Raw genomic sequence first — 88,181 nt, 5'->3', positions numbered from 1 at the left:
GAGCTGAGCTCAGGTTTTTTTTTAATGTTATTTGATCAAGCGATTAATCGACTTGCTCTGTCCCTACACGCTGTCTAAACTTTTGACCAGCACGGAAGGTCACTACACGGCGTGCAGAAATAGGAATCTCCTCACCTGTTTTTGGATTACGCCCTGGACGCTGACGCTTGTCACGCAGTTCGAAATTACCAAAACCCGATAATTTGACATGTTCACCTGCAATTAATGCCTGGCTAATTTCATCAAAAAACAACTCAACCATTTGTTTAGCTTCACGACGATTTAAACTCGTCAGCTCACTCAAATGATCAGCCATTTCTGCTTTTGTTAATGCTGTCATGAGGCCCTCAATGTCGCTTGGTAAGTGTTTTCTAACACTTGTAAAATATTATCCATACCAGATTTAATTTCAGCATCCTCAAGCGTGCGACTCGGATGCTGCCATAAAAGTGCAAACGCCAATGAACGTTTACCCTCTTCTACACCTTGACCCGTATACACATCGAATAACCAAGAAGAATCAAGTAACTCTCCTCCAGTTTTTTCGATAAGTTGCTGAATTTCACTAACATTAATCTTATCACTAATTAAAACTGCAATATCACGTCTCACTGAAGGAAATCGTGATAATTCTGTAAAATTAGATACATAAGTTTGCAAAACAGACGATTGATCGAGTTCTGCTACCCATGTCGTTGCGAGATCAAGCTCATCTTCAAGCGATGGATGTAAACGACCAATATAACCAATCGATTGTCCGTCCACTAAAATTTCAGCAGATTGACCTGGATGCAACCATGAACGCTCTGAACGCACATATTCTACTTGAACTCGTCCAGCCGCCAATACAGCCTCAATTTCACCTTTAAAATCGAAGAAATCCATTGGCTGAGGTTTAGCATGCCAAGATTCCTGATTCTTCGCACCTGTTGCCACAATCGCTAGTGTAGGTATTTGCTTAAGATCATGAATACTGGTTGCTTCTTGATAATCAAAACGCAAGCCAAGTTCAAAGAAGCGCACACGACTTTGTTGACGATTAACGTTGTATTGGACACAAGGAATTAAGCTTGAAAGTAAAGTCGAACGCATTACCGCCAAATCACTTGAAATTGGATTTGCCAATGCCAAAGGATTTACACTTGGATTTAACTGTTTTTCAAGTTTTAGATCAGCAAAACTAAAGCTGATTGCCTCTTGATAACCAAGTGCAACCAAAGTTTGACGTAATTGTGCAACTTCAAATTGATCTTGGTATTTTGCAAGTTTCACATCAATCACAGGCAAGCTGATTTGAATGTTGTCATAACCATGAATACGCGCAACCTCTTCAATTAAGTCTTGGTAGATTGCCATATCATAACGATGTGATGGCGGTACGACAGACCATTGACCTTGTGCTTTAATTGTTACCTGACAACCTAGACGTGTTAACGCATCAGTAATAAAGTCAGAGTCAACTTTATAACCAAGAAGTTGATCAACTTGCGCCTGCTCAAGCTCGATTGCTTCGCGTGTTGGCAATACTCTTGGATTTTCTGCTACCGTAATTGGACCAAATTCACCACCTGCAAGCTCAGAAATCAACTGAGATGCACGGTGCATTGCGATCATTGGAAGTTCGAAATCCACTCCACGCTCATAACGCTGAGACGCATCTGTATGTAAACCGAAGCTACGCGCACGACCCGCAATATGAAGTGGTGCAAAGAATGCTGATTCAAGGAAGATTTCAGTCGTTGCGCCTGTCACCGATGAAGACAAGCCACCCATGATGCCCGCAATTGCTAATGCTTTTTCGTCATCTGCAATCACCATCACGTTGTCTTGCATTTCAACTTCTTGCTCATTCAAGAGAACAAGTTTTTCACCTGCAGTTGCTTGACGAACGTGTACCGCACCTTGAACTTTACCACCATCAAATGCGTGAAGCGGTTGACCCAACTCCATCAATACATAGTTGGTAATATCAACTAAGATACTGTGCTGACGGATACCAGAACGAGCCAGTGCGCGTTCCATCCATTCAGGAGTTGGCGCTTTGGTGTTGACGTTTTTGATCACACGACCTAAGTAACGTGGGCAACCTTCAGTAGATACAACGACCTTCTTTTCATCAGCAATCGTTGCAGCCACTTCTTTAATTTCAGGCGCAGTCACGGGAAGTTGGTTAATCACACCAATTTCACGTGCAATCCCACGAATACTGAAACAGTCACCACGGTTTGGTGTGATACTAATATCAATCACGTTGTCATCAAGGTCTAGATATTCACGTACGTTTACACCGACTAGCGCGTCCGCAGGAAGCTCGAGTAGACCGTCGATTTTATCTTCTAAATCAATTTCAGATGCACCGCACAGCATACCTTGTGATTCAACACCACGAAGCTTACCTTTTTTGATTTTAAAATCACCTGGCAATACTGCACCGATGGTTGCTACGGGTGCTTTCATTCCTGCACGTACATTAGGTGCACCACAGACGATTTGTAATGGTTCACCCACACCAATGTTGACAGTCGTTACACGTAAACGATCTGCATCTGGGTGCTGTTCTACCGTAAGTACTTCACCTACAACCACACCTGTAAATGGTTTTGCAGCAGGAGATAAATCATCTACCTCAAGGCCAAGCATGGTCAGTTGGTCAGATAAAGTATCGCTATCGATGGCTGGGTTAACCCATGTGCGTAGCCAATTTTCGCTAATTTTCATTGATATAAAACCTGTAATTCAAATCTCTAGAATCCTCCCTCTAACCCCCTTTGCTAAGGGAGAGAACCCCAAATGATTCTGTGGAGTTCCTCAAGTTAGGAGAGGATTTAATAAAAAGTTTTAAGCAAACTGGCGTAAGAAACGCACATCATTTTGGTAGAACATACGCAAGTCGTTTATGCCATAACGAAGCATTGCAAAACGTTCAACACCTAAACCAAATGCAAAGCCTTTGTACTTGTCTGGATCAATACCCGCTGAACGAAGAACATTTGGATGTACCATGCCACAACCTAATACTTCTAACCATTTTCCTCGCTCATCCATGATGTCGACTTCAGCACTTGGTTCTGTGAATGGGAAGTAAGATGGGCGGAAACGTACTTTCAAGTCTTTTTCAAAGAACTCATTCAGCAAATTAACCAATAATCCTTTTAACTCAGCAAAGCTCGTATTTTCTGCAACGTACAAACCTTCAATCTGGTGGAACATCGGAGAATGTGTTTGGTCTGAGTCACAGCGATACACACGACCTGGACATACAATACGAATTGGTGGTTGCTGTGTTTCCATCGTTCGAATCTGTACACCAGAGGTATGCGTACGAAGCAAATGGTTTACATCGAAGTAAAAGGTATCGTGCATTGCACGCGCAGGGTGATGACCCGGAATATTTAATGCCTCAAAGTTGTGATAGTCATCTTCAACCTCTGGACCAGTCGCAACAGAAAAACCTGCTTTCGTGAAGAATTGACAAATACGCTCTTGTACTTGGGTCACTGGGTGGATACTGCCCACCTGTTGTCCACGACCAGGCAACGTGATGTCGATCTGTTCACTTGCTAATTTTTGTTCTAGTGCAGCTTTTTGTAATGCAGTTTGACGCTCAGTTAATGCGCCATTAATCGCTTCTCGAACTGAATGAATCTGCGCACCAAAAACCTTACGCTCTTCCGGATCCATTTTACCCAGTGCTTTCGATTGTTCAGCAAGCTGGCTTTTCTTACCCGTAAATTGCACTCGAACCTGATCGAGTGTTGCAAGGTCTTGAGCTGCTGCAATGGCAGCGAGCGCTTCAGTGGTCAGGGCTTCCAGTGACATAGTAACTCTCAAAGCAACAAATATAAAAAATAATATAACTGCGCATTCTAACAGCTTTTATAGCTCCGTATGAAGATCAGCAAGTGTTAAAATTGGATGTGGAATTAAATTGGAAATTACATTTATAAAAAGTTTAAGATATGCGCAATGATCATTGAGAAGATATGTCATGGCATTAGATCAAATTTGGAAACAACAGCTCACACTCGTGACTTATGGCAATGAGTTTTTAAGTCAGGATTTAAGTTTTCAACACTGGAAAAATCATGCGATTTTTAATCAGCACCATTTCCTTTTTCGAGATTTAAATACACAACACTTATTGGCACAACACTTCCAAGTTTGGTTAGAAAGCTTAAAACGTCAGGGTGTCACACGCTTAAGCCTACATAACTCAAGTTTATTAATCGATGAAAAAAATCCCAATCCAAATGTTGAGCTTTTACCATATCCCCATTTCATTGTCAGTCATCACCGCAATGTAAAAACAGCATGGATCTGTGGTAAAGAACTTGCCGAATGGTATAGTTCTGAACAAGACTTCGACATACCAAACAACCAAACACTCCCTGCACGAATTGAAACATTTTGGCGTTTTGATCTATCCACCCAACATATCAAACGTGTTGAGGCAGATCTTCAAGCACCTAATTGGAATGATATTCACGACTACACAGAGAATGAGCTGTTCGATCGCGCATTAGCACAAGGGGTGGAATCCGTTAAACGTGGCGCAATCTTTTATGGTACTGACGATCAATCACCCTCCAACGCTGGAGCTGCCTTACCATTACTGCCACAAGATTATGCAGCACCTTATGCCAATGAAACCTTAGTGCGTTTCATGCATCTAGAACAACATTTAAAGATTCAAAAACGAAAGCTTTTGGAGCAAGATCATCAAGAATCTCTTGAGGAAGAAAAACAACTGAAGGTATTTCAACAAAAGTTAGATGACCTGAGTGCAAAATTCATTACTAAAGTAGCAAATCACTATAAAACTGCTCATTTAAAAAGCCCCGAAATTCACTCCCCTTTGGATGAAGCCTTAACACATACTCAACATGGAAAACGCTTTTTCAACAATGATTCCAGTTCTCACCAACCCACACCTAAAACAGGTAAATCAAATGTGTTTGCCCTCATTTTAGTCACTGCAATAATCTGTTTCTGCGCTTACTATTTTGGACTGTGATGTTTTAAAAATTCATCTAATTGTTCAGTTTTATGAAAATGTAGCCACTTTATATGATGATATTGAGTGGCATTCATCATCTGCAAATATTTAAGTCTATTTTTCCCATGTGTTTGGACTACCCACAATATTATTGAGTCTTTACTTAACAATTTCGCCCAATGTTCTCTATTGTTAGAATTTTTCCATATTTTCTTTTGGCTAATCACACGGTATAGCGACCTCTTAATCACACGATAAAGATTTACGCGTAGTGAAAAATCCAACCACATCACAGTGTCGATCTCACTTAAGATTAAATTTTGAATCAGAGAATAATTACCATCAATCACGAAGCCCTTATTCATAGACCTAACACGATTTATAAATTTTTCTTGAAATTGTATTGGAGATGACTCAGTCCAGTTATCCAACCAAAAGAGATTATCAAGTTCAATATGATCGACTTGCAGTTGAGCAGCCAACTTACGTGCAAAGGTTGTTTTCCCAGATGCTGCTGTACCGACGACCATAATTTTATTCATACTAATCTCTTGGCTTTATTTGGTCGTAAACAATGAAAATAAAAAAGACCGCTAAAAAGCGGTCTTTTTCTCATCTACGATGATTAAGCAGCTAATGCGCCTTTAGCTTTTTCAGCTAAAGCAGCAAATGCAACTGCGTCATGCATAGCGATGTCAGCAAGTACGCGACGGTCGATGATCACTTGAGCTTTTTTCAAGCCATCGATCATACGGCTGTACGACAAACCATTTTGACGTGCACCAGCATTGATACGCGCAATCCATAAAGCACGGAATTGACGTTTCTTTTGACGACGGTCACGGTAAGCATATTGACCTGCTTTGATTACCGCTTGGAACGCTACGCGGTAAACGCGTGAACGAGCACCATAGTAACCTTTAGCGCGAGCAAGAATTTTTTTGTGACGGCGATGAGCCTGTACACCACGTTTTACACGAGCCATTTATAATCTCCTTAGATGTACGGGCACATACGACGAACTGAAGCAACGTCACTTACGTGAACCATTACACAGCCGCGCAATTGACGAATACGCTTAGCAGATTTTTTGGTCAAAATGTGGCGTTTGAACGCTTGTTTACGCTTAAAACCGTTAGCAGTCGCTTTGAAGCGTTTTGCTGCACCACGGCGAGTTTTCATCTTAGGCATAACAACCTCTTTTGAACACCTGTTCGGCTCGTTTGCACCATTACAATACGACCTGCAGGTAAGGGAGCGAGTATTCTATAGCATCTTTGCGCAAAACAAAAGCACCGTTAATCTTGATTCAGACAAATTAATCTTGATGAGTTTTACTCTACGAAAATTTAGAACAAACCAAGATACACCCAGTAGATAAATAGATATCGACCTGTTTTCGCTATACCCACCACGAAGATAAATTTCCAGAATTTTTCTTTCAAGATTCCTGCAATTAAGGTGATTGGATCACCAATGATAGGCACCCAACTTAAAAGAAGTGACCATGTACCATACTGCTGATAAGCCCGTTGAGCACGAATCATTTGATCTGACTTAAATGGAAACCACTTTTTGGTTTTAAACTGCTCTATTTTTAAGCCCAACCACCAATTAACGCATGAACCCATCACATTCGCTACACTTGCAACAAAAATAAGCATCCACGGCGAAAATTGTTTTAGAGCAAATGACCCCAACAATATTGCTTCGGACTGTAAGGGCAATAAAGTGGCGGCTCCAAAGGCACTTAAGAACAATAAAATCAGATTCATTTACTGGACTTATTCACAGCTAGAAGTTTCTGAGTTTTACGATATTCTTTTATCGACCAAGCAATTGCTAACACTACTATGATGGCACGTAGCACCGTATATTTACTCGTTGTCGCTGGAATCACCTGTTTTAATTGATCCCTAGAATCTGGTTCGATTGCTGCAATGATATTTTGCACATGAAATATTTCGACGATATAAGAAGCAACACAGAGTAAAATACCAGCAATAATTGCCCAGTATACTTTTGAATTAGATTCAACAATTTTGCTAAAATTTAAAAAAAAATCCTTCATGGCAGTTCTCCATAAAAAAACCACCGAATGGTGGTTTAGATATGTAGAGTTTATCACACTTAAATCCGTGATCTACTTTAGTAGTGCAAGCGCCTTTTGTACCGCTGGTCTCTGTTGGATACGTTGAATATAAGCTTCCACTTCAGGAAACTCTGCTAAATGAATACTTTGCCACTCGTGCCGCATCAACCAAGGGAAAATTGCCATATCCGCAATAGAGTACTCACCTGCCACATAGTCTTGCCCAACTAACTGCTTATTGAGCACCCCATATAATCTTTTAGTTTCTGTAATGTAGCGCTCGATCGCATAAGGGATTTTCTCTTTAGCAAATTTAGCAAAATGATGATTTTGACCTAACATCGGTCCTAGACCACCCATTTGCCACATCAACCATTGTTCAACCTGAATTCTCGCGATTTCGTGCTGAGGATAGAATTGTCCCGTTTTACGTCCTAAATATTGCAGTATTGCACCAGACTCGAAAATCGAAATCGATTGATTATTCGGTCCATTTTGATCAACTATCGCAGGAATTTTATTATTAGGAGAAATCGCAAGAAAGTCAGTTTGGAACTGATCATTTTCTAATATATTGATTGGATAGATTTGATAATCTAAAGCCATTTCTTCGAGTGCAATTGTTATTTTTAATCCGTTGGGTGTTCCCCAGTAATATAAATCGATCATTACAGTTCAGGCTCCATATGCCCTTTGTTGATTGATTTATCCACCATAAATCATTTCAAACCAAACAACAAGGATAGAAATTTTTTATTTATAAATTGTAAAAAATCAATTATTTATAAAATATTTTAAATTTTTTTGAATTTATTATTGAAAAATTTCGGTCTGAACCTATATAAAAAATTAGCCAGATTTATGATGATCATCTGGTTCTGTTGATGATAGTCATGACAGAACAACATTCTTATTTTTATGACTTTGCTGACCTCAGGAGGTTTTAATCATGAGTAACTTAAATCTTCATCCATTGTTTCGTCGTAGCATTGGTTTTGATCGTTTAAACGATTTTATTGATTACGCAATGCAAAGTGATGCTCCAAACTACCCACCTTATAACATTGAAAAAAAAGGTGAGAATAAATATGGCATCGTGGTCGCTACTGCAGGATTTAGTCAAGATGAGTTAAATATCAGTCTTGAAAATCAGCTTCTCTCGATCACAGGAAAACCAGAAGCTATTCAATCTGAACAAACCGAATATCTTCATAAAGGAATTGCGCGTCGTTCATTTAAATTATCGCTTCGCTTAGATGAACATATTGAAGTTCAACAAGCAGATTATGAAAATGGCTTATTAGTGATCGACTTAGAGCGTATCATTCCAGAAGAGAAATTACCTCGACAAATTCCAATTGGCAAAAAACTTCTGTTAGAAAATACAGAGTCTACTGAAAAAACAGTTCATGTCGAATAAAGCATCTAACTTAATGAGTCACAAAAAAAGCCGATGCAAAAGTATCGGCTTTTTTTTATAAATCAAATCTACAGCTACTTTGAGCAACGAATTTCCTGATGTGCAATATAAAAAATCCTTTTTGGGTCATCTTTCAAGACAGTAAACACTCTAAACCTATTCAGTTTTACCATCCATCTAGAATTTTCTATGCATAAGTACGAGTTTACCTGTCGAAATAATTACATTTTTTACTCAAGCCACAAAATGATTCGAGAAGTTTAAAATATACGTTTATTAGACTTCACTAAAGTACTGCCTGATGGAAATATTCAACTGATGATTTATACCCCAACTACAGTCGTTCCTCTCTTTACTAACTCAGGATGTACCTATATCCCTTCAATCAACATATAAAAAAGCCCTGCATGTGCAGGGCTTTTTCTCTAAATCGGTTTTACTTTTTCTTTTTAGGACCAAGTAACATACCCATTTGACGGCCTTCCATTTTTGGTGCTTGTTCCACTACACCGATTTCAGCCACATCAGCTTCAATCTTTTGTAATTGAGCAAGACCCAATTGTTGGTGAGCCATCTCACGACCACGGAAACGTAGAGTAATTTTAACTTTGTTGCCTTCTTCAAGGAATTTCAGAATAGCACGCAACTTAACATTGTAATCACCAACGTCTGTACCAGGACGCAACTTGATCTCTTTAACCTGAACTTGATGCTGCTTTTTCTTAGCATCTTTTTGCTTTTGCTTCAGATCAAATAAATGCTTGTTGTAATCCATGATTTTACAAACAGGCGGCTCTGCATTCGCAACGATCTCAACGAGGTCAAGATCAACTTCTTCTGCAGCACGCAACGCTTCAGCAAGTGAAACGATGCCTTTTTGTTCTCCGTCAGCGCCAACGAGACGCACTTCTTTCGCACGAATCTCATCATTTAATGCAGGACGATTGCTTTTAGCACCTTGTTGTTGGTTACGGTCAGGCTGTTTAATCTTTCTTACTCCACAATATACCGGCCGCGTTCGGCTACGGCTACTTTCACTAAGTCAACGAATGCATCGATAGACATAGTACCTAAATTTGTTCCAGAGCGAGTACGTACATTCACTGTACCTTCCTCTACTTCTCGATCCCCAAGCACCAATAGGTATGGAATACGCTCTAAAGTACGCTCACGAATCTTAAAGCCGATTTTCTCATTTCTCAAGTCTGAAATCACTCGAATGCCATTTTCTTGCAATTTAGCGACGACTGACTGACAAGCATCTGCTTGAGAATCGGTAATATTCATCACACATGCTTGAATTGGTGCCAACCATGGTGGCATAAATCCAGCGTAGTGTTCAATAAGTATACCAATAAAACGTTCAAAACTGCCAAGAATTGCACGATGAAGCATCACAGGATGATCACGATCGTTGTCTTCAGTGACATAAGATGCATCTAAACGTAATGGCAAGTTAAAATCGCATTGGATTGTACCGCACTGCCAGATACGACCTAAACAATCTTTCAAAGAAAATTCAATTTTAGGACCGTAGAACGCACCCTCACCAGGTTGTAAATCCCAAGCGAGACCCGCTGCATCCAGTGCGTCAGCTAAAGATTTTTCAGCAACATCCCAAAGCTTATCATCCCCTACACGCTTTTCTGGACGTGTTGAGAGTTTCATTTGCACTTCTTCAAAACCGAAATCTTTATAAACATCTAAAGTCAGTTTAATAAAGTCAGCAACTTCTTGACCAATTTGCTCAGTTGTACAAAAAATGTGTGCATCATCTTGGGTGAAACCACGAACACGCATAATCCCGTGTAATGAACCCGATGGTTCGTTACGGTGACATGAACCAAATTCAGCAAGACGAATTGGTAAATCACGGTAAGATTTTAAACCTTGGTTAAACACTTGAACATGACATGGGCAGTTCATTGGTTTAACGGCATAGTTACGGTTTTCAGAATGTGTAGTAAACATGTTTTCTGCATAGTTTGCAGCATGTCCTGATTTTTCCCAAAGACTAAAATCGACCACCTGAGGTGTGCGAATCTCTTGATAACCATTGTCCTGCTGAACTTTACGCATGTATTGTTCTAAAACTTGATAGATCGTCCAGCCATTTGGATGCCAGAACACCATGCCTGGTGCTTCTTCTTGCATGTGGAACAGATCAAGCGCTTTACCAATTTTACGGTGGTCACGCTTTTCAGCTTCTTCAATACGTTTGATATAAGCAGCCAACTGCTTCTTATCCGCCCAAGCCGTACCATAAATACGTTGAAGTTGTTCGTTTTTCGCATCACCACGCCAGTAAGCACCTGACATCTTCGTCAACTTAAATGACTTTAAGAATTTAGTGTTTGGTACGTGTGGACCACGACACATATCCACATATTCTTGATGATAATAAAGACCCATTTGAGTCTCATCTGGCATATCTTCGATGAGGCGTAATTTATAATCTTCACCACGCTCAGTGAATACTTTGATCACTTCATCACGAGGTGTCATCTTTTTAATGACATCATAATCTTGATCGATGAGCTTTTTCATACGCTCTTCGATGGCAGCCATATCATCTGGTGTAAATGGTTTTTCACTGTAGATATCGTAATAGAAACCATCTTCAATGACAGGTCCAATCACCATCTTTGCTTCGGGGAAAAGCTGCTTCACTGCGTGACCAACTAAATGGGCACAAGAGTGACGAATAATTTCAACACCTTCATCATCTTTAGGCGTAATGATCTGCAACGTGGCATCATCAGTGATTAAGTCACATGCATCAACTAGATGGCCGTTTACACGACCTGCAACCGTATTTTTTGCAAGACCTGGACCGATGCTTTGAGCAACTTCCATGACAGAGACAGCTTGATCAAATTGTTTTTGATCGCCGTTTGGCAAAGTAATAATTGGCATAAAAAATCCTTAAGGAGTGATGCCCCGTACAATGGAGCATGTCACCGCGAGATTATGATCGAGGCGAACCTCAAAAGATAAAAACGGTGGATAAATAAAATCGCTAGAGATTTTACACGTGTCACGTTGTTTAATAAACCGTTAATCGAGCATTAGGCGATAGCAGTTTTAATTGTGACAAAAATAGTTAAAATATATTCCCAATCTAATATTTAAACCAATATTATCCCAATTATAGAAAAATAATCTTTTATACTTTCTATTAGATGATCAACATACTTTTAAACAAATAAATATAACCCACTGAAATCATTAGGCAGGTCATATGAAATCTCACCCACTAATTGCTTGGTCTACACTCCAGCCGCTTAAACCCGCATATGCTTTAGCAGCCAATGTGGATCTTGTTGTTCTTCGTCTTGAAGATCATGATGAAGAAAAAGTCGTAGTCATGTATGGTCGTTGTCAGCATCGCGGAGCACTCATGTCCGATGCCCATATTCAAGGCGACAAAATTGTATGTGGCCTTCACGGCTCTCATTACCTCTATAAAACTGGCATTAACCCGAGATATCTCAATAAAAATCTGCAAAAATTTAAAGCTTGGATTCATGATGATCATGTCTATGTTGACTTAGAAGAAATCGAAGCTTGGGAAAAAAGAAATCCACAGCAATTCAACCGTAATCGTTATCAAGGACTCTACGCAGATTCTCAGCCTGCTCCTGAAGAGCCACACAATAGATTCATCTTAGAATTAGCTCGAAATGGTCTAAAAAATTTCGGTCATCATGGTCCTACCGCAGCCATGGGTGTGCCTTTTGACAAACTTCCAAAATGGGAAGATATTCAACTGGTCACAGCTCAACTTTGGAAAGCTCCTCTACTGGATGATGCCCCCGTTGCAAGCGAAGTGATTATTGGACCAAATGCAAAAAAACCATTGAGACTCAATATTCCATTATTTGTTTCCGACATGAGTTTTGGAGCTTTATCTCAAGAAGCAAAAACTGCACTGGCAATGGGTGCGGAAATGGCAGGTACTGGCATCTGTTCTGGTGAAGGTGGAATGTTAGATGATGAACAAGCCTCGAATTCACGATATTTTTACGAGTTGGCCTCTGGTCGTTTTGGCTATGACATTGAAAAAGTAAAAAAATGCCAAGCTTTTCACTTTAAAGGTGGACAGGCAGCAAAAACAGGAACAGGCGGACATCTACCCGGGCATAAAGTAGTCGGAAAAATTGCAGAAGTACGTGGTTTAGAAGAAGGACAATCTGCGATTTCTCCCGCAACCTTTCCGGATTGGACTGAACTTTCACAGTACAAGGAGTTTGCAAACTATATACGCGAGCAGACAGGTGGCATTCCGATTGGCTTTAAACTGTCTGCACAGCATATCGAAAAAGACATTGATGCTGCGATTGCGATAGGTGTGGACTACATTATTTTAGATGGTCGTGGTGGTGGTACAGGTGCAGCACCAACATTATTCCGTGACAATATTTCAGTGCCGACCATTCCTGCTTTAGCACGGGCACGTCGTCATTTAGATCGTTTAGGACGTCGTGACATTAGTTTGGTCATTACAGGTGGCTTACGTGTCCCTGCTGATTTTATTAAAGCCTTAGCGCTGGGTGCAGATGCCATTGCCCTGTCTAACTCTGCCATGCAGGCAATTGGTTGTTTGGGAATGCGCGCGTGTAATACAAATGAATGCTCTGTCGGTATTGCAACACAAAAAGATCATTTGCGTCGAAGACTCGAAATTGAAAAATCAGCACAGCAACTCGCCAACTTCTTCAATGCTTCAGTCGAATTGATGCAGGTAATGGCGCGTGCTTGTGGGCATGACCATTTAAGTAAATTTAATTTGGATGACTTAACCACTTGGAAAAAAGAAATCAGTGAATTAACGGGCATCCACTACGGCGGTATCCAATAAATTTCAAACCAATGCTAAAAAGGGATGATTAACTTCATCCCTTTTTCTTTTAATCACTACTCTCTAAAATTTTCCCAAGGTTCAAATCTACTCGTTTCCAAATCAGATGAATTCCACTCATTTTCTTTTCGATAAAGGTACGTGCGATTGAACTGCGGGATGACCACCTCACTCTGGCTCGGTCGAATAATTACATAGTCATCAGGATGGATATCAATTTTACGATCGACACAAATCATTTCCTGATTGGTGCTTCGTCCATACAATAAATGAGGATGAGATTTTGCTGGATAAACATATTGACCCATCCAATAGCCACCGTAGATAAAAACCGATTGATGCTTCTGAAAGAATTTTATTTTTTTAAATGAAGGCATTCCTGGCAATGAAACTTGGTCTAAAACTTTCAGTACGGGACTCGCTATATATAAAGCAGATTTAAGTGAAGAAAGATATTCAGAATCAAAATCGCTGGGCTTAAGCAACATTGAGCCAAATGACAGATCATTACACACACTATGTTTCACGTGAAAACTAAAGGTTGGACTTCCTCCTCCGTTAAAACACAGCTGAGCATGATTTAAATCTGGGAATTGGTGCTTTAAGATGTGCTGATAATTTTGATAAATATGTTGAGATTCAGCATAAGCTGTTTCTGCACGCTTCACCACCTTAGGTAGTTTAGTGACATGCGCATCGTAGCCCATTAAGCCACTCAAATTTAGCGTTTTTTGATGCTGCTGAATATAATTGAGCATTTGTATAAATTCAGCAGAATTTTGAACGCCTCCACGATGTAATCCCACATCAATTTCAAGATTGATATTGAAGCTAAGTCCCAGTTGATCAGCCAAGGCATGATATTGTTGCAAACGAGCAAAGGAATCAATTAACCAATGTATCTTGCATTGGATTGGCGTGTGATGGTTTTGATAAAACCTTTCTACTGCACGAATTGGCATCGGCTTGCCAAAGAGTAAATCAGCTTGATCAAAATGATTGAACATCAATTCTAAGTGATCAATATGGAACACCATAAAGTGTCGGGTGTCTAATTCGAAACTTAGCTTTTTTAACAAAGGCAAACAAGCCAAAGATTTAACGACCAACCGCGGTTTTAAGTGCTTTGCTGAAGCTAGCTGCTGTTTTACATAAGCAATATTAAAGTTTAATGCATCCTCATCGATCAAGAGCATAGGTTGACCTAAACCATGTGCCCGCAGATCATCATTCATTTGATTAAAAAAACTATTCATCTCTCATCCATGTTGCCCAAGTAATAGTTTTTCAAGATAGGGATTGAGAAACTTTCGATGGGGATCGAGCGCTTCTCTGATTTGCATAAATTCATTCCATTTCGGATAAAGAGCTCGAATCTCTTGGTGAGATAGTTGATGCATCTTAGCCCAGTGTGGACGGCCTCGATATTTTTGAAAAATCGGCTCAATAAGATCAAATACTTTTTGAGGTGACTGCTTATAATATTGATGGATTGAAACCGAAATACTGTCTTGCTGATAGAAAGGACTTAGCCAAATATCATCCCCTTTGACCACGCGGAATTCGATAGGGAAAAAAGAATTTATTTGATATTTTCTAAACGTTGCAATCACTTCTTTGATGCATTGAATACCATTCTCAATTGGAATTTGATATTCCATTTCATTGAATTTGGTATTCCGAGGTGTTGCAAAAATATCACTCGACCAATCAATGAATTCTGTTGGCTTCACAAAAACACCGACTAATTTTTGAAGATATTTCGTCAAAAAAGGGGCTTTTTTAGAAATTTCACAACACCATGTTAAAAGTTGATCCTCAGATGGCCAAGAAGTTTCTCTTGGCTTCACCTCACCCTCTGTAACATCAAGTGTTTTAAAAATTAACTGATCTGTAAAAGGGAAAATAAAATACTCCAAATGCCGATGTTGGTGCATCAATTGGAGAAATTGATCAAGGCTTTCTTCTGCAGGGGCTAAATGAATTTTCTCTTCCAATTTATATCTAGGGCGGTTTTGCATGGTTATTTTCGTTAATATCCCGAGTGATCCCAAAGATACTCTCCCTGCCTGAAAAATTTCAGGGTTCTCCGTCTTGGAGCATTGGATTAACTCCCCGTTTGCCTGTAATAGCTCAAAATCTTCTACATAGCCTGAAATAGAATATAGCGCTGCACCTGTCCCGTGTGTTCCTGTAGACACAGCACCAGCTAAACTTTGTTGATCAATATCACCCTGATTCATAAGCGACTGTTCATAAGGCGCAAGATGCTGTCCTAAATTGAATAGTCGAGTACCTGCCCATAACGTCGCTTGGCATTTAGCCTGATCAGCATTTAAGACACTTGAAAATCGGTCTAAAGAAATAATAGACGCATCCGTTTTTACCAAAGGAGTAAATGAATGCCCTGCACCAACCACACGAACTTTAGGATGTTGAATCACAATATCCTGTAATTCATGTAATTGATCTGGATATAAGATGTGTTGCGGGTTTGAGTGGCAATATCCCGACCAGTTAGACCAATAATGATGTGTCAGATTACTCATGTTGCCAACTCCTTTTGTGCAACGGCGGTTTGAACATTTCCCCGATTGGTTCTTTTCTCTAATTCTTTTTGAGGTACTGCTTTAGGTACGCAATTTGATAATTGACGTTGTTCAGGTGGCAAACAAATCTGTTTAGCCAAATGTTTAAAATAGGTTTGAAAAGCTGCCAAAGTCCATTGACCAAATAAAGTGTGTCCACCTTCATAGGCTTGTTCTTGATATTCTTCGAATGTCGTCACATAGCCCATATAATCATTACAATAAGATGCAAACCAAATTTTTGCGTTAGGAAATGTCGGTAATACACTTTTCTGAATGGTATTTAATACGCGCTTACCTGAAGTTGTTGTAAACTCTCCGGGAGCACATACCAAAAAAAGTTGACCGATTCGAATGAGCTGAATTGGCACAATATGTGGCACTAAATCGCTTTCTTGAATTGCGCCAGCGTGAACTTGAGCATTCATTTCAGCAATGAGTGGATCTAAAACACCAGGAAGTGAACCTAATTTTTTTCCTAATATCCGATGCTGACCCGATTCAAAAATAATATTTTTGGGTCCTTGAGCATGATAAAGCTTCTGATAATAAGCACTTTCCACTGGATCTTTTGAATTCAATTTACTTCGTTTGAATTGTTTTGAAAGTAAATTCATAGCCATGATCAATGGCTTTGCAGCACCCACACCATCGACTGGTGTGCCCGCAATAAATGCTGTCCCATGACAAGCTTGGCTTGTTATCGCATTGCTATATCCACCTGAAAACTCTGGATCAGCCACAGTATTTGACATATCCACATACTCGAGTACTGCATCCAAATCCTGATATTGAATTTTTTGATTTTGCTGCTCAATTAAAGCGGCTAAAGCATACTCACTCTGTATACGACCATTGTTTCTCGCATAGATGTATTCTGCTTCTCCTTTTATCTTTTTTCTGATCTTAGTCTGATTCTTTCCATGGAAGTGTGGTGACACATCGCCTGCTGTTGCTTGCGCAAATATACAAACTGGTCCATCCACCCCAGCAGCACTTAAGGTCTCTTCCGAAAGTGTTGCGGCATAGCCTTTATTATCACCATCATGAGCGTCTAATTGATTGCCCAAACATGTCGCATGCACACCAAACAGTGACAACAGAGAATGCAGCTTTTCCCCACGATAAAAGCCAAGGACTTGCATTTGTCGATTGATCGCTTTGTAAGTTTCAGATTCGTCGACGAATGCAGTATCGAGATTTCGATTATACGCTTTTATCGAGCGATTCCATGCCACAGGAACTTGCTCAGGAATGTCAATTGTCGCTAACCGAATCTCTGTAAAATCGCGATTGGATAATGCCTGTTGAATACTGGATTGCACAGCATCCACTACTGCATCAAGGTGCTCAGGCACAAATCCTGGTGTCGGCATATTATAAAGAGCTTCATAACCACAACCGCCTGGACCTGAATGGGTATGCGTTGCCATTAGAACCAAACGATGTGGATCGAAACGATCGCTCAACGTTTCATTCAAGCGTTGGATTACAGTAATTCGAATTGCTGAAGTAATACAGCCAAAATCTAGACAACATAAAATTAATGGAGCATCTCGATCTTTTTGAATGGTCACTGTTCTCGCATACAGCGCAGTTCTTTTTTTATAGGCACGGTGATGCCACATCCCATAGCCAAACATGGCATAGCCTTTGGGTTCGATGTTAATTTCATCTTTCCCCCACCCAACAATATACATATGCAAAATCCTTTTGCTTTTATTATTCGATTTTGAAACTTAAAATCTGTTTAAAATTTACCCTATTTCTCGATCAATTACATTATTCAGCACAAATAAATATCACCAACTTCACGAATAAAACGCAATAAATTGAAATTAAAAAATATGAATTTTCGCCTAATTGACAAAATGTCACGTTTGCTCGACTAAAGGATAAATGTATTCCGTTTCTTTTTTGCTTATCTTTTACTCAGGATTATAAAAATGAAGATGGATACTAAAATGAATTTAAGTCCGTATGACGAACTACCTAGAACGCCGGCAAATTTTGTTGCCCTTTCTCCACTCAGATATTTAGAGCGTGCGGCCTACATCTACCCTCAGCAAGATGCAATTATTCATGGTACACGCCGGATTAGCTGGAAAGAAAAGTACCAACGTTGCCGTCAATTTGCCGATCAGCTGCAAAAGCTTGGTATTCAGAAAAATGATACTGTATCAGTATTACTTCCAAATATTCCAGCCATGATCGAAGCGCATTTTGCAGTGCCTATGGCAGGCGCTGTACTCAATACATTAAATACGCGCCTAGATGCAAAAACACTCGCATTTATGCTTGAACATGCTGAATCAAAAGTACTTTTAGTTGACCCTGAATTCTCAGAATTAGCACAGGAAGCTTTAGCACAAGTTCCTCAGGACATTTATGTTATCGATGTTGCAGATACTGAATATGAATTCAATGAACAAGCGCCCCGTATTGGAAAAATTGAGTATGAATCTTGGCTTTCACAAGGTAATCCTGAGTTTGAGTGGCAATTACCACAGGATGAATGGGATGCCATCAGCTTAAACTACACCTCAGGCACAACTGGGAATCCAAAAGGTGTGGTCTATCATCATCGTGGGGCTTATATTAATGCAGCAAGTAATATCATTGCTTGTGGTATGACACCCCGTGCCACCTATTTATGGACTTTGCCTCTGTTCCATTGTAATGGATGGTGTTTCGCTTGGACCATGGCCGCCAACGGTGGCACAAATGTTTGTCTTCGAAAAGTTGATCCAGCACAGATCTATCAATTGATCGCGGATCATCAAGTCGATTACTTCTGCGGTGCACCAATTGTATTGTCCATGTTGATCAACACACCAAAAGAGCAACAACGCGAAATTAATCATCGAGTTGAAGTGATGGTTGCTGGTGCAGCGCCACCAGCTGCCATTATTGAAGGTATGCGAAATCTAGGAATCAATGTTACCCACGTCTATGGTCTCACTGAAACCTATGGACCATCAGCGCTATGTGCTTCGCAAGCAGGCTGGAGTGATTTAAGCATCCAAGAACAAGCTCAACTACATTCACGTCAAGGTGTACCTTATCCACTTCAAGATGGGATGAAAGTACTAGATCCTGAAACGATGCTGCCTGTACCGAATGATGGTCAGACCATGGGGGAAATTATGTTCCGTGGCAACATTGTCATGAAAGGGTACTTGAAGAATCCTGAAGCCACCGCTGAAGCATTTGCTGGTGGATGGTTCCATACTGGCGATCTTGCCGTATGCCAGCCTGATGGTTATGCCAAAATCACAGATCGCTCGAAAGATGTGATTATTTCTGGTGGTGAAAATATTTCTTCACTTGAAGTGGAAGAAGTACTGTATCAACACCCTGCCGTGCTGACAGCTGCAGTTGTTGCAAAACCTGATCCACGTTGGCAAGAAGTTCCATGCGCATTTATTGAATTGAAGCAAGGGCAACAAGCTACACCTGAAGAAATCATTGAATACTGCAAACAACATCTTGCTCGATTCAAGGTACCTAAAGACGTAGTGATTACTGAAATCCCTAAAACTTCAACAGGTAAACTGCAAAAGTTTGTGTTGCGAGATTGGGCAAAAGATCGTGCTGCACTCTAAATATTAAGCATCTAAGAAATAAAAAAGGTCTGAAACATCAGACCTTTTTTTTGACCATTAACGATCAGAGATAAGTGCAACTTGCTGAACGTAATTCAGCAAATTTAACTTAGATTGTGCAACAGCATCCTCACCTAAGTTTTTTTGAATATCACGTTCAATACGAAGTAAATGCTGACGTATTGCATGATGCTCTGCAGCATTGTAAGTCTTCATAAATTCTTTAATAACAGGCTCACCTTGTGCAATCATACGATCGACCCAGCGGTGCAATTGTGCTGTCTTTTTCGCCCCTTGTTGAGGTGTCAAATAAGATAAGATCATGCTCTCGTCTTCATTGCGTAATAATTTACCAATACGCAAAAATTGACGACGACGAGCCTCACCTGATGTTATCAATTGAACATCCAATAAAGCTTCAATTAAGCGCTCTTCCACAGGAAGGCTTTCAATCTTTTTTTTGGGTAACTCAGCAAGTTGAGCCCCTAAAGCAGCCATACGTTGTACAGCTTTCTTTTGTTCAGTTTTACTTGCACGTCCTTCTAAAGACTCAAAATCATCTTCAGTAAAACGTTGCGATCGACGTGCCACGATTATTCAGCCTCGTAAAATTTTGCTGCGAATAATGCTTGAACTTCAGACAAAGCTTTCTCTTCATCTGCCCCTTCAATCACTAGTCTTAATGTAGTTCCTTTGCCTGCACCGAGCATGAGCAAAGACATAATATTTTTGGCATCGACTAATTTATCGCCCTTACCAATTTTAATCGAACTTCGAAATTTGGTAGTGACCTCAATGAGCTTGCCTGACGCACGCGCATGTAATCCTAATTTGTTAATTACGTCAACAGTTGTGTCAATCATGACCAGTGCTTCATTTCTCTATGCAAGACCTGAATAGACCATTGTGCCTCAAGCGCCTTTTTGAGTCTATCCACAATAAATACAGAGCGGTGCTGACCACCTGTACATCCTATCGAAACCGTAATGTAATGGCGATGCCCTTCTGCAAAGGCAGGCAACCACTTCTCTAAAAACTGCTTTAAATCCTCAAACATCATATTCACTTGGTCAAATGATGTCAGGAATTTTTCAATGGGCTCATCTAAGCCCGAATATTTTCTAAGCTCTAAATCCCAATGTGGATTGGGTAAATGCCGCACATCAAAAATAAAATCAGCATCCAACGGAATACCATGCTTATATCCAAAAGACTGTAAAATAACAATTAAGTTATCTACCTGCCCTAAGCGGGATAATAATGTATCTTTAAGATCATGGACACTTTTATCTGATGTATCAATCTGTACAGTTGCTCTTAATTGAATCGGCAACAGTAATTGTTTCTCTTCTTGAATGCACTCATTCAGACTTTTAAAACGATTCGCCAGTGGATGAGGTCGACGCGAGGCACTAAAACGAGCAATTAACTCTTGATCTTTGGTCGTGAGATAAATGACCTCGACTTCACCATGTTTTTCCAGTTGCTGATAAACTTGCTCAAATTCTTGCAAATCAGCGCGTGTACTCCGAACATCAACCCCTAAAGCCAATTGTTCTAAATTATTTTCTTGATCTAACTTTCCAACGATCTCAGGAAGTAATGCTAGCGGCAAATTATCGATACAGTAATAACCTAAATCTTCGAGAACCTGCAATGCAGATGACTTCCCTGAACCGGATTGTCCTGTAACAATAAGAATTCGCTTCATGCACCACACCTGACGATCATCATCGAGTTTAATCCTGTTTTAAAGACTGATTTGTAAATTGTCGATCAAGCGTGTCGAACCAATTTTCGCAGCAACAAATAACACAATATCTTGGTCAAATTGCTCTACTGCCTGCAACATTGGATTACGTGCTTCAACATAATCCACGACAAAGCCAGCATCACTTAAAGTTGATTTTATCTCAGCAAGAACCTCTGTAAGCGCTTGACCTTGTTTTAAATTTGTTTCAGCAGTTTTTAAAGATTGATAAATGACTGGTGCAATTTGACGATGTTCAGCCGAAAGATAACCATTACGTGAACTTAATGCCAAACCATCTTCAGCACGTGCAATTGGCACACCAATAATTTCAATCGGCATGTTCAAGTCACGTACCATTGTCTTAATCACAGCCAACTGCTGGTAGTCTTTTTGACCAAAAAATGCAAAATGTGGTTGTACGATATTAAATAACTTCGTTACTACTACCGCAACACCATCAAAGTGCCCCGGACGTTGAGCACCACATAAATCATTGGTAATTTGACCGACACTAATGTTTGTTAAGCGAGGTTGACTGCCATACATTTGCTCAACTGAAGGTGCAAAAATAATGTCACAACCCTCTTCAGCCAACAACTGACTGTCTTGATCAAGTGTGCGTGGGTAACTGTCATAATCTTCATTTGGGCCAAATTGAATCGGATTCACAAAAATACTGACCACAACCACATCACATAATTTACGTGCTTCACGTACTAAATTTAAGTGACCTTGATGTAGATTCCCCATGGTCGGGACAAAACCAATAGTCTTTCGTGCTTGACGAGCAGCATGAAGTGATGCGGTTAAACCATGGATTGTTGTTTCAGTTTTCATGATTAAAGCTCAACTTGGAACGTATGTTCTTTAGCAGGGAAAGATTGATCTAGTACAGCAACATGATACGATTTGATTGCATCAAGAATGGCCGTTTCACCAGACTGTTCTTTCATAAAATTACGTACAAAACGTGCAACACGACCGAAGTTTAATCCCAGCATATCTTGAACAACCAGAACTTGACCATCGGTTTGTGCTCCAGCACCAATACCAATCACAGGTACATGCGGAAATAGTTCTGTAATTTCTTGACCCAATTGTGCAGGTACACACTCTAGCAATAACACTGCAGCCCCAGCCTCAACAACGGCTTTACAATCAGCAATCAGCTGATCCGCAGCTTCACGCGTTTTGGCTTGTAATTTATAGCCACCAAATACATGAACGGATTGTGGCGTTAGTCCAAGATGGACACACACTGGAATACCATTGCGAGTCAATACTTCTACCGTTTCAGCAAGCCAAGCACCACCTTCAAGCTTGACCATTTGTGCGCCAGCTTGCATCACTTTTTTCGAGTTTACTAGTGCATCATTGAGTGTGGCATAACTCATAAAAGGCAGATCAGTTAAGATGAAAGCATGGTTATTTCCACGACGTACAACTGAGGTGTGATAGACCATATCTTCCACATTCACAGGCAACGTTGAATCATGGCCTTGAATAGTCATCCCAAGCGAATCACCAATTAAAATGGTATCTATTTCAGCAATTTCCATTGCCTTCGCCATACTGGCGTCATAACAAGTCAGACATGAAAATTTTCGACCTTGCTGTTTGAATTGTCTTAAATCGCTCAGACTGATCATAAGATGTCCTCTAACACAGTTCCTTAGAACATTTTAAAGTTTAAATATTGATCCAAGATGAATCTGCTAAAACATCCAATTGGCTGTGTTTTGCAATATTCGTTTCTCGAATTTTCTGTCCATGAATTTCTAATTCGACATCCAGATCTAATAACGGCAGTATGACAAAATCTCGCTCAAATATCCCGATATGTGGAACAGTTAAGCGATCATTTTGAATCGTTTGATCACCATATAACAATAGATCTAAATCGAGTGTGCGTTCACCCCAACGACGTAAACGCACCCGCCCTGCTTCATTTTCTATTTTTTGTAATTCATCTAATAATTCAAGCGCCGTTAGACTCGTATCTAAACGAACGACCGCATTGTGGTAATGTGGTTGGTCTTGAGGACCCATAGGTGGACTATGATAAAGCCTTGATGCTTTCACCACACCCAGCATTGCCAGTTTCGTATAGGCTTCTGCCATCAACTGCTGAGAATCACCTAAATTACTTCCCAGTCCAATATATGTTCGTACTGTCATTGGATAGGACCAAACACCACTGTATTTAAATCACGTTTGACACGTTTACGCTTCAAAATAGGATGATCAGCTGCAATACCATTATCCAAAGCGATACTCGCATTTTGCTCTGTTCTTCGCTCATTCGCTGAAGCGGCCTTACGACTGCGGCGGCTACGTGACTCCGTTTCTTTAACTAGCGGTTCAATCTGCTGAGGCTTTGTTTCCGCAACATCTTCGATCACGGCAACTTTACGTCGTGATTTAGTCCGTTGACGATTGTACTGCGCAATCACACGCTCTTTTTCGTCCAAAGACATCAACTGATAAGCATCCCACCATTGACCCATGCCATTGGTCGTCTGATCTCCAGACTTTTCACGCAGCAACATAAAGTCAAAACCTGCTCTAAAACGAGCATGACCTGAGAGTGCTTCAATTTGCTGAGGTTTTGGGTTCAACAAACGAGTTTGCATTTCCCAAACTTCACGAATAAAGGTTTCTGCAAAACGCGGGATAATCGTGCGTGTCGCTTGGCGCTTCAGCACATCTAAGCCAGCTTGAGCACGTGCTTCAGCTGCCACAACACCTTTATGCATATAAAAATCACAACGCTCAAGGAATGGTTTCCACAACAATACCGCATAGAAAAATGCAGGGTTGATCGTTTTACCAATTTGAATTCGCTGATCTGTATTTTTCGCTGCACGTTCAATAAATGCATCAATATGAGGAGGAATATCTGCAAATAATTGTTTCCAGATTCCAAACTCAATCAACATTGGGAGCACACGATTCAAATGCCCCATTGTGAATAACTTTTGAGATTCATCATATAAACGATGGGGTGATACATCACGTAAAAGCAAGGCTGCTTCAGGTGTAAATACATCTAAAATTGCAGGATCAATTTTAAAGTTAAGTTTCGCAGCAAATCTCAGTGTTCGTAACATACGAACTGGATCTTCTTCAAAACGTAACTTTGGATCACCCAATAAACGCAATGTTTTTGTTTTTATATCATCAATAGCGTTACAGAAATCAAGAACGATACCCTTACGCGGTTGGTAATACATCGCATTGATTGAGAAATCTCGACGAGCAAAATCTTCTTCAATTGAGCCCCAATTATTATCTCTTAGAATCATCCCTGCAGCAGAAGTCACTGCTTTTTTAGGAGGAGCTCGGAAAGTGGCCACTTCAATTAATTCACGACCAGAATAGACATGAGCCAACTCAAAACGACGACCAATAATTCGGCAACGACGACCAAATACTTCTTTAATTTGTGAAGGTGTCGCATTGGTTACAGCATCGAAATCTTTAGGCGCAAGTCCAAGCATCAAATCACGGACACCACCACCGACGATGTAAGCTTCATAGCCGGCTTTAGTTAAAGAATCAATAACATCTAAAATGGAAGAAGGTAATTGTGCAGTGGATAAACCGCACTTTGACGCGTGCAAAGTTTGCAAAAGACGCTGTCTCCTACGTCAGAACGTAAAATCATAATTGTGCTAATCATAGCTCTAACACAATCAAAGGGCAATTTTATTCTCCAAGATTCACCGTCAAAATTGATTAAATTTCAACACCCCTTAGTGCCATTTGACCTCTATAAAAATGTGTTAGAGGGCTAACTGGTTGCGATTCTTTTCGATAAACTTTGGACCTATTCCTTTGACATTTTGAAGTTCATCTACTGACTTAAAACTGCCATGCTTTTGCCGATACTCAATAATTGCAGCAGCTTTCTTCTCACCCACTCCTTTAATCATTTGTAGTTCAACCATTGAAGCCGTATTAAGACGAACTTTAGTTGATTGCCCGACACCACCAGCTGATTGCTTTGATGATGTATTTACGGCTGGTCGAGATAAATAATGGTTCGCACTTTGCCGGTTAAGTCGTTGATCATGAGCTTCTTGCTCTGCTTTCCATTTTAAGTAAGATTGATCAAACTGTTGTGGATATGCCGAACTGATTAAACTCACACATGCAGTAAATATCAGAAGAAGAAAAGAAATGATGCTATTCATGTTGAACCTGAATGTTATTGTTATGTTGGTTTAGATACACTTTTGCCTGACCCCACAATTGGTCCATTTCTTTGAGACTCATATTTTCAATGGGCGTATTTCTATTTTTTGCCTGCAACTCAATGTATGAAAAACGTTGTTTAAATTTGTGGATGGTTCCAAGTAGAGCCATCTCACTTGAAATGCCGATTTTACGTCCAACATTGATTAAAGAAAATAAACAATCTCCAAACTCCTCTTGTATTTCGTCGGAATTTTGATGGTTGAGCGCCTCTCTCAATTCAGATAACTCTTCATCTAACTTTTCATACGCTTGCTCAACATTTTCGAAATCAAATCCAATCTGAGCTACATTTTTTTGAATTTGTTCGGCTTGATCTAAGGCAGGACCCGCTTTAATTTCATCTAAACGTGATTTAGTTTTGTCTTTTTTCTCTTCAGCCTTAATTTTTTGCCAAAGTTCACTCACCTGCTGTTCATTCAGTTGTTCAAATTGAGCCGATTGAAAGACATGAGGATGTCTTCGAATCAACTTGTCGCACAACGTTTCCACCACATCATGAAAATTAAATGCTCCTTGCTCACTATACATTTGCGCTTGAAATACAACTTGCAGCAGAAGATCTCCTAATTCCTCTTTTATATGCGCTGTATTTTGTGATCGAACTGCTTCTTCAACCTCATAAGCTTCTTCAATCGCATAGCGAGTCAAGCTTTCAGGCGTTTGTTTTTGATCCCATGGACATTTCGCACGAAGCTCTTGCATGATATTTAAAAGTTTTTCCATGAAAGTTGATCTCTAGTGAATGATGAGTTTAAAGATATTGTTGATTCAATGAACAATCTTATGCTCAACTAGGAACATAAAATGATGTAAAACAACAAGGATTTTCGATGACATCTAGTATTTTTATCAGTGGCGCAGCACAAGGGATTGGCGCAGCTACCGCAAAACTATTCTATCAGCAAGGTTATAAAGTCGGTATTTATGACATCAATCTCGAACAAGCTGAACAATTGGCTCAATCTTTAGGGCCAAATGCTAAAGCGGGTTTGCTAGATGTTTCCCAATACGACCAATGGCAAAGTGCTTTAACTGAGTTCAACGAATGGGCTGGTGAAATAAATATATTATTAAATAATGCTGGCATCTTATATTCAGGGGCATTCGAAAATACAGATATCTCATCGCATCATCGAACATTTAATATCAATGTTAACGGCGTTCTCAATGGCTGTCATGCTGCGCTCCCTTTCTTAAAACAGGCCTCCCACGCACGTATCATCAATATGTCCTCTGCTTCTGCTATCTATGGTCAAGCTGATTTAGTGTCCTATTCAGCAAGTAAATTTGCTGTTCGCGGCATTACAGAAGGTCTTGATGTTGAATGGCAAAAATATGGAATACGCGTATTAGACATCATGCCATTATTTGTTCAGACTGCCATGGTAAAAGGCATGGATGCGGGTACGATTCAAAATATGGGAGTCAGTCTCAGCGCCCAAGACGTTGCTCAGGAAATTTACCGTGTCGCACGTTTAAAAAACCATCACTTAACCGTGACTCACCATACGGTTGGCATCAAAACTGAACTGATGTATCACCTGTCAAGATTCAGTCCCCAATTGATCAACAGAGTGACAAATTTACTATTAAGTAAAAAGAAATGACAAATTAGTCACATTTGTGTAATATTCTCTCGCCCCAACAGGGGCATTTATAACAATGCGTTACAAATGAGAATATATAATGAAAAAAATTTTAACTTTAGCTATCGCTACTGCTTTAACAACGACTCTTGCTCAAGCTTCGGGTGAACTACCAACCAAACAACACTCAACTGCTGAACTCAAGGCAATGGATTGTGCAACACTAGCTGTTGAAAAAGCCAATGCTAAGCGTAACTTAGAAAATGCTGATAAAAATATTGCAGCTGCTGCAACCCAAACGCCAGCTAAATCATTGAGCAAATGGGCGGGTATGGCAGGTAATGCATTATCTACTTTCGGTGGCAACTCAGAAAAAGCAACAAAAATGGGGCAAGTTGCAAACTCTGTAGCGGGTGAAAGCGATACTTCTGATGCTGCAAATATTCCATTACAGCAACAGATCAAAGCTGCATCGCAAGCAAACATCGATAATATTGGAATCTATCAAGGTTCTAAAAAATGCAAAATCTGATTTAACGCTATTTGAGTGATCAGTCATAAAAAGCCTGCTAAAGCAGGCTTTTTTTTAATTCCCCTGCACCAAACGTCTTGCGCTAATGATGCCTGGTTGCTGTTCCAATCGAGCCAACAAGCGAGACAATTGAGCCAAACCTTTGACCTCAATCAACAGCTTCATATTGGCAATACCATCCGCTTCGGAAATGGTATTCACTTGGCGAATATTAATCTGATCTGAAAAAATCACTTGGGTTAGATCCTTCAGCAGTCCTCGACGATCATAAGCCTCAACCACAATTTGGACACTCTGCCCTCTTGTCGGTTGCATTTCCCAATCTGCTTCAACAGCGCGTTCAGGTTCTTGGCTGATCATACGTACATAATCCGGACAAGCCACCTTATGAATACTCACCCCACGATTGAGTGTGATATATCCAGCAATCGACTCACCATGAACAGGCTGACAACATTGTGCAATATGTAGTTCAACATTATCCAAACCGTCAATCAGAATCCCATGCGCTGATAATGTATGACTCGCCCGTGGATTTAATGCTGGCTTCAGCACTAACTCAGGCTCATCTTGATCCAAGTGCATATGACGATTGACTTGATTAATCAATGCATGAAGACTGATATCTCCACTCACCAAGGATACAAGAATGTCCTCACCTGTTTTAACGTTAAAATGAGCACAATAATCACTCAAATCAATACTTTTTGGGTGAATTGCAAGACGTGATAATTCCTTGGTGAGAATCTCTCGACCGACTTCTAAGTTCTTACTACGGTCTTGCTGTCTGAACCAATGGCGCAACTTGTCTCTTGCACGTGCTGTCTTGATATAACCTAAAGAGTTCACCAACCAATCACGATTTGGCTCACGATCTTTCTTGGTCAAAATCTCGACTTGTTCACCTGTTTTTAATGTATAAGTCAGTGGAACATAACGTTGGTTCACACGTGCTGCATAACACTTATTACCAACCTCAGTATGCACATGGTATGCAAAATCTAAAACGGTTGAATTACGCGGTAATTCTTTAATGTCACCATCACGACTAAAAACATAAATTTTTTCAAAATCTTCAAAATCTTGAAGCTGATTGAAATTTTCAGTTTCGTCTTCATTCGGATGCGCACCTGCTTCATTTCGTTCTTGATAATGTTCAAGCACGGAACGTAAAGAGTGCAAACGATGATTAAATGAATAATCTGTAGTTTTGGCACCTTCTTTATAATTGAAATGAGAACAAACGCCTAACTCAGCTTCTTCATGCATTTCAGTGGTTCTGATTTGTATCTCTAAAGATTTATTTTCAGCAATCACTGCAGTATGTAAAGAACGGTAGCCATTGGCTTTTGGGTTAGTGATGTAATCATCAAACTGATGGGGAATATGACGCCAGATTTGATGTACGATCCCCAAAGCGTGATAACACTCAGATACATTCTGAACCAGTACACGAACAGCTCGAATGTCATATAGCTGATCGAAACTTAAGTTCTTACTTTTCATTTTTCGATAAATCGAATAAATGTGTTTCACACGACCTGAGATTTCAGCCTCAATGCCATGCTTCAACAACTCACTTTTCAGCTTATCGACCACGAATTGAATATATTGTTCGCGCTCTAAGCGTTTTTCATTGAGTAAAGATGCAATTTCTTTATAGCGCTCTGGTGCTAAATAACGGAACGCAAGATCTTCAAGTTCCCATTTTAACTGCGCGATACCAAGACGATGCGCCAAGGGCGAGTAAATGGTCAAAATTTCTCGTGCGACACGCTCTTGACGCTCTTTTGGAGAGTTTGCCAACTCACGCAAAGCCAGCGTACGCTCAGCCAACTTGATTAATACAACGCGAACATCCTCTGTTACTGAGATCAACATCTTGTAAATCCCAGTTAAATGTTCACGCTGATTATTATTGAAGTGATCTTCTAAACGTTTATTTTTTTCGATCAGCTCTGACAACTTACCCATTGCCAAAGTGCCTTTCACCAAATTGTAGACACTTTCACCAAAGCTTTTACGAATCTCCTCAAGCGACGTCATGCCCTCACGCACACTACGATAAAGCATCGCTGCTGACAAAGTATCTTCATCAACATGTAGGTGAGCCAAAATATCTGCCATACCTAAGCCAGTCGCGAAGGTATTGGTTTTATGATGGTGATCAGAAGTCAGTTCTTTTTTTAAAACACTAAGAGCGACTTCTTCTAATTTTTTAAGTTCTGCACCGTCTAAAATAATCCGCGCACGGTCTAGCCAAGTTGCTAAACCAAGTTGCGCTTCAGCGGCATGTTCTACAGTCGTTTCCTCAGACAACTCAGTCAGTCGTCCAGGTAACTGCTCACGTACTGTGACCATACCCTTCTCCTTTTTTAAATCTAATCTTCATTTTATTAAATCAACACTTAGCACTAGCTTTTTTCAAATAAAGCAATAGATTCAACATGGCCTGTATGACTGAACATATCCATCACACCAGCTTTCTTCAACTGATAGCCATGTTGTACTAAAATCCCTGTATCACGTGCTAATGTAGCAGGATTACAGGAAACATAGACGATTTTTTTTGCACCAAAATTTGGCACATAGTGCATAATTTCTTCAGCTCCAGCGCGTGGTGGGTCTATTAAGAGTGCCTCGAACCCTTGATTTGCCCAAGAATGTTGCGAAAAATCTTGCGTTAAATCCTGAGCATAAAATTTTACGTTTGTGATGCCGTTTTTCAGTGCATTTTCTGTCCCACGCATCACCATTTCCTCACTTCCCTCCACCGCGACGACCTCACCCCGTGTTACAGAACGTGCAAGTGGCAATGAGAAATTCCCTAGACCACAGAATAAATCAAGAACACGCTCATTTCCGCTCAGGTCAAGCAATTCACATGCCAGCTTCACCATTTGTGGATTAATGGTGGGGTTCACCTGAGTAAAGTCAGTCGGTTTAAAACCAAACGTCACGTTAAAATCAGGTAGTGAGTAATGTAATCGCTCAGATAGGTCACCATCCGCACGATGAACACTACTTACACCAGCAGGTTGCAAATAAAGCTGCCATGATCTTTCTAACGCAAATTCACGCAGTTGGTTGACATCATTTTGCGGTAATTTGTTGGTATGACGTATCAAAAGTGCAACCTCTTGATCTCCTTTCGCCAATTCAATATGACCTATATCTGCTTTTGCTTTTAGATTTTCAAGGAGTACCTTGAGGTGAGGTAACGCAGCATCTAGCTCTGCATCTAAAATTTTGCAGGTTTTAATTTCAGTAAGCTGATTAGATTGAGCCTCACGAAAACCCATGACTAATTTATTTTTTTTAGCAATGTAGCGAACGCCAATACGCGCCTTGTGACGATAATCTTCACGTGTCGAACGCAATGGTTCTAGCCACGACTCTGGAAGAGCACCTGCAAAGTGGGTGAGATGCGACTCTAAAACTGATTGTTTTAAACGAATTTGTTCATCTAATTTTATGTGCTGCATATTACAGCCTCCACATTTTCCAAAATGTGGACAAACTGGCTGTGTACGAATTGGACTCGGCGCCCCAATCAACTGCACACAATCAGCTTCTTCTAATTTTTTTGCCTGATGGGTAATTTGAGCTTCTACTGTTTCTCCTGGCAGTGCAAAACGAATAAAGACCTTTTTACCCAATTTGTCTTGAGGATGTTCCTGTCCTTGAAAATGTGCGATCCCTCGCCCTTCGTGTGAAAGTCTCTCAACTGTAAATGTATAACGAGGAAGTTGAGATGAGCGATGTGCGGCACGTTGTTTCAAAGAGATAACCTAATGTTGAGTTGATTTAAAATCCGAAGCGGTGAAGTCAGTTTTTTCAGCAGTTTCTTGCCAAATACGCAAAAATTCTGTTTGCTGGGGTTGACCTTGAAGATAATGAATCGTCGCTTGAATCCACAGACGATGATCTTCAGGCAAAATCTGTCCTTTTAACAATACATAGCGCAGATAGACTAACCATGTGTTTAAAACATCCCCTTCACAATAACTGGTTAATTCTATCCAATTATTGTTACGAACATATTCAGGGATAAAATAACCTGGTGTTCCGCGCTTACCCGGGTAACCGAGCATATAAGCGACATCATCCAGTTTTTGGAAGTGACGCGCATTAAACATTGCCATAAAATCCATCAAATCAATATGACGATGATGGTAACGATTCTGGTAGTTATTATAGCGCTTTTGTGTATCAATTTCGCCTTGATCAAACAGACTTGGCGCAGACAACCCATGATACATTGCTCTATACATAATAACAGGCAGATCAAATTGGGAGCCATTCCAACTGACTAAAGTCGGATTACGTTTATCAAAAATTGATAGAAATTTTTGTAAAATTTCAGGTTCTGAATAATGTTCACGACTGAATGAAAATAATTTCATTCCCGCCTTTTCATCAATCCATAGTCCTGAAATACAGACAATTTCATGTAAAGCAAGTCGCTGAAAGTCAGTGCCCGCTTCTTGACGTCTTAACTTACTCAGCGCTTGTTCAATACTATCTTCTGGTAAATCTAAGCCATATAGATGCGCTCCTGATTTAAGATCGGTCAATGTTTCAATATCAAACACTAAAACAGGTAAGCGCATATAGATTTACTCGAATTTATTGTTCATCTTCTACAGAGAATAACCCCGTAGAGAGATAACGATCACCACGATCACACACGATACATGCAATCACAGCACTAGGATGTTGTTCAGCGATTTTTATTGATGCCCAAACTGCACCACCAGAAGAAGTACCAGCACTAATTCCTTCCTTACGTGCCAATTGACGAGCCATTTTTTCAGCTTCAATTTGTGGAATATCCATAATTTGATCAACACGAGAAGCATCAAAAATCGTCGGTAAATATTCTTGAGGCCAACGGCGAATACCTGCAATATTCGACCCTTCAGATGGCTGTAAACCAATAATTTGAATATTTGGATTTTGTTCTTTGAGGTATTTTGAAATCCCCATGATGGTTCCCGTTGTTCCCATCGAACTTACAAAATGCGTAATTTTACCGCCAGTTTGTTGCCAAATTTCTGGACCAGTTGTCAAATAGTGTGCTTGGACATTGTCTGGATTACCAAATTGATTGAGTACTAAACCTAGACCATCTTTTTCCATTCGCAATGCGATATCACGAGCTTCTTCCATATTCTCGGATTCAATAAGCTCAGCACCATACGCACGCATTGCATCTTTGCGCTCTTGACTAGAGCTTGCAGGCATAATCAATTTCATTTTATAGCCACGCATTGCCGCAACCATGGCTAATGCAATACCTGTGTTACCGCTAGTCGCTTCGATCAGCGTATCACCTGGCTTAATGTCACCACGTTTTTCAGCTTGCATGATCATGTTATATGCTGGGCGATCTTTGACAGAGCCCGCTGGATTATTACCTTCCAGTTTTGCCAATACAGTCGCTTGAGTATGACTTGCCAGACGCTGTAACCTAACCAATGGGGTTTTACCCACATAGTGGTCTAATAAAAAATCGTCTGATTGAAAATCTACTTGTGTATTACTCATTATTTGCACCCATATTGAGGTGCAGGTATTGTATGAAAAAAAGTATCTCACTGCATCAATTTCAAAGGCTTTTTAATGAGGGTGATTAAAGCACCATCATTTTTTTAAAGCGTGCTAATATGCCCAACATGGGGAATGAGTCACTCTGCACATGTCGAATTTGAATAAAAAAATCTTCAATCGCTTAAAACTAAACCATGCTTATGGGCAATTGATTGCCCTCATTTTTGTACCCATTGCGGTACTGGCAAGCGTCGGCTCTGCACTGGTGCTCACAGAAACGTCTAATTCCGCAAAATCAGAACAACGCTTTGCCGCAAATGCAATTTTAAGTCGTTATAAATACACGACAGAAAACCTACTTATTGCGCTTGAAAAAAACCCCTCACAAGCGCAACAAGACCGCGCTAAAAGCATCTTACAAAAGATGTTTAATGAAAAATATTTACTCAGTGTCGCAGTCCTAGACCAACAACAAAAACCTTATTTTGGGTTAGGCTATCGCAATGAAAAACCTTGGCCTAGCTTCCCGACCAATGTACAAACATTTGGTCCGATTAAAGATCAACATAATCATATTTATGGCTTAGCATTAAATACGCCTGATCAAAGTAAAAAATGGCTTGTTATCGAGCTAGATAATCAACCTCTCGCCATCTCTCAATATCGTGTTTTCATTGTACTGATCACGACGGGTTTGTTGACACTTTTACTCTTATTACTGTGCTTGAACTTTTATTCACGACGTTGGATTGCACCTATGTACGAAATACGTATGCAATTACAGCGACTCAATGCAGACACACTCGACCAACACATGGTCATCAATAGTACTGGCGAGTTAAGGTTACTCCAACGTGATATTGCGAATGTCGTGAAGCGTCTACATTTCAGCTTTTTAGAGCTGAAGGAGCATACCGAGCAGACCGAAGACGATTTAAGACGTACGCTTGATACACTTGAAGTGCAAAATATTACTTATAAACAAGCACGCGATCAGGCCATTTCATCCAATCAGGCAAAATCTGTTTTTCTTGCCAATATCAGTCATGAGTTGCGTACCCCGCTGAATAGTATCGATGGTTTTATTCACTTGTTATTGCGCCAAGAGAATCTCAGCAATGATCAAAGCCTGTATTTGCAAACGATTCGCAAATCATCAGCACATCTTTTAGCACTGATCAATGACGTCTTGGACTTTTCAAAAATTGATGCCGGTAAACTTGAACTAGAAACCGCATCATTTGATTTAGAAGAAGCGATCTTCGATGTTATGGACATGTTGTCGCCATTAGCCGCCCAAAAAAATATCGATATGGCCTTCTACTATGCCGATAACATTCCAAAGTATGTGATTGGCGATGCTTTACGTTGTAAACAGATTTTGACTAACCTGATTTCAAATGCCATTAAATTCACCCCTGATGGTGAAATTATTGTACGTGTTCGAATGGAGCATGACGATCTAGAACATTGCCTATTGCATTTTAGTGTTCAAGATAGTGGTATTGGGTTAAGTGGTACAGACCGAAAACGGTTATTTGAATCATTTTCTCAAGGCGATGCTTCCGTCACTCGTCAATTTGGTGGCACAGGTTTAGGCTTAGCAATCTCAAAACAATTGGTTAATCTGATGCATGGCCAAATTGGCTTTGAAGATAACCAAGAACGCGCCCCAACTGAAAAGGGTTCAACATTCTGGTTTACTGCGAAATTTGCGGTTGATGAATATGAAATTATTCATCCGCAATTCCATGACATGCGTGTCATCTCCTATTTAGCCCACCCTGCAACTGCGAATGTTTTACGTCATTATTTAGAAAATTATGGTGTTGAACACACAGAAGCTCAATCCATTCTAGATTTATTCAGCCGTCTAAATGGTTTGACACATCAACCTGAAAATACGTGGTTGATTGTAGATCACAGTGGTGATCCAGAGGCTTTATTAAAAGAGATTCGCGGACGTTATCAAGGTCACTTAGCCGTATATGGCTATCAGATGGCGCTCGACCTCAACATGTTGAATGAATACAAAGCGAGACCACTGTATCAACCTCTGAGCCGTTCATCATTAATTCAGCTTTTGGAAAATCAGCCAATATTTGAAGTAGAACCTCATGATAACTTTAAAGCCCTTAATTTACATGTACTTGCAGTAGACGATCATCTACCAAACTTAATCGTTTTAGAAGCTTTGCTCGGCGAAATTAATGTTCAAACAACTAAAGCGCAAAGTGGACAAGAGGCACTACAAATTTTACAACAACAGATTCAAAATGATGAAAAGCCGTTTGATCTGATATTTATGGACATTCAAATGCCAGTGATGTCCGGCATCGATACGACTCGTGCGATCAGGTCACTAGAATCCACCATCGAGGGACGTCACACACCGATCATTGCACTTACAGCACATGCTTTAGCAGATGAGAAACAAAAGTTGCTTAAAGTCGGCATGGATGACTATGTCACCAAACCAATCCAAATGGATCAGATTATTCAAATTCTGACCCATTGGAGCAGTGATAAGTTTATTCATCCAATTAAATCCCAAGAAAAAACTTTACGTATCGAAACCTTAGATCATAAGGTTTTAGATTGGAAACAGTGCGTTCAATTGGCAGCGAATAAAGAAGACTTAGCACAAGATTTATTGAAGATGCTGGTGGACAGCTTCCCGAATGAACTTGCTGAAATAGAACAACTCATCGAACTTGAAGATTATCCGCAGCTCGAACATGTATTACACCGTTTATATGGGGCAACACGCTACGTCGGCACTCCGAATTTACAAAGCATCACAGGTGAATTTGAACAGTTCGTTTCAACGCTGCGTAAAGAGCGTAGAAAAGCAGATGAGCAATTTATTGAAAATGTGATGAAACGGCTGGATGAATTAAAACATGCGATTGGACAAGTGAAAGAAGCAGCCGAGTCTATTCTGAATCATTAATAGACGATCAACACACTGTATTAGGCAATACGTGATGACTCTACTGTCACGACAGTCTATTTTGGACATGTTATGCTTAAAACAAGGAACAATAAACTCGAGTCACAATAATGGCTGTAATACGTGTAGAAAAAAATAATGGAATTGCGACGGTTTTTCTGAATCGTCCCGACAAACGTAACGCGATGAGCTTTCAACTTTTGAAAGAGTTGGTGCAAGTCGCAAATAAAATTAAATCTGATCGTACTATCCGCTGTGTGATTCTCACTGGTGAAGCCAACGTATTTAGTGCAGGTATTGATTTAACAGACCTGAATAATCCACAAAATCGTGCTTATGCCGCATGGGAACTCATTAAGCCTGGTCAAAGTCTATTTCAAAAAGCTTTTTTAATCTGGCAAGAACTCCCTGTTCCAGTCATTGCAGCTATTGAAGGGTATTGCTTCGGTGCAGGTATGCAATTGGCTTTAGCGGCTGATATTCGAATTGCTCACCCCAACACCCAAATGTCGATTATGGAAACCCGTTGGGGCTTAGTTCCAGATATGGGGTTAACACGCTCAATCAAAGGTATTATTGGAGTCGACCTAGCCAAAGAATTATCATTAACAGCACGTGTATTTGATGGTCAATATGCCAAAGAAATTGGATTGATCACACATGTTGATAACGCGCCGATGCAAAAAGCTCAACAGCTTGCCGACGAAATGTTGCAGCGCTCACCTGATGCCTTAGCTGCAGTAAAACAGGTCTTAGATGCGATGGAACACGCACCCAAAAAATCACTTCGTCTTGAGAAAATTTGGCAACTCAAATTACTCCTTGGCAAAAACAGTCAAATTGCGCGTAAAAAAGATAAAAATCCAGATTTGGAATTTCTACCACGTCAATTCAAATAAATTGGTTTTCAAACTTAGATCAGGGATTAGCTTCAATAATGATTAACGGTCAAACTAAAATCGCATTCTTAGGTATGGGTTTAATGGGTAGCAGAATGGCGACTCGATTGATACAGGCTGGGTTTTACACTGCTGTCTGGAACCGAAGCCCCAACGCATGTGAGCCGTTAATCCAGCTTGGGGCACATCCCCTTCAACTCTCTGAGATAGCACAATTTGATCTGATCCTAACTTGTTTAGCCGATGACAATGCGGTAGAGGCTGTTTTTTCTCAAATTGAATCACTGATTCAACCCAAGCAGATTATTGTGGACTTCTCGAGTCTATCTGTGGATAAAACTAAAAATCTTGCACAACGTGCAACTGCTAAATCAGCGCATTGGATAGATTCTCCTGTGTCAGGTGGAACAGCTGGTGCTGAAAATGGCAGTTTAGTTATTTTTGCTGGCGGACCATCGAGCATCATCGAATCTTTACAACCAATGTATCAAGTTCTTTCACAACGTGTAACCTGTATGGGTGGAACTGGAACAGGACAAGCCACCAAAATTTGTAATCAACTCATCGTTGCTGCAAATAGCACACTCATCGCAGAAGCTGTTGCTTTAGCAGATCAGGCGGGTGTTGATACTCAACTGCTTGCACCTGCCTTAGCAGGTGGATTCGCCGACTCTAAACCTTTTCAAATTTTAACACCACGTATGGCAACGCACGAGTTTGAGCCTGTGCAATGGAAAGTTCAGACGCTGTCTAAAGATTTAAATAACGCCTTGAGTTTGGCTCGACAATTTGACCTTAATATTCCTGTCGCTCAACAAGCCTTAGAACAATTGAAAGCGCATCAATCCAACGGCTTTTCTGAATCAGACCTTGCCTCAGTCATTCTGCAAGTTGAACAAAACAATAAATAGGTCGCATTCAATATGAAGCTCGCTGTCAATTTATCGATGATCTTTACAGAAGTTCCACTCATTGAACGCTTTGCGCTGGCTGCTGAATATGGGTTCCAACATGTAGAAATTCAATTTCCATATGAGCTGAGTATTAATCAAATTCAGCATGAACTCAATGAACATCAACTTAGCTTGTGTCTCATCAACGTTCCTGCCGGAGATTTAATGCAAGGCAGATGCGGATTAGCAAGTAGCCCAAGTAAAACTGATGAATTCAAACAAGCTGTTGACTTAGCGATTGAATATGCATGCTCACTCAATATACCTCGAGTGAATATTTTGGCTGGCAAGCAACCAGATAATGTTGAATATCAGGTCTGCTATGAAACCTTAGTCTCAAATCTTAAATTTGTCAGCGAGATCTTCACAGCGCATGGGATTCAACCCGTTTTTGAGATGATTAATGGCTTTGATATGCCCAACTTCATGATTCAAACAATGCATCAAGCCAAAGAGTTACTGAAAGACGTCAATCATCCAGCTCTAAAAATGCAATTCGATTGCTATCACATGGCTAGAATGCAAGAAGACCTGATTCTGTCACTCAAAGAAAATATGCAACACATTGGGCATATCCAATTTGCAGATGTACCAGGTAGACATGAACCACTCACAGGGATAATTGACTATCCCGCTATTTTTGAATGCATTGCAAATAGCATGTATGAAGGATTTGTCGCAGCCGAATATCGCCCCCAATCTCATTCAACAGATTCTTTCGAATGGAAAAATAAACTTTTTTAATATCATCATATTGTGGTATAAAATTTGTTCAAAGTTTGAATTTTCAAGCAGAAAGCGCTATAGTGAAAGATGAGTTATAGTCAGGAAAATACACTTCTCATGAATTTAGAACCATCGCCCGGCGCTTCTAATTCTCACGAACTCTCTTTGAATTCTCCAAAACAAGACGTTCAAGCTTGCTTAAAAGTTGTTCAAGAAGCATTGCTTGACGTTAAAGCAAAAGAAATCACAACGATTGATGTTAGCGAAGTGAGCAATGTTGCAGATGCAATTGTCATTGCTTCAGGTACTTCTACACGTCACGTGAAAGCGCTTGCAAACAACGTCGCTGATGAAGCACGTAAAGCAGGTTTTCGCCCTATCGGTATTGAAGGCGAAAGCGATGCAGAATGGATCCTTGTTGATCTTGGCACTGTTGTAGTACATCTGATGTTACCTACAGCACGTAAGTTTTATGATCTAGAAAACTTATGGCGTAATGCTTCAACTACAGATTCTGTAGCATAAACATATTAAAGCGACCTTCTTGGTCGCTTTTTTATACTGTGCATTTTAAATTTATAACAATAAAGCCAACAAAAAAGAACTCATTAATTTGGTTTACCTTGATATGACCATGATAAAAGCCACAAGAACAGATCACGATGCATTAGTAGAAACATTAATGCAATCCTTTTGGAACGAAGAGTTTTGCAACTGGGCGATCCAAGCTGAAAAACTGAGTTTCCAACAAAAACATGCAAAACTTGAGCAATTCTTTAGTATTCAATTGAAAGATATCGCTCAACCATATGATGAAGTCTATACCAATCCCGATCGCTCAGTTGCTGCACTTTGGATTCCGCCAAATCAGTGGGATTTAAACCTCATTCAGCAGGTTAAACTACTCCCTCAATTAACGAAGATTATCGGTTTAAGACAACTGGTGAAATTTATTCACATCATTAATCTGGTGCAGAAACATCATCCCAGTGAGGCGCATTATTATCTACAACTCATAGGAGTAAGTCCTGACCAACAAGGACAAGGCTTAGCCAGCAAAGTCTTAGCACCTATTCTCACAAAGAGCGATCAACACGGTATCCCATGTTATTTAGAAACTGCAACACCAAGCAATGTTGGACTCTATCGTCATTATGGATTTGAAGTGATCTTTCACCTTCGCGATCTGCCCTACGATGCACCTGAAATTTGGGGAATGTGGCGAAAACCTACACATGAAAAATAAAAAAACCACCCGAAGGTGGTTTTTTAAAAACAAGCTATGAATTAGTGACCTGTACCGTTGATGGCTTTCGTCATATCTTCAACAACTTTCTTCGCATCACCAAAGATCATCATTGTTTTGTCGTTATAGAACAAGTCATTATCAAGACCCGCATAACCTGTCGCCATAGAGCGCTTGATCACCATAATGGTACGAGCTTTATGTGCTTCAAGAATAGGCATACCATAAATTGGTGAGTTTGGATCATCTTTCGCTGCAGGGTTAACGACGTCATTCGCACCGATGACCAATACCACATCTGTTGCTGGGAAGTCTGAATTAATCTCATCCATCTCTAAGATGTCTTCGTACGGAACATCTGCTTCAGCTAAAAGAACGTTCATGTGACCAGGCATACGACCAGCCACTGGGTGAATCGCAAAACGTACTGTTACACCTTGCTCTTTCAATAAGTTTGCAAGCTCTTTCACCGCATTTTGAGCACGACCTTGCGCCATACCATAACCCGGTACAATAACAACACTGTCTGCATTTGACATTAAGAAGCCAGCATCGTCAGCAGAACCAGAACGGTAGTTGCGTTGAACTGCTGCACCAGCTGCTGCTGTCGGTGCTGCAGCACCACCCATTGCACCACCAAACAATACGTTGATGATTGAACGGTTCATTGCTTTACACATGATATAAGACAGAATTGCACCTGACGAACCTACAAGCGAACCTGCAACAATTAACATGTTGTTTTCAAGCGTAAAACCAATCCCTGCTGCCGCCCATCCAGAGAATGAGTTAAGCAAAGACACCACTACTGGCATATCACCACCACCAACAGGCGCAATCCATACCCAACCAAAGGCTAAAGCAAGTGCTGTCATTGCCCAGAACGAGGTCATGTCACCCGTCAAGAAGAAGTGAATCCCTGCTGCTAGCATCGCAATAAAAATCAAAGCTTGAACAGGTTTAACCCATGCACCTGAAATCGTTTTTGCCCATTTCTTTGCCGCCAATTTACCATAAGCAAATACCGATGCAGTGAATGTAATGGCACCAACGAAACATCCTACGAATAATTCGAATAAATGTACGCGACTCATTTCATGGAAGTTCACACCATTTGCAGCCAGTAAGTCTGACCCAAGCTCGACGAGCTTATTGTTGTGAATAATTGCAGCGATCGCAATCAACACTGCAGCAAGACCCACGAGTGAGTGCATGAGAGCAACTGTTTCTGGCATTTGTGTCATAGGCACTGTACGAGCTCGAGCAATACCAACAATCGCACCCAATACCATTGCACCGACAATCATCCATACCACAGGATTATCAGCAACAAAGAAAGTTGTTAACACGGCGATTGCCATTGCAATCATACCGTAACGGTTACCTGCAATTGCTGTCTTAGGACCAGACAAGCCACGCAAAGTTAAGATAAAAAGAACGGCACCGATTAGGTAAAACCAATCCGCATACTCACGAATAAATTCCATGTATTAACCCTCTTTTTTCTTTTGCTTTGGCTTAAACATTTCAAGCATACGAGCGGTTACAGCGAAGCCACCGAAAATATTAATGCTTGCTAAGAAAACAGCGATCGCACCTAATACACTCACCACATTGATGGTTTGAAAATCAACAGCCCCCTCAACACCCATAACAGGTAGACCAACAGTTTGGATCATCGCACCGACAATAATAATTGAAGACAATGCATTCGTTACGGCCATCAGCGGCGTGTGAAGCGCAGGTGTCACTCCCCAAACAACGTAATAACCTACGAAGATTGCGAGGACAAAAATTGTAATAGTTTCAACCATGATCAGTCTCCTTAACCACGCTTCAACAGCACTTGACCACCATGAGTGACAAGCAATGCTTTTTGGATTTCATCTTCTTGATTAATGCTGTAGTTTTTATCTTGATCAAAAAGCGTTTCAACAAAGTTATAAACGTTACGTGCATATAGCGCTGAAGCTTCTGTAGAAACGGTCGCTGGAATATTTGGAATACCCAAAATTTTCACGCCATTATCAGTCACAACAGTTTCACCGCATTTTGAGCCTTCAACGTTACCGCCAGTTTCAACTGCCATATCGAGGATGACTGAACCTGGTTTCATTTTGGCAACTGTTTCAGCTTTAATTAAGCGCGGTGCATCACGACCTGGTAAAAGCGCCGTCGTGATCACGATGTCAGCATTCGATACCGCTTTGTCTACAATTGCAGCTTGGTCTTTAATATATTGTTCACCAGGCATCCAACCATAACCATTTTTTGCAGCTTCATCGGCACGCGCTTGCTCTTCTGCTGACATTGGTACGTCTAACCATTTACCGCCTAAAGATTCAACTTGATCTTTGGCTGTTGGACGTAAGTCTGTCGCTTCAACAATAGCACCTAAACGTTTGGCTGTTGCAATCGCTTGTAAGCCTGCTACACCAACACCCATAATGACTACACGAGCTGGTTTAACCGTACCCGCCGCTGTCATTAACATTGGGAACATACGTTGGTACTCTGCCGCCGCAAGAAGCACAGATTTATAACCTGCCAAGTTTGCTTGTGATGACAACACGTCCATATTTTGGGCACGAGATAACGTACGTGGTAATAACTCAAGTGCAAATGCAGACACTTGCTGAGCAGCGAATTGATCAAGTTCCGTATTACGGTACGGATCAAACATCGCAACCACTGTGGTGTTTGGGGCTAATTTTTGTATTTCTTCGCCTTTAGGTGCGCGAACTTTTAAAACCAATTGACTGCCGGTATAAGCATCATCAACAATTTTTGCACCAACCTGTTCATAGGCACTATCAATATAAGCAGCTTTAACACCTGCATTACGTTGGATAACGACACTGTGACCAGCACCAATTAACTTCTTTACTGTTTCTGGTGTCGCAGCTACACGACTTTCACCAACTACAGTTTCGGTAGGGATTCCGATCTGCATGAGCATTCCTCAAGCTAATTTTTCTTAAAGTAGATATCGCATTCCTGCGATATACCCCTGGATGTATTCATGTGAATTTTTTGGATTCTAATTGAACTTTTTTAAATTACCACCCAATATTTATTTAATAAATACCCTCATTTTGAACTCATGATTCACAATCATCACAAAAATTCATGGTATTTGATCTATCATTTTCATAAAAAATAGTTCCAGATTCGTTTAATTTTCGATCCATTTTTTAACAAAAAAGAAACTTTTTTCTAATTTATCGTCAGTATAGGGAGCTTGACTTTATTAAGCTTTGATCATTCTGACATTTTTTAGCTTTCTTTTTATCCCTTTTGATTGTGTTAAAGCGCCGTGCATGTCACATTTTTAGTTGCTTCTTTCATTCTCATAAATCTCAATTTGCCGAATTGACAAAAAATCAGACTAATCGATTCAAATTCTCACGTCATTCTTAAAAATTATAAATAAGACAAAATTTAGATAAATCTAGGTTTACACATTGGGCTTAGATTTTGGCTTAAAGATGAAATACAAGATGACAGATTCTTGAAAAGAATGCTTACAAACCGTGCAAAAAAAATTTGAAATATTTTTTTGATGTATTTTTTGGGTTGATAGACCACTGTTTTTTTCATATTACGCACCACAATGATGCATTTTAACAAAAAATCAAAACTCCTTATTTCGCTAGGTAGGTGATTAAGCGAAAATTAGAGATTGAATTTTAGAGCTTAAAATGAAGATTGGCTTATACTTTCATTATTTAAAATTGATTTTTAACATTTATGGTACTTAAGCTGACTCCCACTCAGTTAGGGAGTTTATGTGCGCTGTTGGCAGCATTCTTGTTTAGTAGTAAAGCGATCTTAATCAAACAAGCTTATGCAGTTTCTGAAGATGTTGATGCAACATTGCTGGTTGCCTTAAGGATGCTCAGTGCCTTACCCGTTTTTCTTTTTATTTGTTGGTTGAACCGAAACCGTAATCGTGGATTTTCAGCGCAGGATTGGGCCCTACTCCTCGTTGCTGGTTTGATTGGATATTATTTTTCAAGTTGGCTCGATTTTATGAGTCTGATGTACATCAGTGCCTCTTTGGAGCGTATTATCCTATTTCTATATCCCACCATGACAGTAATTGCATCAAGTGTAATTTTCAAACATCCTCTTTCACTGAAGACTATTTTTGCAATTGGACTAAGTTATGGCGGCACGCTTATGGTGATGCTCCAAGAACAAAGCAATGTGCCTCATGAAAGTAATTTTTGGCTAGGTGTGAGTTTAGTTTTCGCAAGCGCGATTTGCTTTGCGAGCTATCTATTGATGACTCCAAAATTAATTCAAAAATTTGGATCGTGGAATTTTACGGGCTTAGCGATGTCTATCGCCTGCTTAGGGACGATTCTTCACTATTTTATTGCTCAGCCAAGCCCTGTATCCAATATCCTTCAACAACCCATGGAAGTAATCGGATATGGTGTTGCATTAGGCATTGGGGTAACAGTGATCCCAACTATTCTCATTGCACAAAGTATTGCTCGTTTAGGTGCTTCTCAAACAGCCATGATTGGTTCACTCGGACCAATTCTGACCATTATATTGGCGACTATCTTTTTAGGGGAATCAATGAATATGATTCAATGGTTTGGTTGTGCGCTGAATATATTGGGTGTGATGATGATTACGCTTTCCAAAACTAAACTGAAATAAAGACAACATTAACCTCACAGTTCAAATTTCAAAATAATGCTTCACGATGAAACTTAGTCTTCATAGTGAATTTCTATTTTCCCTTGATCATCGTCAAATTTAATGTCGAGTGGAACAAAGTGGGAACCCGACGATGTAGACCCCATTTGATCATTTTCATTTCTTAGTGGGCATTCAGTTAAAGATAAGCACCCACAACCAATGCACCAATCCAGTTGTTGACGAAGTTGAAGCATATTTAAAATTTTTTGATCTAAAATTTTCTGCCACGCACTTGATAATGCGGTCCAATCTGATTTAGTCGCGGTTTTATTCTTAGGGAGTATGTTAAATGCTTGCTTCACTTCAGAGAGTGAAATCCCAACCTGCTGTGCCACTTTGATGATGGCAATCCTTCTCAGCATATATCGTGGATATCGCCGTTGATTTCCTTCCGTCCGCACACTCCAAATAAGTGCTTTGTCTTCATAAAATCTGAGTGCTGCGACCGATACACCACTTCGAGCAGCTAACGCGCCTATACTGAGCCACTGTTGTAATTTTTGTTCTTCCATGCTCTTGACCTCAAGTTAAGTTGAGCTTTCATAATTCTTTTCTAAGCTTAATGCAGAGAAGATAGAATGACAAAACCAAATAAGCCAACGTTTAGTTTAACCACTAAAAATCCGCCTCAGCTTTATTCTCCAAGGCAACTTGGATATAGCCACATCTGTGAGGTCAAACACTTCAACACAGTCGTTCATATATCAGGTCAAGGTGGTGAAAATGCCGAAGGACATTATTCCACTGATTATTCAGAACAACTCAACCAAGTCTTCGAAAATCTCAAAATTGCTCTCAGCTATGCACATATCGACTTTTATAATATTGCTGTTCTAAGCGTTTTGATTGTCAATTTTGACCAACAAAAACATCACCTGTTAAATCTGAAAATGAATACAATATGGAAAGATCAAAATTTCCCAGCATGCACACTAATCCCTGTGTCTCGCTTGGCATTAGACGCCATGCAAATTGAAATCGAAGCCACAGCTTACTGCTCCTCATCCACTGAGCCATTTATTCATGTATAACGATCTTGACGATTTAAATAAAAAAGACATCACGAATGACACTGCTTTACTTTGGTTGATGGCCATTGCTTGTGGTATTTGTGCAGGCGCTAATTATTATTCGCAGCCCTTAATTCACTCTGTTCAACTTTACTTTAATGCCCCTGCAACAGATGTGGCATTAACTGTTACTTTGGCTCAAGTCTCTTATGCTGTCGGACTACTTTTTATCGTACCACTTGGTGATATTCTCAATAAAACGAAATTAATCCCATTTTTAATGTTCTTTGCAGCAGTGGGATTATTTATTTGTGCTTTTTCACTCAACCTTTATATGTTATGGGCTGGCACAATTATCACTGGGCTTTTCTCAGTTGCAGCACAAATTTTGATTCCGTTTGCCACGATGGCGGTTCGACCAGAACGAACAGGCGAAGTTGTCGGGTTACTGATGAGCGGATTATTGGTGGGTATTTTGATTTCGACCAGTTTAGCTGGCTTGTTATCCAACTTATTTAATTGGCAGCTCATTTATATTGTCAGTGGAATTTTGATGTTAATGGTCGCTGTGGTACTTAATATTCGTCTGCCTTATATTCCTAGCTCTAAAATTAGTTATTTTGCTGTGTTTAAATCCATGGGGCTGCTACTTAAAGAAGAGCCTCGTTTAATCTATCGCTCTATCATTGGTGCCTTTGCATTTGCAACGATGAGCATCCTCTTCTCCACCATTTCTATTTTACTTAAATCCTCTTTTTCTCTTGAAGATGTTATGGTGGGTTTAGTCACTCTGGTTGGCGTATTTGGCGCCTTGTCCACCAAGAAAATTGGTAAGATCGCCGATCGTGGTTACGTCAAACAAATCACTTGGTTTGGCATTTTAATCCTAGGTAGCGCATGGATATTCCTTTATTTAGGTGCATTCTATTTAAGTTGCTATATCATCGGCTTTGGACTGATGAATCTCGGTCTAGCATTGGTGCATAGTAGCAACCAGAATGTGATTTTTAATTTAAGACCGGATGCTAAATCTCGAGTAAATTCACTTTATATGACCAGCTATTTTATTGGTGGCGCAAGTGGTTCCGCGCTAGGAATTTATGCTTGGGATCATGGTGGATGGGCAATGGCGTGTATCGTAGGATTAATCCTGGTCAGTTGTACTGCACTATTCACGCTAGTGGATCAACGTTATCATCGAACCCAACTCAGCTAACTCATAAAATATGCATGTTAAGCCTCTATAAATGGAGGCTTTTTCAATAATTTAGCCTCTGCAGTCATCATTCAGTCCTCTAAAGCTGTGTATCTCTTGTGCGTAATCACACACACTGTTCACTATCATTATAAGAATATTCGTGGACAAGAATGAAAGCAGTTGTATGTCATCAAAATGAATTAACACTTGAAGATGTCAGCCATCTAACACCATCACAAGGACAAACTTTGTTAGAGGTTGTGCGATGTGGTATTTGTGGCAGTGACTTACATATGCAGCATAGTTGTGACCACATGCATGAACTTACGGCTAAAGTGGGTCTAAAAGGTGTTGCAAAGTCAACAGACCGTTTTGTCATGGGGCATGAATTTTGCGGTCGTGTTCTAGATTATGGTCCTAAAACCAGAAAAAAATTTAAAACAAATACCTTAGTTTGTGCAATGCCACTATTGAAAGTTGATCAGTGGGGTTATCAAGCAACGGGGCTTTCCCCTCAAGCTTCTGGTGGTTATGCCGAACAAATCTTAGTGCAATCTCAACTCATGTTTGCGGTGCCAAATGGATTACATCCCGATCTTGCGGCAATGACCGAGCCAATGGCAGTTGCTTTACATGCAGTACGTCGGAGCAGAATAAAGAAATCAGAACCCGCAATTGTTATTGGTTGTGGTCCAGTAGGCTTAGGTGTCATTTTAATGCTCAAAGCGATTGGTGTGAAAAAAATTATTGCCAGTGACTTTTCACCAAATCGCCGTAGGCTAGCTCAACTTTGTGGCGCAGATGTCGTCATTGATCCTAAACAATCATCGCCTTTTGAGAGTTGGAAAGAATACGGTTTATTGGGTGATGCTTCTGAAGCGATTAACTATGGAATCGGTATTTTTGAAAAGATTCAGTCTATGCATATTCCATGGTGGCATGCGTGGCGTGTGGCTGACAAATTAGGTGCTTTACCCAAACGTCCTGTGATTTTTGAATGTGTCGGGATGCCAGGCATCCTTCAACAGATTATTAACGGTGCGCCATTATTTTCTAAAATTATCGGTGTGGGTGTATGTATGCAATCCGACAGCATCGAACCCGCTTTGGCTTTAAACAAAGAAATCGAAATCCAGTTTGTGATTGGTTATACGCCACTTGAGTTCAGAGATGCGCTCCATATGATCGCTGAAGGTCAAATTGATTGTTCTCCTCTGATAACGGGCGTTGTAGGTCTTGCAGGAGTCAAAGATGCTTTTCAGGCCTTAGGTGATCCTGAACAACACGCTAAAATTTTGGTCGACCCCAAAAAGACCGGATCTGATATCAGTGCACTTTAGATAATCTTTAGGTTCTATACGACATAAGTGCTCAGCGATTTTTTTACTATGGGGCTCAAACTTGATCAGAGTCCTTATTTATCCTGCGTGATACTCAATCGAACTTTAAAATTTTAATTTCATCTATGAATAGATCTTAAACAAGGAAGTTTTATGTCAAATTTAAATCACATGCCTTTCAATGTTGAAGCAAGTTGTTCTTGTGGCGCAAATACTTTTCGCTTTTCTCATGCACCCATCGCACATTTTATTTGTCACTGCCAAGTTTGCCAAGAATATACAGGTAAGGCATTTTCAGATGTTTTAGTATTCTTGAAACAAGATGTTTATGATTTAAATATTAAACAGACTACTTTTAAACGTTTGAAGTCACCACCCAATATCCGTCGTGGGATATGCAAACAATGTCAGTCCCCTTCTATTGAATTTGGAATATTAGATCAGTTGGTATTTATTCCTAAATGGAACTTAAAAGACTTCTCGCAAGTTCCCCCTGAAAATATGCATATTTTTTACCATCGTCGTGTGCAAGATGTAGCTGATGATTTGCCAAAATATAATGGTTTTATCCAGAGTCAAACTCAAGCAGCTAAGTTTATTCTTGAAGGATTAGCTAATAGAATTCTAAAATAAAATCATCAATAAAATATGACTTCACTTGAACACTTTTTAAACCAATGATTGAAAAATTTAAATTATATCTCTTTCATAAATCAAAAAAGATCAATCCTTTGCTGATTATTTGTACCGAATAATTTTAAATATTCATACATAATTTGCGAATGAAATACATCGACTCAAAGAAGCTTTCTGAAACACAGTTTAAGCGATATACAGGCATCTCATGGTCAACCTTTGATTTAATGGCGGAACAGCTAAAAATGCTTGTACCTGCTAAAGGTAGACCATCTAAGTTAAGTGTAGAAGATCAAATCCTGCTGTGCTTAAGTTATTGGCGTGAATATCGAACATTGTTTCATGTCGCAACCAGTTATGGTGTGTCAGAGCCTACTGCTTCAAGAATCGTCCGCCACGTAGAGGATTGCCTGATCAAGTCCAATCTATTTAATTTACCCAAGAGTTTGCCTGAAGGCGAAGGTATCGACTGGAATGTGGTGATCGTAGATGCCACAGAAACCCCAATACAAAGACCTAAAAAAACAGAAGAAAAGCTATAGTGGTAAGAAGAAAGCTCATACTTTCAAAGTACAAGCCATTATCCATTATAGAACACAGCAAGTTCTGAGTTTATGCACGAGTTGTGGTGCTGTACATGATTTCGAGCTTTTCAAACGCAACTTGAATCAGATTCCTAAAGGTGCTTTTATTCTTGCAGAGAAAGGTTATCAAGGGATTTATACGGTGTATCCAAATAGTCTATTGCCATTAAAAGCAAAAAAGCGCTGTAAACTAGATCCTGAGCTAAAAGTTTACAATCAAGAAATCAATAAAAGAAGAATTGGGATTGAGCATGTATTTGGGACTTTGAAGACCTTCAAAATCCTTGCTGAGCGATATCGCAACCGTGGCAAAAGATTGGGATTAAGATTCAGTTTAATCGCAGGGGTTTATAATTTAGAACTGAGTAAAAAATGATTTATGAAAGAACCCTAATATTTATACCAAGCAAAAAAATATAATAACCAAGAGGCTTTGTTGCAAACAATAATTCATAACCGCCTGATTCAAATCAATTAAAATAAAAAATTATATTTCCTATAATAAAGATTTATTCATATAAAAAGATTTATATAAAAAAAGCCAAAGCTTCTGATAATATTTAAATTAATATTGAAAATATCCAACCGCCTATAACATTGATATAAGAAAAAAAATACCATCTAATTTTAAGTAGAATTAATTTAAATAAAAAACTAAATATCCAAAAAAATGTATTTAAAGCAAAACATATACAAAAATAAGTGAGAATTAATGTTAGTTCCCCAAAAAATGAATTCTGATAGTGATCAAACAACAATTCAATACTGAGTACAAATGGAAGCGAGCCAATTACAATATTCCAGTTCAATATCTTTTCTCTTTTCTCTTTTAATTGCCAACCAAAGAGAGTCAATGTAGCCTGAAAAATAAAAAAATAAGCCAAAATGAGTAAAAAGTCTCCTGGGTTTTTAAAACCACTCATCATTTTGAAAACCCACATTTGGCTTCATAGCCCATATCCACACATCCTTCATCTATTAGATAAAGCAGTGTATTAAACTTCCTCAAAGTCTGGCTAAATATACCGTCCAGTTTAATACATGACGCCACATCACTTTGACCAATAAGTATTAAACATCTCTTTGATACCATCATCATCTTCCATATATTCCTCAGGTGATATTTTTAAAGCTACACCACTCAAATAAATTATTGCTTTCCATAGAAGCTTCTCTTCAGTAGGAAGATCAAAAAACAATTCATTATGGTCAAGCGCATTCATCCTTATTCTTGCCCACTCTTCAGCTTCCTCTCGACTGATTTTATGGGTCAATAAGCCGCTGAATACTTGTTGTACATCTGATAAAAATATTTTCATATCACCATTTCCCAGTATATTACCCATTCTTATCAAATAAATAATGTGTTTTAGTTCCATTATTAAATTCTGGGCGTATCTGTCTAATATTACCTGAATTATCAAGTGTTTCATGCCCCTCCTCAATGAACCATTTTTTAAATTATGGTAAGATGCCGAGCTTTTCACGATTTATTCAATCTAGGTTTCACCATGTCTGATATCCAATCCTTACAGCCTCGAATTTCCGTCGCCCCAATGATGGATTGGACGACCCGTGATTACCGCTTTTTTGCACGTCTATTCAATCCAAATATCATCATGTACACCGAGATGGTGACCACAGGCGCAATTTTATTTGGCGATGCAGCACGTCATTTAGATTACAGCAAAGAAGAACACCCTATTGTGTTACAGCTTGGTGGATCAAATCCTAAAGACCTCGCAACCTGTTCTAAAATGGCTCAAGATTGGGGCTATGATGAAATCAATTTAAATGTTGGTTGCCCTAGTGATCGTGTTCAAAACAATAAAATTGGTGCTTGCCTCATGGCTGAGCCTGAGCTGGTTGCTGAATGTATTGCTGAAATGCAAAATGCAGTTGATATCCCCGTCACGGTAAAACACCGAATCGGCATCGATGATATGCAATCTTATGAGGAGATGCTGCATTTTGTCGATACCGTTGCAAAAACGGGATGTCAAAATTTTATCGTGCATGCACGCATTGCTTTACTACAAGGTTTGTCACCGAAAGAAAATCGGGACATTCCACCTTTACGTTATGAAGATGTCTATCGCTTAAAGCAAGATCGCCCAGAACTATTGATCGAAATCAACGGTGGGATCAAAACATTTGCTGAAACTCAACAACACTTACAACATGTGGATGGTGTCATGATTGGTCGCGAGGCTTATCACAATCCTTATCTACTGGCTGAACTAGGACAATTATGGAATTTGTCAGCACCTGATCGTTTTGAGATCATGCAGGAAATGATGCCATATATTGCAAAACGTTTAGCTGATGGTGCACCACTTTCAGTCATTACACGTCATATTTTAGGCTTATTTCAAAACCTTCCTGGTGCACGAAAATGGCGACAAGCCCTGAGTGGGGGTAACGCGAAAACATTAAAAGATATTGAAAATGCCTTAATCGGTATGCAACAAGCCATTCAAAGACATGCTGAACAAGAAAGCTTAAAAATCAATGCTGAATAAACCAATTTCATCATTAAAAAGGTCTCTTGATAGAGACCTTTTTTGATAATCACTTTTAGGCTTGTTTTGCTTGAATCGAATCTAATCGTTTTAACACTTCAGCCACTGCTACCATTGCAAAACTTGATGTCACCACCACGGCTGAACCATAACCACCACATCTTAACCCAGCACTCGCACAAATATCAGCATTCGAAAAAGGATTATCCACCGAATAAATACAGGTGATACCGAACTTCTCTTTCGGCTTTTTACAGATACCTTTTGAGCGTAACTGACTTCTTAATTTTGCCAGCATCGGGTCGTATTCTGTTTTTGACAAATCTGCGACCCGAATTTTGAGTGGATCTAATTTACCACCAGCACCACCAGATACAATCAAAGGGACTTTATTGAAACGACAATGTAGCATCAATGCGAGTTTTGCTTTGACATCATCAATGCAATCCAACACAACATCTGGATTTGAACTCAAAATCTCCGTTACATTTTCAGGCGTTAGATAATCATCAATTAAATTGATTTTTATACGTGGATTAATTTGGCGACAACGCTCTGCCATCACTTCAATTTTTTCATGACCTAATGTTGATGTCATCGCAGGTAACTGACGATTAATATTTGACGCTGCAACAGAATCCATATCAACTAGTGTTAACTCGCCCAAACCTGTTCTAGCCAAAGCTTCGACAGCCCAAGAGCCAACACCGCCAATACCAATCACCATGACATGACTGTTTTCATAATGCTGAAAATTTTCTTCACCATAAATTTTGGCTACACCCGTAAAACGGCGTTCATATTCCTCATCATGAACTAAGTCAGTCATATTGCTCTAACACTATTTGGAAAAGGCGTATTTTAGCAAAACTTCGGAGGAATAGAGAGTTTTGAACTCACGACAATTTCAGTTCATTTTTTAGGTTGAGTGCAGACACACTATTCTCCCAAACACGTTGCGCAATGTCTTCGACTCTTGTATTTAAACTATGTGCCAAACCTTCTAAAACATAAATTAAATTCTGTGGGGTATTACGGGTACGGTGTTCAGTTGAAGCTTGACAACATAATGGCGTCATATCAGGACAGTCTGTTTCAATGACCAGATGTTCAATACCAACATACTGAACTGTTTGGTGTAATTTTTTAGCATTGGAATTGGTAATCTGTCCCGTGACCCCTAACTTAAATCCAAGTTGAATAAATGCCTTCGCTTCTTCTATCCCTCCACTGAATGCGTGGGCGATACCACCGTGAACAAATTGCTTTGCTTTTAACAGCCTTAATGCTTCAGCATGAGATTTACGAATATGTAACAGCACAGGAAGCTTAAATTGTTGAGCCAAATCGACTTGTTGCGCAAAAAAATCCTGTTGCTTAGCGAAAACTTCCGACTGCTTATGTTGCTTGAGAAAAGTATCTAAACCAATTTCTCCAACGGCGATGCATTGTTGTACTTCAAGAATTTTTTTTAGATCGTCTAGATGATGAGGCTGATGTTGTTCGATATAAAAAGGATGTAGACCAGGAGCGAGATAACTCCTCGGTGCCTGATCTAAACCATTTAACCAATGGTGTGTTTCAATCAATGTATGAAAGCGTTGGTGTTGAAACCCAATCAGTACAAGGGCATCCACTCCCTTCTGTTTAGCCTGATACGCAAGTTGCTCACGATCGAAGTCAAAATCTTCTACATCAAAGTGCGTATGCGTATCAAACAAACGTGGCATGGACATGTTATTTTGCTTCACCTGCAGCTTGAGGTACAGCAACTTGAACCGAAGGATGAACAGCCTCCAGCATTTCAGGTTTAATCACACCCTGTAACTTTTCATAAGGAATCGTAAGTCTTGGCAAACCCACCACATAAGGACCAATTTCATATTCACCGTATTGAAGAATTAAACCCTTCTTACCCAAATAATAATTATCAGTGAGTTTAAATTTCCAAGCCTCTTCATACTCTTCAACGTTATCTGCTAACTGCGAATCTATGACCCATTTTTTAAATTCATCATGGGCCAATTGATTTAATTTATTCTTTTGGTCTTTCACTAAAATTTGATCTAGTGACACTTGTTTCTGCTGTTTCAAATCAAAATTAAAGTAAGTTTGTGAAGAAGAACCATGTGCACCTCCTAAATAGTTACTCGTATTCAATACGACGGTTGCAAGTGGTCCTTGTGAATTTAAAATTTTAGGACTAATACTCAAACTAATTTGATGTCCAACCCCCAAGTGCTTTAACTCTTTATCTAAACCCACAAAGTTATCAATATAGGGCTGAATCTGCTCTGCAAGTAACTGCGCTGCAGTTTTATATTCAACAACTTCACTTGCGGCTTGAGTATCTTTGTCTTTAGGCAGCGTCTGCTCAGGTTCGAACAACTCTAGCGTTTCTTGTAAATTTTTGATAATCGCTTGATCAATTAAGCCATCTAACACAAATTGATTCGTTCTCAATCGATCAATTGAAATTTCTGGACAATTGTTACCATCACATTCTACCAACCGAACAGGCACTTTTTCAGTTTCACCCTGAAGCACGAGTATCTGAACTTCCGATGCTGCTTGAGTTTGAGTGTCAGGTGACTCTTTAGGCCCGTCCCCTTTTGGCTGACATGCGCTCAGCGTAATTGCGGCAGTAAGTACAGATACAGTCCAAACTATTTTATTTTTTAACATCTCACAACCTTGAGGAGAAACGGTCATTTATCATTGATTTAAGCCTAACCCGATGAAATTGATAGCTCAAGCTTCGTTTGTATGGGTTTAACTGCAATTGTATATGCTACATTACAATATTTGTAATATTTCAAAACATCTTTTGAAAGATCTGCGGTACAACCACCTGCTTGGTTTGAGCATGATTCAAATAGATATCCAATTGCTCACCACCTTTGACAATTTCGTTCGCACGAATATGAACACCAATCCCTTCACCATCAAAGAACCATTCCTGATTTTGCCAGCTGAGATTCACTGGAGCGATACTTCTCACTTCACCACTCTGGGCCTTTAACCATTTTTGATAGGACACTTGAAGTATTCTTTCAAAATCATTTATTTGGTTCTTTTGAATCACATCCTGCAACTGTAAAACTTTTTTCTGCTTTCGATCCAATACCATAAAGTAACCACGATCTTTAACGATCACTTCAGCTTGTTTTGTGTTAACAATGAATTGGATCAACACATATTGATTTCGTTGGGTGGCGACTTGCGTCAGTATATCCAACTCATAAGGCTGATTCAGTGAAAACTCCTTCATCCATGATTCAGAGCGACTTATATAGGTTTCGATGGATTGATCCAAACTCAATTGTTCTTTTTCATTAATTTGATCTTGAATCACAAAAGCCAAATGGTTGTTAAGTTGTTGATTGACCCACTGATCTGCGGTTTTTAAACTTAAAATTTCAATTTTTTCACAGACCGATTTTGTGCAATTTTCGCTCTTTATTTCAACTTGAAACGCGTCATCATTTAAGTATGGTAACACATCAGCGTTTTTAACTTGGGCAGACTGCCCTGACTTTTGTGTCTTAGACTCTGGTTGTTTTTCACAAGATGCCATCCCAATGACTAAGGTAGCAAGAAGAATACGCAATCGTTTTTTTTGTAAGTTTAGAGTAATCACAAAAATCAACCAAAATTAAATCATTGGTTATTCTGATACAAAAACAGCTTCACGAGGAAGCTGTTTTACATTTTCAAGCAAAATTAATGTTCACGTGTATTACGGAAAACAATATCAGGATAACGCTCTTGCATTAATTGTAAATTGACACGGCTAGGTGCTAAGTACGTTAAATGCCCACCACCATCAACTGAAAGTTGGTCATGTGCTTTTTTCTTAAATTCGTTAAATTTTTTCTCATCTGGACATGAAACCCAACGAACAGTGTTAATGCTCACAGGCTCGTAAATACAATCTACTTTGTATTCTTCTTTTAAACGATAAGCTACAACTTCGAATTGAAGAACACCCACAGCACCCACAATAAGATCATTACTGTTTTGTGGCATAAATACCTGAGTTGCACCTTCCTCTGAAAGCTCTTTTAAACCTTTTTGGAGTTGCTTCGATTTCAAAGGATCTTTTAAACGAACACGGCGGAACATTTCAGGAGCGAAGTGAGGAATACCTGTGAATTGCAAGTTTTCACCCGAAGTGAAAGTATCGCCAATTTGAATCGTACCATGGTTATGTAAACCAATAATGTCACCTGGCCATGCCTCTTCTAGATGCTGACGATCACCCGCCAAGAACGTTAATGCATCTGAAATACGCACATCTTTCCCAATACGCACATGCTTCATTTTCAAGCCTTTTTCATATTTGCCTGAGCAGATACGCATGAAAGCAATACGATCGCGGTGTTTAGGGTCCATATTGGCTTGAATTTTAAAGACAAAACCAGAGAAACCCTCTTCAGTCGCTTCAACTTTACGGTCTTGGGTAGGATGTGCTTTTGGTGGTGGTGCATATTCACTAAATGCATTTAAGACATGGTCTACACCAAAGTTACCCAACGCTGTACCAAACAATACTGGAGTTTGACGCCCTGCTAAGAATTCTTCACGATCAAGCGGTTCATTTGCCATTTGAACTAATTCTAGTGACTCTTCAAATGCAGCCCAAGCTAATTCACCGACTTTTTCACGAAGGTCAGCATGGTCATAACCGTCACGAATTTCGATATCTGTAATGGTTGAACCAAAACCTGCTTTATAGACATAGAATTTTTCTTCGATCAGATTAAAAACACCCGCGAAGTCACGGCCTGTGCCTAAAGGCCAAGTTAAAGGTACGCATTTAATTTTCAGGACGTTTTCAATTTCGTCGAGGAGCTCGAGTGGCTCGCGAATTTCACGGTCCATTTTGTTAACGAAAGAAATAATCGGTGTGTCACGCATACGACACACATCCATCAATTTAATCGTACGATCTTCGACACCTTTCGCACCATCAATCACCATCAATGCTGAGTCTACGGCTGTAAGGGTACGATATGTATCTTCAGAGAAATCTTCATGCCCCGGTGTATCGAGCAGGTTGATCATTTTGTCTTTATAAGGGAACTGCATCACAGAGGTCGTGATTGAGATACCACGCTCTTTTTCCATTTCCATCCAATCTGATGTCGCAGCACGGTCAGATTTACGGCTTTTTACCATACCTGCAACTTGGATCGCTTGCCCCCACAACAATAACTTTTCCGTCATTGTGGTTTTACCCGCATCGGGGTGGGAAATAATGGCAAATGTACGTCGCTGAGCAACTTGCTCCGCTAACTCTTGCTTAAAGCTCATGAATAACACCTACTGCAGACATGCAGTTTAGAAGATCAAAAAAGATCAAAATAAAAATTGGCGATATTGTAGCAGATCAATACCGAATGTGAATGTGATGAATCAGAAACTGACCAGAAGTTAATAGTTCTTAAATGTGCTTTCTAAACGATCCACAGGTAATGGCATACCCAATAAATAGCCTTGTAATTGCTGACAACCTAAACGTTTTAAGATATCGGCTTGTTTTTGAGTTTCAACGCCTTCAGCTGTCACCACCAAACCTAAACGTTTAGCCAATACAATAATACTTTCTAAGATAATTTCATCTTTAGTATTGGGTGAAAGATTTCGAATAAATTCACGGTCAATTTTAAGCTCATCTACCGGGAGATTCTTTAAATATAAGAAGCTAGAATGACCAGTTCCAAAATCATCAATCGCAAGCCCAATCCCCAAATTACGTAGGCTCTCAAAAGTACGAATACTGACATCGATATGATGCATTGCTGTCGATTCAGTAATCTCAATAATTAAATGGGCTGGATCGATCTGGTATTGCGTGATTAAACATCTTAATGTATCTACCAGCGCTTTATGTTCAAATTGTACAGCTGATAAATTTACAGCGATCGGACAGAAAGGCAATTTCTTTTTTTGCCAAGCTTGAATCTGTATACACGCTTGTTCAAGAGCCCAGTAGCCCATTTTAATAATAAGACCTGTTTGCTCCGCACCCTCAATAAACATATTTGGTGCTAGAAGTCCTAGACTTGGATGCTTCCAACGAATTAAAGCTTCAACGCCACAAATTTTAAAATCTGCTGTGAATTTCGGCTGATAAAATAAAATGAATTGTTGTTCTTCAACAGCACGATACAAATCATTAATAAGTTTTGATTGGCTACGTGCGATTTCTTGTTGATCTAATGAATAGTTAAACACACTGTAAGTATTGCGACCTTGCTCTTTGGACATCAGCATTGCAGCATCAGCATTCACCAACAAATCATGTAAATCAGCACCATGATCTGGATAATAGACCACACCTAAACTTGCTGAGATATTGATTTCCTTCCCAGAAATCACAAAGCCTTCTTGGATTTTACTCAATACTAGATTGGCAACTTGATCAATTTGGTCTGTAGAAAAGTCTTCAACAACCAATAAAAACTCATCACCACCAATACGAATTAATTTTTGGTTTTTTTCGAGTAATGCATGAAGTCGATGTGCTAAATTCACTAAAAGCTGATCACCAATATGATGTCCAAAAGCATCATTTACTGCCTTGAAACGATCTAAATCAATATAAATGAATGCAACTTTATGATCTTTAGATTGATGTAGTGAAAATAATGAAGTGGTGTAATCAAGCAAAAAAAGTCGATTTGGAAGTTTGGTCAAATTATCTTGAAGGGCAAGGCTTTCCAATTCCTTATTCATTTTGATTAATTGTTGATTTCGCTCTTCAAGTCGTAATTCTAAAATAGCGACAAAAAAACTGACCACTAAAACCAAGCAGGTGACAAATATAATGACAAAAAGTAATAAACCTTGACCTTCATGGAGTTGATTCAATGCTGCATATTTGGCATCCACGGGTTGGAAAGTCGCAGCCGCCATACCAATATAATGCATTCCCACAATACTAAAAGCGATCATGAATGCCACGGCAAGCTTGAAAGCCAATTTATTGTGATAGGTACGCTTATATTTAAACATCAGCCAGAATGACAATCCTGAACCACATACAGCAATCAGTACAGAAAAAATCACCAAAATGGTGTCATAACGAATAATGTAGTTGGGAACGATCAATCCCGCCATTCCAGTATAGTGCATACCTGAAATACCGAAACCCATCAGAAGTGCACCCAAAACCAATCTAGCCAAAGGAAGTGTAGATCTAGTCGTGAGCCATATGGCAAAAATTGAAGCGAGAGCTGCGATCACATAAGAGAATAGCGTTAAACCTATATCGAAACTATGATCTTCGGGTAAATGACAAGCCAGCATTCCAACAAAATGCATGACCCAAATCGCAAGACCAAATATCATGCCACTTACACCGAGCAGCACTTTTTGACCAACTGGGTTTTTGTGGGTACTAATGAGTTGTTCAAATGAAATAGCAATAAAGCAGACGATCACTGCCGCCACAGCAGAACCCGCCACCATTGCATAATCGTAACTCATATGAATCATATAGAGACTTATCCGTACCTGAACCTGTTTTTATTTTATTTAAACCCCAAAAGTACAGTAAATAAATGTAAGAAGGTTCAACTTTTTAATGAGCATTTGTCGCCTACAACAATATCACCATCTCATTGAACGTCAAGTTGTTTTTCGGCGATATCCATAAAAAATGGCGTATCGAAATACGCCATTTTTTAAGTAAAACTTAACAATAAATATTTTTATTTTTGCAAGGCAATGTAATCGAGCAAGATATGAGCTGATTCAGTGACAAATGCCTCTTCTTCAGGTAAAGGTGGGCGTTGATTAGTTTTCATCTTAGCACGCGATTCAGCCAAAGCTTCCATCGATGCCTGATAACTTTCCCAATTTGGATAAGCAGTTTTACCCATTGCTATACGGCGTTTATTTTCTTCTGCCAACGTTTCTTTTTCCAAAGCGATGAGTTCAGCTTTACGTTGATCGATATCCAACACGATTTGTTTATTCTCTTTAGCTTTCTGCGAAATCGCTTTACGCGCTTCTAAATACTTAAATTGAATATCATTCGCAACACGCTGTTTTGAATGAGCAGCTAATTTTGGTACAAAGGCTTGCACTTCTCCCTCACGTTTGAAAGGAGCTGTAGGGATGGTATCCCACTCTAAAGCATTCTTAGCTTTACGCTCCCCAAACTCTTCATCGTAGATATCAACCAATTGAATATCAGGCACAACCCCTTTATTTTGTGTGCTTCCACCAGTAACACGGTAAAACTTTCGTTGCGTCAATGTCGCTTGACCATACGCTAAGCTGTCCAATTGAACTTGAGCTGTACCCTTACCTGTCGTAGTACTTCCAATCACAATCCCACGACCATAATCCTGCACAGCAGCTGAATAGATTTCACTTGCTGATGCAGAAGCCAGATTCACCATGACAGCCAATGGACCTGCGTAGGTTTGAGCGCCTCCATCACGATCTTCGAAGACACTGACGTTACCATTCCCATCCCGAATTTGAACCACTGGACCAGATTTAATCACTTGCCCAATCATTTTTGCCACTTCTTCGAGTGAACCGCCAGGGTTATTACGAAGATCAACGATAATGCCATCGACATTTTGCGCAGCTAAACTTTTCAATGCATTATTGGTATCTTCAGATACTGAACGATAGCTTTCACCAGCACGACGGGCACGGTAGTTGTAATAGAACGATGGAATTTCGACTACTCCAACTTTATGTTTCTTGCCATCACGTACAATTTCAACTGTTCTTGAACGTACACCCGCATCCTCTTCTTGAATCACATCACGTACGATAGTTACGGTACGTGCCTGACTCATAGATGCTCCAGGTCCGAGCAATTTAATGGTGACTTTAGTCCCACGCTTACCTCGGATCAATCCAACGATTTCAGAACTGGTCCATCCAATGACGTCGACCATTTTGTCACCGTCTTGCGCGACACCAATAATACGATCACCAGACTTGACCTGTCCCGTCTTAAACGCAGGACCACCATCTACGATCGTCTCGATACGCGTATAGTCTTCATTCCCGCGTTCTGGACGGATCGACACACCAATCCCCTCAAGCTGCAATGTGGTCTGACGATTTAACTCAATCGCATCGATTGGTGGGAAATAATTACTGTGCGGGTCATAAGTCGCTAACATAGCATTGAGCGTTTTTTCTAAAACGTCATCGCTTTTTGTACGCTTCATACGTTCTAATTGACGCATATAGCGCTTGGTCAAAGTCTGAACTGGCGTTAAATCTTCAGCTGAAGTGAGATCTTGCCCTGCTGCTAAAGAAGGATCATCTTTCAACGCTTTTTGCTTAGCCAAATCTTCTTCTTTAGCAATCGTTAAATTGATTAACTGAGACACCAGCATTTTGCGCCATTGATTTTCTTGCTCAGCTTTATTTTTGAAAAATGGAGCCTTTTCACGATCAGACTCGATAAACACATTAGGTTGATTTAGGTTTTGCGGTTTTTTTAACTCCGCCAACATAAACTCATAGAATGACTTTAAACGATCACGATATTGAGCGTGAATGGCATAAGGTCCTTCAAGGTTACCCGCTTTGAGCGCGGCTCCAAAAGTTGGTCCGTATTTTTTCTTATAGTTTGCCACTTCATCTGCCAAGAAAAGGCTATGGTCAGGATCAAGACTATCAATATACATATCAAAAATACGTTGTGAGGTCGTAGCATCTAAACGCATATTTAAATAGTGCTGACGATCCACCAAAGTTGCTAATTGTCTTGAAACTAAAGCTTGTTCTTGTGTGGGCTTTATATTCTGAACCTGTTGAACCGCTGGTTCATTCGCTGCGATCGCAACATTAATTGTATGACCAAAAAATAAACCACCAGTGGCAATGGCTACCGCGCAAGCGATTGTTTGAAGTTTCATAACGAATTTGTCTTTCCTTGGATAAACCAAATTTACACTATTGTTTTCAGATAGAAATATTAATATTCAAAACCTTAAACAACTTTTTTATTTCTGCCGTATAGTTTTATCATAATCTGTACGGAGAAAATGTAGCAAATCATTGCAAAATTCGGGTATTGTTTTCTCTTTTAAAATTAGAATCACGGATTCCACTATGATTGGCGCATTGATGCTTGATATTGAGGGCACAACACTTAATCAAGAAGATATTCAACTCCTACAATCTCCACAAGTTGGTGGAGTCATTTTGTTTGGAAGAAATATTGAATCACCTCAACAAGTTCGCGCCTTAACGGATCATATGCGCCAAGTTCGTCCCGATATTTTAATTGCAGTCGATCAAGAAGGCGGACGCGTACAACGTTTAAAACAAGGCTTCACTCTCCTTCCTGCCATGGGACGTTTCGGTGAGCTCTATTTAAGTCAGCCAGAACGATCAATTGAATTGGCTGAACAATGCGGTTGGCTCATGGCTACCGAAGTTCTTGCAGTCGGGATCGATTTCAGCTTTGCACCTGTATTAGACCTTAACGACATCAGCGATGTTATTGGTGACCGTGCTTTTGCTAAAAATATCTCAGATATCATCCCTTTAGCCCAAGCCTTTATGCAAGGTATGAAACGCGCTGGTATGGCAACCACGGGGAAACACTTCCCTGGCCATGGCTCGGTTAAAGCAGATTCACATATTGCGGCAGCTGTGGATACACGAAGTTATGCTGAAATTGAAGCTCAAGATATGCAAAGCTTTATTCAACTCCAACCTCAACTTGACGCACTCATGCCAGCACATGTGATTTATGAAAAAGTAGATCCAAATCCTGCTGGTTTTTCTCAGTATTGGGTTCAAAAAGTACTTCGTGAAACACTTCAGTTTGACGGTGTCCTGTTTTCTGATGACTTAAGTATGCAAGCAGCTTGTGTTGCAGGTGGTGCAGATGCTCGCATCAAAGCCGCGCTTGAAGCTGGCTGTGATATGGGCTTAGTCTGCAATAATCGGGAATCTGCATGTGTCGCGCTCAGTGCCATAGAGAGTTATCCATTGCCGAACCAAGAACGCTTAGAGCGTATGCGCGGTAAGATTCAAGAGATTCGCATTGGTGAACAACTTGACTTAGGCAACGAATGGAAATCTGTCAAAAAGGTCATTGAAGATTTTAGACAATCATTTTAATAATACAGGGAGCATTCTAATGCTCCCTTTATCTTGACCAATCCAATAATAATCATAGCCAAGGATGTGTATGTCTCAATCAAAACAATCAAAGCACCGTCATATTTCGTTTACTGCTCACTACACTGGCTATATTTGGTACCAAATGGGTATCTCTCACGAAGCATTTGCGACTTCGAAAGGTAAAGCGTTGGTGCAATTCGCTCACCCTTTTGAAAGTATGGCTGAGAAGTTTATCGGTGGAAGTATGCGTTCAACCCTGAAGACACGACATACATTATTAGACGATCACTTAAAATTATTAATCAAACAATATCCAAACCTGCAAATTTTAGAAATTGCAGCGGGACTTTCACCTCGTGGTTGGTGGTTTAGATCCCATTATCCCGAAATAGATTATCGCGAATTAGATTTACCAGACATGGCTACCACAAAACAATCCGCTTTGAATAAAATCGATCCCGAAAGCCCTAAAGTTTTATCAGCAGACTTATTCACGGATGATTTCAAAACAGCTTTTGACGAATTCGACCCAACACGACCGCTAGTGATTATCAGTGAAGGATTAATCAATTATTTTAATCAAGATTTACTCAAACAATTGCTGAATTCGATTGTGCGTTTTGGTCAACCATTCCAAACGCTTCATTATTTAACTGACCTTTATCCCGAGCCTGTGCAACATAAACTGGCTAACTTAATTTGGTCGAGCAGCAAATTACTCAAATACGCTTCAAGAAGTGCATTTACCTTCCACTTTAAAGACCCTTTAGAGGTACAGCACTTTTTTAAACTGTCAGGTTTTACTGAAGTTGAAGTCATTCAACCTCAACTGTATTTTGAAAAAAAGAATCAAAATATGGATACAGATCAGCATCTTGGTGATCTAGTATGGATGATTCATGCAATAAAATAATGATTCGTTCGTAGCAATATTACGAAGTATCTATTTTTTGATTCAAATGAATTCAATGACAGCCTAATCCACGCTGTCATTGTGTTTATGGGTATCTATAAATTGAAGTAAGCGATCAGCTACTTCAAAATAACCATGCTTGAATAATGCTCTTACTTCATTTCCAATAAAATCGAACATTAAACATTCGACAGCAAAATGTCCTTGCTCATCCTCAAATTCAATTGCAAAACTTCGAGCATTTGCCTGTAATACTTCAACTTGAGATGGGTCATCCAAAAAGAATGATACACCAAAGTAATTCAGGTCTTTAATTTCAACTTCAAAACGTTGTGCATTTGTTTGATGAATTAAAACAGAATGTGCATTTTTAAGGGCAAATCGAACTTCTCCTCTACGATCCAAAGATTGCATTTGGTCTTTATCTAAATAAATGATCCCATCTAGATTATGAATCGATTCGCCTTTTAAGAAACTGGTAAAAAGATTCATGGTTTCTTTTCGGCGTTGCAGTTGAGGCACATGATCCGCATTTGCAATCATTGCAAACTCAACATCAGGACATTGCAAGGCAAAATTCGCATTCTCAAATGGCAAAGTAAAACTATCGAATTGACCACATGCTACCAATGTTTTACACATCGGTATTGGAACATGGGAAAGACGCAATAAACGATTACAGTTGATTTCATATCGCTCACGCTCAGCGATATCAAACTCAGACATCTGCTTATAAAAAAGTCGTTTAGCTGTTGGAGACATACGCGTTTGATCTAATTTTGCATGATTCACCAAGTACAAAATGACAGCCTGACCAAACTCATCCATACGTTGCTCTTGCATCAATATTAATGACTCTTCAAGCAACATACGCCAGCTTTTACGCGTCTTCTGCATGACGCCCATCAGAATCAATCGATCTACCAGTTCTGGGCGATAATGAGCAAAACAGGAAGCAACCACAGAGCCTAATGACATCCCCATGACAGAGACTTTCTTAATCTCCACCAAATCCAACCATTGACCTAACATTTTTGAAAGCTCTGGTAGCTCTAGAGTACCAGCAGAAATTCCAGTATCACGATTGTGGATTTGTTGATTTGAACCTAAAGATGGTAAGTCGATTAAAATAACAGGTCCTTTCTCGAAGAGCTGTTCAACGCAATATTTATATGAATTAAAATTTTGAAATGCGCCTCCGACAATCAGCGTTGGCGTCTGGTACAGTGTTTCTGGCGATGCGATCGCCATATATTCAATTTTCCAGCCATCAATCCATGTGGTTCGTGGCGGCTCTTTAAAACTATTTTTATGGTACAGATCAAAAAAATGAGTGCTGTCTTCAGCTGAATAATCTTCAAGCTCCATTTTTATCATGGAATTCATTCCCTTATCTCCATTTGGCTTTATTGTTTTGTTTTCACAGCCGTTAATTTGATCATACTCTCAATTCGTTATGATTATGCAACATAATTAACATTCATTTCATTTTATACAGATGCATGAAATCTGCGCAATGCAAGAATTCACCTTTTATCTTTTTTAACTGCCGTTAGGTTCTAAAAATAGTTACAAGTTTTATCAACTTAGCTTTTTTCGCTGATAAACATAGATTGTTGTCATCTGCGCTGCTACTATTTGAATGAGATTTTAAAATGATCAGTTAAACTGCTATGCAAGACTCCATCGAACAGTACATGCAAGTCGTCGGTCAGAATGCGCGTGAAGCTTCACGCTTTTTGGCTGGCTCTTCGACTTTTGAACGAAATAATGCTTTGACGGCAATCCATACCGCTTTGGAAGACCATCAAGCTCAAATTCTAGCTGCGAATAAACTAGACATGACTCGTGGTCATGAAAACAATTTAGACAGCGCATTACTCGATCGTTTGGAACTTACACCCACACGCTTCAGTGGAATGTTACAAGGTCTTAAAGATGTCATCAGTTTAATTGATCCCATTGGTGAAATTACTGACCTAGCTTATCGCCCGTCTGGTATTCAGCTTGGAAAAATGCGAGTGCCTTTAGGTGTCGTAGGTATGATTTATGAATCACGTCCTAACGTCACTCTAGAAGCAGCCTCTTTAGCGATTAAGTCTGGCAATGCCATCATTCTTCGCGGTGGTTCAGAGGCATTAGAGTCAAACAAAGCCATTGCTACCGCAATTCAAAAAGGTTTAGAGCAAGCTGGTGTACCAGTTAACGCAGTCCAAGTTGTCAATACAGCAGATCGTGCTGCAGTTGGGCAATTGATTACCCTCTCTGAGTATGTTGACGTTATTGTTCCACGTGGTGGCAAAGGCTTAATTGAACGTATTACACGTGAAGCGACTATTCCTGTAATCAAACATCTTGATGGTAACTGTCACGTCTTCGTTGAGGCCCAAGCAGATCTACAAAAAGCATTGCCAATTGCGTTAAATGCAAAAACTCATCGCTATGGCGTATGTAATGCCATGGAAACGCTGCTGGTTGATGAAAAAGTTGCTGATGACTTTCTGCCTCGCATTGCTGAACTTTATGCTGAAAAACAAGTTGAGTTGCGTGGTTGCTTGAAAGTCAAAGCAATTTTAGGTGAACAGATTAAAACTGCGACCGAAGAAGACTGGTATGAGGAATATCTAGGACCTATTTTAGCGGTTAAAGTGGTCAGTGGCGTTGAAGAAGCAATTTTGCATATCAATAAATACGGATCGCATCACACTGATTCGATTATTACTGAAAACTTTAGCACGGCCCGAAAATTCCTTACTCGCGTCGATTCAAGTTCGGTCATGGTTAATGCCTCTACTCGTTTTGCTGATGGTTTTGAATATGGTTTAGGTGCTGAAATCGGCATTTCAACAGATAAAATTCATGCCAGAGGTCCAGTCGGATTAGAAGGACTCACCTCACAAAAATGGATTGTTTTAGGCGATGGCCAAATCCGTCAATAAATCTAACTTAAAAAAACAAAGCCCTTTGAGTAAAGGGCTTTGTTTTTGAGTGATTCAACTCTTCATAACGAAATAAAAAACGTATAAATTAAATCAATTACAAACCAGAAGTGGTATATAAAAAATACAATACATGCTATGTTTTACGCATACAATTTAATTAAAACATAACCATCATTTATTTAATAAATGAATAAAGAAAGACTATAAATTTTAATTATTATCGCCTTAGTGGTCGATAGTGCTTAAGTCTAATCACCTAAAGTCTATCTAGGACAATAAAAAAACGCATGATACAAATGCTTCACGATCAAGAAATAACATTTTTTGTTCATTTGGAAGAAAACAAACGAAATATTAAAATTGCCAGTAAAGGAACACACCATGCCTCATTCAGTTCTTATCATCAATTGCGGTTCTTCTTCGATCAAGTTTGCATTATTACTTAAAGATCAAGATTTCCGAATTCATGGTCTTGCTGAAAACTTAGGTACGCCAGAAGCGCGCATCAAAGGCGTGACTGTAGGCAACGAACCAGTTGATATTCGTATTCCAAATGCAGACCATAAAGAAGCACTTGAAGTTGGATTATCTCGCTTAGCGAATCACAAGCCTGATGCCATTGGTCATCGTATTGTACATGGTGGTTCTTTAACTCAAGCAGAGTTAATCACCGATGAAATTATTGAAAAAATCCGTGAAGCAACACCTTTAGCTCCATTACATAATCCTGCACATCTCGTTGGGATCGAAGCGACTAAACGTTTGTTCCCAGACTTACCGCAGGTTGCAGTGTTTGATACAGCGTTCCATCAAACAATGCCAGCGCATGCCTATCGTTATGCGGTACCAAAATTTTTATACACTGAACATAATGTTCGCCGCTATGGATTCCACGGTACGAGCCATGCCTATGTATCAGATCGTGGTTCTGAGCTTGCTGGTAGTTTCCGTGAAGGTGGTTGGCTCACCGCTCATTTAGGCAATGGTAGTTCTACTTGTGCAATTTGGAATGGTAAAAGTGTTGATACCTCTATGGGATTAACGCCACTCGAAGGTTTAGTGATGGGTACCCGTAGTGGTGATGTAGACCCAAGTTTACATAATTTTTTAGCCAAAAACCTAGGATGGGACATTTACAAAATTGACAGAATGCTCAATAGCCAATCTGGTTTATTAGGACTTTCAAACCTGTCAAACGATATGCGAACACTTATCGAAGCTTCAGAAGAAGGCAATGAAGATGCTGCACTTGCTATTGAAGTATTCTGCTATCGTCTTGCTAAATCATTAGCAGCACTTAGCTGTGGTTTACCTCGTCTTGATGGCTTATTCTTCACAGGTGGTATTGGTGAAAACTCAGCATTTATTCGTGAAAAAACATTATCTTATTTGCCACATTTTGGTTTTAACTTTAGTAAAGAAAAAAATGACCAATTAGCTCGCGGTACAGAAGGTCGCATTGATAATGGTACTGGTCCGCAAATTTGGGTCATTCCTACAGATGAAGAAGGACGTATTGCACAAGAAACAGAACATGTGGTGAATCAAATCGGAGATGTGAATTCATCTGAAAAAAAGTCTGAACTTGAAACCACGACTGCTTAAGTAGTCGCCCACGCAGACATATTTATTTTTTATTTTTAGATATAGATTTTGATGATATGAAAACAATTGTACTTGTTCCAACTGGTGAAGGTGTAGGTCTGACATCAGCGTGTTTAGGCTTAATTTATGCACTTGAGTGTCAAGGTGTAAAAGCTGGTTTTGTGAAGCCATTTTCACAAGAAGTACATGCTGAAAATTTCGATCGCACCACAGCGTTATTCCGCCATGTTTCTCAGAACGAAACAGTTGAACCAATCTCATATCAAAATGTAGTTCAGCAATTAAATGCTGGTGAAAGTGATGAGTTATTAGAAGAAGCTGTTCGTCTACATCGTCAAATTGCTAAAAAACATGATCTTATTATTGTGGAAGGGTTAGTTCCAAACAGTCGTGATAGTTTTGCATCTGAACTGAATGCTCAACTTGCTCAAGCACTAGATGCGAAAGTCATCATTGTGAGCAATGCTGATATCAAACAACCAGCCTATACAGCAGAAAAAGTAGAAACCCAATTACGTAATTTTGGTGGAGCAAACAGCAACCGAACAGCTGGTGTGCTGTTCATGCGAACCAAAGGTCTGTCCGAGGAGTCTGCACAGATTCCAGTGACCATTGATCCAAGTCTGCGTCTGACACAAGAGACTCAACAATTTGTTGGGGAAATTCAAAAAACACATCCACTGATTGGTTCCGAACAACTTCCTGTTATTGCATTAGTACCATTTAGTAATACTTTAAGTGTGCCGCGAATGTCTGATATCGCGCAACATATTCAAGCAGAATGGATTAACTTAGGTGAGGCTGCACAACGACGTGTTCTGCATAGTAGCCTGATCGCTTCAAATATCGAGCGCGAACTGCACAAATTCACGGCAGGCGAACTGATTATTAGCGCATCAGATCGTATTGATGTCTTACTTGCAAGTAGTTTAGCAAGCAGCAATGGTATCCCTCTTGCTGGTTTAGTATTGACTGAACATTATGCACCTAATCAACAAGTACTGGCTTTCTGCCAAGCAGCAATAAAACAGGGCTTACCTATTTTACACACACCATTGAGTACCTTTGAAACGGCAACCCAACTGGCTAATTTAAGCAATGAAATTCCTGTAGATGATACAGCTCGCGCTGAACAAGTCACTCGATTTGTATCTAGCCATATTGATGCGGATTGGGTAACGCAGTTGCTGAATGGCTCATACCAACCACGACTTTCCCCATCTGCATTCCGTCATGAGCTGGTACAAAAATCAATTACAGCGAAGAAAAGAATTGTTCTTCCTGAAGGTGATGAACCTCGTACGATTCAAGCAGCCGCGATCTGCCAATCACGTGGTATTGCTCAATGTATCTTACTGGCAAAACCAGAAGCAGTTTTAGATGTAGCCAAAGCTCGAGGGATTGAATTACCTGATGATTTAGAAATCATTGATCCAGACCTCATTCGCGACAACTATATTGCGCAAATGGTAGAGTTGCGTAAAGGCAAGTTAAATGAACTGCAAGCGAAAGAACAGTTACAAGATACAGTGGTTCTTGGAACGATGATGTTAGCACTAGATCAAGTGGATGGATTAGTTTCAGGTGCAGTTCATACCACAGCCAATACAGTTCGCCCTGCATTTCAGTTGATTAAAACGGCACCTGATTACTCTTTAGTTTCGTCTGTTTTCTTTATGTTATTACCAGATGAAGTGTATGTTTATGGTGACTGTGCAATCAATCCAGATCCTAATGCAGAGCAACTTGCTGAAATCGCGATTCAATCTGCCGATTCAGCCAAAGCGTTTGGTATTGATCCACGTATTGCCATGATTTCATATTCAACTGGTACATCTGGCACAGGTGCTGATGTTGAAAAAGTTGCTGAAGCAACACGCATCGCAAAAGAACGTCGTCCAGATTTATTGATCGATGGCCCCCTTCAATATGATGCTGCATCTGTCGAAAGTGTGGGACGTTCTAAGGCTCCTGACTCTCAAGTGGCTGGACGTGCCAATGTCTTTATTTTCCCAGATCTTAATACAGGTAATACCACCTATAAAGCTGTTCAACGCTCTGCAAACGTTGTAAGTGTTGGACCAATGTTGCAAGGTTTAAATAAGCCGGTCAACGACTTATCTCGAGGAGCTTTGGTCGATGACATTGTATTCACCATTGCATTGACTGCCATTCAAGCAGATCAACAATTGGCATCTTAAGCTTCTAACAATTGATGTCTCCGCGTTACCTACCCTTTCGAAAGATGGGGTGGTTTTTTATTTTGAGACATCAATAAAATCAAATAGATTTGTTTTTTCTGTATATTAAATGATAGTCATATGCCCTTAACATTGAAAAGTCATTCAGAAATATTTAAACAAATCTTTGAAATCGCAAATCAATTTAACAAAGATCAGGAAAACTATTTACTTGCTTATTCTTATTTTTTGAACTTTTTCAAAAGTAGCGAAACCCTAACTTTAGATGACATTGTGATCGGGATCAGCTTCACCTATTCATGGATGCCTACGATTTAAAAAAAATTGATTTAACTTCAGCAGATGATCTAATCCTTATTTTGAATAAATTCAAACAGGGTCATCGCATCACAGTTGAAGAGCTTAAAATTCTCAAAAGTGCGTTCAATAATTCACTGGTGAGCGTATCTAAACTATTGCACTTTATTCACCCCAAACAATATGCAATTTGGGATAGCCGAGTATTCAGATTTTTAAGCGAGAGTAAGCCCCATCATCAAATTTTTAAACAACCAGAAACGTATTTAGCATATTTGACACTTCTTGATCAGTTGAAAAATGAGATGATGTTTGAAAAATTTTACTACTTAATGCAAAACAAAGTCGGGTATCAGATTTCTGAATATCGTGCTTTAGAACTTGCCTTCTTTAAAGGTGGATAAATGAAGAGGTAAATTAACTTGATAGGTCGATGATTTTTAGACACCTCTACACAAAAAAGCGAATATAAAGCTTACAACTCGATCTTATTGTAGAGCATAGATAGCAGCTACAGTAATACCCCCAAAATACCAACAGTGGAAGCAAATAGCCCAATCTGGAAAGTTCACTCCAGATATGATGAATATATCAAGCAAAACCTTTAGAACAGCCCACCTTTCTCGTAAACTTTCGGTCAAATCCTCAGCAAAACAGCCACAACTTAATCATTTTGTCTTATAATTTAGCCCGCTAGCTATCAGCCCGCTCAAGAGATATTTGTATGACAACTATTATCAAGCAAGACGACTTGATCACATCCGTTAAAGATGCGCTTCAGTTCATTTCTTACTATCATCCACAAGACTTCATCCAAGCAATGAGTCGTGCGTATGACCGTGAAGAAAACAAAGCTGCCAAAGATGCGATCGCACAAATCTTAATCAATTCACGTATGTGTGCCGAAGGTCACCGTCCGATCTGTCAAGATACTGGTATCGTCAACGTATTCGTTGAAGTGGGCATGGACGTTAAATTTGATTTAACAATGAGCTTAGACGACGCGATTAACGAAGGTGTTCGCCAAGGTTACTTAGAAAACTCTAACGTACTTCGTGCATCTGTACTTGCTGATCCTGCTTTTGGCCGTAAGAATACGAAAGACAACACCCCTGCTGTGATCTACCATAAACTTGTTCCAGGTAACAAAGTAGATATCACTGTTGCAGCAAAAGGCGGTGGTTCAGAAAATAAATCTAAACTTGCAATGTTAAACCCATCTGATTCAATCGTGGACTGGGTACTGAAAACTGTACCAACCATGGGTGCAGGCTGGTGTCCTCCTGGTATGCTCGGTATTGGTATCGGTGGTACAGCTGAAAAAGCCATGATGCTTGCTAAAGAAGCATTGATGGAAGAGATCAACATGGACGAGCTTCTTCGTCGTGGTCCACAAAATAAACTTGAAGAACTTCGTATCGAAATCTTCGAGAAAGTAAACGCGCTGGGTATTGGTGCACAAGGTCTTGGCGGTTTAACGACTGTTCTAGACATCAAAATTAAAGACTACCCTTGTCACGCTGCGGGTAAACCAGTCGGTATGATCCCGAACTGTGCTGCGACTCGTCACGCACACTTCACACTAGACGGTACAGGTGTTGCGAATATTATTGCACCTAAACTTGAAGACTATCCTGAAGTCACTTGGGACTCATCTTCTTCTAAACGTGTTGACTTAGATAACATCACACAAGAAGAAATGAACTCTTGGAAACCAGGTGATACGCTTCTTCTTAACGGTACAATCTATACAGGTCGTGACGCTGCGCACAAACGTATGGTTGATATGTTAAACAACGGTGAAGAGCTTCCTGTAGACCTTAAAGGTAAGTTCATTTACTACGTTGGTCCTGTTGATCCAGTGGGTGACGAAGTTGTAGGTCCTGCAGGTCCAACAACTGCAACACGTATGGATAAGTTCACACGTCAAGTTTTAGAAGCAACTGGTCTTTTCGGTATGATCGGTAAAGCGGACCGCGGTCCTGCTGCGATTGAAGCAATCAAAGACAATAAAGCAACTTACCTCATGGCTGTAGGCGGTGCTGCATATCTCGTATCTAAAGCAATTCGTGAAGCGGAAGTTGTCGCTTTTGAAGATTTAGGTATGGAAGCAATCTATAAGTTCGTGGTTAAAGATATGCCTGTATCTGTTGCAGTAGACGTTAACGGCACATCAGTTCACGCAACTGCACCAAAAATTTGGCAGGCTAAAATTGGTAAAATTCCAGTTGTAGATGCAGCTGCACAATAAATAATATTCGACTTGTCTCAAGTTCAAAAAGCACTCTATCATTAGGGTGCTTTTTTATACCGAGAATACTCATGAAAATTTTAAGAACATTATTTTTGAGCGGATGCATGATCTGCTCACCTGCGGTTATGGCAGCTCAAGCGACTGATCAACAAATCGAAAAACTCATACAAGTATTGAATTTAGATCAGCTCTTACAAAGTACGCTTAAACAAATCCGACCTCAAATTGATCAACAGGCCTATAGCATTGTTCAAAATATTGTTAAGGCCGAAAAATTAACACCACAACAACAAGTTATTGCCAATGAACTGGCTGATAAAATTCACCAAGAAAATATTAAGCAAACTTCTTGGGAAAAACTTAAACCGATCTATCTCAAAATTTATAAAGATGTCTATGATGCCCAAGAAGTTCAAGCCCAGATCGACTTTTATTCCTCTCCAACAGGTCAATCCATTTTAAATAAAGGTCCACTTGTTGCTCAAGAATCCATGAAAATCCTGAATCAACAACTTGCAGGCTCTTTACAATCTACAGAAAAGAATTTTGCTGAAGTCCAAAAGAAATTAGAACAACTACAAAAACAAAGTATTCATACTGACTCGAAATAAGCTAAAAACCATTATGCTGAATCAGAGTTACCATGTGCGTGGATCATATATCTTAAAAGGTTCTGTTAAGCGCACATCATCACTGGCTTTATATTCTTTATTTTTAATTTTTTCTTTTGATTTTTGCAATGTTCCGTTCGGTTGAATAACGGCAACATAGTTAAGCCCAGGCGTTTTCAACTGAGTCATGCCAATTTCTCTTAATGCCTGTTTTGTTGGCATTTGCATCAATGGTCCAACTCTGAGGAGATCTTCACTACCATTTGGTCCACCTCGAAACTGTTCTTCTTCATATTTTAAGAAATACTGCTGCCCCGCTTTAACACTAAAACTTGCAACCAAAGGTTTTTGAAAATGCATCACAGTTAAAGGTCGACTGATACTAAGTTGATAATCCCCTTCAGCCAGCTCTATCCAATAATAATGATTGCTGATTAAACTCGGAATGCGCTTACCATTTAGAAAAAAACTCGGTGCAATAATTTCCTGACGATTCCACTTACTATCAGGACGGTACAGATACAACACTGCGGCTTGCTGATGTTGAGGTTTTACACGGCTGAAAAACTGTCCTGGTTTTTGATTTACCCATGAGCCCAGATCAAATCCTGCAACTTTATATTGAGCTAGCTTCTGAGATACAAAAGTTTTTTTCTCACTAAAATCTACCGGTTTTAACGTTGAAACCACATGAGTTTGATTATTTTCGTTAAGCCCTTTATGTGTCTGACATGCCACAAGAAACAGACTCAAAGCACACACTGCTACGGTTGATCGCATGATTATCCCTCATCACGAATACTTTTTATTCTATGTCATATTTTTGTTATCGTTAGATTATCATCTCAATCCGAGATTAAAAACAAAAAACGCGCAAAAAGTGGGACTTTTTACGCGTTTCAGATGAATTACAATCAATTAAGCAGATTTAGTATCTAAAATCTTTAAATCGACCTTTTCTTCAACTTGTTGTTCTTGTTTAGGTTGGCGCTCAGTTCGATATTCTGGTTCAGCATTTTCATTGATCACAGCTTCATTGATCACAACAGTACCAATATCAGAGCGACTTGGTAAATCGTACATCGTATCGAGTAAGACGTTTTCAAGAATTGAACGTAAACCACGTGCACCTGTATTACGCTCAAGTGCTTTTTTCGCAACAGCTCGCAATGCTGAATCTTCAAATAATAGATCAACATCTTCCATTTCGAACAAGTATTGATACTGACGCGTTAATGCATTTTTTGGTTCAGTCAAAATTTGCATTAATGCTTCTTCGTCCAATTCTTCGAGCGTTGCAATCACTGGCAGACGACCAATGAATTCAGGGATTAAACCAAATTTCACAAGATCGGCAGCTTCTACCTGACTAAATAATTCAGATAACTTCTTAGAGTCATCTTTAGTCTTCACGTCAGCAGTGAAACCAATTCCACCTTTTTCTTGACGCTGTTGCACGACACGCTCCAAACCAGAGAATGCACCACCGCAGATGAACAGGATATTAGACGTATCAATTTGAATGAACTCTTGCTGTGGATGCTTACGACCACCTTGAGGTGGAATTGAAGCTACCGTGCCTTCGATCATTTTTAAAAGCGCTTGTTGAACACCTTCACCTGAAACATCACGTGTTATTGAAGGATTTTCAGACTTACGGGTAATCTTATCGATCTCGTCGATATAAATGATACCCTTCTGTGCTTTCTCAACATCGTAATCTGCTTTTTGTAGCAATTTTTGAACGATATTCTCAACATCTTCACCAACATAACCAGCTTCAGTTAATGTCGTTGCATCAGCCATCGCAAATGGCACATCCAATAAGCGCGCTAAAGTTTGCGCCAACAAAGTCTTACCCGAACCTGTTGGTCCTATGAGTAAGATATTGCTTTTAGCAAGTTCTACACGATCTTCTGACTTTGCAGTTGATTGAGTCACTTTAAGACGTTTATAGTGGTTATATACCGCAACAGAGAGCGTTTTTTTCGCAGTGTCTTGACCAATCACATATTGATCTAAAGCTGCACGAATTTCATGCGGCTTAGGTAATGGACGAGTTGCCCATTCACCAGTTTCGACTTGCTGGCTCGTCTGAACTAAATCTAAGCATACATCTACACATTCATTACAAATGTAAGCGTCCTCGCCTGCAATGAGTTTACCCACTTCAGACTGCGTTTTACCGCAAAATGAACAATGCTTTTGTCCTTGAGGATTTTCAGACATCTTCACTCCAAATAAATTTCTATGCTTTACAGCTTAAAGTTGCGGACGTTTCGTTAAAACTTCATCGACCAAACCATATTCTTTTGCAGCTTGAGCGGTCATAAAGTTATCACGGTCTGTATCACGTGCAACAGTTTCATAATCTTGGCCACTGTGTTCAGCCATTAGACGGTTCAAACGCTCTTTAATAAATAGAATTTCACGTGCATGAATTTCAATATCTGAAGCTTGACCACGGAAACCACCCAATGGTTGGTGAATCATAACACGAGCGTTTTCTAAGCAGTAACGTTTACCCTTAGCACCAGCATTCAATAAAAAAGCGCCCATTGAGGCTGCTTGGCCCATACAATATGTCACGACATCTGGTTTGATGAATTGCATCGTATCGTAAATTGCCATACCCGCAGTCACTGAACCACCAGGTGAGTTAATGTACAAATGAATATCTTTTTCTGGGTTCTCAGCTTCTAAGAACAACATTTGCGCAACGATTAAGTTCGCCATATTGTCTTCAACTTCACCCGTTAAGAAAATTACACGTTCGCGTAAAAGACGCGAGAAAATATCAAAAGAACGCTCACCACGAGATGATTGCTCTACGACAACTGGAACCAAAGCATTATCAATTGTTGGAACATACATACGTTATTTATTCCTGAATTTTTTGTCACTCAATACATTTTCACAATATGAGGGATAATTGTCGAAAATGCAAAATATTCACCATTAAATATCAGATATTTTTTAATTAGGCTTTGTGAATACAGGACAAGTTGATCCATATTTTTTTACAAGAAAAAAGGCGCGTTAAGCGCCTCTTCCTTCGGATAACCGATTAGCCTTGTTGACGAGCTTGTTGCTCTTTCAACAATTCTTCATAGCTAACAGCTTTATCAGTTACTTTAGCAGACGCTAAGATGTGATCTACAACTTGGTCTTCTAAAACAACAGCTTCGATTTGTGCACGTTGTTGCTTATCATTTTTGAAGTATTCAATAACTTCTGTAGGATCTTCATAAGAAGTCGCCATATCTTCGATATAAGCTTCTACACGTGCTTGATCAACTTCGATTTTTGCTTCAGCAAGAATACTGCTCACCAAAACACCTAATTTTACTGATTTTTCAGCTTGCTCTTTGAATAATTCATCTGGAAGCATGCTTGAATCAAATGCTTTAGCGCCTTGAGCACCAAACTGTTGAGTAAACTGTTGGATCATTTGTTGACGTTGACGGTCAATTTCTTGAGACAACATAGATGCAGGTACTTCGATTTCATTTGCAGCTACAAGCGCATCAAAAGTTGCACCTTTCACTTGATTGCGAAGACCGTTTTTCACTTCACGTTCCATATTTTTGCGAACGTCAGCTTTTAACTTGTCAACACCTTCTTCTTCAGTTAAACCAAAGATTTTTAGGAATTCAGCATCTACGTCAGGAAGCTTTTGTTTTTCAACAAGCTTAACTGTGATTTTGAATTGAGCTGATTTACCTGCAAGGTTTTCTGCTTGGTAATCTTCAGGGAAAGTTACATCAATTACTTTCTCTTCGCCTTTCTTCATACCAACGATACCGTCTTCGAAGCCAGGGATCATACGACCAGAACCTAATACAAGTTTGAAGTCTTCAGCAGAACCACCTTCAAATTTTTCGCCGTCAATAGAACCTTCGAAATCAAAAGTAACTTGCATGTCTTTTTTAGCCATGCCTTTTGTTTCAGTCCAAGTCGCGCGTTGCTTTTGAAGATTTTCGATCATTTGATCTACATCTTTATCATTTACTTCAGTAGATTTACGTTCAACTTCTAAACCGTCAAACTTAACTGAAACTTCTGGGTAAACTTCAACAGTTGCTTCATAAACTAAAGCATCTTCTTTGTTTTCAACTTTTTCAATGTTAGGCATGCCTACAGCATTGATTTTCTCTTGTTGAATTGCTTCGAATACTGTGTCACGAATAACATCATTTACCACTTCTTGGTAAATGCTCGCGCCGTATTCACGACGAACAACATTTAAAGGCACTTTACCTGGACGGAAGCCGTTGATCTTAACTGTTTTAGCAGTACGTTTTAAACGAGCTTCGAATTGCTCATTAACACGGCTCGTCGGTACAGATACATTTAAACGACGGGCTACGCCCGAAACCGCTTCAGAAGTTACTTGCATGGCTTCCTCGATATAGAAATAGTAATTGCAATTTTTTAAAGTGCCACATTATATGACAACAATCAAAGATATACAAAATACCTTTTTCAAACCATCTTTTTTATGAACCTGAGAATATTTTTTTGCTCACAAGGTTTGACCATATTCAATTCATCTTTCTTAATTATTGTTTGTTTTTTATTGCAAATGATAAAGTTTATCATTAATATTTGCATCAAATTTGATCATGCCCTCAAGCATCACTCATACCAGCGGAAGAACATAATATGAGTAAGTTTAAGCTTCAACCTCTTACAGTTGCATTATTCGCTTTGTCTAGCGGTGTAACATTTGCAAATACCACAAATGAAAGTAGTGCTCATCAACTTTCGACAATTGTCGTTTCTGCTGCGGGTTTTGAGCAGGATATTAAAAATGCACCTGCATCTATTAGTGTTGTAACTAAAGAAGATATTGAAAAGAAAAATGCGACAAGCATCGCTGATCTTTTATCAGATGTCCCTGGTATTGATATTCGTTCTGGAGTTGGGAAAACATCTGGCCTTAACGTTAAGATGCGTGGTCTTGGTAATGACTATAGCTTAGTTCTTATTGATGGACGCCGTCAAACAACCTCATCAGATGTAACACCTAATGGCTTTGGTGAAACCTCTAATAGTTTTTTACCGCCTCTAGCCGCTATTGAGCGAATTGAAGTTATCCGTGGACCAATGGCTACTCGCTATGGTTCAGAAGCAATGGGTGGTGTGATCAATATCATTACTAAAAAAGTTGCAGATCAGTGGTCAGCAAATGTCACAACGAGTGGCAACATTATGGAAAGTAATGCTGAAGCAGACTCTTGGAAATCTAGTTTTGTGATTAATGGTCCACTTATTAATGACCGCTTAGGTTTACAATTAAGAGGTAGCTATTTGGATCGTCAACGTTCTGAACGTATTGTTGAGGGTTCGACTAGCCGTGATCCACGCCCAAGTAAAGCAGATAATTATGATTATGGTGCAAAATTAGACTTTAAATTAGATGAACAAAATGCTTTATGGATCGATGGTTTTTATTCTAGCCAACGCTATGACAACACAGATCAACGTTTAGGAAACTTTATTTCTCGTGGTGGTATCGCAGGCTATAACGATGAGCTTGAGTTCAATCGAACTCAATTTGCACTTGGTCATGATGGTAACTATGATTTTGGTTTGTGGAAAACTTATCTAAGCCATAACACAACAGAGACCCAAGGTCGCACCATTCCAACAGATGCATTCCCAGAGTTAGCAGGTCAAGCTCGAAAACTCGAAAATAAAGATCTTGTGATTGACTCTCATATTGTTGCACCAATCAAAAGTCATAAATTGACAGTTGGTACTGAATACAAAGATACAACCATTGCAGATGATATTGCAGGTATAGGAAAAGAATTTACACAGGATACTTGGTCTCTCTACGCTGAAGATGAATGGCAACTCAAAGACAACTTATTTTTCACATTCGGTGGTCGCTTCGAAGATCATAGCGGATTTGGTGGACAATTTAGTCCGCGGGCTTATTTAGTTTGGAACACCAATGATGCACTAACGATCAAAGGTGGCGTAAGTACAGGTTATAAAACACCATCCGCTAAGGATCTTTACGACGGAATCAATGGTTATAGTGGTCAAGGTGCTACACCGAGTCTTGGAAATCCAGATTTAGATCCTGAAACATCAATCAACTATGAGCTTGGATTTAATTATCAACCTTCTGATAATTTTAACCTTACAGCAACTGCATTCTTCAACGTTGTTGAAGACAAGATCGTTTCTAGAACGTTCAGTTGTAACACCAATGATTGCTCTAATCTTAGTGATAAAGCAACTTCTTATAGCAAGAGTTTCAACACGGATGAAGCAGAAATTTATGGTTTAGAGACATCCCTAAATTATCAAATTATTCCAGAATGGAGCTTAAAAGCGGCTTACACCTATACCGATTCAGAAATAACTAAAGGTCAAGACAAAGGATATGCTTTAGAGTCTACTGCGAAACATTTAGCTAGCCTAACATCTACTTGGCACATTAATGACTCTTTAGACCTATGGTTACAACATGAATATCAATCTGGTCGTCCTCGATTTACTAGTGAACCTACAGACGCTGGCTCAATTAGTATTTTGGAACAAACCAATAACGAATTTTCTGGTTATAATTTATTTAATCTTGGTGCAAGTTATCAACTGAACGATAAAATTCGTATTAATGCTGCAGTAAACAATCTATTGGATAAAGACTTTACTCAAAATATGGAATATGTAGATATTAACGGCGATCTTCAACAAGCTTATAAATATCTTTCAATTGGACGTAGCTCTGAAGGCACATATTTAGCTGGTCGTAACTACTGGTTATCTATTTCATATGATTTCTAATTCTAGGTAGATTCTCTCTAGCAAAACCCTGCGCTAGCAGGGTTTTTTATTTTAATAAAATTCCCTATTAAAAATAGCCATACAAAAATGTAGAAACTTTAATTTTTCCAATATTATTTAAATTCATTTACTTATATACATAATATTACATTATTACATTTAAGCTTCCGTTATTTAGTTTGACTTAAATCGCAAATATCAATTTTAAGATCCGTTAAAGCTAAAAAAGAATCATTATTATTCTCAACCTGAAAACAAATTCATATCAGGTTAAACATGGCCTTTATCACAACACGTAAAAAAATCGTTTCATCTGCTATAGCAACGTCATTGGCTGTTATTTCAGGTCAAACTTTTGCACAAGAAGATACAGCGCATTTAGAAACAATTAAATCAGAGGCTCAATCAGAGCAGTCATTTAAAGTCGACAAATCCTCAAACGCTAAATACGTTGCTCCCCTACTAGATACTCCCAAATCAATCTCTGTTATTTCTCAAAAACAGATACAAGATACTCAAGTGACTACGCTGTCTGATGCTTTAAGAACTGTTCCAGGAATTACACTTGGTGCGGGCGAAGGTGGCAACCCAAATGGTGACCGTCCATTTATCCGTGGTTATAACTCTGAAAGTTCAATGTACGTTGACGGTGTAAGAAACTCTACTTCTCAAAACCGTGAAATGTTTGCTGTCGAACAGGTTGAAGTCACCAAAGGCTCCGCCTCTACTTTAGGTGGTGGAGGTTCTACGGGTGGTAGTATTAACCTAATTTCCAAATTAGCCAAATCTGGAGATGCTTTCCAAGGCTCTGTTGCTGGCGGTACTGATGCTTATGCACGTATCACATTAGATGCAAATAAAGATTTTGGGAATGGTATTGCGACTCGTGTCGTGGCAATGGGTCACCAGAATGAAAAAGCGGGACAACATAATGGCGCTGAATATGAACGTGCTGGTATTGCACCAAGTATTAGCTTTGGGTTAGACACGCCCACTCGAGCGACACTAGCCTACTACTACCTAAAGTCTGATGATAAGCCAGATTCAGGTATTCCATATAAATACGACACTGACAGAAAAGCGACCGTCGGCTCACCCGTTGATGTTCAACAGGGTACATACTACGGTTGGTTAAATCGTGATTTTCAAAAGCAAGAAAATCAAAGTGGGACCCTTAAGCTAGAGCACGATTTTAGCGAAAATCTAAGCTTGACGAATACTGCTGTCTATAGCAAATCAAAAAATAATTACTTATGGACTCAACCAGATGACAGTCAGGGCAACGTCGCAAATGGAAAAGTTTGGCGTCGTCTAAATACCAACCTAACAAACACTGACAGTTTTACAGATCAACTCGCATTAACAGGTAAATTCCAAACAGGCATCATAAAACATAATTTCAATTTGGGTGCTGAATACAGTAAACAAGATTCTGAACGCGGCACAAACATTGTAACCGACCCTAATACCACGTTAATAGGCGGTAGTGGTGCTAATAATGCATGCTCATTAAATATTTCAAATGGTTGGTGTACTGATCTTTATAACCCCAATTCGAATGATGCTTGGCTAGGTAAAGTTCAAGCGAATCCAAATGTCATGAAGATTAAATCTGAAACACAATCAGTATATGCCCTAAATAATATTGAGCTTAATCCTCAGTGGCTCCTTGACCTTGGTATTCGCTGGGATGAATTCGAAACTGAAATGAAATACAATCAAGATACTGGTTCAGGCACTTCAGCAATTCAAGCAGGAACAAAATATAATTCAAAACACGATTTCTTCAATTATCAAGCTGGATTAACCTTTAAACCAAGAGAAAATGGATCAATTTATGCAAGCTATGCGACTTCAGCTAATCCCGTTGGAATCGATGCTGGTAATGGTTCAGAAGGGTTAAGTGTCCCAGGACGAAATACGACTGATGCACAAGCAAGAGCAATTAACAACCTCAAACCTGAAGAAGTCAAAACCTATGAAATCGGAACCAAATGGGACCTTTTGAATAACAGAATTAATCTCACAGCTGCTATTTTCCGTACAGAAAAAGAAAATACTCGCGCTTTAGATAGTGATGGATTTACAAGAAATATTGGTGAGACACGTGTTGATGGCGTTGAATTAGGCTTAAACGGCAATATCACAAATAAATGGGCTTTATCTGCAGGATACACATATTTAGATAGTGAAATTGTTGATGCAGGTTATGTCAAAAATAGCGATGAAAGTTATTCGGCTAGCCCAACTAATGGTAACCAAGTCCAAAATGTCGCAAAACACTCTGCCACTTTGTGGACAACTTACCAAGTTCTCCCTAAATTACAATTAGGTGCTGGTGTTTTAGCTATGGATCGAGTGTATGGAGATGCTGCAAATACCAAATTTGTACCAGGCTATGTTCGTTATGACGCCATGGCTCGCTATCAAGTAAATTCAGATGTTGATCTTCAATTGAACGTCAATAATCTCTCAGATACACGTTATTTCACGAAAGCTTATGCTTCGCATTATGCAACTGAAGCTGAAGGTCGAAATGCTGTATTGTCTTTAAATTTCAAGTTTTAATTTCATTTCAGCATAGCTCTATACAAGCTATGCTTTTCATCACCTAAAGCAGTGAGTGATCGTAGTGATTCATCATATTCCAAATATTCTAAGCCCCGAACAAGTTCGATATTTTCGTGAAGAAATGTCTAAAGTAGATTGGGTCAATGGAAAGGTAACAGCTGGAACACTCTCTGCAACAGTGAAACATAATCAGCAACTTTCCAATGATCATCCCCTGACCAAACATCTAGGTGATATTATTTTAGAATCCCTAGGTCAACATCCTTTATTCTTATCAGCAGCAATTCCACTAGATATCATTCCCCCTCTGTTTAATCGCTATGAACAGCATCAATCATTCGGTTTTCATGTCGACAATTCGATTCGCAGAGTTCAAGGCTCACAAGAACGCTTGAGAACAGATTTATCTTGTACCTTATTCTTGAGTGATCCGCACGAATATGACGGCGGTGAATTAGTCATTGAAGATACTTATGGATATCACGAAGTCAAACTCCCTGCAGGAGATTTGATACTTTATCCATCTACTAGCTTACATGAGGTCACTTCTATCCAATCGGGTTGTCGCTTGGCATCATTTTTTTGGGTACAAAGTATGATTCGAGATGATTCAAATCGACATATGTTATTTACTTTAGATCAATCTATTCAGCAACTTCGTATGGCATTAGGAGATCAACATGAGCAAGTCATCAAACTCACGAACCTCTATCACAATTTAATTCGAAAATGGGCAGAACTCTAATTTATTTTTCATCGTTAATTTTTATAATGAAAAATTTTATTAAAAAAAATATATTGTGAAAAAAAATTTCATATTCATCATACTTTGATCTAAATCAGGGAATAATTCTCTTGAAGATCGCACTATAATAAAAGAAAGAATTTACAAGCACTGTGACGGTATAGCTAAGCTCTATATATTCAAAAGATTTTTAGAGAATTCAGCAAAATGATGCAGTAAGCCACTTGTAAATTGATAGAATAGACACAATCGATATAAATAGCGCAGTGCCTTTACACAAGACCCAAGCATGTTGTGCTATGAAAGGAGTTATCTCATGATGTTGGCTGATCCAAGCAAAAAATACCGTCGCATGTACCAACGTGTAGACTTACCTGACCGTCAATGGCCAAATAACGAAATTAATAAAGCGCCTATCTGGATGAGCACCGACCTTCGTGACGGTAACCAAGCTATTTTCGAACCAATGAACATTGAACAAAAGTTCAAGATGTTCCAAATGTTGGTGAAAATTGGTTTCAAACATATTGAAATTGGCTTTCCATCTGCCTCACAGATTGATTTTGACTTTACCCGTAAATTAATCGAAGAAAATCATATTCCAGATGATGTCTATATCGAAGTATTAGTTCAAGCTCGTGATCACTTGATTCAACGTACATTTGAATCATTACAAGGTGCAAAACGTGCAATTGTGCATATCTATAACTCAAACTCACCAACATTCCGTCAAAAAGTATTGAATGTTGATGTAGCGGGTGCGAAAGCCTTAGCGGTGAATGCGGCTCAAAAAGTGAAAGAATATGCAGCACAATATCCTGAAACTGAATGGGTGTTCCAATACTCTCCTGAATGCTTTACCGCAACTGAATTAGAAGTTGCAAAAGATGTCTGTGATGCAGTCACTGAAATTTGGGATGCTCGCCCAGATAATAAAGTTATCTTGAATCTACCCGCGACTGTTGAAGTTTCTGGGCCTCATGTTTACGCTGACCAAGTTGAATGGATGCATCGCAACTTACAACGCCGCGATGGTGTCATTATTTCTGTACACTGTCACAATGACCGTGGATGCGGTATTGCAGCATCCGAGTTAGCGATCATGGCTGGTGCTGATCGTGTGGAAGGTTGTGTATTTGGTAATGGTGAACGTACAGGTAACGTTGACGTTGCAGCGATTGCATTAAATATGTATACCCAAGGTGTCGCTCCAAATCTAGATTTTTCAAATATTAATGAAATCATTTCTACTATTGAAGAATGTACAGGTATACCCGTTCATCCACGTCATCCATATGCGGGTGATTTAGTATTTACTGCATTTTCTGGCTCACACCAAGATGCGATTAAAAAAGGCTTTGAGTTCCAGAAAAACGAAGAAATTTGGGACATGCCTTACTTACCAATTGATCCTAAAGATTTGGGACGTGATTATGACGCAGTCATTCGTGTCAATTCACAATCAGGTAAAGGTGGTATCGCATACTTGTTAGAGTCGAACTACAACGTCGTATTACCACGTCGCTTACAAATTGAGTTCTCGCAAGTCGTGCAACAGGTAGCTGACGAAGAAGGCGTAGAAGTTTCTGCTGAGCAAATTTGGAGTTTATTCCAAAGTACATATGTAAATCAGAAAGATAAACATTATGTCGCGAAAAACTATCGATTATCTGATGAAAATGGCAATCAAGTCATTGAATTAGATATTGAAGTCGGTGGTCAAGTTCAACATCTACGTGGTGAAGGCAACGGACCAATCTCTGCAATTTTAGATGCTTTACAGTTGCCAATCGATGTTGTGAACTATGAAGAACGTAGCATTGGTTCTGGTGCAAATGCTAAAGCGTTGGCACTAATTGAACTTCAAGTCAAAGGTACAGGTAAATCAGCATTCGGTGCTGGTGTACATGACAACATCGTGACTTCATCTATTGAAGGAATTATTGCATGTACAAATCGTTTAATTGATCAAGGTGTTTTGAGCACAGATCAAGTGATCGCTGCGGCAGTATAAATATTAGCAATAATATTTAGCACGAAAATGACTTTAGAAGGATACCCTCAAGTGGTATCCTTTTATTTATTCATACTTAAGATTTTAGGCGAATTTATCCTGTGTCTTTTCCAGCTGACTCAGTGGGCATTGTTGTTCCACAAAAGTTCCAATTTGAAGAACCACTCGCATTAGAATGTGGCCGCGTTTTACCACGTTTCGAATTGATGGTCGAAACTTATGGCACACTCAATGCAGATAAATCTAATGCAATTTTGATCTGCCATGCGCTTTCTGGTCATCATCATGCTGCTGGTTATCACCATGAAGATGATAAAAAAGCAGGTTGGTGGGATGCTTGTATTGGGCCAGGCAAAGCAATTGATACCAATACATTTTTTGTGGTGGCATTAAACAATATTGGTGGTTGTAACGGATCAACAGGACCAACCTCCCCAAATCCTGAAAATGAAAATCGTCCTTATGGTCCAGATTTTCCATTAGTGACCGTGCGCGATTGGGTTAAAACTCAAGCAATGCTGTCTGATCGTCTTGGTATCACTGTTTGGCACTCTATTATTGGTGGCTCTTTGGGAGGCATGCAGGCACTTCAGTGGTCTGTAGATTATCCTGACCGATTAAATAACTGTGTCATTATTGCCAGTGCGCCTAAACTTTCAGCGCAAAATATCGCATTTAATGAGGTCGCGCGCCAATCCATTTTGTCCGATCCTGATTTTCATCATGGTCGCTATTTAGAAAAAGATAGCTATCCTAAACGTGGTCTTATTCTAGCGCGGATGGTAGGTCACATTACTTACCTTTCTGAAGAAGCCATGAAACAAAAATTTGGTCGTGATTTAAAATCTGGCAAATTCATGTATGGTTTCGATGTTGAATTCCAAGTTGAAAGTTATCTTCGTTATCAAGGTGAACAATTTAGTCGTAACTTTGATGCGAATACCTACTTGATCATGACTAAAGCTTTGGATTACTTCGATCCTTCTCGTGAGTATGAACAATCTTTAGTTAAAGCAATGTCGAATACAAAATGTAAATTCCTTGTGATTTCATTTACTACGGATTGGAGATTCTCTCCTTCCCGATCTGTTGAGATTGTGGATGCATTGATTACCAATCATAAGCCTGTGAGCTATGTTGATATTGATGCAGAACAAGGTCATGACTCGTTCTTGTTCCCTATCCCTTTATATGTCAAAACTTTAAGGGCTTTCTTAGGTGGTGTAGACCATCTTGCTTCAACCCCTAAGGAGACCGTGTAATGCGTATCGATCAGAAGCTTGCAGAAAAATGGATTAAACCTGATTCAAGCGTTTTAGATCTTGGTTGTGGCGATGGTGAATTACTGGCTCATATGAGCAAAAAGCACAACATTCGTGCATACGGATTAGAAATCGATCAAGAAAAGATTGCAATTGCAGTCAGTCGAGGGTTAAATATCATCCAACAAGACTTGAACCTCGGTTTGGGACGCTTTGCAGACCAGTCATTTGACTATGTTGTCATGGCACAAGCTTTGCAAGCTGTAGATGCACCTGATGTGCTTTTGCGCGATATGGTGCGTGTTGGGAAACAAGCAATTATTACTTTTCCTAACTTTGCACACTGGAAAACACGCTCTTTCCTTGCTTTAAAAGGGAAAATGCCTGTTTCGGATGCCTTACCCTATATGTGGTATAACACTCCAAATATCCATCTGTGCACGTTTAAGGATTTCGAAGCACTTTGTGCTGAGAATCAAATTAAAATTATTGACCGTTTAGCCGTGAATGGGAATCAACAAGGGAGTTTGCTCAGCAAGCATATCCCGAACTTGTTTGGCGAGGTCGCGATTTATCGAGTGAGCGCTCTATGAAAAAGTTATTCTTAGGTACTTCATTATTTCTAGGGTTGTTGAGTTTCCAAGTTCATGCAGATTATGTACCTCAACAACCATCAACTTCTGCACTGGCTGCACAGTATTCACGTATGCCTGTATCTGAGCTGCAAAAAGCTGCTCGAGCAGGTCAACCGGCTGCCCAGTTTTATCTGGCAACACATTATCAACATGGTAAAGATGTTGCTAAAGACCTAA

The 88,181-nt window shown here is 39.5% G+C and carries 79 protein-coding genes and 1 pseudogene; 35 read left to right on the top strand and 45 right to left on the bottom strand.

What is annotated here, in order from left to right:
• Window positions 1-43: 43 nt before the first annotated feature.
• The 3 genes from CL42_RS03820 to pheS form a co-directional block, all read right to left on the bottom strand.
• Window positions 44-340, bottom strand: a complete 297-nt coding sequence (locus tag CL42_RS03820; RefSeq protein WP_035265376.1) for an integration host factor subunit alpha — start codon at window positions 338-340, stop codon at window positions 44-46.
• Window positions 337-2,718, bottom strand: coding sequence for a phenylalanine--tRNA ligase subunit beta (gene pheT / locus CL42_RS03815; protein WP_035265375.1), 2,382 nt, complete (start codon window positions 2,716-2,718; stop codon window positions 337-339). Before pheT ends, CL42_RS03820 begins: the two co-directional genes overlap by 4 nt.
• Window positions 2,719-2,838: 120 nt before the next feature.
• A complete protein-coding gene (gene pheS, locus CL42_RS03810; RefSeq protein ID WP_035265373.1) occupies window positions 2,839-3,819 on the bottom strand; it encodes a phenylalanine--tRNA ligase subunit alpha in 981 nt (326 codons plus the stop codon).
• A 169-nt stretch (window positions 3,820-3,988) separates the two neighbouring features.
• Here pheS and CL42_RS03805 point away from each other — a divergent pair, with 169 nt between their 5' ends.
• The gene (locus CL42_RS03805; protein ID WP_035265371.1) at window positions 3,989-5,014 is read left to right on the top strand and encodes a hypothetical protein; all 1,026 of its coding nucleotides are present in this window, start codon (window positions 3,989-3,991) and stop codon (window positions 5,012-5,014) included.
• On the opposite strand, the gene CL42_RS03800 is transcribed toward CL42_RS03805, so the two are convergent.
• The 6 genes from CL42_RS03800 to CL42_RS03775 form a co-directional block, all read right to left on the bottom strand.
• Complete coding sequence (locus CL42_RS03800; protein ID WP_035265369.1) at window positions 4,999-5,538, bottom strand: AAA family ATPase; 540 nt, start codon at window positions 5,536-5,538, stop codon at window positions 4,999-5,001. The two genes, CL42_RS03805 and CL42_RS03800, sit on opposite strands and share 16 nt — an antisense overlap.
• An 83-nt stretch (window positions 5,539-5,621) precedes the next feature.
• A complete protein-coding gene (gene rplT / locus CL42_RS03795; RefSeq protein ID WP_004867327.1) occupies window positions 5,622-5,981 on the bottom strand; it encodes a 50S ribosomal protein L20 in 360 nt (119 codons plus the stop codon).
• 11 nt (window positions 5,982-5,992) lie between these two features.
• Entirely contained in the window at window positions 5,993-6,187 is a 195-nt protein-coding gene (rpmI, locus tag CL42_RS03790; RefSeq protein WP_004278281.1) for a 50S ribosomal protein L35, read from the bottom strand.
• Window positions 6,188-6,345: 158 nt separating this feature from the next.
• Window positions 6,346-6,771: a YqaA family protein gene (locus tag CL42_RS03785; RefSeq protein ID WP_035265367.1), complete on the bottom strand. Its 426-nt coding sequence runs from the start codon at window positions 6,769-6,771 to the stop codon at window positions 6,346-6,348.
• A complete protein-coding gene (locus CL42_RS03780; RefSeq protein ID WP_035265366.1) occupies window positions 6,768-7,067 on the bottom strand; it encodes a hypothetical protein in 300 nt (99 codons plus the stop codon). Before CL42_RS03780 ends, CL42_RS03785 begins: the two co-directional genes overlap by 4 nt.
• Before the next feature lie 72 nt (window positions 7,068-7,139).
• Entirely contained in the window at window positions 7,140-7,757 is a 618-nt protein-coding gene (locus CL42_RS03775; RefSeq protein WP_035265364.1) for a glutathione S-transferase family protein, read from the bottom strand.
• A 280-nt stretch (window positions 7,758-8,037) separates the two neighbouring features.
• Here CL42_RS03775 and CL42_RS03770 point away from each other — a divergent pair, with 280 nt between their 5' ends.
• A complete protein-coding gene (locus CL42_RS03770; protein WP_035265362.1) occupies window positions 8,038-8,508 on the top strand; it encodes an Hsp20 family protein in 471 nt (156 codons plus the stop codon).
• Between the two features lie 436 nt (window positions 8,509-8,944).
• Here the strand turns inward: CL42_RS03770 and infC are convergent, their stop codons facing one another.
• Window positions 8,945-9,430 carry a translation initiation factor IF-3 gene (infC, locus tag CL42_RS03765; protein ID WP_373683335.1) on the bottom strand — a complete coding sequence of 162 codons (486 nt, stop codon included), beginning with the start codon at window positions 9,428-9,430 and terminating at the stop codon, window positions 8,945-8,947.
• A gap of 71 nt (window positions 9,431-9,501) precedes the next feature.
• On the bottom strand, window positions 9,502-11,424 hold the full coding sequence (gene thrS, locus CL42_RS03760; protein ID WP_035265361.1) for a threonine--tRNA ligase: 1,923 nt from the start codon (window positions 11,422-11,424) through the stop codon (window positions 9,502-9,504).
• Window positions 11,425-11,749: 325 nt separating this feature from the next.
• On the opposite strand from thrS, the gene CL42_RS03755 reads away from it, so the two are divergent.
• Window positions 11,750-13,369, top strand: coding sequence for a glutamate synthase-related protein (locus tag CL42_RS03755; protein ID WP_035265359.1), 1,620 nt, complete (start codon window positions 11,750-11,752; stop codon window positions 13,367-13,369).
• A 56-nt stretch (window positions 13,370-13,425) separates the two neighbouring features.
• Here CL42_RS03755 and CL42_RS03750 read toward each other — a convergent pair whose 3' ends face one another.
• The 3 genes from CL42_RS03750 to CL42_RS03740 are packed head-to-tail and all read right to left on the bottom strand — an operon-like array spanning window position 13,426 to window position 17,657.
• Window positions 13,426-14,625 (bottom strand): alanine racemase, encoded by a 1,200-nt coding sequence (locus CL42_RS03750; RefSeq protein ID WP_035265356.1) that lies wholly within the window; start codon window positions 14,623-14,625, stop codon window positions 13,426-13,428.
• Window positions 14,626-14,628: 3 nt separating this feature from the next.
• Window positions 14,629-15,918 (bottom strand): D-arabinono-1,4-lactone oxidase, encoded by a 1,290-nt coding sequence (locus CL42_RS03745; RefSeq protein ID WP_035265355.1) that lies wholly within the window; start codon window positions 15,916-15,918, stop codon window positions 14,629-14,631.
• The gene (locus tag CL42_RS03740) at window positions 15,915-17,657 is read right to left on the bottom strand and encodes a neutral/alkaline non-lysosomal ceramidase N-terminal domain-containing protein (protein ID WP_035265354.1); all 1,743 of its coding nucleotides are present in this window, start codon (window positions 17,655-17,657) and stop codon (window positions 15,915-15,917) included. The genes CL42_RS03745 and CL42_RS03740 overlap by 4 nt, the downstream gene beginning before the upstream one ends.
• Before the next feature lie 264 nt (window positions 17,658-17,921).
• On the opposite strand from CL42_RS03740, the gene CL42_RS03735 reads away from it, so the two are divergent.
• Window positions 17,922-19,562, top strand: coding sequence for an acyl-CoA synthetase (locus tag CL42_RS03735; RefSeq protein ID WP_035265353.1), 1,641 nt, complete (start codon window positions 17,922-17,924; stop codon window positions 19,560-19,562).
• Window positions 19,563-19,619: 57 nt separating this feature from the next.
• Here CL42_RS03735 and yjgA read toward each other — a convergent pair whose 3' ends face one another.
• The 9 genes from yjgA to mazG form a co-directional block, all read right to left on the bottom strand.
• The gene (yjgA, locus tag CL42_RS03730; protein WP_035265351.1) at window positions 19,620-20,153 is read right to left on the bottom strand and encodes a ribosome biogenesis factor YjgA; all 534 of its coding nucleotides are present in this window, start codon (window positions 20,151-20,153) and stop codon (window positions 19,620-19,622) included.
• Between the two features lie 2 nt (window positions 20,154-20,155).
• Complete coding sequence (locus CL42_RS03725) at window positions 20,156-20,425, bottom strand: HPr family phosphocarrier protein (protein WP_035265349.1); 270 nt, start codon at window positions 20,423-20,425, stop codon at window positions 20,156-20,158.
• Window positions 20,422-21,273 carry an RNase adapter RapZ gene (rapZ, locus tag CL42_RS03720; protein WP_035265345.1) on the bottom strand — a complete coding sequence of 284 codons (852 nt, stop codon included), beginning with the start codon at window positions 21,271-21,273 and terminating at the stop codon, window positions 20,422-20,424. Before rapZ ends, CL42_RS03725 begins: the two co-directional genes overlap by 4 nt.
• A gap of 39 nt (window positions 21,274-21,312) precedes the next feature.
• Entirely contained in the window at window positions 21,313-22,152 is an 840-nt protein-coding gene (gene panC, locus CL42_RS03715) for a pantoate--beta-alanine ligase (protein WP_035265343.1), read from the bottom strand.
• Window positions 22,153-22,154: 2 nt separating this feature from the next.
• The gene (gene panB, locus CL42_RS03710; protein ID WP_035265341.1) at window positions 22,155-22,964 is read right to left on the bottom strand and encodes a 3-methyl-2-oxobutanoate hydroxymethyltransferase; all 810 of its coding nucleotides are present in this window, start codon (window positions 22,962-22,964) and stop codon (window positions 22,155-22,157) included.
• Between the two features lie 40 nt (window positions 22,965-23,004).
• Window positions 23,005-23,493 (bottom strand): 2-amino-4-hydroxy-6-hydroxymethyldihydropteridine diphosphokinase, encoded by a 489-nt coding sequence (gene folK / locus CL42_RS03705; protein WP_035265339.1) that lies wholly within the window; start codon window positions 23,491-23,493, stop codon window positions 23,005-23,007.
• Complete coding sequence (gene pcnB / locus CL42_RS03700) at window positions 23,490-24,947, bottom strand: polynucleotide adenylyltransferase PcnB (protein WP_035265338.1); 1,458 nt, start codon at window positions 24,945-24,947, stop codon at window positions 23,490-23,492. Before pcnB ends, folK begins: the two co-directional genes overlap by 4 nt.
• Window positions 24,948-25,100: 153 nt before the next feature.
• Window positions 25,101-25,511: a ComEA family DNA-binding protein gene (locus tag CL42_RS03695; protein ID WP_035265336.1), complete on the bottom strand. Its 411-nt coding sequence runs from the start codon at window positions 25,509-25,511 to the stop codon at window positions 25,101-25,103.
• Window positions 25,504-26,298 carry a nucleoside triphosphate pyrophosphohydrolase gene (mazG, locus tag CL42_RS03690; RefSeq protein ID WP_035265335.1) on the bottom strand — a complete coding sequence of 265 codons (795 nt, stop codon included), beginning with the start codon at window positions 26,296-26,298 and terminating at the stop codon, window positions 25,504-25,506. The genes CL42_RS03695 and mazG overlap by 8 nt, the downstream gene beginning before the upstream one ends.
• Window positions 26,299-26,405: 107 nt before the next feature.
• Here mazG and CL42_RS03685 point away from each other — a divergent pair, with 107 nt between their 5' ends.
• Entirely contained in the window at window positions 26,406-27,182 is a 777-nt protein-coding gene (locus CL42_RS03685; RefSeq protein WP_035265333.1) for an SDR family oxidoreductase, read from the top strand.
• Window positions 27,183-27,261: 79 nt separating this feature from the next.
• Complete coding sequence (locus CL42_RS03680; RefSeq protein WP_035265332.1) at window positions 27,262-27,693, top strand: hypothetical protein; 432 nt, start codon at window positions 27,262-27,264, stop codon at window positions 27,691-27,693.
• A 54-nt stretch (window positions 27,694-27,747) separates the two neighbouring features.
• On the opposite strand, the gene CL42_RS03675 is transcribed toward CL42_RS03680, so the two are convergent.
• From CL42_RS03675 to cysM, 4 genes are read right to left on the bottom strand one after another with little or no spacing between them, the layout of a single operon-like run.
• The gene (locus CL42_RS03675; RefSeq protein ID WP_035265331.1) at window positions 27,748-30,054 is read right to left on the bottom strand and encodes a RelA/SpoT family protein; all 2,307 of its coding nucleotides are present in this window, start codon (window positions 30,052-30,054) and stop codon (window positions 27,748-27,750) included.
• 53 nt (window positions 30,055-30,107) lie between these two features.
• Window positions 30,108-31,475: a 23S rRNA (uracil(1939)-C(5))-methyltransferase RlmD gene (gene rlmD, locus CL42_RS03670; RefSeq protein WP_035265330.1), complete on the bottom strand. Its 1,368-nt coding sequence runs from the start codon at window positions 31,473-31,475 to the stop codon at window positions 30,108-30,110.
• Between the two features lie 9 nt (window positions 31,476-31,484).
• Window positions 31,485-32,306 (bottom strand): 3'-5' exonuclease, encoded by an 822-nt coding sequence (locus CL42_RS03665; RefSeq protein ID WP_035265329.1) that lies wholly within the window; start codon window positions 32,304-32,306, stop codon window positions 31,485-31,487.
• Between the two features lie 16 nt (window positions 32,307-32,322).
• A complete protein-coding gene (gene cysM, locus CL42_RS03660) occupies window positions 32,323-33,243 on the bottom strand; it encodes a cysteine synthase CysM (RefSeq protein ID WP_035265328.1) in 921 nt (306 codons plus the stop codon).
• A gap of 151 nt (window positions 33,244-33,394) precedes the next feature.
• Here cysM and CL42_RS03655 point away from each other — a divergent pair, with 151 nt between their 5' ends.
• From CL42_RS03655 to CL42_RS16435, 6 genes are all read left to right on the top strand, one after another.
• Window positions 33,395-36,199, top strand: coding sequence for an ATP-binding protein (locus tag CL42_RS03655; protein WP_035265326.1), 2,805 nt, complete (start codon window positions 33,395-33,397; stop codon window positions 36,197-36,199).
• 110 nt (window positions 36,200-36,309) lie between these two features.
• Complete coding sequence (locus CL42_RS03650) at window positions 36,310-37,098, top strand: crotonase/enoyl-CoA hydratase family protein (protein ID WP_035265324.1); 789 nt, start codon at window positions 36,310-36,312, stop codon at window positions 37,096-37,098.
• A gap of 35 nt (window positions 37,099-37,133) precedes the next feature.
• Window positions 37,134-38,009: an NAD(P)-dependent oxidoreductase gene (locus tag CL42_RS03645; RefSeq protein WP_171076746.1), complete on the top strand. Its 876-nt coding sequence runs from the start codon at window positions 37,134-37,136 to the stop codon at window positions 38,007-38,009.
• Window positions 38,010-38,021: 12 nt separating this feature from the next.
• On the top strand, window positions 38,022-38,795 hold the full coding sequence (locus tag CL42_RS03640; protein WP_035265321.1) for a hydroxypyruvate isomerase family protein: 774 nt from the start codon (window positions 38,022-38,024) through the stop codon (window positions 38,793-38,795).
• A 99-nt stretch (window positions 38,796-38,894) separates the two neighbouring features.
• On the top strand, window positions 38,895-39,302 hold the full coding sequence (rsfS, locus tag CL42_RS03635) for a ribosome silencing factor (RefSeq protein ID WP_035265319.1): 408 nt from the start codon (window positions 38,895-38,897) through the stop codon (window positions 39,300-39,302).
• Window positions 39,303-39,405: 103 nt separating this feature from the next.
• On the top strand, window positions 39,406-40,023 hold the full coding sequence (locus CL42_RS16435; protein ID WP_051586515.1) for a GNAT family N-acetyltransferase: 618 nt from the start codon (window positions 39,406-39,408) through the stop codon (window positions 40,021-40,023).
• Between the two features lie 41 nt (window positions 40,024-40,064).
• On the opposite strand, the gene CL42_RS03625 is transcribed toward CL42_RS16435, so the two are convergent.
• From CL42_RS03625 to CL42_RS03615, 3 genes are read right to left on the bottom strand one after another with little or no spacing between them, the layout of a single operon-like run.
• The gene (locus CL42_RS03625; RefSeq protein WP_035265318.1) at window positions 40,065-41,510 is read right to left on the bottom strand and encodes an NAD(P)(+) transhydrogenase (Re/Si-specific) subunit beta; all 1,446 of its coding nucleotides are present in this window, start codon (window positions 41,508-41,510) and stop codon (window positions 40,065-40,067) included.
• A 3-nt stretch (window positions 41,511-41,513) separates the two neighbouring features.
• Window positions 41,514-41,837 (bottom strand): proton-translocating transhydrogenase family protein, encoded by a 324-nt coding sequence (locus tag CL42_RS03620; RefSeq protein WP_035265316.1) that lies wholly within the window; start codon window positions 41,835-41,837, stop codon window positions 41,514-41,516.
• 11 nt (window positions 41,838-41,848) lie between these two features.
• On the bottom strand, window positions 41,849-42,976 hold the full coding sequence (locus CL42_RS03615; protein ID WP_035265315.1) for a Re/Si-specific NAD(P)(+) transhydrogenase subunit alpha: 1,128 nt from the start codon (window positions 42,974-42,976) through the stop codon (window positions 41,849-41,851).
• 797 nt (window positions 42,977-43,773) lie between these two features.
• On the opposite strand from CL42_RS03615, the gene CL42_RS03610 reads away from it, so the two are divergent.
• Window positions 43,774-44,697, top strand: coding sequence for a DMT family transporter (locus CL42_RS03610; protein ID WP_035265313.1), 924 nt, complete (start codon window positions 43,774-43,776; stop codon window positions 44,695-44,697).
• 53 nt (window positions 44,698-44,750) lie between these two features.
• Here CL42_RS03610 and soxR read toward each other — a convergent pair whose 3' ends face one another.
• Window positions 44,751-45,251 (bottom strand): redox-sensitive transcriptional activator SoxR, encoded by a 501-nt coding sequence (soxR, locus tag CL42_RS03605; RefSeq protein ID WP_035265311.1) that lies wholly within the window; start codon window positions 45,249-45,251, stop codon window positions 44,751-44,753.
• Window positions 45,252-45,317: 66 nt separating this feature from the next.
• Between soxR and CL42_RS03600 the strand changes: the two genes are divergently transcribed.
• From CL42_RS03600 to CL42_RS03575, 6 genes are all read left to right on the top strand, one after another.
• Window positions 45,318-45,770, top strand: coding sequence for a RidA family protein (locus tag CL42_RS03600; protein ID WP_035265310.1), 453 nt, complete (start codon window positions 45,318-45,320; stop codon window positions 45,768-45,770).
• A complete protein-coding gene (locus CL42_RS03595) occupies window positions 45,763-46,965 on the top strand; it encodes an MFS transporter (protein WP_035265309.1) in 1,203 nt (400 codons plus the stop codon). Before CL42_RS03600 ends, CL42_RS03595 begins: the two co-directional genes overlap by 8 nt.
• A 152-nt stretch (window positions 46,966-47,117) precedes the next feature.
• Complete coding sequence (locus CL42_RS03590) at window positions 47,118-48,287, top strand: zinc-binding dehydrogenase (RefSeq protein ID WP_035265308.1); 1,170 nt, start codon at window positions 47,118-47,120, stop codon at window positions 48,285-48,287.
• A gap of 153 nt (window positions 48,288-48,440) precedes the next feature.
• A complete protein-coding gene (locus tag CL42_RS03585; protein WP_228133226.1) occupies window positions 48,441-48,920 on the top strand; it encodes a GFA family protein in 480 nt (159 codons plus the stop codon).
• A 149-nt stretch (window positions 48,921-49,069) separates the two neighbouring features.
• Window positions 49,070-49,465 carry a transposase family protein gene (locus CL42_RS03580; protein WP_035265307.1) on the top strand — a complete coding sequence of 132 codons (396 nt, stop codon included), beginning with the start codon at window positions 49,070-49,072 and terminating at the stop codon, window positions 49,463-49,465.
• Window positions 49,413-49,883 (top strand): IS5/IS1182 family transposase, encoded by a 471-nt coding sequence (locus tag CL42_RS03575; protein WP_035265306.1) that lies wholly within the window; start codon window positions 49,413-49,415, stop codon window positions 49,881-49,883. The genes CL42_RS03580 and CL42_RS03575 overlap by 53 nt, the downstream gene beginning before the upstream one ends.
• Before the next feature lie 184 nt (window positions 49,884-50,067).
• Here CL42_RS03575 and CL42_RS03570 read toward each other — a convergent pair whose 3' ends face one another.
• Together CL42_RS03570 and CL42_RS03565 are read right to left on the bottom strand one after the other, a co-directional pair.
• Window positions 50,068-50,430: a hypothetical protein gene (locus CL42_RS03570; protein WP_155756949.1), complete on the bottom strand. Its 363-nt coding sequence runs from the start codon at window positions 50,428-50,430 to the stop codon at window positions 50,068-50,070.
• 129 nt (window positions 50,431-50,559) lie between these two features.
• Entirely contained in the window at window positions 50,560-50,826 is a 267-nt protein-coding gene (locus tag CL42_RS03565; protein WP_035265382.1) for a hypothetical protein, read from the bottom strand.
• Window positions 50,827-51,018: 192 nt separating this feature from the next.
• Here CL42_RS03565 and dusA point away from each other — a divergent pair, with 192 nt between their 5' ends.
• Complete coding sequence (dusA, locus tag CL42_RS03560; RefSeq protein WP_035265303.1) at window positions 51,019-52,029, top strand: tRNA dihydrouridine(20/20a) synthase DusA; 1,011 nt, start codon at window positions 51,019-51,021, stop codon at window positions 52,027-52,029.
• Window positions 52,030-52,084: 55 nt separating this feature from the next.
• On the opposite strand, the gene CL42_RS03555 is transcribed toward dusA, so the two are convergent.
• From CL42_RS03555 to CL42_RS03525, 7 genes are all read right to left on the bottom strand, one after another.
• Window positions 52,085-52,858 (bottom strand): ThiF family adenylyltransferase, encoded by a 774-nt coding sequence (locus CL42_RS03555; RefSeq protein WP_035265301.1) that lies wholly within the window; start codon window positions 52,856-52,858, stop codon window positions 52,085-52,087.
• A 67-nt stretch (window positions 52,859-52,925) separates the two neighbouring features.
• Window positions 52,926-53,759: a TatD family hydrolase gene (locus CL42_RS03550; protein WP_416202003.1), complete on the bottom strand. Its 834-nt coding sequence runs from the start codon at window positions 53,757-53,759 to the stop codon at window positions 52,926-52,928.
• Window positions 53,760-53,766: 7 nt separating this feature from the next.
• A complete protein-coding gene (locus tag CL42_RS03545) occupies window positions 53,767-54,714 on the bottom strand; it encodes an RsiV family protein (protein WP_035265380.1) in 948 nt (315 codons plus the stop codon).
• A gap of 130 nt (window positions 54,715-54,844) precedes the next feature.
• The gene (locus CL42_RS03540; RefSeq protein WP_155756948.1) at window positions 54,845-55,669 is read right to left on the bottom strand and encodes a hypothetical protein; all 825 of its coding nucleotides are present in this window, start codon (window positions 55,667-55,669) and stop codon (window positions 54,845-54,847) included.
• Between the two features lie 83 nt (window positions 55,670-55,752).
• Window positions 55,753-57,345, bottom strand: a complete 1,593-nt coding sequence (locus tag CL42_RS03535; RefSeq protein ID WP_035265298.1) for a peptide chain release factor 3 — start codon at window positions 57,343-57,345, stop codon at window positions 55,753-55,755.
• Window positions 57,346-57,465: 120 nt separating this feature from the next.
• Window positions 57,466-59,532 (bottom strand): putative bifunctional diguanylate cyclase/phosphodiesterase, encoded by a 2,067-nt coding sequence (locus CL42_RS03530; protein ID WP_035265296.1) that lies wholly within the window; start codon window positions 59,530-59,532, stop codon window positions 57,466-57,468.
• A 215-nt stretch (window positions 59,533-59,747) separates the two neighbouring features.
• Complete coding sequence (locus tag CL42_RS03525; protein WP_035265294.1) at window positions 59,748-61,931, bottom strand: carboxy terminal-processing peptidase; 2,184 nt, start codon at window positions 61,929-61,931, stop codon at window positions 59,748-59,750.
• Between the two features lie 196 nt (window positions 61,932-62,127).
• Between CL42_RS03525 and nagZ the strand changes: the two genes are divergently transcribed.
• Complete coding sequence (nagZ, locus tag CL42_RS03520; protein WP_035265292.1) at window positions 62,128-63,147, top strand: beta-N-acetylhexosaminidase; 1,020 nt, start codon at window positions 62,128-62,130, stop codon at window positions 63,145-63,147.
• A gap of 70 nt (window positions 63,148-63,217) precedes the next feature.
• On the top strand, window positions 63,218-64,063 hold the full coding sequence (locus CL42_RS03515; RefSeq protein ID WP_035265290.1) for a class I SAM-dependent methyltransferase: 846 nt from the start codon (window positions 63,218-63,220) through the stop codon (window positions 64,061-64,063).
• Window positions 64,064-64,126: 63 nt separating this feature from the next.
• Here CL42_RS03515 and CL42_RS03510 read toward each other — a convergent pair whose 3' ends face one another.
• On the bottom strand, window positions 64,127-65,449 hold the full coding sequence (locus CL42_RS03510) for an alpha/beta fold hydrolase (protein WP_035265288.1): 1,323 nt from the start codon (window positions 65,447-65,449) through the stop codon (window positions 64,127-64,129).
• 287 nt (window positions 65,450-65,736) lie between these two features.
• Between CL42_RS03510 and CL42_RS03505 the strand changes: the two genes are divergently transcribed.
• From CL42_RS03505 to CL42_RS03480, 6 genes are all read left to right on the top strand, one after another.
• Window positions 65,737-67,002 (top strand): glutamate-5-semialdehyde dehydrogenase, encoded by a 1,266-nt coding sequence (locus tag CL42_RS03505; protein WP_035265287.1) that lies wholly within the window; start codon window positions 65,737-65,739, stop codon window positions 67,000-67,002.
• Between the two features lie 384 nt (window positions 67,003-67,386).
• Window positions 67,387-68,610, top strand: coding sequence for an acetate/propionate family kinase (locus tag CL42_RS03500; RefSeq protein ID WP_035265285.1), 1,224 nt, complete (start codon window positions 67,387-67,389; stop codon window positions 68,608-68,610).
• 56 nt (window positions 68,611-68,666) lie between these two features.
• Window positions 68,667-70,811, top strand: coding sequence for a phosphate acetyltransferase (gene pta, locus CL42_RS03495; RefSeq protein WP_035265282.1), 2,145 nt, complete (start codon window positions 68,667-68,669; stop codon window positions 70,809-70,811).
• Window positions 70,812-71,110: 299 nt separating this feature from the next.
• Window positions 71,111-71,512 carry a hypothetical protein gene (locus CL42_RS03490; RefSeq protein WP_228133225.1) on the top strand — a complete coding sequence of 134 codons (402 nt, stop codon included), beginning with the start codon at window positions 71,111-71,113 and terminating at the stop codon, window positions 71,510-71,512.
• 320 nt (window positions 71,513-71,832) lie between these two features.
• Window positions 71,833-73,359: a fumarate hydratase gene (locus tag CL42_RS03485; RefSeq protein ID WP_035265279.1), complete on the top strand. Its 1,527-nt coding sequence runs from the start codon at window positions 71,833-71,835 to the stop codon at window positions 73,357-73,359.
• A gap of 71 nt (window positions 73,360-73,430) precedes the next feature.
• Window positions 73,431-73,973 (top strand): DUF2059 domain-containing protein, encoded by a 543-nt coding sequence (locus tag CL42_RS03480; protein WP_035265277.1) that lies wholly within the window; start codon window positions 73,431-73,433, stop codon window positions 73,971-73,973.
• A gap of 27 nt (window positions 73,974-74,000) precedes the next feature.
• Here CL42_RS03480 and CL42_RS03475 read toward each other — a convergent pair whose 3' ends face one another.
• The 4 genes from CL42_RS03475 to tig form a co-directional block, all read right to left on the bottom strand.
• On the bottom strand, window positions 74,001-74,753 hold the full coding sequence (locus tag CL42_RS03475; protein ID WP_035265274.1) for a DUF2846 domain-containing protein: 753 nt from the start codon (window positions 74,751-74,753) through the stop codon (window positions 74,001-74,003).
• 138 nt (window positions 74,754-74,891) lie between these two features.
• On the bottom strand, window positions 74,892-76,202 hold the full coding sequence (gene clpX / locus CL42_RS03470) for an ATP-dependent protease ATP-binding subunit ClpX (RefSeq protein ID WP_035265272.1): 1,311 nt from the start codon (window positions 76,200-76,202) through the stop codon (window positions 74,892-74,894).
• A 33-nt stretch (window positions 76,203-76,235) separates the two neighbouring features.
• A complete protein-coding gene (clpP, locus tag CL42_RS03465; protein WP_035265270.1) occupies window positions 76,236-76,847 on the bottom strand; it encodes an ATP-dependent Clp endopeptidase proteolytic subunit ClpP in 612 nt (203 codons plus the stop codon).
• Window positions 76,848-77,040: 193 nt separating this feature from the next.
• Complete coding sequence (gene tig, locus CL42_RS03460; RefSeq protein ID WP_035265268.1) at window positions 77,041-78,372, bottom strand: trigger factor; 1,332 nt, start codon at window positions 78,370-78,372, stop codon at window positions 77,041-77,043.
• Between the two features lie 266 nt (window positions 78,373-78,638).
• On the opposite strand from tig, the gene CL42_RS03455 reads away from it, so the two are divergent.
• From CL42_RS03455 to CL42_RS03425, 7 genes and pseudogenes are all read left to right on the top strand, one after another.
• On the top strand, window positions 78,639-80,777 hold the full coding sequence (locus tag CL42_RS03455; protein ID WP_035265267.1) for a TonB-dependent receptor domain-containing protein: 2,139 nt from the start codon (window positions 78,639-78,641) through the stop codon (window positions 80,775-80,777).
• A 276-nt stretch (window positions 80,778-81,053) separates the two neighbouring features.
• Window positions 81,054-83,345 (top strand): TonB-dependent receptor, encoded by a 2,292-nt coding sequence (locus CL42_RS03450; protein ID WP_035265266.1) that lies wholly within the window; start codon window positions 81,054-81,056, stop codon window positions 83,343-83,345.
• 64 nt (window positions 83,346-83,409) lie between these two features.
• Complete coding sequence (locus tag CL42_RS03445) at window positions 83,410-84,093, top strand: Fe2+-dependent dioxygenase (RefSeq protein WP_035265264.1); 684 nt, start codon at window positions 83,410-83,412, stop codon at window positions 84,091-84,093.
• A 316-nt stretch (window positions 84,094-84,409) separates the two neighbouring features.
• On the top strand, window positions 84,410-86,107 hold the full coding sequence (leuA, locus tag CL42_RS03440; protein WP_035265262.1) for a 2-isopropylmalate synthase: 1,698 nt from the start codon (window positions 84,410-84,412) through the stop codon (window positions 86,105-86,107).
• 101 nt (window positions 86,108-86,208) lie between these two features.
• Window positions 86,209-87,369, top strand: coding sequence for a homoserine O-succinyltransferase MetX (gene metX, locus CL42_RS03435; RefSeq protein WP_035265259.1), 1,161 nt, complete (start codon window positions 86,209-86,211; stop codon window positions 87,367-87,369).
• Window positions 87,369-87,962 (top strand): methionine biosynthesis protein MetW, encoded by a 594-nt coding sequence (metW, locus tag CL42_RS03430; protein ID WP_035265257.1) that lies wholly within the window; start codon window positions 87,369-87,371, stop codon window positions 87,960-87,962. Before metX ends, metW begins: the two co-directional genes overlap by 1 nt.
• Window positions 87,959-88,181, top strand: a pseudogene (locus tag CL42_RS03425) (sel1 repeat family protein); the annotation flags it as partial. The gene metW and the pseudogene CL42_RS03425, both read left to right, overlap by 4 nt.

It is taken from the genome of Acinetobacter sp. Ver3 (genome assembly GCF_000632455.1).
In the GTDB taxonomy this organism is placed as follows: Bacteria; Pseudomonadota; Gammaproteobacteria; order Pseudomonadales; family Moraxellaceae; genus Acinetobacter.
Note: the sequence above shows the minus strand (reverse complement) of the source record. Positions and strands in the feature narration are given on the sequence as shown.

Bases quoted from the DNA above. Each gene is read 5' to 3' on its own strand.
- CL42_RS03680 (WP_035265332.1), top strand. From the start codon at position 27,262: ATGAAAAAAATTTTAACTTTAGCTATCGCTACTGCTTTAACAACGACT.
- rsfS (WP_035265319.1), top strand. From the start codon at position 38,895: ATGAATTTAGAACCATCGCCCGGCGCTTCTAATTCTCACGAACTCTCT.
- rapZ (WP_035265345.1), bottom strand. From the start codon at position 21,273: ATGAAGCGAATTCTTATTGTTACAGGACAATCCGGTTCAGGGAAGTCA.
- rplT (WP_004867327.1), bottom strand. From the start codon at position 5,981: ATGGCTCGTGTAAAACGTGGTGTACAGGCTCATCGCCGTCACAAAAAA.
- CL42_RS03615 (WP_035265315.1), bottom strand. From the start codon at position 42,976: ATGCAGATCGGAATCCCTACCGAAACTGTAGTTGGTGAAAGTCGTGTA.
- CL42_RS03665 (WP_035265329.1), bottom strand. From the start codon at position 32,306: ATGCGCTTACCTGTTTTAGTGTTTGATATTGAAACATTGACCGATCTT.
- dusA (WP_035265303.1), top strand. From the start codon at position 51,019: ATGTCTGATATCCAATCCTTACAGCCTCGAATTTCCGTCGCCCCAATG.
- CL42_RS03675 (WP_035265331.1), bottom strand. From the start codon at position 30,054: ATGGTCACAGTACGTGAGCAGTTACCTGGACGACTGACTGAGTTGTCT.
- CL42_RS03625 (WP_035265318.1), bottom strand. From the start codon at position 41,510: ATGGAATTTATTCGTGAGTATGCGGATTGGTTTTACCTAATCGGTGCC.
- panC (WP_035265343.1), bottom strand. From the start codon at position 22,152: ATGAAAACTGAAACAACAATCCATGGTTTAACCGCATCACTTCATGCT.
- clpP (WP_035265270.1), bottom strand. From the start codon at position 76,847: ATGTATGTTCCAACAATTGATAATGCTTTGGTTCCAGTTGTCGTAGAG.
- CL42_RS03575 (WP_035265306.1), top strand. From the start codon at position 49,413: ATGCCACAGAAACCCCAATACAAAGACCTAAAAAAACAGAAGAAAAGC.
- CL42_RS03535 (WP_035265298.1), bottom strand. From the start codon at position 57,345: ATGAGCTTTAAGCAAGAGTTAGCGGAGCAAGTTGCTCAGCGACGTACA.
- CL42_RS03450 (WP_035265266.1), top strand. From the start codon at position 81,054: ATGGCCTTTATCACAACACGTAAAAAAATCGTTTCATCTGCTATAGCA.
- CL42_RS03475 (WP_035265274.1), bottom strand. From the start codon at position 74,753: ATGCGATCAACCGTAGCAGTGTGTGCTTTGAGTCTGTTTCTTGTGGCA.
- CL42_RS03580 (WP_035265307.1), top strand. From the start codon at position 49,070: ATGAAATACATCGACTCAAAGAAGCTTTCTGAAACACAGTTTAAGCGA.
- thrS (WP_035265361.1), bottom strand. From the start codon at position 11,424: ATGCCAATTATTACTTTGCCAAACGGCGATCAAAAACAATTTGATCAA.
- CL42_RS03545 (WP_035265380.1), bottom strand. From the start codon at position 54,714: ATGTTAAAAAATAAAATAGTTTGGACTGTATCTGTACTTACTGCCGCA.
- CL42_RS03550 (WP_416202003.1), bottom strand. From the start codon at position 53,759: ATGCCACGTTTGTTTGATACGCATACGCACTTTGATGTAGAAGATTTT.
- rpmI (WP_004278281.1), bottom strand. From the start codon at position 6,187: ATGCCTAAGATGAAAACTCGCCGTGGTGCAGCAAAACGCTTCAAAGCG.
- pheT (WP_035265375.1), bottom strand. From the start codon at position 2,718: ATGAAAATTAGCGAAAATTGGCTACGCACATGGGTTAACCCAGCCATC.
- tig (WP_035265268.1), bottom strand. From the start codon at position 78,372: ATGCAAGTAACTTCTGAAGCGGTTTCGGGCGTAGCCCGTCGTTTAAAT.
- CL42_RS03515 (WP_035265290.1), top strand. From the start codon at position 63,218: ATGTCTCAATCAAAACAATCAAAGCACCGTCATATTTCGTTTACTGCT.
- CL42_RS03525 (WP_035265294.1), bottom strand. From the start codon at position 61,931: ATGAAACTTCAAACAATCGCTTGCGCGGTAGCCATTGCCACTGGTGGT.
- CL42_RS03800 (WP_035265369.1), bottom strand. From the start codon at position 5,538: ATGAATAAAATTATGGTCGTCGGTACAGCAGCATCTGGGAAAACAACC.
- CL42_RS03600 (WP_035265310.1), top strand. From the start codon at position 45,318: ATGACAAAACCAAATAAGCCAACGTTTAGTTTAACCACTAAAAATCCG.
- CL42_RS03775 (WP_035265364.1), bottom strand. From the start codon at position 7,757: ATGATCGATTTATATTACTGGGGAACACCCAACGGATTAAAAATAACA.
- CL42_RS03505 (WP_035265287.1), top strand. From the start codon at position 65,737: ATGCAAGACTCCATCGAACAGTACATGCAAGTCGTCGGTCAGAATGCG.
- CL42_RS03570 (WP_155756949.1), bottom strand. From the start codon at position 50,430: ATGAGTGGTTTTAAAAACCCAGGAGACTTTTTACTCATTTTGGCTTAT.
- CL42_RS03750 (WP_035265356.1), bottom strand. From the start codon at position 14,625: ATGAATAGTTTTTTTAATCAAATGAATGATGATCTGCGGGCACATGGT.
- soxR (WP_035265311.1), bottom strand. From the start codon at position 45,251: ATGGAAGAACAAAAATTACAACAGTGGCTCAGTATAGGCGCGTTAGCT.
- CL42_RS03485 (WP_035265279.1), top strand. From the start codon at position 71,833: ATGACAACTATTATCAAGCAAGACGACTTGATCACATCCGTTAAAGAT.
- clpX (WP_035265272.1), bottom strand. From the start codon at position 76,202: ATGTCTGAAAATCCTCAAGGACAAAAGCATTGTTCATTTTGCGGTAAA.
- CL42_RS03740 (WP_035265354.1), bottom strand. From the start codon at position 17,657: ATGTATATTGTTGGGTGGGGGAAAGATGAAATTAACATCGAACCCAAA.
- CL42_RS03745 (WP_035265355.1), bottom strand. From the start codon at position 15,918: ATGAGTAATCTGACACATCATTATTGGTCTAACTGGTCGGGATATTGC.
- folK (WP_035265339.1), bottom strand. From the start codon at position 23,493: ATGACAGTACGAACATATATTGGACTGGGAAGTAATTTAGGTGATTCT.
- metW (WP_035265257.1), top strand. From the start codon at position 87,369: ATGCGTATCGATCAGAAGCTTGCAGAAAAATGGATTAAACCTGATTCA.
- mazG (WP_035265335.1), bottom strand. From the start codon at position 26,298: ATGGAAAAACTTTTAAATATCATGCAAGAGCTTCGTGCGAAATGTCCA.
- CL42_RS03490 (WP_228133225.1), top strand. From the start codon at position 71,111: ATGGATGCCTACGATTTAAAAAAAATTGATTTAACTTCAGCAGATGAT.
- CL42_RS03650 (WP_035265324.1), top strand. From the start codon at position 36,310: ATGGCTGTAATACGTGTAGAAAAAAATAATGGAATTGCGACGGTTTTT.
- CL42_RS03735 (WP_035265353.1), top strand. From the start codon at position 17,922: ATGAATTTAAGTCCGTATGACGAACTACCTAGAACGCCGGCAAATTTT.
- CL42_RS03770 (WP_035265362.1), top strand. From the start codon at position 8,038: ATGAGTAACTTAAATCTTCATCCATTGTTTCGTCGTAGCATTGGTTTT.
- CL42_RS16435 (WP_051586515.1), top strand. From the start codon at position 39,406: ATGACCATGATAAAAGCCACAAGAACAGATCACGATGCATTAGTAGAA.
- cysM (WP_035265328.1), bottom strand. From the start codon at position 33,243: ATGAGTAATACACAAGTAGATTTTCAATCAGACGATTTTTTATTAGAC.
- CL42_RS03595 (WP_035265309.1), top strand. From the start codon at position 45,763: ATGTATAACGATCTTGACGATTTAAATAAAAAAGACATCACGAATGAC.
- pta (WP_035265282.1), top strand. From the start codon at position 68,667: ATGAAAACAATTGTACTTGTTCCAACTGGTGAAGGTGTAGGTCTGACA.
- leuA (WP_035265262.1), top strand. From the start codon at position 84,410: ATGATGTTGGCTGATCCAAGCAAAAAATACCGTCGCATGTACCAACGT.
- CL42_RS03555 (WP_035265301.1), bottom strand. From the start codon at position 52,858: ATGACTGACTTAGTTCATGATGAGGAATATGAACGCCGTTTTACGGGT.
- CL42_RS03640 (WP_035265321.1), top strand. From the start codon at position 38,022: ATGAAGCTCGCTGTCAATTTATCGATGATCTTTACAGAAGTTCCACTC.
- CL42_RS03820 (WP_035265376.1), bottom strand. From the start codon at position 340: ATGACAGCATTAACAAAAGCAGAAATGGCTGATCATTTGAGTGAGCTG.
- CL42_RS03695 (WP_035265336.1), bottom strand. From the start codon at position 25,511: ATGAATAGCATCATTTCTTTTCTTCTTCTGATATTTACTGCATGTGTG.
- CL42_RS03455 (WP_035265267.1), top strand. From the start codon at position 78,639: ATGAGTAAGTTTAAGCTTCAACCTCTTACAGTTGCATTATTCGCTTTG.
- CL42_RS03785 (WP_035265367.1), bottom strand. From the start codon at position 6,771: ATGAATCTGATTTTATTGTTCTTAAGTGCCTTTGGAGCCGCCACTTTA.
- CL42_RS03530 (WP_035265296.1), bottom strand. From the start codon at position 59,532: ATGATTCATATGAGTTACGATTATGCAATGGTGGCGGGTTCTGCTGTG.
- CL42_RS03755 (WP_035265359.1), top strand. From the start codon at position 11,750: ATGAAATCTCACCCACTAATTGCTTGGTCTACACTCCAGCCGCTTAAA.
- CL42_RS03725 (WP_035265349.1), bottom strand. From the start codon at position 20,425: ATGATTGACACAACTGTTGACGTAATTAACAAATTAGGATTACATGCG.
- CL42_RS03500 (WP_035265285.1), top strand. From the start codon at position 67,387: ATGCCTCATTCAGTTCTTATCATCAATTGCGGTTCTTCTTCGATCAAG.
- CL42_RS03780 (WP_035265366.1), bottom strand. From the start codon at position 7,067: ATGAAGGATTTTTTTTTAAATTTTAGCAAAATTGTTGAATCTAATTCA.
- CL42_RS03610 (WP_035265313.1), top strand. From the start codon at position 43,774: ATGGTACTTAAGCTGACTCCCACTCAGTTAGGGAGTTTATGTGCGCTG.
- CL42_RS03620 (WP_035265316.1), bottom strand. From the start codon at position 41,837: ATGGTTGAAACTATTACAATTTTTGTCCTCGCAATCTTCGTAGGTTAT.
- CL42_RS03655 (WP_035265326.1), top strand. From the start codon at position 33,395: ATGTCGAATTTGAATAAAAAAATCTTCAATCGCTTAAAACTAAACCAT.
- pheS (WP_035265373.1), bottom strand. From the start codon at position 3,819: ATGTCACTGGAAGCCCTGACCACTGAAGCGCTCGCTGCCATTGCAGCA.
- CL42_RS03805 (WP_035265371.1), top strand. From the start codon at position 3,989: ATGGCATTAGATCAAATTTGGAAACAACAGCTCACACTCGTGACTTAT.
- CL42_RS03685 (WP_035265333.1), top strand. From the start codon at position 26,406: ATGACATCTAGTATTTTTATCAGTGGCGCAGCACAAGGGATTGGCGCA.
- CL42_RS03480 (WP_035265277.1), top strand. From the start codon at position 73,431: ATGAAAATTTTAAGAACATTATTTTTGAGCGGATGCATGATCTGCTCA.
- CL42_RS03585 (WP_228133226.1), top strand. From the start codon at position 48,441: ATGTCAAATTTAAATCACATGCCTTTCAATGTTGAAGCAAGTTGTTCT.
- panB (WP_035265341.1), bottom strand. From the start codon at position 22,964: ATGATCAGTCTGAGCGATTTAAGACAATTCAAACAGCAAGGTCGAAAA.
- CL42_RS03510 (WP_035265288.1), bottom strand. From the start codon at position 65,449: ATGAATTCCATGATAAAAATGGAGCTTGAAGATTATTCAGCTGAAGAC.
- CL42_RS03565 (WP_035265382.1), bottom strand. From the start codon at position 50,826: ATGAAAATATTTTTATCAGATGTACAACAAGTATTCAGCGGCTTATTG.
- nagZ (WP_035265292.1), top strand. From the start codon at position 62,128: ATGATTGGCGCATTGATGCTTGATATTGAGGGCACAACACTTAATCAA.
- CL42_RS03590 (WP_035265308.1), top strand. From the start codon at position 47,118: ATGAAAGCAGTTGTATGTCATCAAAATGAATTAACACTTGAAGATGTC.